Here is a 112,368-nt window from a genome sequence, read left to right as displayed (position 1 = left end):
GTAGCGGTCGACGAAGCGCTGCGCCTCCTCGGCGCTGGGGAAGTAGAGGGCGGCTCCCGTGTAGCGCTTCGCCGGGTCCAGCTGCAGCGTCGCTTCGGCTCCCTCGTCGCACCCCATCTCCACCGTCGTGGCGTCGTAGCCGACCGAGGCGGCGGCGGCCTCGGCGGCGTCCAGCCGCTCCTGCTCGGTGCCCTCGACGACGACGTCCAGGTAGACGGCCGAGACCCGCTGGCCCGCCGTCGGCGCGACGGTGCCCGGCCAGCCGGCGGCCGGCTCCGAGGTGCCGGGCGCTGCGGTGCCGGGCGCTGCGGGAGCGCTGCTCGTCGCGGCGTCCGGCGGCGCTGTGTCCGGGGCCGTCGGCGCGGGCGGGGTCGCCGGCGAGGAGCCGGCCGGGGACGAGCCGGCCGAGGAGGAGCTGGGCGCCGCGGACGGCTCCTGCGCCGGTGCGGGCTCCGGGGACCCGCACCCCGCGCCGAGCAGGGCTCCCGCGACCAGCGGCACCAGCACCCGCCTGCGCCACCCCCGCCGCCCGGCCTCCCCCGCCGCCCCCGCCACTGCCACCACTGCCGTCACCCGCCGTCCTCCTCGACCGCCGCCCGCCGCGCCGCGGGCGCACCCGCGAGCCAACCGCGAGCGCACGTCCCGGCACAAGGGCCCGCACGCGCCGAGGGCGGCACCCCCTGCTGGGGGTGCCGCCCTCGGACGTGCAGCGGTGGTGCTCAGGCGGTGCGGGCGGGACTCAGAAGTCCATGCCGCCCATGCCGCCGTCGGCGCCGGCGCCGGCCGCCGCCGGGGTCTTCTCCGGCTTGTCGGCGATGACGGCCTCGGTGGTGAGGAACAGGCCCGCGATGGACGCCGCGTTCTGCAGCGCCGAGCGGGTCACCTTGGCCGGGTCGATGATGCCGGTGGAGACCATGTCGACGTACTCGCCCGTGGCGGCGTTGAGGCCGTGACCCGTCTCCAGGTTGCGGACCTTCTCCGCCACGACGCCGCCCTCGAGGCCGGCGTTGACGGCGATCTGCTTGAGCGGCGCCTCGATGGCGACCTTGACGATGTTCGCGCCGGTCGCCTCGTCGGCGTTCAGCTGCAGGTCGTTGAAGGCCTTGGAGCCGGCCTGGATCAGCGCCACGCCACCGCCGGGGACGATGCCCTCCTCGACGGCCGCCTTCGCGTTGCGCACGGCGTCCTCGATGCGGTGCTTGCGCTCCTTCAGCTCCACCTCGGTGGCGGCGCCGGCCTTGATGACGGCCACGCCGCCGGCCAGCTTCGCCAGGCGCTCCTGCAGCTTCTCGCGGTCGTAGTCGGAGTCGGACCGCTCGATCTCGGTGCGGATCTGGTTGACCCGGCCGGCGATCTGGTCCGCGTCGCCCGCGCCCTCGACGATGGTGGTCTCGTCCTTGGTGACGACGACCTTGCGGGCGCGGCCCAGCAGGTCCAGGTCGGCGGTGTCGAGCTTGAGCCCGACCTCCTCGGAGATGACCTGGCCGCCGGTGAGGATCGCGATGTCCTGCAGCATCGCCTTGCGGCGGTCGCCGAAGCCCGGGGCCTTGACGGCCACGGAGCGGAAGATGCCGCGGATCTTGTTCACGACCAGGGTGGCCAGGGCCTCACCCTCGACGTCCTCGGCGATGATCGCCAGCGGGCGGCCGGACTGCGTGACCTTCTCCAGCAGCGGCAGCAGGTCGCGGATGTTGGAGATCTTGGAGTTGACGACGAGGACGTACGGGTCCTCGAGGACGGCCTCCATGCGCTCCGGGTCGGTGACGAAGTAGGGCGAGATGTAGCCCTTGTCGAAGCGCATGCCCTCGGTGAGCTCCAGCTCCAGGCCGAAGGTGTTGCTCTCCTCGACCGTGATCACGCCCTCCTTGCCGACCTTGTCCATCGCCTCGGCGATGAGGTCGCCGATCTGGGCGTCGGCGGCGGAGATGGAGGCGGTCGCCGCGATCTGCTCGCGGGTCTCGACCTCGACGGCGTTCTCGAGCAGCTGGGCGGAGACGGCCTCGACGGCCTTCTCGATGCCGCGCTTGAGGGCCATCGGGTTGGCGCCGGCGGCCACGTTGCGCAGGCCCTCGCGGACCATCGCCTGGGCCAGCACGGTCGCGGTGGTGGTGCCGTCGCCCGCGACGTCGTCCGTCTTCTTGGCGACCTCCTTGACGAGCTCGGCCCCGATCTTCTCGTACGGGTCCTCGAGGTCGATCTCCTTGGCGATGCTCACACCGTCGTTGGTGATGGTGGGAGCGCCCCACTTCTTCTCGAGGACGACGTTGCGCCCCCTGGGGCCGAGGGTGACCTTGACGGCGTCGGCGAGGGTGTTCATGCCCCGCTCGAGACCGCGCCGGGCCTCCTCGTTGAACGCGATGCTCTTGGACATCTGCTGGGTCCTCCCGGAACGGGTGGCGGTACGGCCGGCCGGTGCCCGCGACGGACGCCGTCGCCGCGCCCGGTCACGTCCCGGGACGGCAGCGGCTCACCAGTGCGGCCGGGGAGCGGGGCTCCCGGGTCTGGTTGGCACTCTGTGCTGTCGAGTGCCAACCACATGACTAGCACTCTCCACCCCCGAGTGCAAACCCCCCAGCGCGTCCCGGCCCCGGACGACGGACGGCGCCGCCCCCGTCGCGGGGAGCGGCGCCGTGCGGTGGTGCGGGCGTCGTGCAGGGCGTGGTGCTGCGCCTGGTGCCAGGCGTGGCGCCGAGCGGCCCGGTGCGCTCTCAGGCGAGGCGGACCGACTCCGCCTGCGGCCCCTTCTGGCCCTGACCGACCTCGAACTCCACGGCCTGGCCCTCCTCGAGGGAGCGGTAGCCGTCCATCTGGATGGCGGACCAGTGGACGAAGACGTCCGGCCCGCCCTCGACGGTGATGAAGCCGTAGCCCTTCTCAGCGTTGAACCACTTGACGGTCCCCTGAGCCATGTCCTGCTCCTGTGCTCCTGCGAATCGTCGGACCGGGCCGATCGCCCGCTCCGGGTCTGGAGTTCGCGTGGGCCCGCGTGGACCTCGTGCGGTCCCCCGTGCAGGTGGTGCAGGAGAGGACGTGCTCACACCGAACTGGTCGACCGCGCGCCAGGGTAGCGAACAGCGCCCCGCGAGCGCGAGGTCCTGATCAGCGGCTGTGGAGGGCTCGGCGCGGCCGTGAGCGGCCGCGACGCCGTCGGGTGGAGGGCCGGGGGCTCAGCCCGCCCAGTCCTGGCCGAGCACCACCGTGACGGCGCCCTCCTCGGCGTCCGGCTCCAGCTCCGCGCGGGCGCCCAGGCTCTGCGCCACGGCGGCCGCGGTGGGCTGCAGGTCGGGGTCGGGGTAGGAGACGGTGGTCGCCCGGCCGTCGCCGGTGCGGTCGTTGCCGGTGCTGGCGACGGTCCAGCCCTCGTCCTGCAGCGCGGCCGCCGCCCGAGCCGCCAGGCCCTTGGTGCGCGTGCCGTTGAGCACGACGACGGGCACCGACGCGTCCGGCTCCGCCGCCGTCCCCTCCGCCGGCTCCCCGGCGCCTTCGGCGTCGTCCGCGGGCTCCTCGTCGGCGTCCTCGGCGTCCTCGGCGTCCTCGGCGTCCTCGGCGGGCTCCTCGGCGGCCTCGTCCGCGACCGCCGCCTCCTCGGCCGGCTCCTGCGCGGGCGCCACGGCCGGGTCCGCGGTCGCCACCCCGTCGGCGGCGTCCGCCGCCATGGCGTCGGCGGCGTCCACCGGGACCGCGGTGGTGGATCCGGCGGCGAGGGCGGGGGCCTCCGTCGAGGGGCCGCCCAGGACGGCGCCCGCCACCGCGGCCGACGCCGTCACCACCACGGCCACCAGCCCCAGCGGCAGGACGACCCGCAGCCGGGAGGGGCGGGCGCGGTGCGCACCCCGGCGTCCTCCCGGCGGCAGCACGACGTCGTCGAACTCGTCGTGGGGGTGAGCCTCGGTCACGCTCCGCGACGGTACGCGCCTCAGCGCGACCGGAGCGGGATTTCGGCCGATCCGGCCCGCGTGTCGCGCAGCCGGCGCAGTCGCTGCACGAGCACGGGGTCGGCGGCCAGCGCCGCCGGGTCGTCCAGGAGGGCGTTGAGCACCTGGTGGTAGCGCGTCGCGGACAGGTCGAAGGCGTCGCGCACCGCCTGCTCCTTGGCCGCCCGCGAGCGCCAGCGGCGGCGCTCGAAGGCGAGGACCGCCGCGTCCCGCTGCGACAGCCCCGCCGCCGCCTCGCTGTCCACGGGCCCGAGCGTAGGGGGCGCCCGGACGCCGGCGGCCCCTACGCTCGGGCGGTGGCCGAGGACACGGCGCCCCTGGCGCTCGACCGCCTGCACCCCAGCTGGGCGCGGGCCCTGGAGCCGGTGGCCGGCGAGCTGTCGGCCCTGGAGCAGCGGCTGGCGGCCGAGCGGGCCCGCGGGGAGCAGGTGCTGCCGGCCCCCGACGCCGTGCTGCGCGCCTTCTCGACCCCGCTGGACGCCGTGCGCGTCCTCGTGCTCGGGCAGGACCCCTACCCCACGCCGGGGCACGCCGTCGGGCTCGCGTTCTCCGTGGCCCCCCACGTGCGGCCGCTGCCGCCGACCCTGCGCAACCTCCTGCGCGAGCTCGTCGCGGACACCGGCGTGCCCGCTCCCGGCACGGGCGACCTCTCCCCGTGGGCGCAGCGCGGGGTGCTGCTGCTCAACCGCGTCCTCACCGTGCGCGCCGGCGCGTCGGGCTCCCACCGCCGCATCGGCTGGGAGCGGGTGACCGACCAGGCCGTGCGCACGCTCGCCGCGCGCGGCGGCCCGCTCGTCTCCGTGCTGTGGGGCCGGGACGCGCAGACGGTGCTGCCGCTCCTGGCCGGGACGGCGGTCGTCCTCGGCGTCCACCCCTCGCCGCTGTCGGCCTCGCGGGGCTTCACCGGCTCCCGGCCCTTCTCCGCGGTCGACGCCGCGCTGGCCGCCCAGGGCGCCCCGCCGGTGGACTGGTCGCTGCCCTGACCCACCGCTGCGGCAGGGGACCGCGGCGGGGCTGCGGCGCCGGGCCGTACGGTGCTGGCGTGCACCCGGGACCCGAGGGCGCCTCCCGCTGGCGCCGCTACGTCGCGATCGGGGACTCCTTCACCGAGGGGCTGCTCGACGAGGACCCCGCCCGGCCGGGCGGCTACCGCGGCTGGGCCGACCGCCTGGCCGAGCACCTCGACGGCGCCGCGCGCCGCGCCGGCGCTCCTCCGCTGGAGTACGCCAACCTCGCCGTGCGGGGCCGGCTGCTGGGCGCTGTGCTGGAGCAGCAGCTGCCGGCGGCGCTGGCCGCCCGACCGGACCTCGTCAGCCTCAGCGGCGGCGGCAACGACCTGCTGCGGCCGCGGGCGGACGTCGACGCGCTCGCCGCCGCCGTCGAGGACGCCGTCCAGCGCCTGCGCGCGGCCGGCGCCGACGTCCTGCTCATCACGGGCGTGGATCCCCGCGACGCACCGGTGGTGCGCCTGACCCGCGGCCGCGTGGCGGCCTACAACCTGCACCTGTGGGCGATCGCGCGCCGCCACGGCGCGGCGGTGCTCGACCTGTGGGGCATGCGGGCCCTGTACGACTGGCGCATGTGGGCGCCCGACCGCATCCACCTCAGCGCCGAGGGGCACCGCCGGGTCGGGCTGCTCGCGGCGGCCACGCTGCTGGGCGCCACCGGTGCCGCCGAGGCCGAGTGGGCGCGGCCGCTGGCCCCGGAGCCCGGGCGGCCGCGGTGGCGCCGCTCCGTCGACGACGCCCGCTGGGCGCGCGAGCACCTGGTGCCGTGGGTGCGGCGGCGGGCGACCGGGCGCTCCAGCGGGGACGCCGTGACGGCCAAGCGCCCGCGCCCCGCCCCGCTCGGGCCGTCCGGCGGCTGAGCCGCGGGCTCGCCCGGCGGCTGAGCGGGTCGCCGGGCGGCGGGTCGCCGGGCGGCGGGGCGCCCGCGGCGGGCTGCGGCGTCAGTGGCCGTGAGCCGGCTGCTGCGGCGCGGGCTGGGTGGGGTGCGACGGGGAGTGCGCGCCGTGCGAGGCGCGCCCGCCGGCCTCCGTCGCGGCGAGGGCGGGCGTGGCCGCGGCGGAGACGGCGAAGCCGGCCGCGGCGAGCGCGGCCACCTGCGCCCAGCGCCCGCAGGGCCGGGAAGGCCGGTCGGCCGCGCGGGTGGAGGCGAGCGCGAGCACGGCGGCCGCGGCGCTCATCGCAGCGGCCAGCGCGGCGGGCAGGTCGCGGGGCACGAGCGCGAGGGCGGGCACCGCGGCGGAGGTCAGCCAGCCCGCCGCGGCGAGCAGCGGCACCGCGACGGCGGTGCGCGGTGCGGGCACGCGCCGGGCGGCCAGGGCGGCCAGCGCCCACCCGAGCTGCCAGGCGGCCAGGGCCGTCAGGGCGCCGCCGTGCAGGGCCAGGCCGTCGCGCACGGCGGGGCCGGCGACCGCGACGGCGACGAGCGACGCCCCGAGCGACGCGACGGCGGCGGCGCAGCGGGCGAGCCCGGCGCGGTCGAGGCCGCGGACGACGTCCGCGGCCTCGACCGGCGTCCCCACCGCGAGGGGGGCGGGAGCGCTCACCTCAGGCGTTGACGCCGCGGCGAGCGGTCTTGTCGGCGCCGAGCGCCACGGCCAGCAGGATGATCGCGGTGCCGAGGTGCAGCACGTTGTCGGCGCCGTTGAGCCCGAGGATGTTCACCGGGTTGGTGTCGCTGGCGATGAACAGCCCGAGGATGCCGAGCAGCAGGTACACCACGCCGACGGCGAGGTTGGCGGAGCGGGCGCCGGCGAGCGTGCGCGAACCCAGGACCAGCACCAGGCCGATCAGCAGGTGGGCGATGTTGTGCAGGGGGTTGACCTCGAAGCCGAGGAGGGAGTCGCCGTCGCTGGAGGCGAAGCCGACGTCGGCGGTCACGAAGAAGCCGAGGAGGCCGATCAGCAGGTAGATGGCGCCGAAGACGAGCGCCACCGTCTGGTTGACCCCGCGGCCTGCGCGGGTGGTGGGCGTGGACATGGGGTCCTCCTGTTCGCGGCCCGCCGGAGGATCGGTGGGCACCGCAGCAGGTCTACCCCGCGGCGCGGGCGCCCATGCTCTCCGCGGGGCCCGCGGGGCCCGTGATCACCCGGCAGGCCGAACGCCGGGCGCGTCGCCCGGGGACGGACCGGGACGAACCCGGCGCGCCGGTGCGACGCGCCGGGCGCGACGCACCAGCAGCGCTGCGACACCCGCGAAGTCCCTCCGCGGGCTCACCTCGTCTGCGAGCATCGCGGCATGCACACCGAGCACCGGCACCGGGGCCACGCACCCGCCGCCGGCGCTCCCCAGGACGTCCCCGACCGCGCCGTCCACCTGCTGGCCCTCGCCCAGGAGCACGCCGACCAGGTGCGCGCGGCCGCCGAGGCGGACGCCGCCGACCTGCGCCGCGCCACCGCCTCCGAGCTCGCTTCGACGCGCTCCGCCGCCGAGGCCGAGGCCGCCGCGCTGCTGCGCGAGGCGTCCGGCGCGGCGGCCTCGGCGCGCGCGCAGGCGCGCGAGGACGTCGAGGCCCTGCGCTCGGCGGCGGAGGCCCACGTGCAGGACCTGCGGCGGCGGGCGTCGGCGGAGGCCGCGAACCAGCTGGACGGCGCGCAGGCGCGGGCCGCGGCGCTGCGCGAGGAGGCCGGGCGGCTGCGCGGTGAGCTGACGGGGCTGCGCGAGGCCGTGGAGCGGATGCGCGGGGAGCACGAGGAGGTCTCCTCGCGCAGCGGCGCCCTGCGCGCGCGCACCGACGCCCTCGTGGCGGAGGCGCGCGCCGAGGCGCACCAGCTCGTCGAGGACGCCGCCGAGCAGGCCGCGCTCGTCGCCCGGGCAGCCGGGCGCACGGCCGAGGAGCTGGTGACCCAGGCCCGCGCGGAGGCCGAGGAGGTGCGCGGCGGGGCGTCCGAGGTGCTGGTGCGCGCCCGCCGGCAGGCCGAGCGGGTCCTCGTCAGCGCGCGCGCCGAGGCCGACCAGGTGCTGGCGGCCGCGCGCGAGGAGAGCGCCCGGGAGCGCTCCGAGGCCGACGCGGAGGCCGAGGCGGTGCGCGAGACCGCCCAGCTGGAGGCGCAGCGGGCGACGTCCGAGGCGTACGTCGACGCGGAGCGCGTCATGGCGGCGGCGTCGACGGACGCCGCCGCGGCCCGCCGGGAGGCCGCGGCCCAGCTCGAGCGCGCCCGCGCCGAGGCGGTGCGCGAGCGCGAGGCCGCGCGCGCCTCCGCCGAGCGGGTGCGCGAGGAGGCCCGCGCGCTGGCCGAGGCGGAGCTGGCCGAGGCCGCCGAGCAGCTGGCCTGGGCGCGCAGCGCCGTCGACGCGCTGCTGGCCACCGCCCGCGAGGAGGCGCGCCTGGCGACCGGCCGCGCCCACGCCGAGGCCGCCGCGGTCGTCCACCGCGTGCGGGTGCGCCTGCAGTCGCTGATGGGCTCGGCGAGCGAGCGCGTGCGCACCCGCCTGGCCGGCGCCGAGGAGCGCACCGCGGCCGCGTTCGAGCAGGCGGACGCCGCGCTGGGCGCCGCCCGCGAGGAGCGCGCCGCCCTGCTGGCGAGCGCGGCGCAGGAGTGCGAGCAGCTGCGGCTGACCGCCGAGGCCGCCGCCGCCGAGCGCGAGCAGCGCGCCGACCGCCGCACGGAGGAGGCGCAGCACGGCGCCCGCTCGCTGCGCGAGCGCGTGGCCGAGGAGGTCGCGCGGGGCCAGCGCGAGGCCCAGGAGGTGCGGCGCACCGCGCGGGCCGAGGCCGTGCAGCTGGTCGTGGACGCCCGCTCGGAGGCCGACCAGGTGCGCGAGCAGGCGCGCCGGGTCCTGGCCGAGGCCCGCGCGGAGGTCGAGGCGCTGGCCCGCCGCCGCGAGCAGATCGCGACCGAGCTGGGCCAGCTCTCCGGCGTCATCGACGCGCTCGCGGTGCCCGAGGGCGGCGCGGCGAGGGCCCGGACGGCGGGCGCGGGCGGCGCGGCGGGGGCGGGCGGCGCGGCGAGCGCGCCGGCGAGCACGGGGCAGACGAGGGACCGGACCGGAGACGAGGCACCATGAGCCAGACCCCCACCTTCCGCACGGTGCTGCGCGGCTACGAGCCCGGGCAGGTCGACCAGCGGATGACCGAGCTGGTGCTGGGCCTGCACGCCAGCCAGGACCGCGCGGAGGAGCTCAGCCGCGAGCTCGAGGCCGCGGTGCGGCGGCTCGCGGCCGAGCAGCAGTCCCACGCGGAGGCCCTGCGGCGCGCGAGCGAGGAGGCCCGCGCCGCCGGGATGGCGGAGGGCCTGGCCGCGGGAGCGGCGGAGGGCCGCGCCGCCGCGGGGGCGAAGCGCCGTCCCTCCGCGTTCGCCGAGCTCGGCGAGCGGATCGCGGACATCCTCACCCTCGCCGAGGAGGAGGCCGCGCAGATGCGCGGCCGCGCGGAGGCGGACGCGCAGACCTCGCGCCGCGAGGCCGAGGCGGCGGCCCAGGAGGTGCGGGCGGAGGCGGAGCGCTACGACGCGACGATCCGCAGCGACGCCGGCACGGAGGTCCAGCGCCTGACCACCGAGGCGCTGCGCCGCGCGGACGACGTCCTCGACGCCGCGGAGCGCGACGCGAAGGCGCGCCGCGAGGAGGCCGAGGCGCTGTGGGAGGGCCAGCGGGCCAAGGCGGCGCAGGCGGCGGCCGACTTCGAGATGACTCTGGCGGACCGGCGCGAGCGGGCCGAGGAGGACTTCCGGGTGCGCACGGCGGCGGCCGAGGAGCAGCTGGCCGCCGTCGAGCGGGCGGCCGCGCAGGCGCGCGCCCTCTCCGAGCGCGAGGTGATCGAGGCGGCCGCCCGGGCCCGGCGGATCCTCGAGGAGGCCCAGCACGAGGCGTCGCAGCTGATCGGCGAGGCGCGGGAGCGCGCCGACCGGATCCGGGCCGAGTCCGAGCGGGAGCTGTCCGCCGCGGCGCAGCGCCGGGACAGCATCAACGCGCAGCTGACGAACGTGCGGCAGATGCTCGCGACGCTGTCCGGGTCGGCCCCCCTGATCGGCACGGACGCCGCGGCACCGGCGGCACCGGCCTCCGTGCCGGTCCAGCGCGCCGAGCCGGCTCCGCCGTCCGCGCAGCACGCTCCGGCGCCGGCCGCCGCGCCCGTGCACCACGCTCCGGCCGCCGCCCAGCCGCTGCCGATGACGCCGGCCGCCGCACCGATGAGCCCCGCACCGATGAGCCCCGCACCGATGACCCCCGCACCGCCGGCCGCCGCACCGATGGCCGCTGCGCGCCCGGGCCCGGCGCAGACGCCCATGCAGAAGGCCGCGCAGATGGCGGCGCAGGCGGCGGCGCGGATGCCGGCGCCCGCCTCTCTGCCGGCGCCGCTCTCCGCCCCCCTGCCGGTGCACGACCCGCTGCGCGTGGCGCTGCACCCCCCTGCCCCGCTGCACGGCGCAGCACCGGCGCCGGGGCAGGAGCCCGGCGCAGCGGCTCCGGACGCGGATGACGCCGACGTGGACACGCAGCTGATCGAGATCCCCGCCGAGCTGCGCCGGGCCTCCGTGGACGTGCGCGACGCCCGCACGCCCGCCGCGCCCCCGCACTGACCCGGCTCTTGCACCGACCCGGCTCCCGCCGGACGCGAGCGGGCCCGTCCACCGGCTGGGTGGACGGGCCCGCTCGCCGCCGCGCGAGGGCGGCGCGGTCCTCAGGCGGCGTGGGTCGGCGTCCCCGGCGCGGGGAGGCGGTGGTAGGCGCGGGCGTGGTGCACCAGCGGGGCGCGACCGGTGACCCGGGTGTCCTCCACCGCCGCCAGCACGAGCAGGCTGTCCCCGGCCTCGACGAACGCGGTCACCGCGCCGGAGAGCCGGGCCGCGGCGCCCTGCAGCTGCGGCACGCCGGCCTCGTCCCAGCCCCACGCCCCCTCGTCGTCGAAGCGGTGCGCGGCCGGGCCGGCGAACCGGCGGGCGAGGAGCTCCTGGTCGTGCGCCAGCAGGTGCACCGCGCAGCGCCGCGACGCCGTCAGCGCCGGCAGGCTGGACGACGTCCGCGAGACGTTGAAGGAGATGAGCGGAGGGTCCAGGGACACCGAGGCGATCGAGATCGCGGTGAAGCCGACGGGCGTGCCGTCGGGGGCGGTGGTCGTGACGACCCAGGTGCTCGAGGCGACCGTGCGGAAGACCGCGGGCAGGTCGACGACGGACGTGGCGGCGGGGCTCATCTGTCTCCTCCATCGGCCCTGGCGGGAGCACCTGCCCTGCGCGGGCGGTTGCTGCGGCGTCGTCGAGCCAGGTCTCTCGGCCGCTCTGGATGGGTGCTGGGACGGTCGCACCGCCCTCCGGCGCGTGTCAAGCGCAGCACGCGCAGCGACCGCGCGCACCGGCTCGGAGCAGAGGGCGCCCTCCGGCGCCCCGGAGGCGTTTGGCCTGCCAGGACAGGGGTAAAGAAGTGCTCGTGCCACCGGGTGCCCGGACGCTGCGTCCGGGACGATCTCGAGTGGCCGCAGCCACCCGCGGTGGCTACTGTCGATCGACGGCGCAGAGGTGCGATCCACCCTCCGCCGTCCGCGGCGGCCACTGCGGGCAGTCCGGAACGTTCCGCGGCGCACGGGGTACCGACCCCGTGCCGAGAGGAGACACCATGGCAGTTTCGATCAGCGACCCGGCCCAGCTGCGCGGCGCCACCGCGTACGGCTCGGACGGCGACAAGCTCGGCAAGGTCGACGAGGTCTTCCTCGATGACGCGACCGGCCAGCCGGAGTGGGCCGCCGTCAAGACCGGCCTGTTCGGCAGCAACCACTCCCTCGTGCCGCTGGAGCAGGCGACGTTCAGCGGCGACGAGCTGCGCGTGCCCTACACCAAGGAGCAGGTCAAGGCCGCTCCGAACCACGACATCGACCAGGCCCTGACGGTCGACGACGAGGCGGAGCTCTACCGCCACTACGGCCTGGCCTACACCGGCGCGGAGTCCCCGACCGGCACCGGCCAGACCACCGGCTACGCCGACACCGCCGCGACCACGGGCACGGCCGCTGCGGTCGGCACCGGCGGTCGTGGTGACCGCAACGGCGACGGGGTCTACGACGACGTCGAGGGCCGCGCCGTGGGCCGCGACACCTCCGGCCCGGTCACGGACGACGCGATGACCCGCTCGGAGGAGCGGCTGCAGGTGGGCAAGGTGCGCACCGAAGCCGGCCGCGCCCGTCTGCGCAAGTACATCGTCACCGAGAACGTGACGCAGACCGTGCCGGTCACCCACGAGGAGGTCGTGGTCCAGCGCGAGCCGATCACGGACGCCACCATGGGCCGGGCCATGGACGGGCCGGCGCTGTCCGAGGAGGAGCACGAGGTCACCCTCCACGCCGAGCGCGTGGTCGTGGACAAGGACGTCGTGCCGGTCGAGCGCGTGCGCCTCGGCACCCAGCAGGTCACCGAGGAGCAGACGGTCACCGAGCAGGTCCGCAAGGAGCAGATCGAGCTCGAGAAGGACGTCGTCGCGGACCCGAACCTCCGCAACGACCGTCGCTGACACCGCATGAGGGACGGGCGGGGCTCTTCGGCCCCGCCCGTCCCTCATCGCGTCTTCCGTCCTGTCGTGCGAGTGCCCGAGGAGGCGTGATGAGCACCGACGTGAACTCAGGAGCGGTGCCGGAGGAGGCGTCGGTCGTCCGTTCCGTGGAGCAGGCCCACCTGCGCCGCGAGCGGTACCCGGTGGAGACGCTGCGCGTCGTGCGCACGGTCGAGACCGAGATGCGCACCGTGGAGGTCCCCGTCCGGGTCGAGCGGCTGCGCGTCGAGCGCGTGCCCGTGGACGCCGCCGCGGCGGCTCCCGTCATGACGGCCACGGGCCCCGGGCGCGACCTCGAGGTGGTCCTCCGCGAGGAGGTGCCGGTGGTCTCGATGCAGGTGCGCGCCTACGAGCGGGTGCAGGTGAGCGTCCGCGAGGTCGTCGAGCAGCAGGTGATCGACATCGACCTGCGCCAGGAGCAGGTGGCGGTCGAGGTCGACCAGCCCTGAGGTCCTGTGCGGGTCAGGTGGTGTAGTTCAGCTGGCGGCGAGCCCGAGGGCCCGCCGCCAGCTGCTGCTCAGAGGAAGCGGCGACGGCGCCGCGCCGGCGCGGTTCCCCCCACGCGGCGCAGGGCGCGGGAGGTGCGCGACGAGCCGCCGGAGCGCTCGATCCGCGTGGCCAGGCCGCGGGCGAGGCGGCGCGCCAGGGGCAGCACCACCGAGAACAGCACCCACGCGCGGAAACGGGCGGTCAGCAGCACCCACATGCGAGAACTCCTCAGGACGGGGACGACGACCGTCCACCCTGGCACGCGGCAGCAGCACCCGCCAACCGTCACCGCGCGCGCGAGCGCACCGCCGCCTTGGGAGAGGATGGGCGCGTGAGCGACGGTCAGAGCGCAGCAGCGGGCCCCGCCCGGGTGGCCGTGGTGGGCGCAGGACCAGCCGGCATCTTCACGGCCGACGCCCTGGCGAAGGCGCCCGCGCGGGTGAGCGTGGACCTCCTCGAGCGCCTGCCGGCGCCCTTCGGGCTGGTGCGCTACGGCGTCGCCCCCGACCACCCGCGGATCAAGAAGATCATCACCGCCCTGCACAAGCTGCTCGACCGCGGCGACATCCGGCTGCTCAGCAACGTCGAGGTCGGCCGCGACCTGACCGTCGACGACCTGCTCGACCTCTACGACGCGGTCGTGCTCACCACGGGCGCGGACCGCAGTGCCGGGCTCGACGTCCCGGGGGTGGACCTGCCCGGCTCGCACGGCGCCGCCGACTTCGTCGCCTGGTACGGCGGGCACCCCGACGCCCCGCGCGGCTGGCCCCTGGACGCCGAGCGCGTCGCCGTCATCGGGGCGGGCAACGTCGCCCTCGACGTCACGCGCATGCTCGTGCGCCGCGCCGAGGACCTGGCCGCCACCGACATCCCCGACACCGTGGCCGCCGGCCTGGCCGACAGCCGGGTGCGGGAGGTGCACGTCGTCGCCCGCCGGGGGCCGGTGCAGGCGCGCTTCAGCCCCCTGGAGCTGCGCGAGCTCGGCGAGGTGCCGGGCGTGCGCGTCGTCGTCGACCTCGAGGACCTCCAGTTGGACGACGCCTCCCGCCGCGCGGTGGAGGCGGACCACCAGCGGGCGCAGGTGCTCGAGACCCTGCGCGGCTACGCCCACCCGGCGGCCGAGGAGGCCAGCCCCGAGCAGGCCGGCGAGCAGGCCGGCGAGGGCCCGCAGCGCACGGTGCACCTGCACTTCCTGCACCGGCCGGTGCGCCTGCTCGGCGAGGACCGCGTGCGCGGCCTGCAGACGGAGCGGATGCAGCTGGTCGGGAACGGCACGGTCACCGGCACGGGCCGCCTGCACGAGCTCGCCGTCGACGCGGTGTACCGGGCGGTCGGCTACGTCAGCTCCCCGCTGCCCGGCGTCCCGTTCGACGAGGACGCCGGCGTCGTGCCGCACGACGCCGGGCGCGTGCGCGGCGAGGACGGGCGGCCGGTGCCGGGCGTCTACGTCAGCGGGTGGGTCAAGCGCGGCCCGGTGGGGCTGATCGGGCACACGCGCTCCGACGCCGCCGAGACGGCCGCCTCCCTGCTCGAGGACCTCCCCTCCCTGCCGCGCGCGCCGCACCGCGACCCGCAGGACGTGACGGCGCTGCTGCGCGAGCGCGGGGCACGGGCCGTGGAGTGGTCGGGCTGGCTGCTCGTCGACACCTACGAGCGGGAGCTCGGCGCGGCGGCCGGGCGCGAGCGCACGAAGGTCGTCGACCGCGAGGACATGCTGCGCGCCGCCCTCGGGGAGGCGAGCGGGGCCTCCTGACACCCCTTCCCCCGCGTGATCATGCAGCTCCGGTGTGCCGGAACTGCATGATCACGCGGGGAGGGGGACGGGAGGGTGAGGTCAGCGGTCCACGCCCGGGGCGGCGCCCGTCATGATCGCCACGGCATCGGACATGGTGTGCGACTGCGGCGTGACCACCGCGGCGCGGCGCCCCAGCCGCTGGATGTGGATGCGGTCGGCCACCTCGAACACGTGCGGCATGTTGTGGCTGATGAGGATGACCGGCAGCCCGGCGGCCCGCAGCTCCTTGATCGTGCGCAGCACCTGCCCGGACTCCTTGACGCCCAGGGCGGCCGTGGGCTCGTCCAGGAGGACGACCTTGCTGCCGAACGCCGCCGCCCGGGCCACCGCGACCGCCTGCCGCTGGCCGCCGGAGAGGGTCTCCACCGTCTGCGACATGTTCTGGATCGTCGCGATGCCCAGGGCGCGGACCTTCTCCTCGGCGGAGGCGCGCATGCCGCGCTGGTCCAGCATCCGCAGCACCGACCCGGCGAAGCCCTTCCGGCGCACCTCGCGGCCGAGGAACATGTTGCTCGTGATGTCGAGGGCCGGGGCGACGGCGAGGGTCTGGTAGACGGTCTCGATGCCGGCGTCGCGGGCGTCCTGCGGGCGCCGGAAGTGCACCGGCTTCCCGTCGAGGTAGAGCTGCCCGCTGTCGGGCACGTACGCGCCCGTCAGGCACTTGATCAGCGTCGACTTGCCGGCGCCGTTGTCGCCGATGATCGCCAGGACCTCCCCGGCGCGGACCTCGAGGTCCACGTCGTCCAGGCCGACGACGCGGCCGAAGGTCTTCACGAGGCCCTCGGCGCGCAGCACGGGCTCTCCGCCGCCGGCCGGGGCCGCGGCGGTGCTGCCGGCGGCGCCGGGGGTGGGAACGGTGCTCGTCGCGGTGCCGGGGGCACCGTCCGCGGGGTGGCTCATGCCTTGACCTTCCGGATCCACTGGTCGATGGAGACGGCGGCGATGACGAGGACGCCGACGACGAGGGTCTGGTACAGGACGTCGACGCCCGCCAGCGCGAGGCCGTTGCGGAAGACGCCCACGGTGATCGCCCCGAGCAGCGTGCCGATGAGGCTGCCCCGGCCGCCGAACAGGCTCGTGCCGCCGATGACGACGGCCGTGATGCTGTCGAGGTTGGCCTCGACGCCGGCGTTGGGGCTGGCGCCGCCGATGCGGCCGATGAGCACCCACGTCGTGAGGGCGAAGATCAGGCCCGCGACGGTGTAGACGCTCAGGAGGACGCGGTTGACGCGGATGCCGGCCAGGCGGGAGGCGTCCGCGTCGTCGCCGACGGCGTAGACGTGGCGGCCCCACGCGGTCTGGCGCAGCGCGAACCCGACGACGAGGTAGAGCGCGAGGACGAGCAGGACGCCGGTGGTCACCCGGAACGGGCCGATCGGGAACGTCTGGCCCGTGAAGGTCAGGAGCGGGCCGAGCACGTCGCCGTCGATGCTCAGGCCCCCGCTGATGAGCAGGGACAGGGCCGTGAAGATGTTCAGGGTGCCGAGGGTGACGATGAACGGCGGCAGGTTGATGCGCGTGACGAGCATGCCGTTGAGGAACCCGGCGGCGGTGCCGACGAGGAGGCCGACGAGCAGCGCGAGCCAGCCGGGGAACCCCCGCTCGGAGACCACGTGCCCGACGACGACGGTGGACAGGATCATGATCGCCCCGACCGACAGGTCGATGCCCGCGGTGAGGATGATCAGGGTCTGCCCCACGGCGAGGGCGGCCACGACCGCCACCTGCTGCAGGACGAGCGAGAGGTTCTGCGGCTGCAGAAAGCGCTCGTTGACCAGGCCGAAGACGACGACGGCGGCGAGCAGGACCAGCGCGGGGCTCAGCTCGGGCCGGCGGTGCAGCACGTGCTGCACGCGCTGCAGCGGCGAGCGGCGCCGCTGCTCGAACGTCTCGGCGGCGGTGTGCGGGGGCGGTGCGGTGGTGGTGGTCATGCGTGCCTCTCCTTCGGGGCGCTGGCCCCGGGTGCGGCCGGCGAGCGGCCGCACCCGGGGGAGGGCCGGTCAGCCCCAGCAGATCTCGCTGGCCTCGTCGGTGGTGATGCTCTCGAGGCCCTCCGCCGGCGTGTCCGTGACGAGCGCGACGCCGGTGTTGAGGAAGTCGAGGCCCTCGCTCACCTGCGGCTCGGTGCCGTTGCGCACGTACTCGGCGACGGCCGAGACGCCCTGGCGCGCCATCTCCACCGGGTACTGCTGGGCGGTGGCGCCGATGGTGCCCTCGGCGACCTGCTGGACGCCGGCGCAGCCGCCGTCGACCGAGACGATGATCGCCTCCTGCTCGCGCCCGGCGGCCTGCAGCGCGGCGTAGGCGCCGGCGGCCGCCGGCTCGTTGATCGTGTAGACCACGTTGATCTCGGGGTTGCGCGACAGGCAGTTCTCCATCGCGGTGCGCCCGCCGTCCTCGGCACCCGTGGTCGGCTCGTTGCACACGATCTCGTACTCGCCGCCGTCGTAGCTGCCGGTCGCGGCCTCGTCGCCGTTGGCCTGGGGGTCGGCGACGTCGATGCCCATGCCCTCCAGGAAGCCCTGGTCGCGGTTGTAGTCGACCGAGACGACCTTGTCGTTGAACAGGTCGAGCAGCGCGATGGTGGCCTTCTGCCCGCCCAGCTGCGACTTCGCCCACTCGCCGATGACCCGCCCGGCCTCGCGGTTGTCCGTCGCGATGGTGAGGTCGACGGTCTCCGGCGGGTCCGGCGGGGTGTCCAGGGCCATGACGTACAGGCCGGCCTCGCGGGCCCGCTCGAGGGCGGAGTTGACGCCGGGGCCGTTGGGGGTGATGAGGATGCCCTGCTGGCCCGAGGAGATCGCGTTCTCGATCGCCTGCACCTGCGTCGCCTCGTCGCCGTCCTCGCGGCCGGCGGCGGTGGTCAGGTCGACGCCGAGCTCGTCGGCCTCCTCCTGCGCGCCCTCCTGCATGGCGACGAAGAAGGGGTTCGTCTGGGTCTTGGTGATGAGCGAGACGGCGACGGGCGCGTCCTCGCCGCCGCCGCCGCTGCCGCTGCCGGTGTCGCCGCCGCAGGCGGACAGGCCGAGCGTCGCCGCGGCGACCAGGGAGAGCAGGGGTGCAGCGCCTCGCCGGGAGCCAAGGGGGTGGGTCATCTCACGACCTTCCGGATGGGGCACCAGTGCCCGCTCGACAACGTTGTCGGGGCCTGTATATCGGCCGGGTGGGGCACCGTCAACGGGGTGCGGGGTCACGAACGGGTCACGGGCCCGGCACGGCGGGCACGATCTCGCCGCTGCCGCGCGGCACCAGGCGCGTGGGCACCACGTGCGTCGTCGGGGTCCACGCCTCCCCCTCCAGGCGGCGGAAGACGAGCGCGGCGGCGAGCGCGCCGATGCCCGCCGGGTCCTGCGCGACCACGGTGGTGCGCGGCTGCAGCAGGTCGGCGCCGGGGAAGTCGTCCAGGCCCACGAGCGCGACGCGGTGCTGCAGCCCCAGGCCCTGCAGGGCGCGCACGGCGCCCAGGGTGACGAGGTTCTGGCTCGTGAACAGCGCGGTCGGCGGCGCCGAGGTCGACAGCAGGCGCGCCACGGCCGCGGCCGCCTGGTCCGCGGTGCGCAGGTCCTGGACCACCAGGCGCTCGTCGACGGGCAGGCCGAGCCCGAGGTGGGCCCGGCGGTAGCCCTCCAGGCGCTGGCGGGCCGTCGAGATCGCGCGGTCGTCGCCGAGGTGGCCGATGCGGCGGTGGCCCGCGGCGGCCAGGTGGCGCACGGCCGTCGCCGCCGCGAGCTCGTTGTCCGAGAGGACGACGTCGGCCAGCAGGCCGCGCGGCGGGCGGTCCACGAAGACCACGGGGGTGCCCGCGCGCACGTCGGGGTACAGGTGGCTCTGGTCCTGCCCGGCGGGGACGACGACCAGGGCGTCGACCCGCCGCGCGGTGAAGGCCCGCACCAGCTCCCGCTCGCGCTCCGGCTGCCCGTCCACGCTCGCGGCGAAGACGAGGGTGCCGCGCGAGCGGGCGACGTCCTCGACGGCCCGGTGCACCGAGGCCGAGAACGGGTTCGCGAGGTCCTCGAGCAGGGCGGCGATGGTCGAGGTCTTCCCGCCCCGGCGGCGCAGGTTGCTCGCGCCGAGGTTGGGCCGGTAGTCGAGCTGGGCGATGGCCCGCTCGACGGCCGAGGACATCTCGCTCGAGACGCCCTCCTCGCCGTTGACGACGCGCGAGACCGTCTTCAGGCTCACGCCGGCCAGGGCCGCCACCTCGCGCATGGTCGGGCGGGCGCGAGGCGGCGGGCCCGGCGGCACGGCCGTGGTACCAGGCATCCGCGTCGATGCTCCCCCGAGTCCGGTGCGGGCCGGTGGGCCCCGGGGCGCCCTCGCCCCCGCGAGCGCCGATCCTCCGCAGGCGTGGCAACGTTGTCAAGGGTCACGTCGTCGGCCGCTGCCCGCCGGGCGGCAGGGCGGGCCGCTGCCCGCCCTGCCGCCGCTGCCGCCGCTGCCGCCGCCGGGCGGTCAGCCGCGGCGCGCGGCCAGGACCGCCGAGAGCACCTCCCCCGGGCGCGGCACGCGCGAGGCCACGGCGGTCAGGGCGCTGTGGCGCAGCACGGGCCCCGAGTAGCTGCCCCGCGCCTGCCCGAGGCCCGGCATGGGGGCGTCGACGTTGTCGCGCCCGTCGTCGGGGCGGTCGGCCACCTGCGTCCCGACGCCGATGCGGCGCACCGAGAGCAGGGCGTCCGTGAGCGCGGGCGAGAGCCGCTGGCCGAGGACGAACCCGATCGCGGACCCGCCGACGGGCACCTCGCGGCGCGGGTGCGCGGCCGCCCGCACGATCGCCCGGGCCACCACCTCGGGGGCGTAGACCGGCGGCGGGGGCTTCGGCATGGCGCCGAGCTTGCTGCGCGCGTGCTCGAAGAAGGGCGTGTCGATGGACGCCGGGAGGATGGTGGTGACAGCGACGGGCGCGCCCTCCTGGGCGAGCTCCATGCGCAGGGTGTCGTAGAGGGCGCGCAGGGCCCACTTGCTCGCGGTGTACGGCCCGTGCAGCGGCACGGCCCGCACGCCCTCCACGGAGGAGACGCCGATGACGACGCCTCCGCCCGCGCGCCGCAGCGCCGGCAGCGCGGCGTGGATCCCGTGCACGTGCCCGAGCACGTTCACGTGCAGGACGCGGGCGAACTCCTCGTCGGTGATGTCCTCCAGGCGCCCGAAGACGGCGACCGCCGCGTTGTTCACCCACGTGTCGATGCGCCCGAAGTGCTCCTCCGCCCGCGCGGCGAGGGCCCGGACGGCGGCCGGGTCGGCGACGTCCGTGGGCACCGCGATCGCGCGCCCGCCCGCGGCGGTGATCTTCGCGACCAGGCTGTCGAGGTTCGCGGCGGTGCGCGCGGCGCAGACCACCCGCGCGCCCTTGCGCGCCAGGGCGAGCGCGGTGGCCCGCCCGATGCCGCTCGACGCCCCCACGACGACGACCACCTGCTCGCCGACCGGCCGGAGGCCCTTCGTGACCGTGCTGCTCGTCCCCATGGCTCCGCCCTACCCCGCGGGCGCCCTCCCTCACCCGGGACCGGGCGCGGACGGCTGCTGGTGCGTGAGCGCGGCGGTGCTCACCCGCTTGTCCTCGTTCCAGGTGCGGATCGCCGTCCAGGCCACGGCCGCGACCGGAACCGACAGCAGCGCGCCGATGATCCCGGCCAGGATCGTGCCGGCGGCCAGCGCGAGGAGGATCGCCAGCGGGTGCAGCGAGAGCACCCGCCCGAAGACGATGGGCGAGAGCACGTCCCCCTCGAGCTGGTTCACCGCGATGACGACGCCGGCGACGATCAGCGCCACGACCGGCCCGTTGGCGACCAGGGCGACGAGGACGGCGAGCGCCCCGGCCAGCGTGGCGCCGACGATGGGGATGAACGCGCCGAGGAAGACGACGATCGCCAGCGGCAGGGCCAGCGGCACCCGCAGCACCGCGAGGGCGACGCCGATGATCAGCGCGTCGACGAGCGCGACGATCGCGGTGCCCCGCACGTAGCCGCCCAGCACGACGACGGAGCGCTCCCCCACGTGCTCCAGGCGGCGCTTGCGGTTGCCCGAGGCGCCGCGGAGCAGGAACTGCCAGATCCCGCGGCCGTCCTTGAGGAGGAAGAACAGGATCACCAGGCCGAGGGAGACGCCGGCGACGACCTCGGCCGCCACCGAGGCGCCGGCCAGCGCCCCGCTGCGCACCTGCTCGCCCTGCAGGACCTCCAGCACCGAGGCGCGCGCCTGCTCCAGCTGCGCGGGGTCGATCGGCAGCGGCCCGGAGGTGACGAACCGCTCCAGCTCGGCGAGGCCCTGGGTCGCGCGTGCGGCCAGCTCGGGGGCCTGGTCGCGCACGCCGGCGACGACGAACCAGCCGACGAGGGCCAGCAGGCCCAGGCCGAGCAGCAGGGCGATCCACGCCGCGAGCAGGCGGGGCACGCGGCGGCGCACCAGCCAGTCCACCAGCGGGCTGATGGCCGCGGCGAGCAGCACGGCGATCAGGACGGGCACGATCACCAGCCGCAGGCGGGTGAGCACGTAGCCGGCGAGGACGGCGACCCCGACGACGAGGAGGACCTGCCCGCAGCGCACGGCGGTGCGGCCGAACCCGTCGGACCACGGCGACGCCGGCGGCGGGGCGAGCGTGGGCGGCTCGACGACCTCGCCCGTGCCGTCGGCGCCCTCGAGCGGCTCCTCGGGGCGGGCGGCGCGCTCGCGCAGCTCCCGCTCCGACGGCCCTGCGTCGCCGGGTGCGCCACCGCGCGCGCCGCCGGGTGCGCCGTCGGCCGGGTGCGCCCCGGCGCCGGCCCGCGAGGCGCCCCTGTCCCTGCTGGTCCCCCTCATGCGGGCACAGGGTGCCCGACCCGGGCCCGACCCGCGCCCCGAGGAGCGCGTCCGGTCGGAGCGGGCGGGGCGGGCGGGGCGGGCGGGGCGAGCCCGGTCCGCCGGGGGGCGCCGCCGCCCGTCAGCCGGCCCTGCGCTCGGGGTCGCGGTCGAGCGCCGCGGCGTCCTGCTCGCCGGCGTCCTCCCCGGCCCGCCGCCGCTCCTCGCGCTCCTGGCGGGCGGCCCGCCGGCGCAGCCGCGTGCTGAACGGGCCCTGCGGCAGGCCGCCGCTCCCGCGCCCGGCGGCCCCGCCCGCCCCGAGGCTCCAGTAGCGCATCAGGCGGCCGCCGTCCGCGCGGGAGCGGCCGGAGCAGCCGGAGCCGCTGGCGCCAGGCGGGCGCGCAGGTCGGCCAGCTGCTCGCGCAGCTGGCGCGGCACGCGGTCGCCGAAGCGGTCGAAGAACTCCTCGGTCGCGCGGGCCTCCTGCAGCCAGGCGGCCGGGTCGACGGCGAACAGCTCGGCGAGCGCCCGCTCGTCCAGGTCGAGGCCGTCCAGCTCCAGCTCGCCCGGCAGGGGCACCAGGCCGGCCGGCGCGTCCTGGGCACCGGCCCGCCCCTCCAGCCGCCGGACGACCCACGCCAGGACGCGGCTGTTCTCGCCGAAGCCCGGCCACAGGTACCGCCCGTCGGCGCCCTTGCGGAACCAGTTGACGGCGAAGACGCGCGGGCGCCCCCGCTCCCCCAGCTGCTGGCCCATCCGCAGCCAGTGCGCCCAGTGGTCGGCGGTGTTGTAGCCGCAGAACGGCAGCATCGCGAAGGGGTCGCGGCGCAGCACCCCGACGGTGCTCTCGGCCGCCGCGGCGGTCTGCTCGGAGGAGACCGTGGCGCCCATGAACACGCCGTGCTCCCAGGAGCGGGCCTCGGCCACCAGCGGCACGTTGCTCGCGCGCCGCCCGCCGAAGAGGACCGCGTCGAGGACGACGCCCTCGGGGGAGTCCCAGTCGGGGGAGATCGAGGGCACCTGGCGCGCGGGCACGGTGAACCGGGAGTTCGGGTGCGCCGCGGGCGTGCCGCTGCCCGGCGTCCAGTCCTGCCCGCGCCAGTCGACCAGGTGCTCGGGGACCGCGTCCGTCTTGCCCTCCCACCACACGTCGCCGTCGTCCGTCAGCGCCACGTTGGTGTAGATCGTGTTCCCCCACAGGGCCTCCACGGCCGTGGGGTTGGTCGACCACCCGGTGCCGGGGGCGACGCCGAACAGGCCGGCCTCGGGGTTGATCGCCCGCAGCCGCCCGTCCGGGCCCTGGCGCATCCAGACGATGTCGTCGCCGATCGTCTCCACCGTCCAGCCCGGCAGCGTCGCGCGCAGCATGGCCAGGTTGGTCTTGCCGCAGGCGGAGGGGAAGGCCGCCGCGACGTGGTGCGCCCGCCCCTCGGGCGAGGTGACCTTGATGAGCAGCATGTGCTCCGCGAGCCAGCCCTCGTCGCGGGCGACGGCCGAGGCGATCCGCAGGGCCATGGCCTTCTTGCCGAGCAGCGCGTTGCCGCCGTAGCCGGAGCCGAAGGACCAGATCTCCCGGGTCTCGGGGAAGTGCGCGATGTGCTTGGTCGGGTTGCTCGGCCACGGCACGTCGGCGGTGCGCACGCCCGCGTCGTCGACGAGCGGGGCCCCGAGCGAGTGCACCGCCTTCACCCACGGCCGCCCCGCCTCGAGCAGGGCGCGGGGGCCCGACCCGATCCGGGTCATCACGCGCATGCTGACCACCACGTACGGCGAGTCCGTGATCTCCACGCCGAGCAGGGACATCGGGCCGCCCACGGGGCCCATGGAGAACGGGACGACGTACATCGTGCGCCCGCGCATGCTGCCGGTGAACACGCGCCCGAGCTCGGCGCGCATGGCACCGGGCTCGCGCCAGTTGTTCGTCGGCCCCGCGTCGTCCTCGCGGGTGCTGCAGATGTAGGTGCGGTCCTCCACGCGGGCGACGTCGTCGGGGGCGGAGCGCACGAGGTGGCTGTGGTAGTGCTGCACCGGGTCCAGGGGGATGAAGGTGCCCTGCTCGACCAGCAGCGCGGTCAGCTCGGCGTCCTGCGCCGCGCTGCCGTCGCACCACACCACCCGCTCCGGCTGCACCACCTCGGCCACCGCATGCACCCAGCGGTGCACGTCGGAGGTCTGGAAGTCGTCGCCGGACAGGTCGGCGGGTCGCACGTCGAGAGCCGTCATGGCGTGTCCTCCGGGTCGGGAGCGCGGTGGTCGCGTCGACTCTCCTCGCACCCGGCGCGGTCTTGAAGCCCTGAGGACCAGCAAAAACGCCAGATCTTTCGCTACTGTCACAGGATGAGCTCCCGAACGGCGTCCGCCGACGCCCCCGCCCGGACGCCCGACCTGCTCACCCTGGGACGGCGCATCCGCCACTTCCGGCTCCAGCGCGGGCTGACCCTGGAGCAGCTGGGGGCCGCGGTGGGGGCGACCGCCAGCCAGCTGTCGCTGGTGGAGAACGGGCACCGCGAGCCGCGCCTGGCCCTGCTGACCGCCCTGGCGCAGCACCTGTCGGTCGCCGTCGCCGACCTGCTGGCGGCCGAGCCGCCCAGCCGGCGCGCCGCCCTCGAGATCGCCCTGGACGCCGCCCAGCGCAGCCCGCTGTACGCCGGCCTCGGGCTGCCCGCCGTCCGGCCCGCCAGGTCCCTGCCCACCGAGGCCCTCGAGGCCCTGGTCGGCCTGCACGGGGAGCTGCGCCGCCGCGCCGAGGCGTCCATCGCCACGCCGGAGGAGGCCCGGCGCGCCAACACGGAGCTGCGCCAGCGGATGCGCGCGCGCGACAACCACCTGCCCGACCTGGAGGCGCTGGCCGAGGAGCAGCTGCGCGCCGCCGGCCACACCGCCGGCCCGCTGACCCACCGCACGGTGGCGAGGATGGCGGGCAACCTCGGGCTCACCCTCATCCACGTCGACGACCTGCCGCACTCCACGCGCACCGTCACCGACCTGCAGAACGGGCGGATCTACCTGCCCCCGGCCTCGATCCCCGGCGGCCACGGCCTGCGCTCGCTCGCGCTGCAGGCGATGGCGCACCGGCTGCTCGAGCACTCCCAGCCGACCGACTACGCCGACTTCCTGCGCCAGCGCATGGAGATCAACTACTACGCGGCGGCGTGCCTGGTGCCGCGCACGCCCGCGCTGGCGCTGCTCTCGGCCGCCAAGGCGGCCAAGGACCTGGCGGTGGAGGACCTGCGCGACGCGTTCGGCATCACCCACGAGACGGCGGCGTGGCGGCTGACGAACCTCGCCACGCACGACCTCGGCTTCCCCGTGCACTTCCTGCGCGTCGGGGAGGACGGCGCGCTGTACAAGGGGTACGAGAACGACGGCGTCGGGCTGCCCACCGACCCCAGCGGCGCCGTCGAGGGGCAGCTGGTGTGCCGCTCCTGGGCGGCGCGGGCCGTCTTCGGCCACACCGAGCGGGCCACCGAGTACCACCAGTACACCGACACCCCGAACGGCACCTACTGGTGCACGTCGCAGACCGGCTCGACGTCGACGGGCCGCTTCTCCATCAGCGTCGGGGTGCCGTACGCGCACGCGAAGTGGTTCCGCGGCCGCGACACCACCGCGCGGTCCCGCTCGCGCTGCCCCGACGAGGCGTGCTGCCGGCGTCCCGCCGCGCCGCTGGCGCAGCGGTGGGCCCCGCACGCGTGGCCGAGCGCGGCCATGCACGCGCACATCCTCGCGCCGCTGCCCTCGGGCACCTTCCCCGGCGTCGACGACACCGAGGTCTACTCGTTCCTGGAGCGGCACACGGCCGAGCGCTGAGCCGCGCCGGCAGCGTTGGCTGTCGCGCTGTCGACGCCGCGCGGGCAGGCGCCGTGCGGCGCGGGGCGGGTCAGTCCTCGGGGAGCAGCACCGGGGCCAGCTCGGCGAAGCGGTCGCCCGGGCCGGGGTTGTCCGGGTGCGTGGAGCCGCCGAGGTGGTGGACGACGCCCCACACCGCGTTCAGGGCCGTCTGCACCGCGCCCTCCGCCCAGCCCGCCGTCCAGGAGACGTCGTCCCCGGCGATGAACAGGCCGCGGTAGCGCTCGGGCAGGTCGTCCTGCACGAAGTGGGTGAACAGGCGGCGCTGGTAGCGGTAGTGGCCGGGCAGGTTGGCCTTGAACGCGCCCATGAAGTCGCGCTCGGCCTCCCACGACAGCGTCACGGGGCTGTCGATGATGTGCCGGCGCAGGTCCACGTCGGGGTAGACCTCCCGCAGCGACTGCAGCATCACCGCCAGGCGCTCGGAGGCCGACAGCGGCAGCCACTTCAGCGAGTCGTCGGACCACGTGTACGACAGGCAGATCAGCCCGGGGCGGTCCGGGCCGTGGTCGAGCAGGTAGGTGCCGCGGGTCATGCGGTCCGACAGCGTCATGCTCATGCGGTCCCGGCCGGTCACCGGGTCCTGCTCGCGCCAGAACGGCCGGTCCACGAGCGCGAACAGCTTCGTCGAGCCCATGTAGTGGGTGCGCTCGATCGCCGTCCAGTGGTCCATGGGGAACAGCGCCTCGTCGCAGGCGATGCGGCTGAGCAGCATCCAGCTCTGCGCCGTGAACACCGCGGCGCGGTAGGTGCGGATCGCCCCCTCGGCGTCCGTGACCGTCAGGTTCGCCGGCGCCGTGCGGTGCAGGCGGGTCACCGCCGGGCGGGGGCGCCCGCCCTCGTGCAGGGAGGCCAGCGTCGTGCCCGCGGGCCAGTGCGCGAGGTCCTGCGGGGAGCGCCGCCACAGCCGCAGGGGCAGCTGCTGGCTGCCGCCGACGATGGTGCGGTGGTCGTCGTCCGCGCCGGTGTAGACCACGCGCAGGATCTCGAGGATCGAGTTCGGGAAGTCGGTGTCCCACCCGCCCGTGCCGAAGCCGACCTGGCCGAAGACCTCCCGGTGCTGGAAGGAGGCGAAGGCCGGCGAGGCGCACAGGAAGCCGTAGAACGTCGTGTCGTCGAGGCGGTGGACCAGGTCGTTCCAGAGCGCCTTCAGGGCCGGGACGTCGCGGGCGCGGACGGCGGCCTGCGCCTCCTCCAGGCGCGCGCCGGTGCGCAGCGTCTGCGTCCAGGCCTCCGCGACGTCCCGGTACAGCTGGGGCAGGTCGTCGAGGGTGCGCGCGTAGTGCGTGCGGCCCTTGAGGTCGATGACGGTGCTCGGGGCGGCCGGCGTCAGGGGGTTGGGGAACGGCTCCGTGGCCAGCCCGACGGCGTCCACGTAGGAGAAGAACGCGGTCGCGGACGGCGGGAAGCGCATCGCGCCCATCTCGGCCACCACGCCGGGGTGGCCGTCGAAGGGCACCGAGCGCAGGCGCCCGCCGATCTCGTGCGCCTCGTGGACCACGGGCCGCAGCCCCAGGCGCATCAGCTCGTACGCCGTGACGATCCCCGACAGCCCCCCGCCGATGACGGCGACCTCGGTGCCGAGCGCCTCGGGCGGCACCGAGCCGAGCCCCGCGGGGTGGGCCAGCCAGTCGTCGTAGGGGAAGGGGAAGTCCGGGCCGACCATGGTCAGCGGCTGCTGCGGCTGGTGCGCGGAGCCCTCGTCGGTGGCCGATCCCGGCGTGGCGGAGGTCATGGCCCGATCTTCGCAGCGCAACCGGCCGGTCCGGCGCAGCCGGCCGGTTCAGCGCAGCAGGTCGATCCCGGCGAGGACGGTCAGGACCAGCACCAGGCGCCCGAAGAGGACCTCGTCCAGGTGCGCGACCAGCCGGCGCCCGAGCAGCGCGCCGACGACCACGAGCGGCGCCAGCGCGGCGTCGAGGAGGAGGGAGTCCGCGGTGATCAGGCCCAGGGCCGCGCTGAGGGGCACCTTGGCGGCGTTGACGAGGGCGAAGAACCAGGCCGCCGTGCCGAGGAAGCCCATCATCCCCAGCCCCGAGGCCAGCAGGTACAGGGACATCACGGGGCCACCGGCGTTCGCCACCATCGTCGTGCCGCCGGCGACCAGCCCGACGACCTGGGCGAGCGCCCGGTGGCCGCGCCCGGTCCCCCGCGCCGTCGCGCCGCGGCGGCGGGCCAGCAGGTGCACGGCGACCAGCACGAGCAGGACGGCGCCGATGAGCCGGCGCATCGTCGCGTCGTCCACGCGCGCGACGAAGGCCGCTCCGAGGGCGCTCCCGACGAGGACGGAGGGCATCAGCCGGCCCAGCAGGCGCCAGTCGGCGTGCCGCCGGTAGGCCTGGACCGCGAGCACGTCGCCGACCACGAGCAGGGGCAGCAGGGCGCCGGTGGACTCCCGCGCCGGGAGCACGGCGGCGAAGAGGGCGACGCTGACCAGCGCGAGCCCGCCGAGCGCGGTCTTGGCGAGGCCGACGAGGAGGGCCGCGAGGGCCAGCAGCGCCAGCTCGCCGCCGGTGAGGCCGGTCACCGGCCCGCCGTCGACCCCACCGGGTCGGGCCGCGTCAGGCGGAGGCCGCCCGCGCCGGAGCGGCCAGCACCTCGGTCAGCCGCGTCAGCTCGAGCATGCGCAGGACGGCGGGGCTGGCGCGGCGCAGCTCCCAGGTCGCGGCGGCGCGGCGCAGGCGCAGCAGGTCGCCCAGCGCCGCGGCGTCCATGAACGTCACGCGGGAGGCGTCGACGACCACGGGGCCGCCCAGGCGCTCGACGACGGTGCACGCGGCGTCGGTCTGCGGCGAGCAGGCGATGTCGACCTCGCCGCTGAGGACGACGAGGGCCCGGTCCCGCTCCACGGAGACGACCACGGTGCCCGCGGCGGGCGGCAGGTCGTCGAACGTCAGTCCGAGCGCGGTGAGCTCAGCGACGGAGGATGGCGGGGGACAGACCATGGCAGCGGCTCCGGGGGAAGCGAGGACACGGCCGCTTGCTGGACCACCGCACACGGTAGGTCCTGAGGACGGCGCCGTCCAGGCCCGCCGACCGCCCTGTTCCAGCGCGCGACCAGGGAACTCCCAGGAGACGTCCGGGAGCGCGCGCTCGGCCGATGACGTGCGCACCGGCGCGGGGCCGTGGCGCACCGCCTGGTCGGCCACGGAGCCGCCGGGGTGGACGTGCCCGACCACCTGCCCGCGGGCGTCCGCTGCGGGCCCGTCCTGCCCGTACCGCCCCGGGGGTGTCATCGGCCACCGCGCGGGGCAAGACGCGCAGGACCGTCCCGTCCTGGAGGTGCCATGTCCACGCCCGCCCTGCCCGGCGCTCGCCGCCGCTCCGCGCGCCGTCCCGCGCGCCGTCCTGTTCCCCGCCGCGCGACCGCCGCCGCGGCCGCCGCGCTCGCCGCCGTCCTGCTGACCGGCTGCGGGTCCAACCAGGGGGAGCAGGCGGCGCCCGCGGCCAGCAACGCCGAGGTGCCGGAGCCGGCGGCCTCCTCCCGGCCGCCGGGCGAGGCCCCCGCCGGCGCCGGCGCGGGCGCGGGGGACCTGGGCCTGACGGGGCAGGTGGGCCAGCAGGTCGAGCTGACGGGCGCGGTCGCGGAGGTGCTGTCGCCGAACGCCTTCACGCTCGAGACCGACGAGGGCGGGTCGACGCCCGTGCTCGTCGTCGCCTCCTCCGTGCCGGCCGAGGTGGCCCAGGGCGCGGCGGTGACGGCCAGCGGCACGGTGGCCATCTTCACCGCGGGCGAGTTCGAGCAGGCGCTCGGCGTCGACCTCGCCGACGAGCAGTTCGAGAGCTACCAGGGCGTCGCCGCCCTGCAGGCGCAGTCGGTCACGCCCGGTTGACCACCCGCGCCGGCCGCCCGCGCGGCACCCGCGTCCGGGTGCCGCGCGCGGCCACGACCAGCCCCTTGGCAGCCCGGCCGGGGAGGGGTTGACTGGGCCCAGCAGCTGCCTGCCGTCGCCGTCGACGGACGTCGCCGCGCGCGGGGCAGCGGGTGCGGGTGGGTGCGGGTGGGTGGAGGTGCGAGGTGCTCGACCCGGAGCAGCGGCGCCGGCTCGCCGCCATCGAGCGGCAGCTGGCCGCGGAGGAGCCGGAGCTGGCCCGGACGCTGCGGCGCGGCCCGCGGCGACGACGGCGGCGCCTGACGTCGTCGCCGCTGGCGTGGGCGGTGCTCGGGGCGCTCGCCGTCCTGGCGGGGGCCATCGAGCTGGGGCCCGTGGCCGTCGTCCTGGGGGTCCTCACGACGGTCGTCGCGATGTTCGCGACGGCCTCGCCGTCCGCGCCCCCGGGCGCGCCGCCGTCCGCGGCGCCGCCCTCACCCCCACCGCCCTCGCCGCCGCACCGACCGGCGGACCCGACGCTGCCCTGAGCCGCCCCGGCGGCCGGTCCGCCGGCCGCCGGCCTAGGAGGCGCTGCGGGGCTGGATCTCGCCCATCTGGTCCCAGCCGTCCCCGGGGACGGTGCGGCTGATGATCCTCGGGGTGGCGGAGACGACGTCCGGGGCCCACGAGACGAAGTCCCTGAAGTGGTCGGAGCTCACGTGGGCCTGCGCGGCGTCGTCCTGGAAGGCCTCGACGACGACGAACTCGTCCGGGTCGTCCACGCTGCGCGACCACTCGAAGAAGATGTTGCCCGGCTCCGCGCGCGTGGCCTCGGTGAAGGGGCGCACGAGGTCCAGCCACTCGTCGCTGCGCTCGGGGCGGACGGGGAACTTGACGACGATGAAGATCACGGTCGGTCCTCTCCGGTCGGGGTCGCAGGGGCCATCGTGGCGCGCCGCGGGCCACGAGGTGTCACCAGGTGGGGTTCTGGGTGCCTGAGAACCCCACCTGGCGACACCTCGCGCCGAAGGACGCCGGCGCGCCGGCCTCACCCCCGCCGGGCGACCGCGCCGCGCAGCACCTCGACCAGCCGGTCGGCGTGCGCGTCGAAGGTGAGCGCCTCGCGCCCGGCCCAGGTCGCCCGCCCCGCCGTCCGGCTCGCCCGCTCGGCGTGCAGCAGCTCGACGGCGTGCTCGAGGTCGCGGTAGAGCAGCCCGGTGCCGCTCTCGCGCAGCACCCGCTCGACCGCCACGAGGTGCCCGGGGTTGGCCTGCTGCAGCGACGGCAGCCCGGCGGCCGCGTGCACGGGCAGGCGCGCGGGCGAGTTCAGGTCGTCCCAGGTGGCCGCCCGCACGTCGCCGCCGTTGGCGCTCGTGAACCGGTGCAGCCAGGCGGCGTCGAAGCGCGACAGCTCCCGCACCCAGTCCTGCGGGCCGACCGCCGGGTGCAGGTGCAGGTGCCCCGGCGCGGCCCGGCGCGCGTCGTCCCACCAGCGCCGCCACGCCCCGCCGGGGCCCGGCGAGGCGACCTGCCCGTACAGGTGCGTGTGGACGCCGAGGCGGGCGAGGCCGACGACCCACGCGGCGTCCAGCCCGTTGGGCCGCCCGGCGACGACGGTGTGCACCTGCCCGTCGGCGTCCGAGAGCTTCGGGGACGCCGGCGCGTCGAGCCAGTCGCGCTTGGGCAGGTCCCCGTCCATCACGGTGATCCGCTGCGGATCCAGGCGGCCGGGCAGCGCCTGCAGGAACCACGCCCGCTCCTCCTCGGTGGCGACCAGGCAGGCGTCGGCGCCGGTGACGAGGTCGGCGAGCAGCGGCCAGTCCCCGCGCCGCAGGCTCGCCTGCGGCGCCTCCTTGAAGTGCCACACGAACGGCAGGTGCGGGGCGGCGCGGCGCACCGCGTGCACGAAGCGCACCGCGCGCCAGTTGAGCAGCGCGTAGAGCACGTCGGGCGGGTCGGCGCGCAGGACGTCCTGCCAGCCGGTGCGCGGCAGGTCGCGCACGCGCCCGAACGGCAGCGGGCCGACGGTGGAGTCGCCGAGCCCCTCGTCGGTCCACAGCCCGCGCAGGCGGTGCCCGCGCTCGCTCAGGGCGAGGACGCGCTCGGGGTTGAACGCCAGCTCGCCGACGAGCAGGACGTCGAGGCCGCCGGCGGACGGCGCGCGCTCGGGCCCGTGCCCGTGCTCGGGCTCGCGCTCGGGCTCGCGGAAGCGGGCGTAGCGGGTGACCTCGTCGACGGTGCCGCTGTCGGTGGAGCGGAACCGCAGGGGGTGCCGGACGTCGTAGCGGCGGCGGAAGACGTTGAGGCCGCCGTCGAACAGCTCGCGGATCGCCTTGTGCCGCTGCGCGGGGTGGTCGGTCCACTCGCACGTGACCCGGCCGGTGCTGCCCGTGGCGCCGTCGGCGGCGACCCTGCGCCACATCAGCAGGTCGAGGTCGTCGCTCTCCAGCTCTTCGCGCTCGGTCCAGCGGTGCGCACCCGCCCGGTGCGCGACCTGCACCAGCTGCAGGTACGGCGTGCCGGGCGCGCCCAGGCCCACCCGGTCGCCGGCGGAGCGGACGCCGGTGTGCGCGAGGACGACCGCGGGGTCGGCCAGGACGGCGAGCAGGGAGGACAGGTGGTCGCGGTACCAGACGTCGTCCGCGGGCAGGTGGGCGAGCACGGGGGCCCGCGCGACGTCCAGGCCGGCGTTGAGGGTGGCGCCGAGGCCGCGGTTGCGAGCCCACCCCGCGGTGCGCACCCGCGGGTCGCGCGCGAAGGGCTCCAGCGCCGCGGCGACGTCGTCGGTGGAGCCGTCGTCGAGGACGAGCGCCTCCCAGCGCTGCTCGTCCTGGGCGAGCAGGCTCGCGAGCGCGCGCGGCAGGAACGCCGCCTGCTGGTGCACGGGCACCAGCACGCTGACGAGCGGCTGCGCCACGCCCCACCTCCTGCTCCCAGTCTGTGGCGTCCCCGGGGCGTCCTCGCGCCCTCGGGTCCTCGCGCCCCGGACGATCATGGGCGAGGCGCGCTGCCCGCGCGACCGACCCGCCGCGGCACCATCATCGGCGCGTGACTTCCTCGACGACCGCGCGGCCCTGGTCGCGGTGCTGTCGGCGGCGCGGCAGCTGCGCGCCCAGGGGCGGCGCCCGGCGGCCGACGTCCACCTCGTGATGACGACGGGCGAGGAGCTCGGGGGCGTCGGCGCGTCGTACGCGAGCGCGTCGCTGCCCGGGTCGGTCACGCTCGCGGTGGACGTCGGGCCCACCGAGGCCGAGTACGGCACCACCGTGGACGGCGGGCCGGTGATCGCGCACGCCGACGCGGCGGGCGTGTACGACGAGGCGATCGCGGACCGGCTGCTCGCGATCGGTGCGGACCTGGGGTCCTCCCCGCAGCCGGCCGCGCTGCGCTCGTTCGAGTCGGACGCGTCGCAGTCGAAGAGCAAGGGGCAGGCGCCTCGCTCGGGCCTGATCGGGCTGCCGACGCTGAGCACGCACGGCGACGAGGTGGTGCACCGCGGCGCGATCGACGGGTGCGCGCGCCTGCTGGCCGAGTACCTGGTGCACTCGGCGCGCTGAGGGGGTTGCGGGCGGTCGGCGAGCGCGGGCTCGTGGTCACCGCCGTGTCACCGCCGTGTCACCACCGTGTCTCCGGCGTGCCGCCGGCGTGCCGTCGCCGTGCTGCATCGCCGTCGGCGCGCCGCGATGCAGCAGTGCAGGCGTACTGCGAGTGCGGAGTCTGGCCTCGGGCGCGACGGCGCGCCACCGCGCGCGCACGCAGCGCTGCGCGACGAGGGCGCAGCCGCTCCGCGGGCGGCTGCTGGACGACGGGCGCGCTCAGCCTCCCGAGCGATGGGCACTGGGCGGGATCACGCCCATCAGCGGTGAGCACGGGGCGCCCCCGTGCTCGTCCTATGAGCACGGGGGCGCCCTGTGCTCACCGCTGGACGGCGGCCGGTCGCCTGCGCCGGGCGGGTCAGGTCCGGACGACCCCTGGTGGGTCGGGTCCGGACGACCCCTGGCGGGTCGGGTCCGGACGGCGCCGGGCGGGTCAGCTCAGGCGGCGCCGCAGCGGGGCGGCGAACGGCGCCCGACCGCTGAACCGGGGCGCGGCGGCCTCGTCGAGCAGCAGCGCCGCCAGGTCGGCGCGGGGCACCCGGCTGGGGCCGGGCGAGCGCATCGTCAGCTGCGCCCCGGCCGCGGGCCCGTCCACGAGCACCGGCGGGCGCACCGCCGTCCACGCCCGCCCGCTGGCGGCGAGCAGCGCCAGCTGCGCCTCCTTGGCCTCGACGTCCGCGCGGTTCAGGCGGTGCACGAGCGCGCTGGCGACCCGGTCGACCAGGCGCTTGCGGTCCCCCGGCGCGTCGGCGCCCGCGCCGGAGACCACGACGAGCGGCGCCGCGCCGGCGCCGTCGAGCACGCCCAGGAGCAGCCGCAGGCCCTCCGTCTGCACCGGTGGCGGGGAGCCCGGGGCGGGCCCGAGCGCGACGACCACGGCGTCCGCGCCGCGGACGACGCGCTCCAGGGCGTCCGGGTCGGTGACGTCGCCGCGCACCGCGCGGGCGCCGTCGCCGACGCGCTCGGGGTCGCGGGCCAGGACGGTGACGTCGTGGCCGCGTGCCAGACCCTGCTGCACCACGTGCCGGCCGGTGCGGCCGGTTCCTCCCAAGACGGCGAGCCTCACGATCGATCCCTCCCTGCCGGGCGCCACGCGTCGGCGTGGTCGCGGACGAAGTCGCGCACGGTGCGCGGCGGACGGCCCAGCACGCGCGCCAGGTCGTCGCTCAGGTGCCCCGCCAGGCCGAGGCGGGCGGTGGTGTACAGCACGAGCGTCACCAGCACGAGCGGCGGCGGCATCCCGCGCCGCAGCTGCTCGCGCACGTACTCGACCGGGCCGGGGCGGGCGCAGCGCACCGGGCGGCCGAGCACCTCGGTCAGCACGGCGGCCACGTCGTCGTAGGTCGGGGCCTCGCTGCCGGTCAGCTCGTGGGCTCGGCGCTCGTGACCCGGCTGGGTGAGGGCGCGCACGGCCACCTCCGCCACGTCGCGCGTGTCGACGAAGGCGGTGCGCCCGGAGCCCGCGGGCACGAAGATCTCGCCGCGGTCGCGGATCTCCGCCCGGTGCACGGTGACGAGGTTCTGCAGGAAGTACCCGGCCCGCAGGAAGGTCCACGCGGTGCCCGAGCGGCGCAGGTGGTCCTCCACCGCGCGGTGCGGCAGCAGGCGGTTGCGCCCGGCGCCCTGCACGGAGAGGAAGACCACCCGCTGCACCCCGGCGGCGACGACCGCGTCGACGAAGGGGAGCAGGCCCTGGCGCGCCCGCGCCTGCTCCGGCGGGCGCACGAGGAACACGGCGCGCACGCCCTCCAGCGGCGGCTGCCAGGTGCCGCGGTCAGCCAGGTCGAAGCGGACGGTGCGGGCACCGGCCGGCAGGGACGCCGCCGCGCGCTGCGGGTCGCGGCTGGCGGCGCGCAGGTCGGCGCCCGCCGCGAGCAGGCCCTCCACGACGTCGCGGCCGACCGTGCCGGTGGCGGCCGTCACGAGGACGGGCGCGCCGGACGGCGGAGGCGGCGAGGGCTGCGCGGCTCCACCCGTGGACACACCTGTACGGTACAGGCTTTCGCCGGGCTAGCATCCCGGCGTGGCCGAGGAGCAGCCCGGGCAGCCCCTGGCCCGCATCGACGCGGCGCTGGTCGGGCTGCGCCGGCTCTGGCTGCGGCCGGGCACGAAGCTGGCCCTGCAGCGCGACGTCGCCGCCCCGGTGGAGATGTCCCACGTCCTGGTCGTCGGCGCCGTGGCCGCCGGACCGCTCGACGGCGGCGCCGACGTGCCGGTGCGGCTGGTCGCCCAGCGCCTCGACGTCGAGGAGTCGACGGCCAGCCGCCTCGTGGCCGCCGCCGTCGCCGCCGGCTTCGTGCGGCGGACGGCGTCGCTCACCGACGCCCGGCGCGCCGCGCTGGCGCTGACCGAGCAGGGCGAGCGGCTGCTGGACGCCGCGGAGGCGCACCGGCGCGCGTACCTGACCCGGCTGCTGCACGGGTGGGCGCCCGAGGAGCTCGACGCCTTCGCGCACCTGCTCGGCCGGTTCGCGGCGTCCGTGGCGACCGTTCCGCTCGAGGAGCCGGCGGAGCGGCCGTGAGCGGCGTGCGCTGGGGCGAGCCGGCCGCGCGCTGGACGCTGGCGGCCACGGTGCTCGGCTCGGGCGTGGCCTTCCTCGACGCCACCGCGGTCAACACCGCCCTGCCCGCGATCGGCGCCGACCTGGGCGCCGACCTCGCCGGCCTGCAGTGGACCGTCAACGCCTACACGCTCACCCTGGCCTCGCTGATCCTCCTCGGCGGCTCCCTCGGCGACCGGTGCGGACGCCGCCGCGTCTTCGTCGTCGGCACCGTCTGGTTCGCGCTCGCGTCCCTGCTGTGCGGGCTGGCGCCGGACGTCGGCGTCCTCGTGGCGGCCCGCGCGCTGCAGGGCGTGGGAGGCGCGCTGCTGACCCCCGGCAGCCTCGCCATCCTCCAGGCCGTCTTCGCGCCCGAGGACCGCGCCCGCGCCATCGGCGCGTGGTCGGGCCTGAGCGGCGTCGCGACGGCGCTCGGCCCCTTCCTCGGCGGGTGGCTGGTGCAGGCGGCGAGCTGGCGGTGGATCTTCCTGGTCGACCTGCCGCTGGCCGCGCTGGTCCTCGTGGCGGCCCGGCACGTGCCGGAGACCCGCGACCCGCTCGCGGCGCCGGGGCTGGACGTGCCCGGCGTCGTCCTGGGCACCGCCGGCCTCGGCGCCCTGACCTGGGCGCTGGTCGCCTGGCCCGAGCGGGGCGCGGACGGCGCGGTGGTCGCCGGCCTGGCGCTCGGGGTGGCCGCGCTGGGCGCCTTCGTCGGGGTGCAGGCCCGCTCGCGAGCTCCGACGGTGCCGCTGGAGGTCTTCGCCGACCGCCGCTCCACCGGGGCGAACCTGGCCACGCTGGCCGTCTACGCCGCGCTGGGCGGGGTCTTCTTCCTGCTCGTGCTCGCGCTGCAGGTGGTCGGCGGCTTCTCCCCGCTGGCCGCGGGGGCGGCGCTGCTGCCGGTTCCGGTGCTCCTGCTGCTGCTCTCCGAGCGCGCCGGGGCGCTGGCCCAGCGCACCGGGCCGCGGCTGCCCATGACGCTCGGGCCGCTCGTGGCGGCCGCGGGCGTGGCGTGGGCGGCGGGGATCGGGCCCGCCTCGTCGTACTGGCTCGACGTCCTGCCGCCGGTCGCGGTCCTCGGGCTCGGCCTGGCCCTGACCGTCGCGCCGCTGACCGCGACCGTGCTGGCGGCCGTCGAGGACCGCCACGCCGGCGTCGCCAGCGGCGTGAACAACGCGGTGGCGCGGGCGGCCGGGCTGCTCGCCGTGGCAGCGCTGCCGCTCGTGGTGGGCCTGGACGGGGACGAGCACACCGACCCGGCGGTGCTGCAGCCGGCCTTCCGCACCGCGATGCTCGTGTGCGCGGGCCTGCTCGTCGCGGGCGCCGCGGTCTCGGCGGTCGCGCTGCGGCCGGCACCCGCGAGGACGGCGCCCGCGAGGACGGCACCCGCGAGGCCGGTCGAGGACGGCACCGGTGAGGACGGCACGGGATCCGCGAGGATGACCCCGTGATCCGCAACGTCGTCCTCGGCCGCCTGCACCCCGACGTCCCCGCCGCCCGCGTGGAGGAGGCGCTCGCCGCGCTCGCGCGCGTGCGCGTCGACGGGCTGCTCGAGATGCGCGTCGGGCGCGACGCCGGGCTGCGGGCGGGCACCTGGGACTACGCGATCACCGTCGACCTCGCCGACGCCGACGCCTACCGCCGCTACGACCAGGACGAGGAGCACGACCGGGTGCGGCGGGAGCTCTTCGACCCCATCTCGGAGCAGATCGCCCGCGCCCAGTTCCCCCTCTGACCGGCCCTCCGACCCCGGCGCGACCTGGGCGCCTGCGCTAGCGTCGCTCCGGCTCGTCGTCAGGGGGGAGGGGAGCCGTGGGGGGCGGCCGACGTCACCGCGCGCGCGAGCTGCTCCGGCGCCTGGCCGGGGCGGCGCGCGCGGAGCACCAGGAGCGCATCCGCCGCGTCTTCACCGCCTCCCCCGTCGGCATCGGCCTCTCCGACGAGCAGGACCGCCTGATCGCGGTGAACCCGGCGCTGTGCGCCCTGCTCGGCCGCTCCGAGGAGGAGCTGCTGGGCCGGTCGCGGACGGCGTTCACCCACCCCGACGACCCGGCGGCGCACCGCGACGCCGCGGCGGAGCTGCTGGCCGCGGACGACGGCGTCGTGCGCCGCGAGGAGCGGGTGCTGCGCCCCGACGGCGAGGTGCGCTGGGCGCGGCTGACGGTGACCACGACCACCGGGCCGCGGGGGCAGCCGTGGACCGTCACGCACGTCGAGGACGTCACCCGCCAGAAGGAGGCGCAGCTGGCGCTGCGGACGACCGAGGCGAACCTGGCCGCGACGGCCCGCCTCGTGCGGCGGCTGCAGGCGGGCGAGGACCCCCGGTCGATGATCGTCGAGGCGGCGCGGGAGCTCGCCGGGGCGAGCACCGCCGCCCTGCGCGAGGCGGGCGCGGAGGGGCTGAGCCCGACCGCGACCGCGGGCGTGGACGCCGGGGCCCCCGGAGTGCCCTTCGGCGCGCCGGCGGCCTCGGCGCACGCCTACCGCACGGGCAGCCCGCTGGTCGTCGCCGAGCCGCCGGCGGACCTGCTCGCCCGCGAGGGCGTCGCGCCCGCGCAGGCCCGCGCGCTGCTGAGCCAGCCGCTGGTGGCGCGCGGCCGCGTCACGGCCGTCCTCACCGTGACGTGGGCGCACCCGGTCGCGGACCTGGAGGACCGCGCGGCGCAGGCCGTGCGCCTGCTCGCGGACGAGGCGGCGGTGGCGCTCGACCACGCCCGGATGGTCCGCGAGCTCGAGCGCTCGGCCGTCACGGACAGCCTGACGGGGCTGGGCAACCGCCGGGGGTGGGACAGCCGGGTCGAGCACCTGCTGTCGGGCGCCCGCCGCACCGGCCACCCGCTCACGGTCGCCCTGCTCGACCTCGACCGCTTCAAGGCCTACAACGACACGCACGGGCACCTGGCGGGCGACGAGCTGCTGCGCGCGCTGGCCGAGGGCGTGCGCGGCGCGCTGCGCGGCGTCGACGTCGTCGCCCGCTGGGGCGGCGACGAGTTCGCCATCGCACTGCCCGAGTGCGGCGAGGCGGACGCCGCCCGGATGCTCGAGCGGGTGCGCGACGCCGTCCCCATGGGCCAGCGCTGCAGCATCGGCTACGCCACGTGGGACGGCGCGGAGCCGCTGCAGCGCCTGCTCGCCCGCGCCGACGCGGCCCTCTACACCGCCAAGGAGGCCGGCCGGGACACGGTGGTCGGCCGCTAGGGCGCCACCGGTCGGGAACAGCGCAGCCGGGGCGCGCGTTGCCCGCAGCAGCCGCATGAGCGTTCATGCACCTCGGGCCCAGGAGGCGATCCCGTGACCAGCACCCCCGCCGCGGACGGCACCACCGCTGCCGCCCCCGCCGGCGCTCTCGACAGCGACCTCGTGCTGCCGGCGGCCACGACCATGGACGCCGTCACGCTGCACGTGGCGGACCTGGACGGCACCGCCGGCTACTACCGCGAGGCGCTGGGCCTGGAGGACCTCCCGCTCGACGCGACCCGCCCCTCGGCGCCGGGGGACGCCGCGCGCGCCGGCGGCGCCGCCGCGCCCGTCGTCCTCGGCCGCGGCGGCACGCCCCTGGTCGTCCTCGTGCACACGCCGCACCTGCCGCCCGCCCGCCCGGGCCAGGCGGGCCTGTTCCACACCGCCCTGCTCTGGCCCGACCGGGCGTCGCTGGCCGCCACCGTCGCCCGCGCGGCGGCGCACCCGCGCTCGCGCTACGTCGGCGCCCAGGACCACCTGGTCTCCCAGGCGTTCTACTTCGCCGACCCCGAGGGCAACGGCATCGAGCTGTACTGGGACCGCCCGCGCGAGAGCTGGCGGTGGCACGGCGACCGGGTCGCGATGGACTCGATCCCCCTGGACCCGAACGCCTTCCTGCGCGAGCACCTGGCCGGGCAGGAGGCGGCGTCCGCGGACGTCGGGCACGTGCACCTGAAGGTCGGCGACATCGCCCGCGCCCGCTCCTTCTACGTCGACGCGCTCGGCTTCGAGGTCACGGCCGACCTCGGCACGGCCCTGTTCGTCTCCGCCGGGGGCTACCACCACCACGTGGCGATGAACACCTGGACCAGCCTCGGGGCGGGTCCGCGGGCGGCGACCATCGGCCTGGGCCGGGTCTCCATCGCCGTCCCAGGGCGCGACGACCTCGACGCCCTCGCCGCGCGGCTGTCCCGCGCGGGCGCGACCTTCCGCGACGACGGGCGCACCCTGCGCTTCGAGGACCCGTGGCGCAGCGTCGTCGAGGTCAGCGCGGACGCCTGAGCCCCCCGCCCGCCCCCTGGCGCGGGGCGCGGGCATGACGGTGGCGTGACGCCTCCTCGGCACTGCCGTGACAGTCCGGCGCGCGGGCCGCGTCTGCCGTGACGGTCCCGTGCCGCCGTCCCACGGTGGGAGCACGGACGTCCGACGACGGCGTCCGGCGACGAGGAGGACCGACATGCTGACCCACGCGCTGCGCGCCCGGGCCCCGATGCTCGCGGCGGGCCTGCTGGTGCTCTCCCCGCTGGCCCTGGCGGGGTGCGCCCAGAACGAGCCGGACCCCGGGGACCCGCTGCAGGTCGAGGAGCCCGCCGCGGAGGGGGCCGAGGAGCCGACCGCGGCCGCGGAGGCCGACGAGACCGTCTCCGGGGAGGTGCTGGCGCCCGAGGACATCGACGAGGGGTCGGTCGAGCGCGTCGCCGGCGAGCCGACCGTGGCGGCCGCGGAGCTGGTGGCGGACCCCGCCGGGTACGTCGACCAGACCGTCGTCGTGCAGGCGCCGGTCGCCGGCGTGGTCGGCGAGCAGGCCTTCACGATCACCGACGACGCCAGCGGCGCCGCGGCCGGCCCCGACCGGACCGTGCTGGTGATCGGCCCGACCACCGAGCTGGCCGACGGCGACGTGATCACCGTCGGCGGCACCGTGCGCGGCGACCTGGACCAGGCCGCGCTGGAGGCCGAGCTGGGCGTGGACTGGCCCGACGGGGCCCTGGACGCCTACACCGGCGGCCCCTGGGTCGACGCCGCCGCGATCGAGCTCGCCACCGGCTGAGCCACGAGCAGGTCCGTCGCCGCGGTCGGGGAGGCTCAGGCAGGCGGGGTCGTCATCGTCTCGACACGCGTCCGCTCCCGGCGGGACACCGGTGTGGCGTCTGCGTGACGATCCGGCCCGGCGCCTGGAACGCGCCGATCCGTCCTGCGCACGGTGGTGGTGCCGCAGGCGGTCCCGCTCCCCCGCAGGACCGCCTGCGGCCCTGGGACGCACCCCGCGCGCACGGCTGACGGGGCGTCCGGCACCGGTGGGAGGAGGAACGGGATGTCCGCGCGAGGGACGCCCGCCGCACCGGTGCCCGTGCTGCTCGGGGTGCTGGGCGCCCTGCTCGGCGTGCTCCTGGGCGGCTGCCAGGTACTGCCTCAGCAGCGACCCGTCGCCGTCGACCTGCCCAGCACCACGGACCCGAGCGTCCCGGGGGTGGACGGCGGGTCCCAGCAGGTGGAGGTCTACCTGGTGCGAGGGGACCGCCTCACCCCCGTGGTGCGCCGGGTGCGCGACTCCTCGGCTCAGACAGCGCTGTCTGCGCTCGTGGCCGGACCGACGCGCGCCGAGGTCGGGTCGGGGTTGAGGACGGCCCTGCCTCCCCAGCCCCTGGTGGTCTCCGACCCGCGTCCCCCTGCCGGGACGGCCGTGGTCACCGCCACGGAGGAGCTGTCGGGGCTGTCCGGGCGCAGCCAGCTGCTTGCCGTGGGACAGCTGGTGTGGACGCTGACCGGGGCGGACGGCGTCCAGCGCCTGCGGGTGGTCGTCGGCGACCGCAGCGTGGAGCTGCCCACCGACGACGGCCTGTCCCCGGAGGCCGTCGCGCGCGCGGACTACGCCTCCGTCGCCCCGCTCGAGCTGCTCCGGCCCGGTGCACCGGCGCACCCGGAGCCCGACCGAGGAGGTGGGAGGTGACGAGGGTCCTCGTCCGCCTCGCCGGTGTCCTCGCGGCGGCGCTGGTGCTGCTCGCCCACGGCACCCCACGAGCGCGCCCTCGCTGCGGTCCGTCACGCAGACGCCACACCCGTGGAGCCGCGGAGTCACGGGCGTGTCGAAACCATGACGATCCGCAGCCCGGCCCGGACCGGGCTGGACCCTCCCCCCGAGGAGGCGCCACGGTGGTGGCGCCGCAGGTGGCCCTGCCCCCGCAGGACCACCTGCGAGCCGCACTCCCGCGCCGGTCCGGACCAGCCCGCCACCGCCGCGCCGGTGCTGCGCTCCGCATCGAGGGACCACGTGGAGGTAGACCGTGCTCAGTGATCAGCACCGGCGGGAGCTGGCGGCCATCGAGCGCCACCTCATCGCCGAGGACCCGGCCCTGGCGCACCTGCTGGCGCGCTGGCCCTCCAGCCGCCGCCTCCGGGTGCCGGCCCGCGCGGTGTGGGCCGCCATCGGGTTCGTCACCGTCCTGGCGGGCGCGGCGGGCCTCGGAAGCGTCCTGATCCCGATCGGGGTGGTCGTCCTCCTCGGCTCCGTGGCCCTCAGCCCGCTGACCGGTCCGCTCGCCCGGCACGGCCCGCCGGGGGCCTGGGGACGTCGTCCCCGCTGACCGCCGCAGCGATGCCTCGTCACGCCGTTCAGCAAGCGTCACAGGAGTGAAGGAGTGCTCCAGCCCGACCGGGCGTCTCCCGGAGGCCGGGTCCGAACCTCGAGGAGGGTCATGTTCTCGCACCGCCGCACCCGCTGCACCGTGCTCGCCGTCGCCACCGCGGTCCTCGTGCTCCCGGGATGCGGAGGAGGTGTCGTGGACGACCCGCCCACGGTGCCCGAGCAGGGCGATCTGCAGGACCAGCAGCTGGAGGACCAGGTCGAGGAGACCGACGACGACCAGCCGGGCCTGGGGGAGGACCAGGAGAGCGGGTTGTCCCAGGAGGTGCTGGAGGGCCGGGTCGGGGACCAGGTCGACTTCGACGGGGAGGTCTCGCAGGTCCTCAGCCCGCGCGCGTTCCTCATCGGTGGGATCGAGGTCGGCGAGGACCCGCTCCTGGTCCTGGGAGCGGACGTGCCCACCGCCCTGGCGATCGGGGACGTCGTGCAGGTGTCCGGCACGGTGGTGGACTTCTCGATCGCCGGCGCCGAGGAGGACCTCGAGGTGAACTTCGCCGAGGAGGCCCTCGAGGACTTCGAGGGGGACCCGGCCGTGCAGGCGACGTCCGTGGCCGTCCGCTGACCCGCACGAGCGCGCGCACCGCCGAGCCCGGGCCGCGACGGCGTCGGCGGCACCGACCAGGGACCGACGACCGGACGACCGGACGACCGGAGAGGAGAGGAGTACGTGCCCGACGCTGCAGCGAGCTGGCCCCGGAGGACCGGCACGACGGTGGTGGTGCCCACCGACCCGCAGACCTGGCTGGGGGCCCAGGACGGCCTCGAACCACCGGAGGAGGACGTGGAGCTGGAGCCGGCGATCACCGCGGAGGAGCTGCTGGCCGAGCCGGCGGACTTCCTCGGGGAGCCGGTGGCGATCGAGGCGGTGGTCGAGCAGGTCCTCGTCCCCGGCGCCTTCACCCTGACCGCTCCCGGCGTCGACCGCAGCGCCGGTGACCTCGGTGGTGAGGAGGGCTTCGGCGACGGCGCGATGGACCTGGAGGAGGACGTCCCGCCCGAAGGAGACAGCGCTCCCGACCTGCCGGTCCTGGCCGCTGGCGGGGCGTTCGTGGCCGTCGGCCCCACCGAGGAGATCGCCGCGGGGCAGACGGTGCTGGTCACCGGGCTGGTCCAGGACGGGCTGGCCTCCTCGGACCTGGACGAGACGTACCCGGAGGCGTGGCCGGACGGAGCGCTGGACGAGTTCGTCGACGGCCCGTGGCGGGAGGTGGAGGCCGTCGAGCCGGTCACCGGATGAGCGAGCGCCCGCGAACGGACGTCGAGGACGAGACGTCGGCCCACGACTGCACCACCACTGACCGATCCCCACGCCATCCCCGCTAGGAGGACTCCCTGATGAGTGCACAGCCCTTCGACCGCGACCGCTCCACCGGCGCGGTCCCCGCCACGCCCGCCCCGGCGGAGCGCGAGGTGCTCCCGCCGCCCGTGGTGCGGGAGACCGAGCGCGTCGAGCGCGTCGAGCCCGTCGTCCGGCCCGCCGCCCCACCGGTGGGGACCAGGGACGAGCCCGTGAACGTCGCCGTGGAGGCGCAGCGGCGCGACCGGGTCCGCTGGGGCCCGGTGTGGGCCGGGCTGATCGTGGCCCTGCCCACCTTCCTGCTCCTGGAGCTGGTCTTCCTCGCCCTGGGCTGGCTCGACCTCGGCGTCGGGGCCGGCGGCACCAACGCCGGGTGGGTCAGCGGGCTGCTGGGCCTGCTCGCCTTCTTCCTCGGCGGCCTGACCGCCGGGGCCACCGCGATGTGGCGCGGCGCGGACGACGGCCTGCTGCACGGGATCCTCGTGTGGGCCCTCGGCGTGGTCGCGTTCCTGTTCCTCACCCTGCTCGGCGGCGGCGCCCTGTTCGGGTCGCTGGCCGGGGCCGTCACCCAGGTGGTGGACCTGCAGCAGCTGAACGCCCCGGACATCGACCCCGCCCAGGCGGTGGCCACGGCGCGCTCGGCGGCCAGCTTCGCCGTCCTCGGCCTCGGGCTGGCCGTCATCGCCTCCGCCCTCGGCGGCCTGCTCGGCGCCAGGACGTGGCCGCGCAAGGAGGACGTCGAGCCCGACGCGGTCACCGTGCGCTGAACCGACCCGTGCGGTGCCCGGCCCCACCCGCGCCGCACCCACGGCGCGCACCGGCGGGGCCGGGCACCGCTCCTCGTCCAGGACGGACCGCATGAGCGCGCTCGGATCCCTCGTCCGACCCCTCGTCGACGACGACACCCTGGAGCGGACCGCCGCCCAGGTGCAGCTGTCCGGCAGCTACTTGCTGTACATGAGCTGCTCCGGGGTGCTGGCCGCGGTGGCGCTGCTGTCCGGCTCGGTGCCCATCCTCATCGGGTCGATGATCGTCGCGCCGCTGATGCCACCCCTGGCGGTGGTCCCCCTCGCCCTGGCCGCGGGACGCCGTGAGGAGGCTGCGCGCGGACTGGGTGTGGCGCTGGCGGGCCTCGTGCTGGCCTCCGCCGCCGCGGGAGCGACCACCGGCGTCATGGACCTCGCGAACGTCATCCCCCCGGACGCGGTCCTGCTCGCCGAGCCGCTGCTGCAGGAGCGCCTGCACCCGGGCTGGTGGTCCGTGGCGGCCGCGCTCGCCGCCGGGCTGGCGGGCACCACCGCCCAGGCGCGGTCGAAGACCGACACGCTCATCGGGACGGTGGCTGCGCTGGCGCTGGTGCCGGCCCTGGGCGCCGCGGTGATCGCCCTGTACGGCGGCGCGCCGGTCCTCGCGCTCGGCGGCGCCCTCCTGCTGCTGGTGAACGTCGGGCTGGTCATCGCCATGGGCGTCGTGGCGGTGCTCGCCTCCGCCGGGCGGGCCGGGCTGCGCCCCCTGGCGCTGGTGCCGGTGGCCGTCGTGGCCCTCGTCGGCCTGCTCCTCGTCTGGGCCCAGTCCACCGGCACGATCCCGAAGACCCCGAGCACCACCGGACCCAGCACCAGCGCGACCGCCAGCTCCAGCTCACCGCAGACGTGAAGCCCGTGCGGCGCCGCCCGACCGGTGCCGCCGCGACGACAGGAGGACGACCGTGAGCGCTTCTCGCACTGCCGGCCGGTGGATCTTCGACCTGGCGGTCCTCGTGGCCGTCGCCAGCGCGGTCTGGCTGGCGGTCACCGGCGACTGGGACGGCGCCCTGCGCTTCGCCCTCATGGTCGGCTTCATGCTCGCCGCCCGCGCAGCGGACGTGCCGGCACCGTTCGCGGGCGCCTTCGCGGTCCTCCTGATCCTGGCCACGTGGGCCTCGGTGCAGCACTGGTACCGCGAGATCGCCTGGTTCGACGTCTTGGTGCACTTCCTGACCCCCGGCAGCCTGGCCGCCGTGGCGTACTTCGTCCTGGTCCGCTTCCGCCTGCTGCCCCCGGCGCGCGGCGCCTCCCCCGCCCTGCGGTCCTCGGCGCCGGCGGTCTGGGTGGTCCTCGTCGGCACCACCGCCGCCGTGCTGTGGGAGTACTACGAGTGGATCGTCGAGCAGATCGCCCCTGCGGGGATGCTCGTCGGCTACACCGACACCGTCGTCGACCTCTTCGCGGGCATGCTCGGCTCCGCCGTCGCCGGAGGACTCGTGACGGCGTGGGGACGACGCCGGCGGCACGGCGTCGCGCACCGCGGAGCGGCGTCCACCGGCGCAGCGCGCTAGGGCCCGGGGCCGCGGGGGTCCGCGGGCCCGGCCGACCGTGCGGGAGGTGGTCAGGTGCAGCAGCGCCTCGCCGGCCACGGCGACCACGACGAACACCGCGGGCCGCCAGCTCGCCGCCACCGCCAGGGCCAGGACGGCGGTCGCCAGCGACACCGCGATCACCTCCCGCGTGCCGCCCAGCATCCCCACGGCCCCGGCCACCTCGCTGCGCAGCTCGGTGCGGTGCTCCGCGAGGAACCGGACCACCTGCCGGACCGCCCGGCCCACCCAGGTGGTCGTCAGCACCGCGGTGACGAGCAGGCCGAGCGCCGTCAGCACGCCGAGGACGGCGGCGGCCGCGAGCGCCAGCCGCCCGACCGCCGCCCACCCGCCGGGCAGGACCGCCTGTCCGGACCTGTCGAGGTCCAGCCGGGGGTCGGCGTCGGCCTCCAGGGGGTCGAGGGGCTCGTGCGTGCGCAGCCCCGCGCTGTGCTGCCAGCCGCGGAAGGCCGCGGTGGTCACGCCCAGCCACGCCGCCCCCAGGGCCCAGCCGGACAGGACGTCGGAGACGAAGTGCACGCCCAGGGCGAGCCGGGTGAGGCCGACCGCCAGCACGACGAGCGCCGTGAGCACGACGAGCCAGGGGCGCGCGGCGCCCCACGGCCGGCAGGAGCACGAGCAGCAGCGCCCCGTAGGCGACGAGGGCGGACATCGCGTGCCCGCTGGGGAAGCTGGCGCCGCTCGGCACCGCGACGACGGGGACGTCGACGACGGGGCGCGCGCGGCCGACCAGCGCCTCGGTGACCGGCACCAGCACGGCCAGGCCGAGGCCGGTGACGGCGACGCAGAGCGCCAGCCGCCGCTGCTGCCGGATGCGCAGGAACACCGTCGCCAGCACCAGGACGACGGTGACGACACCGGTGCCGCCGAGGTCGGTCACGACGCGCAGGGCGCCCGCGAGGGGCGGAGAGGCGCTGACCGCGGCGTTGAGGTCCGCCGCGACCCCGGCGTCGACCTCGCTCAGCGGCCCCCACCGGCGCGCGACCAGCAGCAGGAGGGTGAAGGGCACGCCACCGAGCAGGACGGCCACCGGGCCCAGCAGCGACCGCGCGCCGAAGCGCCCCGCCCTCGCCATCCACCGGTCCGTCCCGGCGCCCTCTCCCATCGGCCCTCCTCAGCGCGCCCGCACCGACGCTGGAGGCCGGTGTCCGCGGCGAGCGAGGCCAGCGGGGCGGTCGTCACCGTCTCGACACGCGCCCGCGACCTCCGGGTCGCGAGCCGGCCGCCCGGCTGCTGCGCCGCTGCCGGCGGGTGCGTACGGTGCCTCCATGGCACGGTCGGTGCTGATCATCGAGGACGACGACCGCATCCGCCGCCTGGTGCGCATGACCCTCACGGGCGAGGGCTTCGAGGTCCACGAGGCCGCCTCCGGCGAGGAGGGCCTCGACGTGCTGGCGCGCACGGGCGCGGACGTCGTCCTGCTCGACCTCGTCCTGCCCGGCAAGGACGGCTTCGAGGTGTGTCGAGAGGTGCGGCGCACCAGCGACGCCCCCGTGATCATGGTGACGGCCCGGGGGGACAGCCACGACGTCGTGGCGGGCCTGGAGGCCGGCGCCGACGACTACGTCTCCAAGCCGTTCGTGCCCAAGGAGCTCTCCGCCCGCATCCGGGCCCTGCTGCGCCGCTCGAGCGGGGCCGCCTCCCGCCACCGCGTGCAGGTCGGCGACCTGGAGGTCCTCCCCGACGAGGGCGTGGTGCGGCGCGGCGGCGAGCCGGTGGCGCTGACCCGCACCGAGTTCCGCCTGCTGTGCGAGCTCGCCGCCGTGCCCGGCCGGGTGCTCAGCCGCGAGGAGCTGCTGGAGCGGGTGTGGGGCTACGGCTACTTCGGCGACGCGCGGCTGGTGGACGTCCACGTGCGGCGACTGCGCACCAAGGTCGAGGCGGACCCGAGCCACCCCACGGCGGTCACCACCGTGCGCGGCATGGGCTACCGCCTGGCCCCGTGACGGCGCCGCCCCTGACGGCGGCGTCCGCGGCGGGTGCCCGGCCCTCCGGCAGGCGGCGACCCTCCGCCAGGACGCGGTCCTTCCGGTGGCGGGGGCTGCGGGGCCGCGCGACGCTCGCCTTCGCGGCGCTGGCCCTGGTGCTCTCCGCGGTGACGGCGCTGGCCGTGTGGTCGACGGTGTCGAGCTACCTGCTGGTGCTGCGCGAGAAGGCCGTGGTGGCGCAGGCCGTCGCCAACGCCGACCAGCTGCAGCGCGGTCTCGCCACCCAGGGGCTGACCGCGCCGCAGCTGCTCTCCCAGCTGCCGCGGGAGACCGGGTCGACGTCCCTCGTGGTCACGGGCGGGGAGTGGTCCACCACCTCCCTGACCACCGGGCGCGAGGCGCTGCCGGAGGAGCTGCGCCGCGTCGTCGTCGCCGGGCAGCCCGCGGCCCAGCGGATCGAGGTCGACGGCCGCCCGCGCCTGGCCGTGGGGCTCCCGCTGGCGGGCGTCGACGCGGCCTACTTCGAGGTCTTCCCCCTCGACGAGCTCGACAGCACCTACCGCGTGCTGTCCGCCGTGCTCGCGGGCGCCGTGCTCGCGCTGCCGCTGGGCGCGCTGCTGCTGGGCCGCTGGGCCACCCGGCCCGCGCTGCGCCCGCTCGAGCGCGTCGCCGAGGCGGCCGCCGCCATCGCCGCCGGTGACCTGCGGGCCCGCATCGACCCCTGCGGCGACCCGGACCTCGAGCCCATCGCGGCGTCCTTCAACGAGACGGCGGCAGCGCTCGAGCGGCGCGTGCGCAGCGACGCGCGCTTCGCCGCCGACGTCAGCCACGAGCTGCGCAGCCCGCTGACGACGATGGTCACGGCCGCGGCGCTGCTCGACGGGCACCGCTCGTCCCTGCCCGAGGACGGCCAGGAGGCGCTCGACCTGCTGCGCGCGGACCTCGACCGCTTCACCCGGCTGGTGCAGGACCTGCTGGAGATCTCGCGCGCGGACGCCGGCAGCGCCGACGTCGTCCTGGAGGACGTGCACCTGCCCTCCCTCGTCGAGCACGCGCTGCCCGCGGGGCTGCGCGGCCGCCTCGTCGTGGCACCGGAGGCCGGGGCGCTCGTGGTGCGCGCCGACAAGCGCCGCCTCGAGCGCGTGGTCGCCAACCTCGTCGACAACGCCGAGCGCCACGGGGGCGGGCTGAGCGCCGTCCGCGTCGAGGCCGGGGACGGCGAGGCGCGGGTCTGCGTGGACGACGACGGCCCGGGCGTCGCCCCCGAGGAGCGCGAGCGCGTCCTCGAGCGCTTCGCGCGCGGGCGCGGCAGCGCCAGCACGAGCACGTGCGGGGCCGGGCTGGGCCTCTCCCTCGTCGCGCGCCACGTGCACCTGCTGCACGGGCGCCTGGAGGTGCGGGCCAGCCCATCGGCAGGGGCGCGGTTCGTCGTCGCCCTGCCCGCGCGGGAGGTGCGCCCGTGAGCGGACGCGGCCCCGTCGCCGCGGTGCTCGCTGCGCTGGCCTGCGCCGTCCTGGCCGCGGCGCTGGCCGGCTGCAGCGTGCGCCCGCAGGAGCACCCGGAGCCCGTCGAGGTCGGCGCGCCGTCGCGGACGGCGACGGCGCCGCCGAGCGGCAGCGCGGACGTCGCCGTGTTCTTCGTGCGCGGCTCCCGGCTGCACGAGGTCGCCCGTCCCGCGCCGGAGCGCTCCGCTCAGGCGGCGCTGGACCAGCTGGTCGTCGGCCCCTCGAGCGCCGAGGTCGTGGCGGGGACCCGCACCGCGCTGGTGCCGCAGCGCTTCGCCGCCGGCCCCGACCCGGAGCGCGACCCCGCCACCGTCGTCGTCGCCGCGACGGGCGACCTCGCCAGCGTCTCGGGAGGCGCGCAGCTGCTGGCCGTGGCCCAGCTGGTGTGGACGGTCACGGGTGCTCCCGGTGTGCAGCGGGTGCGGTTCACCATCGAGGGGGTGCCCGTGGAGGTGCCGACCGACACCGGGCTGAGCGGCGACCCGGTCGAGCGGTCGGACTACGCCTCCGTGGCACCGCCGGCGGCGCCGGACCCTGGCACGGGCACCGCCACGGGCACGGGCACGGGCACCACGGGCCCCGTCGCGGGTGCCGCCACGGACGCGCCCACGACCTCGACGAGACTGGCCCCGTGCTGGGGACCGGCTCTTCCGTGCTCGCGCTGAGCGCGCGCCTCCTCGCGTCCTCCGGGGTGGACCTCGAGGAGGCGCTGCGCCTGCCGCCGATCGAGCCGCGCCAGGTCGCCGTCGGCGCCGGCGTCGTCCTCGCCGGCTTCCTGCTCGCCCGGCTCGTGCGGTGGGCCGTGCGCGCGTGGCTGGCCCGGCGCCACACCGCCTCCTACGCCCGCGTCTTCGCCACCCTCGCGGGCTTCGCCGCAGCCGCCCTCGGCGTGGGAGCCGGGCTGACCGTCGCCTTCCCCAGCGTGCGCCCGGTCGACGTCCTCGGCGGCCTGGGCGTGGTGTCGGTCGCGGTCGGCATCGCCTTCCAGAACGTGCTGTCCAACCTCTTCGCGGGACTGCTCATCCTCGTGCGCGAGCCGTTCCGCGCCGGCGACCAGATCGCCGTCGACGAGGTGCGCGGCACGGTGGAGGAGGTGAACCTGCGCGAGACGGTCGTGCGCACCTTCGACGGCCGCCGTGTGCTGGTGCCGAACAGCACCGTGCACGGGGAGGTCGTCACGGTGCAGACCGGCTACGACAGCATCCGCACGTCCGTGGAGGTCGGCGTGGCCTACGGCACCGACCTCCCCCGGGCCCGCGCGGTGGCCCTGGCCGCGGTGCACGACCTGCCGGGCGTGGCCGAGGCCCCCGCCCCGCAGTGCCTGCTGTGCGAGCTGGGGGCCTCCTCGGTGGTCTTCGAGCTGCGCTTCTGGTCCGGAGCCCGGCAGCTGGAGGCCCTGGAGACCCGCGACCGGGTGATCGAGGCCGTCGTGGCCGCCTTCGAGCGCGAGGGCGTCGAGATGCCGCCCGAGACCAGGCTGCTGGACGCCTCCCCGCGCCTCGCCGCCGCCCTGGCCGGGCGCGACCCGCAGGACCCGCAGCGACCGGCGGCCGGGCGGGACGGGCGGGACGGGCGGACGGGGCCGGACGGCGGGCGGTGACCGGCGCCCGCGCGGGCCGGCACGGAGCCGGTGACACCGACGAGGGCGTCCTCCGGCTCCGGGACGTGCTCGGCGGCGAACTCGCGGGCGGCGCCGGTCTGCTGCGCGAACCCGGCGCCGGGGCGCACGAACAGGTAGGTGACCACTGTCGTCCCCGCGGAGGAGGAGGACGGGAACAGGCCGAGGGTGTTCGGCACCGGCAGGGCGCCCAGGATCGGGGTGAGGTCGCCGTACCCGCCCCGGGTGACGGCGACGCCGCGCACGCCTCGGCCTGAGCGTACGGCGAGAGGCCGTCGGGGTCGTGCTGCACGAGGAGGGTGCGCGAGCTCAGCGGGTACCCGAAGGCCTCGAACGCGGCGATCTCCGTGCGCACGCTCGCGTTGTCGGCGGAGACGGAGACCTCCACCTCGCCGCCGCCCGACTCCCCGCCGTCCGGCCGGACGCCTGGTCGTCCCCTGCCCGCACGCTCGCCTCCCGGGTGCTCGCGGCCAGCGTGCCCGCAGCCGCGCCGCTCCTCCAGCGGGACGGCGCCCGGTGCGGGGGGTCGTCACGAGATCTCCACCTGCGCCCGCGACCGTGACGCTCCGGCGTCGGTGCGGCGACGAGGTCGTGTCGGAAGCCCGGGCGGGCGCGTGCGCGGCGTCCGGGCCCGCCAGCCTGGAGGACCACCACCGACGAGGAGGCGACCGTGGACGTGATGGACCAGGTGCGCGTGGGCATGCGCGTGATCGACAGCACCGGCGCGGACGTCGGCACCGTCGACGACCTGAAGGCCGGCGACCCCGAGGCGCTCACCTCCGCAGGGCAGGAGGTGGACCCCGGCGGCGGCCTGCTGGAGGACGTGGCGCGGGCCTTCGGCAGCGGGCCCCGGGTGCACCCGCAGGCGGCCGAGCGGATGCTGCGCGTGGGGTACGTCCGCGTCGACCGCAGCGGCGTCCTCAGCGGTCACGGGTACGTCGAGGCGGACCGGATCCGCGCCGTGGAGGGCGACGCCGTGCACCTGTCCGTCCCCGCGGACCAGCTCCTCGACGGCTGAGCGCCGGCGGGGACCACCGGCGGGACCACCGGCGCGGGATGACGGGCGGCGCCGCGGCGGTTGCCGCCGGTGCCGTCCACGACCCAGGAGGTCCCGTGCCCGTCCTCGCCGTCACCGCCGCCACCGGCCGCCTCGGCCGCCTCGTCGTCCGGTCGCTGCTCGAGCGCGGCGTGCCGGCGGGCGACGTCGTCGCCCTCGCCCGCACCCCCTCGCGCGCCGGCGACCTCGCCGAGCTCGGCGTGCAGGTGCGCGAGGGCGACTACAGCCGTCCGCAGATCCTGCGCCCGGCGCTGGAGGGGGTGGCGAGCGTGCTGCTGGTCTCCGGGGACGAGGTCGGGCGGCGCGTCGCCCAGCACACCGCGGTCGTCGAGGCCGCACGGGACGCCGGCGTCGGGCGCGTCGCCTACACGAGCATCCTGCGCGCGGGCACGACGCAGAACCCGCTGGCGCCCGAGCACCGGGCCACCGAGGAGGTGCTGCGCGGCTCGGGGCTGGCGTGGACCCTGCTGCGCAACGGCTGGTACGCGGAGAACTACACCGACCGCCTCGCCCAGCACCTGGCGACCGGGGAGGTCGTCGGCGCCTCCGGGCAGGGGCGCGTCGCCGCGGCGACGCGGGCCGACTACGCCGCCGCGGCCGCTGCCGCGCTGGCGGGCGAGGGCCACGAGGGCGCCGTCTACGAGCTGGCCGGCAGCCCCTTCACGATGGCGGACCTGGCCGCGACGATCACGCAGGTGACCGGCACCCGGGTCCGCTACCGCGACGTGAGCCCCCACGACCTCGTCGCCGAGCTCGTGGGGGCGGGCCTGGACGAGGGCAGCGCGCGCTTCGTCGCCGCCCTGGAGGAGGCGACCGCCCGCGGCGACCTGGACGCGCCGGACACCGACCTGGTCTCCCTGCTCGGGCGGCCCAGCACGCCGCTGGCCGACGCCGTCCGGGCCGCCGCGCGCTGACGCGCACGGCCACGACACCCGGCGGACGGCGGACGGCGGCCGCCCACCCGGGTGCGCTCGGGGGCCGGACGCAGGACAGTGCCTGCGAGGACGCGGCCGCGCGCGAGCGGCCGCCCGAGCCGAGGAGGCACCGTGGAAGACCGCAGCTCCGGCAGCTCCGGCAGCTCCGGCGTCGCCGCCCGTAGCGCGGCACGGCTGCGCGAGCTGTGGGCCCAGGACCGCCCGGCCTTCGGGCTGTGGAACCACCTCGCCGACCCGGCCGTCGCCGAGCTGGTGGCCGCCGGGCCCTTCGACTACGTCTGCGTCGACCTGCAGCACGGCCTGGCCGCCCCGGGCCAGCTGCCGGGGCTGCTGCAGGCCATGCGGGCCGCCGGCCGCGCGCCGGTGGTGCGGGTGCCGTGGAACGAGCCGGCGGCGGTCATGCGCGCCCTCGACGCCGGGGCGGCCGCCGTGCTGGTGCCGATGGTCGACTCGGCCGAGGACGCCGCCCGCGCCGCCTCGGCCTGCCGGTTCCCGCCCGCCGGCAGCCGCAGCTGGGGCCCGATGTGGGCCGACGCGCTGCCCGGCGGCGCCCCGCCGCCCGCCGAGCACGACGCCGCCGTCCTCTGCCTCGTCATGGTCGAGACCCGCGCCGGCGTCGACGCGCTGGAGGAGATCGTGCGGGTGCCGGGCGTCGACGGCGTCTACGTCGGACCCAACGACCTGGCGCTCGGCTGCGGGCACGGGCGCGCCACCTACCGCGACTCCCCCGAGGTCGACCGGCTCGTCGCGCGGGTCGTCGACGCGTGCCGCGAGGCCGGCGTCGTCGCGGGCCTGCACTGCTCGGACGTCGAGATGGCGACGCACTGGGCCGGGCGCGGGGTGCGCATGCTCACCGCCGCGCAGGACACCGCGCTGCTGCGCGCGGCGGCCGAGCGGACCTGGCGGGAGCTGACCGGCGCGGCTGAGCGCGGCTGAGCGCCGCGGGCCCGGACGACGGCTGAGCGCCGCCGCTCAGAGCCACTTCTCGGTCAGGTGGTCGGCCACGATCCGGCGCACCGTGCCCGAGCGCGCGCGCAGCACGACCGACTCCGTGCGGATCGTGGACCCGCGCTCGCGCACGCCGTCGACCAGGCCGCCGTCCGTGACGCCCGTGGCCACGAAGAAGGTGTTGTCGGAGGCGACGAGGTCGTCGGCCTCGTAGACGCGGTCCATGTCCAGGCCGGCGTCGGTGCCGCGCTGGCGCTCGGCGTCGTCGCGGGGGGCCAGGCGGGTCTGGATCACCCCGCCGAGGGCCTTGACGGCGCAGGCCGTCACGACGCCCTCGGGGCTGCCGCCGATACCGACGCACATGTCGATGCGGCTGTCCTCGCGGGCGGCGTTGATGCCGCCGGCGACGTCCCCGTCGAGCAGCAGGCGGGTCCCGGCGCCCGCCTCGCGGATCTGCCGGACGAGGTCCTCGTGGCGGGGGCGGTCGAGGATGGCGACCTGCACCGCCTGCACCGGCTTGCCCTTGGCCTGCGCCAGGGCGCGGATGTTCTCGCCGATCGGCCGGCGGACGTCGACGACGCCGACGCCCTCCGGGCCGGTGACGAGCTTGTCCATGTAGAAGACGCTGGAGGCGTCGAGCATGGAGCCGCGGTCGGCGACCGCGATCACCGACAGCGCGTTCAGCCGGCCGGCGGCGGCCAGCGCGGTGCCGTCGACGGGGTCGACCGCGACGTCGCAGGCGGGCCCGCGGCCGTTGCCGACCCGTTCCCCGTTGTAGAGCATCGGCGCCTGGTCCTTCTCGCCCTCGCCGATGACGACCACGCCGTCGAAGTCCACGGTGCCGAGGAAGGCGCGCATGGCGTCCACCGCCGCGGCGTCGACGGCGTTCTTGTCGCCCCTGCCGATGAACGGGACGGCGCGGATGGCCGCCGCCTCGGTGGCGCGCACGAGGTCGAGCGCCAGGTTGCGGTCGGGGTGGTCCACCTGGGTGGGACGGGGGGTCTCCTGGGGCATCCGCTCGCCTCTCCTGCTGCGCCGGTGGTGGTCCGCCAGGTTCCCAGGAGCCGCGCGCCGGCGCACCCGGCGGCTGCTGCCGGGCTCAGGCGGCCTGGGCGATGCCGTGGGCCTGGACGCGCAGCCGGGCGCGCGCCATCCGCACCAGCAGCGGACCGGCCAGGCGCCACGCCCGACCCCGCACGAGCCAGCTGCGCCGCAGGTGCACCCGCGTGGTCTGCCCGCTCGGGTGCAGCACCAGCTGCAGGACGCCGTGGTCCGCGGTCCCGGCGGCGCTGCCGCTCCCGTGCTCGCGCCAGGCGATGGCGCGCCCGGGCTCGACCTGGACCACCGCCCGGGTCACCGCGCTCCCGTCCGGCCGGGTCCACTGCTCGAGGCCGTCGGCGGTGACCGTGACGGCCGTGGACGCGAAGTCCCACTGCGGCCGGCGCGACGGGTCGCTGACGAGCGCCCAGACGCGCTCGACCGGGGCGGGCACGAGCTGGGAGCAGGAGGCCTCCGCCCAGGCCGCGCCCGCCGGCGCCGGACCGCGCAGCGCTGCGTGGTCCTCCGCGGCGGCGCGGTCCTCTGTGACGGCGTCCTCCGCGGCGGCGCGGTCGTCCGCGACGGCGTCCGGTGCTGCACCGGGAGGGGCCTCGTCGCACCGCACCCGGTCGCTGAGCGCGTCGACGTCGACGCCGGCGTGCTCGAGCAGGACCTGGGCGCGCCGGTCCTCGTCGTCGAGCAGGACCCGCAGGAGCCCGCGGTCGTCACCGCGGAAGGGCGCGCTCTCCAGGAGGTACCGGGCCCGGCGGCCCAGGGGCACGGACGGCGCGGCGCGCCAGGTGGCGGCGCGCGCCCCGGGGCCACGCGGCTCGGCGGCCCCCGGGTCGGACGGGTCCTCCTCGGCCACCTCGGCCACGGCCCGCCGCAGCCCGCGCAGGTCGGCTCCGGTGCTGATCAGCGCCCGGGCGCTCGGCCCGCCCACGACGAGCAGGCCGAGCAGCAGGTGCTCCACGTCGACCTCGGGGTGGCCGAGGGCGACCGCCTCGGTCGCCGCCGCCATCCGGATGCGGTAGCCCTCCTGGGCCATGCTCCGCCCCGCGCGCCCGTGCCCGTGCCGGTGCCCGTGCTGGTGCCCCTGCTGGTGCCCCTGCTGGTGCCCGTGCTGGTGCCCGTGCTGGTGCCCGTGCTGGTGCTGGTGCTGGTGCATCGGTGCTCCTTCCCGCCGGCGTCGCCGGCATCCGTTGGTCCTCTGGTGCACCCGGGTGCTCCGGGCCCTGCTCCGCAGGAGGACGACGCGCCGTGCGGCTCCTCCCGAAGGCTGACGGACGTCCCCACCGACGACCGATGTCCGCGCAACGCGGGACGAACAGCATGGATCTCGTCGCCGACACCGCGTCGGCATCGAGGGAGGCCTCGTGTCCGCTCTCCTGCTGGTCCTCGGAGTCGTCCTCGGCGCCGTGGTGCTCGTGAGCGCGGGCGCCGGTCGCCTGGCGGCCGTGGGCCGGGCCGTCGAGCCCCCGCTCGTCGCCCCGCGCGGCACCCGCTTCGGCGAGGGCCCCCGCCGCGCTCAGCGCGCACGCTCGCGCACGGACCGGCCGTGACCGGCTCGCACGGCGAACGCGCCCCGGCGGTGCAGCAGCGCGGTCGCCGCGGGCAGCCACGCGCCCAGGACCTCCTCCGGGGCGGAGCCGGGCTCCCGGAGCAGCACCGGCGCGGAGGTCAGGACGGCGAGGAAGCGGCCGGTGCCGGGCACGTGGCGGCACGCCACGAGGACGGCGGCCACCGGGTCGCCGTGCGCGTCCGCCCACGCGAGCGCCAGCGGCCACCAGCGCGGGTCCGCCTCGGCCCACGCGGGCAGCCGGACGCCGTCCGCCCGGTCGCCGGTGAGCGAGGAGAAGCGGTCGCGGTCCACGACCGCGACGGTCGAGGGAGCCGCGGGTGGGGCGGCAGCGAGCCGGATGACCATGGTGACGACCCTGCCCCGGGCGCGCGGCACGGGCGTCCGCCGTCCGGGTGGTCCTGCGTCATCCGTGAGGATGATGCGGGGCCGGTGATCACCGAGGGGTGGAGGAGGAGCGCGTGCGCGCGGTCTGGTACGAGCGGCAGGGTCCGGCGGGGCAGGTGCTGCAGGTCGGCGAGCTGCCCGACCCGCAGCCCGGCCCGGGCGAGGTCCGGGTGCGGCTGCGCCTCTCCGGCGTCAACCCCGGCGACACCAAGAAGCGCCGCGGATGGCTGGGCTCGACGATGCCGTTCCCGCGCGTCGTCCCGCACAGCGACGGCGCGGGGGTCGTCGACGCCGTCGGCGAGGGCGTCGACCCGGGCAGGGTCGGCCGGCGGGTGTGGGTCCGGGGCGCCCAGTCCTACCGGCCGTCCGGCACCGCCGCGCAGGCCGCGGTCGTCCCCGACCGGCTGGCCGTCGACCTCCCGGACGGCGTGCCGGACGAGGTCGGGGCGTGCCTGGGCATCCCCGGCACCACCGCCCACCGGGCCGTGTTCGCCGACGGTCCCGTCACCGGCGCCACCGTCCTGGTGCACGGCGTCCTCGGCGGGGTCGGGGCGCTGGCCGCGCAGCTGGCGCACCGGGGCGGCGCGAGCGTGATCGGCACCGTGCGGCGCAGCGGCGACCTGGCGCGGGTGGGCGCCTCCGGCCTCGCGCACGTGCTCGCGCACGTGGTCGCGCTCGACGGGCCCGACCCGGCCGGCGCCGTCCGCGCGCACGCCCCGGGAGGGGTGGACCGGATCGTCGAGGTCGCGTTCTCCGACAACGTCGACCTCGACGCCGCCGTGGTGAGGAACGGGGCCGTCCTCGCCGCCTACGCCACCCGGGCCGAGCGCCCGGACCTCCCGTTCTGGCCGATGCTGTTCGACAACGTCACCATCCGCCTGCTCGGCAGCGACGACTTCCCGGCCGAGGCCGAGGACGAGGCGGCCGCGGATCTGACCGCCGCGGCCGCCGAGGGCGCCCTGTCGATCGCGATCGGCGATCCCCTGCCCCTCGAGCGCGCGGCGGAGGCCCACGACCGCGTCGACGCCGGCACCCGCGAGCGCGTCCTGCTCGCGATACCGGACTGACCCGGGACACCGGACCGACCCGGGACACGGACCGACCCGGGTCGGGCACCACCGCCGGCCCGGTCCGTCACGCGCCCCGCACCGCGATGACGTGCTTGCCGCGCACTCCACCGGCCTCGAGCCTGCGGTGGGCCTCCGCGACGTCGTCCATCGGGAAGACCGTGTCGAGCAGGGGGCGGATCGCGCCCGACTCGACGTACCGGGTCAGCTCGGCGATGCGCTCAGCGGACGGGTCGTTGCTGAAGGCCTGCACCCGTCCGCGGTGGGCGATCCCGCTCCAGGCCACGAACGCGGCGGACCTGACCGGGTGGTGCGGGTCCAGCGCCAGCGCCAGCATGCGGCCGTTGCGGGTGAGCGTGCGGCGGTAGGCGGCCAGGTCGGTGCCGACGGCGTCGAGGACGACGTCGAAGCGGCCGAGGTCCGCCGGCGCGGTCCTGCGGTGGTCCAGCACGGTGTCGGCGCCGAGCTCGGCGACCCAGTCCAGGTTCCGGGCGCCGGCGAGCGCGGTCACGTGCGCACCGAGGGCCTTGCCGAGCTGCACGGCGGTGCTGCCGAGGCCGCCGCTGGCGCCGCGGACGAGGAGGCGCTCGCCGCTGCGCAGCCGCGCCCGCTCCACCAAGGCGGTGATCGCGGTGGTGCCCACCGCCGGCAGCGCGGCGGCCGCGACGAGGTCCACGTCGCGCGGAGCCGGCCCGAGCCTGCGCTCGGGGACGACGACGTGCTCGGCGGTGCTGCCGAACGCGCCGTGCGGCAGGAGGCCCCACACCGCGTCCCCGACCCGTGCTCCCCGCACGCCGGCGCCCGCGGCGGCGACCCGGCCGGCGAAGTCGACGCCGACGCCCTGGGGCAGCCGCAGGCGCAGGAGCCGGCGGAGCCCGCCCGACCTGATCGCGAGCTCGCCGCCGCCCACGCTCGCCGCGTGTACCTCCACCAGCACCTCTCCCGCACCGGCCTGCGGGGGTGGCACCTCCTCGACGCGGAGGACCTCCGGAGGGCCGTACTGGTGGTACCGGACCGCGCGCACGAGAGCTCCTGACACCGACACCGGGCGGACACCGAAGCGGAGGGCCACCCCGGTTGATCCTCGGTACGATATGGAAGACCACCCCGGTTGTCGAGCGACGGAGGACGCCGTGCCCGGTGCCACCACGCCGCGGGCGCTGCGCGCGGACGCGCGGCGCAACCGCGAGCGGATCCTCGCCGCGGCCGAGGCGGCCTTCGCGCAGCACGGGGCCGAGGCCTCGCTGGAGGAGGTCGCGCGCCGGGCCGGCGTCGGTTCCGCCACGCTGCACCGGCACTTCCCCTCCCGGGTGGCCCTGCTGGAGGCGGTGTTCCACGACCGCGTCGAGGTGCTCTGCGCCCGAGCGCGCGAGCTGGCCCGCGACTGCGAGCCCGCGACGGCGCTCGCCGCCTGGCTCCGTGCCCTCGGCGCCCACGCCTCGGCCACGCGGGGCCTGGCCGCCTCCCTGCTGGACGGCGCCCGCGCCGCCGGTCCGGAGGAGCAGGGCGGCACCTGCCACGCGATGGTCAGCGACGCAGGCGGTCAGCTGCTGGAGGCGGCCCGCGCGGCGGGCGCCGTGCGCCCCGACGTCTCCCTCGACGACCTGCTCGCGCTCGTCAACGCCATCTCGCTGGTCGCCGAGCGCAGTGCTGACGAGGGCGCGGCGGTCCGCCTGCTGGACGTGGCGATCGACGGGATGCGCGCACGACCCGGCCGGTGACGACCGGTCCGAGCCGGCGCCGATCGGACCGGCGCCTCGTCGGCGGGGCGCCTGGACGCCTCCCCGCGCCCCTGGGAGCATCGGTGCACCACGAGGAGGTGCGACACCATGTCCGCGCAGGTGGTGCGCGCGCGCACCGAGGACGCCTCGCACGCCGAGGACCCCCGCGCCGAGGCGCTCGACCGCGCCGCCGCCGCGGCCGCCGGCTCCGGCCGGGCCGCCGAGGAGCTGCGGACGCTGCTGGGGCGCTACTACCGGCACGTCGCCGACGAGGACCTCACCGAGCGCGACCCGGTGGACGTCGCCGGGGCGTGCCTGAGCCACCGTCGCTCCGCCGCGCAGCGGCGGCCCGGCACGGCGCTGATGCGCGCGCTGACGCCGACGGTGGACGAGCACGGGTGGAGCACCGGCCACACCGTCGTCGAGGTCGTCACCGACGACATGCCCTTCCTCGTCGACTCCGTCACCGCCGAGCTCACGCGCCTGGAGCGGGCGATCCACCTCGTCGTCCACCCGACCTTCGTCGTCCGGCGCGACGCCGAGGGGCGGCTGCTCGAGGTGCTCGACGTCTCGACGTCCGACCTGCCGGCGGGCGGGCGCGACCCGTCGTGGCCGCAGGACGCGCTCGCCGAGTCGTGGATGCACGTCGAGGTCGACCGCGAGAGCGACGACGCGGACCTGCAGGCCATCACCCGCGGCGTCGAGCGGGTGCTGGACGACGTGCGGGCGGCGGTGGAGGACTGGGCGCCGATGCGCGCGGCCGCCCTGGCGGTGGCGGAGGAGATGGCGACGCGGCCGCCGTCCGGGCTGGAGGGCGAGGCCCGCGACGCCGAGCGCCTGCTGCGCTGGCTCGCGGACGAGAACTTCACCTTCCTCGGGCACCGCGAGTACGTGCTGGCCCAGGTCGGCGGCGAGGACGTGCTGCGCGTGGTGCCCGGCACGGGGCTGGGGATCCTGCGCGAGGCGCGCTCCCGGGCGCAGGACGAGGGCCCGGGGCGGGCGGACGGCGACGGGCGGGGCAGCGACAGCTTCGCGCGCCTGCCCCCGCGCGTGCGCGCCCGGGCCCGCGAGCGGCGGGTGCTCGTGCTGACCAAGGCGAACTCGCGCGCGACCGTGCACCGGCCCGCCTACCTCGACTACGTCGGCGTGAAGTCCTTCGACGCGCAGGGGCGGGTGGTCGGCGAGCGCCGCTTCCTGGGCCTGTTCGCGTCGGCGGCGTACACCGAGAGCGTGCGCCGGGTGCCGCTGCTGGACGCGAAGGTCGCCGCGGTGCTGGCGCGCTCGGGGTTCGCGGCGGGCTCGCACTCGGGCAAGGACCTGCTGACGGTGCTGGAGACCTACCCGCGCGACGAGCTGTTCCAGATGGGCGTGGAGGAGCTGCACGAGACGGCGGTGGCGGTGCTGCACCTGCAGGAGCGCCGCTGCACCCGCCTGTTCCTGCGCCGCGACGAGTACGGCCGGTTCGAGTCGGCGCTGGTCTTCCTCCCGCGCGACCGGTACACCACGCCGGTGCGCCTGCGGATGCAGGCCGTGCTGGAGGAGGCCTTCGGCGCCTCCTCGGTCGACTTCACCACGCGGGTGAGCGAGTCGGTGCTGGCGCGGGTCCACTTCGTGGTGCGCGTGCCCCCGGGGCGGGACCTGCCCGACGTCGACGCCGACGCCCTGCAGCGGCGGCTGGTGGAGGCCACGCGCACCTGGGACGAGGACCTCGCCGACGCGCTGCGCGCCGAGCTCGGCGAGGAGGAGGCCGCGCACCTGCGCCGCGCGTGGGGCCGGGCGTTCCCGGAGGCGTACAAGGAGGACTTCCCCGCCCAGGTGGCGGTGGCGGACCTGCGCCGCGTGCAGGCCGTGGCGGAGGAGGCAGCGGCCCTCGGCGACGAGGAGGACGTCGACCGGGTCGTGCGCACGCACCTGTACCAGCCGGTGGGCGCCGCGCCGGACGAGCGCCGGATCAAGCTGGTGCGCTGCCGGCCGCTGTCGCTCACGCGCGTGCTGCCGCTGCTGCGCAACCTCGGCGTCGAGGTCGTCGACGAGCGGCCGTACCACCTCGACGGCGGCGACGGCCGGCAGGCGTGGGTGTACGACTTCGGGCTGCGCCTGCCGCCCGGCGTCGAGGAGGGCGCCGGCGCGCTGTTCACCGAGGCCCTGATCGCGGCGTGGGACGGGCGCAGCGAGTCCGACGGCTTCGACCAGCTGGTGCTGCGCGCCGGCCTGTCCTGGCGCCAGGTGGTCGTGCTGCGCGCCTGCGCCCGCTACCTGCGCCAGGCGGGCTCGACGTTCTCCCACGAGTACCTCGAGCAGTGCCTCGTGGCGAACGCGCCCCTCGCGCGCGAGCTGGTGCGCCTGTTCGAGGCCCGCTTCGCGCCGCGGGGGACGACGTCCGGCGGGGAGGCCCTCGCCGCTCCCGGCGAGGTCGTCGACGCCCTCGCCGAGGAGCTGCGGGCGCGCCTGGACGACGTCGCCAGCCTCGACCACGACCGGATCCTGCGCTCGTTCCTGGCGCTGGTGCTGGCGGCGCTGCGCACCAACGCCTACCAGGTGGGCGCCGACGGGCGCCCGAAGGCGCACGTGGTGCTCAAGCTCGACCCCCGGCGCCTGCCCGACCTGCCCGAGCCGCGCCCGGCGTACGAGATCTGGGTGTACTCCCCGCGCGTGGAGGGCGTGCACCTGCGCTTCGGCGCCGTCGCGCGCGGCGGGCTGCGCTGGAGCGACCGGCGCGAGGACTTCCGCACGGAGGTGCTGGGGCTGGTCAGGGCGCAGACGGTGAAGAACGCCGTCATCGTGCCCACCGGCGCCAAGGGCGGCTTCGTCGCCAAGGCCCTGCCCGACCCCGCGGTCGACCGGGAGGCGTGGCTGGCCGAGGGGCTGCGCGCCTACCGCACCTTCGTGCACGGGCTGCTCGACGTCACCGACGACCTCGTCGTGGACCCGCAGGCGCCGGGGCGGCGGCGGGTGCAGCCGCCGCCGTCCGTCGTCCGCCACGACGGCGACGACCCCTACCTCGTCGTGGCCGCCGACAAGGGCACCGCGACGTTCTCCGACACCGCCAACGCCATCGCCGCCGAGCACGGCTTCTGGCTCGGCGACGCCTTCGCCTCCGGCGGCTCGGCCGGGTACGACCACAAGGCCATGGGCATCACCGCCCGCGGCGCGTGGGTCTCGGTGCGCCACCACTTCCGCGAGCTGGGCGTGGACCCCCGGACCACCGACATCACGGTGGCCGGGATCGGCGACATGAGCGGCGACGTGTTCGGCAACGGCATGCTGCTGAGCGAGCACGTGAGGCTCGTCGCGGCGTTCGACCACCGCCACGTGCTCCTCGATCCCGACCCCGACCCCGCGGCGTCCTTCGCCGAGCGGCGGCGGCTGTTCGCGCTGCCGCGCTCCTCCTGGGCCGACTACGACCCGGCGCTGATCAGCCAGGGCGGCGGGGTCTTCGAGCGCTCCGCGAAGTCGATCCCCCTCTCCGCCCAGGCGGTGCGGGCGCTCGGGCTGCCGGAGGGCACCACCCGCCTCCCGCCCGCCGAGGTCGTGCGCGCCGTCCTGGCCGCGCCCGTGGACCTGCTGTGGAACGGGGGCATCGGCACGTACGTGAAGGCCTCCACCGAGACGCACGCCGACGTCGGGGACCGGGCCAACGACGCCGTGCGCGTCGACGCGCCGCAGCTGCGCGCCCGCGTCGTCGGCGAGGGCGGCAACCTGGGCCTGACCCAGCGCGGGCGGGTCGAGGCGGCGCTGGCCGGGGTGCGCCTGAACACCGACGCGGTCGACAACTCCGCGGGCGTGGACTGCTCCGACCACGAGGTCAACATCAAGATCCTGCTCGCGGACGTCGTCGCCACCGGCGACCTGACGACCAAGCAGCGCGACCTGCTGCTGGCGGAGATGACGGACGACGTCGCGGCCGTGGTGCTGCGCGACAACGACGAGCAGAACGCGCTGCTGACCACCGCCCGCGCCCAGGCGCCCTCGATGCTGCCGGTGCACCGGCGGCTGGTGGCGGCGCTGGCGGCCCAGGGCGCGCTCGACCGCGAGCTGGAGGCGCTGCCGGACGACGCGGCCGTGGCCGACCGCGCCGCGCGGGGCCTGGGCCTGACCTCCCCCGAGCTCGCCGTGCTCATGGCGCACGTGAAGAACGCCCTCGCCGCGCACCTGCTGGCGACGTCCCTGCCGGACGACCCGGCGTTCGGCCACCTGCTGCGCGACTACTTCCCGCACCAGCTCGTGCAGCGCTACCCCGACCGCCTCGAGCACCACCAGCTGCGCCGGGAGATCGTCACCACCTGCCTCGTCAACGACCTCGTCAACCGCGCGGGGATCACCTTCGTGCACCGCGCGGTCGAGGAGACCGGCGCCAGCCCCGAGCACGTCGTGCGCGCCTACGCCGCCTGCCGCGACGTCGTGGACGCCGTCGGCTTCGCCGCCGAGGTCGCGGCCCTGGACGGCGCCGTGCCCACCGCCGTCCAGACCCGCCTGCGCCTGGAGCTGCGGCGGCTGCTGGACCGCGCCACGCGGTGGTTCGTGCAGAACCTCAAGGAGGACGTCGACGTCGAGGCGGAGGTGGCGCGGTTCCGCCCGATCGTGCAGCGGTGGTCCGGACGGGTCGGGGAGCTGCTCGTCGGCGCCGAGCGGGAGCGCTTCGAGCGGGCCGTCGCGCTCCTCGTCGACGAGGGCGTGCCGCGCGAGCTGGCCGAGCGCTGCGCGGGCCTGCTCGACGCGTTCTCCCTGCTCGACATCACGGAGGTGGCCGCGGCGGAGGGCCTCGACCCCGACGAGGTGGCGCCCGTGTACTTCTGCGTCTCCGAGCGCTACGGCGCCGACGCGCTGCTCTCGAGCATCAGCCGCCTGCCGCGCGACGACCGGTGGCAGGCGCTCGCGCGCGCGGCGCTGCGCGACGACCTGTACGCCGTGCTCGCCGGGCTGACCCGCGCGGTGCTCACCGGCACCGCCACCGGCACCGCCACCGGCACCGCCACCGGCACCGCCACCGGCACCGGCGACCCGGCGGAGCGGGTGGAGGCGTGGGAGCGGGGCAACGCCGGGCAGCTGGAGCGGGTGCGCACCACGCTGGCGGAGGTCCGGGGCCAGGAGCGCAGCGACCTGGCCCCGCTGTCGGTGGCGCTGCGCTCGCTGCGGTCCGTCGTGCGCTCCGGGTCGGCCTGAGCCGAGGGTCCGTGCGCGGCGGGTCGTGCCTCTGCGACGATGCGTCACCGCCCCACCGAGCAGCAGCACGAGGAGAGAGCGCATGGACGGCAACGGCACCGAGGTCGGCGTGGCTGCCGACATCGCCCGCTCGTGGCTGCTGGTCAACGCCCACCGGCGGGAGCTCTTCGACGCGGCGCGCGCCTCGCGGGCCGACCAGGTGATCCTCGACGTCGAGGACGCCGTCGACCCCAAGCACAAGGCGCAGGCGCGCGAGGGCGTGATCGAGTGGCTGAGCCGGGGCAACCGCGCTTGGGTGCGCATCAACGACCGCTCCACGCAGTTCTGGCACGACGACGTCTCCGAGCTCGCCGGCACCCCGGGGCTCGTCGGCGTCATGCTGGCCAAGACCGAGGCCGCCGAGCACGTCACGGAGACCTTCGACCGCCTCGGCGGCACCACGCCGGTGCTGGCGCTCATCGAGTCGGCCGTCGGCATCGAGGAGGCCGTGACCATCGCCCGGGCGCGCGGGGCCTTCCGCCTGGCCTTCGGCAGCGGTGACTACCGCCGGGACACCGGCACCAGCGCCGACGACCTGGCGATGGCGTACCCGCGCTCGCGCCTGGTGATCGCCAGCCGCATCGGCGGGCTGCCCGGGCCCATCGACGGCCCCACGGTCGGCACCAGCCACGCGGTGCTGCGCGAGCAGTCGGGCACCACGGTCGCCCTCGGCCTGACCGGCAAGCTGTGCCTGCAGGTCGAGCAGGTGCCCGTGGTCAACGAGGTGATCAGCCCGACCCCCTCGGACGTGTCGTGGGCGCGCGACTTCATCGCCGGCTTCGTCGCCGACGGCGAGGTCGTGCGCGACGGCAGCGACCTGCCCCGCCTGGCCCGCGCCCGCAAGATCGAGGACCTCGCGACGGCGTTCGGCGTCCGCCCCTCCAGCTGAGCACCGCTCCTGCGGACGGGGGCGTGGATCCTGCGGCGCAGGGGTATGGCCCCGGCGTCCCACCGGATCACCACCCGAGGAGGCCACCGTGCCCGCAGGCCAGGGCAAGAACATCCGCCGCGTCACGAGCGTCGACGTCGTGCGCAGCAAGCAGGGCGACAGCGGTTCCGGCGCGTACACCTTCGAGTTCACCCTCGACGACGGCGTGGAGGAGTACCTGCTGGCCGTGGACCAGAGCGAGGCGAGCACCATCGCCCGCCTGATCCAGAACAGCGGCTCCATGCAGTTCGACAAGAACACCGACGACCTGATCTTCGAGAACTACGGCGACTGACGCGGTCGCACCCGGTCCTGCCGGGGCGGGCCGGCGCGGACGTCGGCCCGCCCCGGCCCCGCATCCGGCAGTGGTCGCTCAGACCACCCAGGTGTCCTTGGCGCCCCCGCCCTGGGAGGCGTTGACGACCAGCTCCCCCGCCCCCAGGGCGACGCGGGTGAACCCGCCGGGCAGGACCACCACCCGCTCCCCGTCGCAGAAGGCGAAGGGCCGCAGGTCCACGTGGCGCGGCACGAGGGCGCCGTCCACCGCGGTCGGGTGCGTGGAGAGGGCGACGACCTCCTGGGCGATCCACTCCCCGGGCTCGGCGGCGACCGCCGCGCGGGCCCGCGCCAGCTGCTGCGCGCTCGCCCGCGGCCCGATGAGCACGCCGCGACCGCCGGAGCCGGAGCGGGGCTTGACCACCAGCTCGTGCAGGCGCGGCAGGGCCTGCACGAGCTGGCGCGGGTCGCCGAGGTCGTAGGCGGGCACCGAGCCCAGCAGCGGCTCCTCGCCGCAGAAGAAGCGCACGAGGTCCTCGACGTAGGGGTAGGTGCGCTTGTCGTCGGCGACGCCGCTGCCGAAGGCGTTGACGACCGCGAGCGAGCCGGCGCGCAGCGGGCCCAGCAGCAGCTGCCCGAGGGCGTTGAGGCGCCCGGCGTCGTCGTGCAGCCGCTCCTCGCTCGTGCGCCGCCACAGCACGTCGACGCGCCGGCCGTCGGGCAGCACCAGCGCACCGCCGCGCGGGCGCAGCTGCGCCGGGCGGACGGCGGGCACCCCGAGCAGCGCCGCGAGCGCGCCGACCTCCCACCGCACGCGTCCGGGCCCGTCGTCGTCGAGGACGGCCACCACCGGGTCGGGCACCGGCGTCGCGGCGCGCAGCACGCCCCAGGCGGCCGCGCGGGCGGCGGCGCGCACCGGGCGCGGCCCCGGCCGCACGCGCAGGCGCTCCCCCACGACCTCCCGCAGCGCCAGGGCGTAGGCGAGCATCGTCGGGGTGCGCACGTTGTCCTCCAGGACGACGAGGCGCCCGTCGGCCCCGCGCACGACGTCCGGGCCCGCCATCCCGACGAACACGCGCGGCGGCGGCAGGCCGGGGGCGTGGTAGCGGCTGGAGTCCACGACCTGCGCCGGGACCACCCCGGCGCGCACCGCCTCCCGGGCGCCGTGCGCGTCGGCCGCGAAGGCCTCCAGCGCCCGCACCCGCTGCGCGAGCCCGGACGCCAGGCGGTCCCACTCCGCGCCGTGGACCACCCGCGGCACCGGGTCGACCGGCAGGACGTCGTCCTCGCTCCCGATGCCGCGGTGCAGCCCGCGCCGCTCAGCGTCCCGGGCCACCTCGGCCGCGAGCGCGGCGAGGTCGTGGCGGCGGACGGCGGCCAGCGCGGCGGCGGCGTGCGGGCGCTCGCGCCCGTCGGGCGCCAGGGCCTCGTCCAGCGCCAGGGCCTCCTCGAGCGCCCCGCGGGCGGTCCTGTCGACGCTCCCCTCGAGCTTCGCGCCGGTGGTCGTGCCGGTGGTCGTGCCGGTGCTCACGCCGGTCACGCCGCGCGCGGCGGTGCGCCGCGGCGGGCGGCCCCGATCGCGGCGCGCGCGATCCAGCGGCCCTGCTCGGGGTCGGTGACGTCGAAGCCGAAGGGCGCGTTCGCCTCCAGCGCCAGCGCCCGGCCCGCGCCGTCCAGGAGCACGTCGACGCCCATCAGGCCGCCGCCGAGAGAGGCCACCATGCGCCGGGCGAGCGCGGCGAGCGGCTCCGGCGGCGGGTAGGTGCGCGCGTAGACCGTGCCGTGCGTGACGAGGGCGTCCTGCTCGCGGGACTTCTCGTAGGCCGGCGAGGTGTCCTCGGGCGTGGCGTACAGGCGCACGCACGCGGGGCGCTCGACCCACTCCTGCAGCAGCGCGGTCCCGCGCCGCTCGCCGCCGGCCGCCTCGTCCGCGCGCCAGGCCGCCACCGCCGAGCGGGCCTCGTCGAGGTCGTGCACGAGCTGCACGTGCCGGGCGCCGTCGCACAGCGACGGCTTGAGCACCACCGGCCGGCCGGGCGCGGGCCACTCGCGCACGCCGTCCAGGTCCCACGTGGCGGGCTGAGGCAGGCCCGCGGCGGCCCAGACCGCGTGCGTGACGAGCTTGTCGGAGGAGGCCACCAGGGAGGCGACGGGGTTGAGCAGCGGCACGCCGCACGCCTCGAGCACGGCCGCGACCCGCAGGGTGGGCGCGAGGGCGGCGACCTCCTCGACCAGCACGTGCGCGACCGCGAGGTCGTAGCGGCCCGGCTCCGGCCCGCGCGAGCCCCACGCGGCGGGGACGCGGGCGAGGCGCTCGACCTCGCACCCCTCGTCCTGCAGCGCGCGCGTCCACGCCTGCGCGTACCCGGTGCCCGCGTAGAAGTCCTCGTCAGTGATCACCAGGGCGACGCGCACAGCGCCGTCCTACCCGACGGGCGGCGCGGGCGCACACCGCCGCGCCGCGCCGCCGCTCCGACGGCGCAGCGCCGGTGCCCGGGCCGGGACGGCGCGGCCGGACAGGGCCATCGGCAGGGACCTGCCGGGCCGGGACGTCGTCCGACTGTTCGACACGCTGCGTGGCTTGACAGCGACGTAGAGTGAACGACGTGCTGACGCGGGGAGGGGTTGCAGTGGGGTCGAGCAGCGTGGCCGCCGTCCCCCGGACGCCCGACGCGGGCCGGCGCCTGCGCTCGCTGCTGTGGAGCACCTTCGAGTGCTGGGGGTGCGACGGGGAGCTGCTCGACGACGCCTGCCTCGTGCTCAGCGAGCTGGTCGGCAACGCCGTCCGGCACGCGGAGGGCGAGTCGGTGCAGGTGCGGCTGCGGCGCAGCGAGGGGGTCCTGCGCATCGCCGTGGCGGACGGCTCGATCGCCCCGCCGGCGCCCCGCGGCGCCCGCCTCGACGACGAGAGCGGCCGCGGCATGGTCATCGTCGAGGCGCTGAGCCTGCGGTGGGGCTGGGAGCCGAGCGCGGCGGGCAAGGTCGTGTGGGCCGATGTCCCCTGCTGAGACCGCGCAGGAGGCCGCGCGGGAGGAGGAGCGGCTGGCCGAGCTGCACCGGCTCGCCGATCCCGAGGCCGTGCAGAGCCAGGAGGTCCTCGACCTCGTGGCGGAGGCCGCCGCGGTCGCGGGCGTGCCGATGGCCACGCTCAACCTCCTCGACCGCGAGCGGCAGCACCAGTGCGCCACCACCGGCTTCGAGGGGGCGCCGTCGCCGCGCCGCGAGGCCATGTGCGACGTCACCCTGCGCTCCGGGGCGTTCGTGCACGCGGCCGACGCCCGCTCGGACCCCCGCTTCGCCGACAGCCCCTGGGTCGACGGGCGCCGCGGGGACGTGCGCTTCTACGCCTCGGCGCCCCTGGTGACCCGGCGCGGGCACACCGTGGGGACGCTGTGCGTCTTCGACACGGAGCCGCACGAGCTGTCCGCGGCGCAGGTCGAGCGGCTGCAGCAGCTCGCCGCGCAGCTGGTGGAGACCTTCGAGCGGGAGCGGGCCGGTCGCGGGCCGGGATGACGCCGGCGGCGCCCGCAGCCGGAGCGGCCGGCAGCCCTCACCCCTACCCCTCGCGCGCCGCCCTAGATACGGTCGGCGTCCCGGCACGACGACGACGAGGGGACGCATCGTGACGCTGCGAGGGTTCAGCACGCTCAACTACTGGGCGGACGACGTGAGCGCGGCCGTGGCCTGGTACGCGCGGCTGACGGGGGTGGAGCCGTACTTCACCCGGCCCGGGCCCAACGGGGGCCTGAACTACGCCAAGTTCCGCATCGGCGACTACCAGGCCGAGCTGGCCATCGCCAACCGCTCCTTCGCCCCCGCCGGCACAGGGGCCGGACCGGGCGGCGCGGTCATGCACTGGCACGTCGACGACGTGGAGGCCGTGCTGGAGCGGCTGATGTCGATGGGCGCTCGGGAGTACCAGCCCCTGACGCCGCACGGCATGATCCTCACCGCGGCCGTGGTCGACCCGTTCGGCAACCTGCTCGGCATCATCCACAACCCGCACTACCTCGCGGTCCTCGGCGAGCGCAGCGAGGCTCCGGCTCAGCAGGAGCCGGGCGCCGCGGGGGCCGGAGCGGCGGAGAACGGCGGCGCGCCGCAGGAGGCCGCCGTCCCCAGCCAGTCGACGAACGCGCCCGCGGGCAGCGGGCGGCTGATGACGTAGCCCTGCACGAGGTCGCAGCCGAGGTCGTCGAGCTGGCGCAGCGTCGGCTCGTCCTCGACGCCCTCGGCGACGACCTGCAGCCCCAGGGCGTGGCCGAGGTCGACCGCGGCCTTGACGACGGCGGTGGCGCGCGCGTCACCGGAGGCGCCGGCGAGCCCGTCCACGAAGGACTTGTCGATCTTGACCTCGTGGACGGGCAGCCGCTTGAGGTACCCCAGGGACGACTGACCGGTGCCGAAGTCGTCCACGGACAGCCGCACCCCGAGGGCGCGCAGGCCGTGCAGCACCTCCAGGGCGCGGTCGAGGTCGCCCATCACGGCGGTCTCGGTGATCTCCAGGGTCAGCGCCTCGGCGGGCACGCCGGCGCGCTCGAGGGCCCCGGCCACCGTCTTCACGATCGCGGTGTCGGCGAGGCTGCGCGTGGAGAGGTTGACGGCGACCGAGAGCAGCGCGCCGCGGGCGCGCCAGCGGGCGCACTGCGCGAGGGCCTCGTCGAGGACCACCGCCGTGAGCGGCTGGACGAGGTCGGAGTGCTCCGCGAGCGGGATGAAGCGGTCCGGGGAGAGCCGTCCGAGCGTGGGGTGCTCCCAGCGCACGAGCGCCTCGGCACCGTACGGGCGGGCGGTGCCGGGCGCGACCTTCGGCTGGTAGTGCACCTGCAGCTGGCGGTCGGCGATCGCGTCGCGCAGGTCGGCCAGCAGCGCGAGCCGGCGGGCGCTGTCGCCGGCGGAGGCCGCGTCCCAGGTGCGCAGGGGCTCGCGCCGGCTCTTGGCCTCGTAGACCGCGGTGTCGGCGTGCTGCAGCAGGGCCTCCGCGTCCTGCCCGTGGTCGGGGGCGACGGCCAGGCCGGCGCTGGCGCGCAGGTCGATGCCCAGGCCGTGCAGCGCCAGCGGGGCGGTGACGGCGCGCAGCACCTCGCGGGCCCACCGCTCGGCCCCGTCCGCGCCGTCGACCTCGGGCAGCAGGACGGCGAACTCGTCGTTGCCCAGCCGGGCCACGTGCCCCGGCCGCGGCTCGATCGCCCGCAGGCGGCGCCCGGTCTCGGCCAGCAGCTCGTCCCCGGTGCTCCGCCCGAGCGCGTCGTTGACCTCCTTGAAGCCGTCGAGGTCGAGGACGAGGACGGCGGCGCGCGGGCTGCGCCGCAGCGCCTCCTCCAGGGCGCGCAGGCAGTGCAGGCGGTTGGGCAGGCCGGTGGAGGGGTCGTGCAGGGCGCGGTGCTGCTGCGCGGCGGCCTCGGAGCGCAGCTGGTCGACCAGGCGCGAGTTCTGCAGCGAGATGCTGGCGTGGCTGGCCAGGGACGCGAACAGGCGCAGGTCCGCCTCGGTGAAGGTCGGCAGGTGCCGGGGCCGGTCGGTGACGACGAGCACCCCGACGACGTCGTCCGCGACGCCGACCGGCGCCGCCAGGCCGTCGCGGGCGCCGTCGTGCAGCTCCCCGGACCGGGTCGCGCGCACGGCCCGGCCCTCCAGCGCCGCCCGCCACCAGGCGGCGGGCGCGGCCTCGCCGCCCGCCAGCTCCTCGACGGCGTCCTCGCCGCTCAGGCGCAGGCGGCGGGCGATCCCGGCGGCGGTGCCCGTGGTGGCCCCGGTCGGTGCCGCGCCGAGGAGGACCAGCTCCGCGCCGTCCGCGGACAGCACGTCGCGGGCCTGGCGCAGGACGGACTCGACCACGGCGTCGGTCTCGACGGTGCGGCCGACGGTGCGGGTGAACCGGTACAGGGACTCCAGGCGCGCGTGCTGCTGGCCCTGCTCCGTGTAGCCGCGGTAGGCGAGCACCAGCACGGCCGCGATGACGAGCACCAGCACCAGCGCCGCCGGCGCGGTGCCGAGCAGGACCGCCACCAGCAGGCCCACGCTGGTGTTGGCGACGGCCAGGAACAGGCCGGAGCTGACGGCCTCGCGCAGGACCCCGTCGTCGTAGTCGCCGACCCTGAGGTAGATGACCAGGGTCAGGACGGTCGCGCTGACCAGGTCGGTCAGCACGGTCGTCGTCAGCGCGGCCGCGACGCCGCGCAGCCCCGCCGGGTCGGCGCCGGCCAGGGCGAGGTGGTACAGCGCCGCGGCGCACGTCGCCTCGACGACGATGAGGCTGGTGTTGACGAGCACCTTCAGGGGCGCCTGCCGGCGCTTGAGCACCACGAGGGTGGCGCCGGCGGCGCTGGCCAGGAGCAGCTCGAGCGGGGTGAGCACCACCAGCCCGAGGACCAGCGGCACCCCCACGAACGAGACCGACAGCGTCTCCCGCCGGGCCTGCACGTGGACGATGAGGAGCTCCGCCGCGGTGAAGAGCGGCACGAGGGCCCACCAGGGCAGCCCGGCGCGGCCGTCGGGCGCGGGCAGGCCGTGCAGCGGCCCCGCCTGCAGCAGCGCGGCACCGCCGAGCATCGCCGCGCACAGCGCCGCGATCGCGGCGGTGCGGCGACCGTCCGTCCTGAGCACTGCCCACCTCCCGTCCTCCCCCCGGGCATCGGCACCGGGCGGCGGCCGCTTGAGACGCCGAGAGGGGCGGGTGCAGGTGCACCCGCCCCTCTCGGGACCCGTCCGCTCGCGGTACTACCAGGAGCTCTCGCCGGACCAGCGGCGCCCGGACCAGCTCTCGTCGCTCCAGCGGCGGCCGGACCAGTCGTCGCCGCTCCACCGGCGGCCGAGGAAGGTCATGGTGGACCAGCGGCGGCCCGCCCACTGCAGGCCCGACCAGGAGGTGCCGGCCCAGGTCACGGGCGCCCAGGCGCCGTTGGACCAGCCGGTGCCGGCCCACGCGCGGCCGCGCCAGGTGCCGCCGCTCCACGCCGTCCCGGCCGTCGAGGCGCTCGCCCAGCCGCTCGCGTTCCAGGCGACGCCGAAGACGTCCTTCTCACCGCTGAGGACCGCCGCGTTGGCGGGGTCCACCACGTGGCTGCCGCCGCGGGAGGCCTCCAGGGTGCCGGTGCCGGTGGAGCGGGCGAAGGTCTGCGCGTAGCTGGGCGGGGTGCCCTTCTCCAGCAGCTCCACCGCGCCCATGACGTCGAGGACGCCGGCGCCCTGGGTGGCGTTGGTGACCGCCAGCTTGTCCGCGCTGGCCCGCAGCAGGCCCTTGACCTGGTCCGGGGTCAGGCTCGGGTTGCGCTGCAGCAGCAGGGCGGCGGCGCCGGAGACCACGGCCGCGGACTGCGAGGTGCCCGTGCCGCGGAACATGCGCTTGGTCACCTCGCCCGCGATGAGGCCCTCGGGGTGGTCGACGTCCGCGCGGGAGCCCGGCACGCGCAGGCTGACCACCGACTTGCCCGGCGCCAGCAGGTCCGGGCGGCGGGTGGTGGTGCCGGAGTTCGTCCAGGCGCCGACCCGGTCGTCCGTGGGCGCGTCGGTGCCCAGGTGGTCGCTGGAGCCGACCGCGATGACGAAGGGGTCGATCGCGGGCATGGTCAGCGGCCGCGGGCCCGCCTCGCCGTCGTTGCCGGCAGCGACGACCACGACGATGCCGGCCCGCCACGCGCTCTCGACCGCGTGGGCCAGCGGGTCGAGCGCGGCCGGCTGGGTCGAGTCGGTGCCGTAGGACAGGTTCAGCACGCGGATGTTGTGGCTCCTGCGGTTGGTGACCACCCAGTCGATGCCCGCGACCACCTGGGAGACGTCGACGCCGCCGTCACCGGCGCCGACCTTGACGTTGACGATCCTCGCGTCGGGAGCCATGCCGACGAAGTGCTTCGCGTCGGCCTCGCCGCCGGCGGGCACGGCGCTGTCCTTGCCGGCGATGAGGCCGGCCATGTGCGTGCCGTGCCCGAACCCGTCGACGTACCGGGTGCCCGCGACCTGCGACTCGAAGGAGAGGTCGGGGCCGTTGACGACCTTGCCGGTCGTGATCAGGCCCTCCACGGGAGCCACGCCCGTGTCGACGAGGGCGACGCCCACGCCGTGGCCGGTGAGCTTGCGGTTGCCGTTGTTGGGGTCGGACTTGCCCCACACGACCTGGGCGCCGGTCGTCTTGGTGATCGTGAAGGCGGAGCCCTGGTCGTGGTCGGCCTGCCAGGAGCCGGTGGCCAGGGTCGCCTGCGCGCCCTCGCCCGTGGTGTCGTCGCCCCACGCCTCGTCCAGCGGGCGCAGCGCGCTGTCGGGGGTGACCGCGCGGACGCCGGGGACGTCGAGCAGGTCCTCGACGCGGCTCGACGGCACCCGCCCGTGCAGGCCGTCGAGGACGCTCAGCCGCCCCTCGACGCTGCCCCCGAAGCGCTCGACCGCGGCGGCGGCGGCCTGCCCGCCGCCCTCGACGACGACCGCGACCTGCGCCTCGCCCTCGGCCGGCTCCGCGGCGGCGCCCGGAGCGCCGCCGAGGACCAGTGCGGCGAACGTCGCGCCCGCCGCGCCGGCGGCGACCGCGCCGCGCAGCCACGGCCGCGCCTGCACCGTCGCGTCCTCCCCAGCGCCGCCGTGCGGGCGGCGCGTGCTCATCTCATCCATGCCCAGTCCCTCCGAGTGGTGTGAGGAGAGACTGGGTCCTCACTCTGTGTGTGGGATAGGTCTACACCGCGTGATCACCCGGGTGGACGCACCCGCGCGGGCCGCTGCCCGCTCAGGCGAACGCGAACAGCAGCGGCAGGACGGCGACCACGGCGGCGGCCCACAGGCCGTACGCCGGCAGGTAGGTCGTCTGCCAGCGCTCGAGGCGGGAGAAGGCGACCCGGCCGGCGAGGAAGCGGGCCGACAGCAGCGCCGCCCGGGCCAGGTTCACCAGCAGCAGGAGGTTCAGGCCGAGGGCCGCGACCCGGTTCGGCGTCCAGCCGAGGTCGCCGACGCGGGCGACCATCGCCGCGAGCACCACCGCGTCCAGGAGCAGGGCGCTGGCGACCGCGACGAGCTGGAGGCGGTCCAGCACCCCCGCCGGCCGCACCGGGTCGCGCGCCGAGGTGCTGTAGAGCACCAGCCCGAGCACCACCAGCAGCAGGACGTCGAAGACCGCGAGCACCTCGCGCTGGAAGTCCCCGGAGGACCCGGTGACGAGGTAGGTGGCGGCGGCGCCGGCGAGCACGACGGCGAACAGCGGGGTGAAGACCGCGGTCAGCACCGGGGCCATGTTCTCGACGACGTCCTGCTTGGCCTCGACCAGCCACGCCGCCACCACCACGGCACCCGCGGCGCCGGAGGGGAGCACCCACTCGAACATCGGCTCGACGAGGCCCGGGCCGACCGGGTCGAGGAGAGCCGCGGTCAGCCCCAGCAGCACCCCGCCGCCGAGGGCGATGAGCACGTAGTAGATGACCCACTCGCCGGTGAAGCGGACGACGTCCATGCGCCGCTCGTGGAAGCGCCAGGTGCCGCCCATGGAGGCGGAGGCGACGGCGAACCACAGCGCCACGGGCAGGTGCAGGGCCGCGAGCAGCTCGGTCGAGGAGCCCGGCGCCCACGGGTAGGCGTTGACCACGACGGCGGCGGCGACGAAGGGCGCCGCGGTCCCCAGCACCTGCCGGCGGGTCAGCCCCCGCCGCAGGACGAACCAGGCGGCCAGGAACGGCAGCACGAGCAGGCCCGCGTTGCGCAGGTAGAGGGTGGCCAGCTCCTCCTCCCCCAGGCCGAGCGCGCGCGGGACGTGGACGGCGACGGCCGCTGCCACCGCCAGCACCAGCGCGCTGGTCAGGCCGCTGGAGGGGCGCTCGGGCTCGGCGTCGCCCGTCAGGACCAGCTGCTTCCACAGCCTGCCGCTGTGCTCGCGGGCGAACTCGCGGGAGAGGGCGTCGACGGCCCCCAGCCGCTTGACCGCCACCAGGAACGCCTCGTCGTCGGCGAGCCCGACGTCGGCGAGGGCGTCGATCTGCTCGCGCAGGTGGGCCTCCAGCTCCTCGACGTCGCCTCCGCGCACGCCGCGGGCGCGACCGACGTAGGAGCGCCACTCGCCGATCTGCGCCTCCAGCGTCCCCGCCCCGGCCCGCGTCGCCACCTCAGGCCGTCCCGAGGGAGGGCTGCGGCGCGAGCCGGTCCCAGGCGCCGCCCAGGGCGTGCGTGACCGCGGCCCACTGCCGCCGCTGGTCCGCGAGCGCGCTGCGCCCGGCGTCGGTGATGGCGTAGTACCGCCGGCGCCGGCCCTGCGGCGGGGTGCGCCAGGTGGTGCTCACCCACTCCAGCCGCTCCAGGCGGTGCAGCAGCGGGTAGAGCATCCCGTCGCTCCACTCCAGCTCCCCGCCGGAGAGCTCCCGGACGCGCTTGGAGAGCGCGTACCCGTAGCTCTCGCCCCCGGCGAGGATGGCCAGCACCAGCGGCGTCGCCGAGGCCGCCACCAGGTCCTTGTCGATGCGCACGAGACCTCCAGCCGGACGAGGAGGCCTCATACCTAGCAGCCCTATGCATAGCAGCACAAGGGGCGAGCGTCCGCGCTGTTGACGCGCCCGGGACGTCACTGTTGACTCACTCACATGACGGCCACCACGCCCGCCCCCCGCTCGACGGCGGACGCCCGCCGCGCGACCGTGCTCTCGTGCGCGATCACGGTGTTCGCCCGCACCGGGTACTACGCCACCCCGGTCACCGAGGTGGCCGACGCGGCGAAGATCTCCCCGGCGTACGTCTTCCGCCTCTTCCCCAGCAAGCTGGCCCTGTTCGTCGCGGCGCTGGACGAGTGCTTCCGGCGCGTCCTGCGCAGCCTGGCCGAGGGCGCGGACGCCTCCGACGCCGAGGACCCCGAGGCGGTGCTCGCGGCGATGGGCGACGCGTACGCCCGGCTGATCGCCGACCGCAGCCTGCTGATGCTCCAGGTGCACGCCCTCAGCGCCGGGGACGTCCCGGAGATCCGCGCCGCGCTGCAGCGCGGGCTCGAGCAGGTGGTCACCCGGGCCGCGGAGCACACCGGCGCCCCCCAGGACGCGGTGCAGCGGTTCATGGCCTACGGCCAGCTGTGCCACCTGATCGTGGCCGCCGGCCTGGTGGACCTCACGCCCTCGTGGGCGACGACCCTCACGGCCGGCATGGCCCACCCCGCCTCCGCGCCCGCGCCCGCCCCCGCGGGGGGTGGGCCCGCGGGGGGTGGGCGCTGACGGCGCTGACCCGCGCATCAGGCGGCGGGCAGGCGACCGTGGCGGGCGAGGGCGGCGAGGGCGTCGACCGTCAGCCGGGCGCGCCACTCGAAGGCCACGGCCGGGGCCCAGGCCCGCCAGGTGAAGTCCCACCCGCCGTCGCGGCGCTGCCCGGCGGCCAGCCGGTCGAGCTCCTCGTCGACGACCTCCGGGTCGAACAGGCGCCGGGCCGCCGTGCCGGGCCTGGGCGCCAGGTCCAGGAGCTGCAGCGCCTCGTCCTCGGTGCCGCCCTCGACCGCCAGGCGCCCGTCGCGGGGCAGCCGGCGGCCCAGCGCCTGCACCCCCGGGGCGTCGCCGACGGCGTCGAGGAGGTGCAGCGCGTACATCGTCTCGTGCGCGCTCAGCCGGTCCGCGGCGTCGATCGCTCGGCGGCAGTAGGCGCTGGCGGCCTCGACCCAGGCACCGGTAGCGCCCAGGCGCAGCGCGGCGGCGGCCACCGCGGCGGTCATGTGCAGCGACGAGGCGGGGTCGGGTCGCATCCACGGCGCCTGCGGGGCGCCGTCGGCGGCCGGCAGGTGGAACGGGATGCCGCCGTCGTCGTCGCTGACCGCGGCCAGCCACGCCAGCGCCTCCACCGGCGCGGGCGCGCCGACCTCGCCCAGGACGTCGAAGGCGGTCAGCACCGCGATCGGCTGGCTGCTCAGCGTCCGCACGTCCGGCTCGACCAGACCCGCGTACCCGCCGTCGGGGTTGGCGTAGGCGGCCACCGCCGCGGCCACCGCCGCGGCCGGTGCGCCCTCGAGCAGGTGCGCCAGGCGCCGCCGGTCCAGCAGGCGGCCGTGCAGCTGCACGAACCGGCGGGCGGCGGCGACGTCGGTCACGGGCTCAGCGCTCACGGGCCGAGTGTGCTGCCCGCGTGCGACAGGACGCCCTCGGCGCGCCCAGGGCCAGAGCGCCCTCACAGGGCGTGCCGGCGGCGCAGCAGCGTGAAGGCCAGCCAGCCGGGCGGCACCCGCAGCCACACCGTGGTGCAGCGGTACAGGAGCACCGCGGACAGCGCCTCGGCGGCGGGCAGGCCGGCGGCCACCAGCCCGGCGCTCAGCGCGGCGTCGACGGCGCCCAGCCCGCCGGGCGTGGGGGCGGCCGAGCCGAGCGCGTTGCCGACCAGCATCACGAGCGCGGTCTGCAGCAGCGGCAGGGAGACGTCGAAGGCGCGCAGCGAGGCGTCGAGGACGGCGACGTACCCGGCCGTGATCAGCAGGTTACCGCCGACGCCGGCGGCGATCCTGACCGGTCGCCGGCCGACCTCGCGCAGGCGGGGGCCCACCTGCTCCAGGTGCCGGTGCAGCACGGCCGCGAGCGAGCGCCGCGGCCGCGGCAGCGCCGCCACCACGAGGCCCGCGCCGGCCAGGGCCGCCACCGCGAGGACCGCCGTCCACGGCACCGCAGGGATCGGGGCCCCGCTGACGGCCACGGCCCCCGCGAGCAGGACGAGCGTGACGACCACGCTCGAGAGCTGGGTCAGCCCGACGGTGGCCGTCACGCCCGCGGCGCTGTGGCCGAGCAGGTGCAGGAACCGCGCGTTGACCGCCAGCTGCCCGACGGACGGCGGCATCACCACGCTGACGAAGCTCGAGGCGACCTGGACGCCGAGGGTGCGCCCCCAGGGGATCCTCCCCGGAGCGAACGCGGCGAGGCTGATCGCGGCCCCCAGGACGGGGACCAGCGAGGCGGCCACGGCGACCAGCGCCCACCCCGGGTCGGCGCCGGCGAGCTGGGCGAGCAGGTCCACGGAGCCCAGCTGCACGACCAGCACGACGACGGTGAGCAGGCCCAGGACCGCGAGGACCAGGCGGCGGCCGGTGCGGTGCGGTGTGCGGTGTGCGGTGCGGTGTGCGGTGCGGTGGCCGGTGCGGCGGGCGGTGCGGCGGGCGGTGCGGTGGCCGGTGCGGCGGGCGGTGCGGAGGGCGGTGCGGCCCGCTCCCGGCGCTCCGGCGGCGTCAGCGGTCGTGGTCGGGCGCGGGAGCACGGCGGTGCGGACGTCGGACACGGCACCTCCTGCGGGTCGGGGGCCCAGGCGGCCGGGTGCTCGCACCCGCCGTCGCGGCCGGTGCCCACACTGGAGCGCCGCGGCTGCCGGTCCCAGCACCGCAGGGATGAACTTCCGCCCTCGCGCATCCCCCGGAGGTCGGAGGGGGTGCGACGTGAGGAGGAGCAGCCGGGGGGTGCGGTCGGTCCTTCCGGTGCTCGTGCCCGCACCGGAGGGCTCCCTAGCGTCGGAGCAGGCCGGAGCGGCCCGCACCGACGACTCCAGGAGCAGCGCATGATCGAGGTCCGAGGCCTGACCAAGCGGTACGGCGACAAGACCGCCGTCGACGACCTGAGCTTCACCGTCCGCCCCGGCGCGATCACCGGGTTCCTGGGGCCCAACGGCGCCGGGAAGTCCACCACCATGCGCATGGTCATGGGTCTGGACAGGCCCACCAGCGGGTCGGCCCTGGTCGACGGGCGCTCCTACGTCCAGCACCGGGCGCCGCTGCGGCAGGTGGGGGCGCTGCTGGAGGCCAGGGCGGTGCACCCGGGTCGCAGCGCCTACCACCACCTGCTCTCCCTGGCCCAGACCCACGGGCTGCCGCGCCGGCGGGTGCACGAGGTGATCGACCTGGTCGGCCTGCGCAGCGCGGCCCGCAGGAGGGCCGGGTCGTTCTCCCTCGGCATGGGCCAGCGCCTCGGGATCGCCGTAGCGCTCCTCGGCGACCCGGCCACGGTCATCCTCGACGAGCCCGTCAACGGGCTGGACCCCGACGGGGTGCTCTGGATCCGCACCCTGCTGCGCTCCCTGGCCGCCGAGGGCCGCACCGTCCTCATCTCCAGCCACCTGATGAGCGAGATGGCCGTGACCGCCGAGCACCTGATCGTCATCGGTCGCGGCCGGCTGCTGGCCGACACCACCGTCGAGGGGCTGATCGCCACGGCCACCGACCGGCCGGTGACCGTGGCCTCCCCGCGGGCCGCCGACCTCGCACGGCTGCTGCTGGCGTCCGGCGCCTCGGTCACCGACGTCGAGCCCGGGCGGATGAGCGTGCGCGGCGCCGGCGCGGACGCGATCGGCGACCTGGCCGCCGCCCACGGGCTGCCGCTGCACCAGCTGCGCACCGAGACCGCCTCCCTGGAGGAGGCCTACATGGCCCTCACCGACACCAGCCGCGAGTACCGCACCGACGGGACCGACGGCCGCCCGACCGCCCGCTCGACCGACCGCTCCAGCCACGCCCAGACCCTCGAGGACGCAGCATGACCACCACCCTGGTCCCCGTGACCACCACCGACGGCGGCGGACGCGCGCCGCAGCGCCCCGGCAGCGCCCACCCCGCCCACCCCGCCCACCCCTCGCACTCCGAGCGGCCGGAGCGGCCGGAGCGGCCCGAGCGGCCCGAGCGGCGCGGCGCCGGCCTGCCCCGCGCGGTGCTCTCGGAGTGGACCAAGACGCGCTCCCTGCGCTCGACCTGGATGGCCCTGGCCCTCGCGGTGGCCGTCAGCCTGGGCCTGGCCGCCGCGATCGGCTCCGACCTCGGCAGCGACGGCGGCGGCTTCGGCGGGGACGACGCCGACTTCGGCGACACCTTCGGCGGGGACTCCGTGCGCGCGGTGCTGGCCGGCACGAGGCTGGCCGGCCTCGTGCTCGGGGTGCTCGGTGTGCTGCAGATGTCCGGGGAGTACGCCACCGGCACGATCACGGCCAGCCTGACCGCGGTGCCGCGACGGTGGCCGGTGCTGCTGGCCAAGGCCGTCGTGCTCGTGGCGGTGGTCGCACCGGTGGCCCTGGGGCTGTCGGCCGGGGCCCTGTGGGTCGGGTCCCTCGTCGTCGAGGGGGGCCTGGCGTTCTCCTGGGGCGCGGTCCTGGGCAACGCCGGGTACCTGATGGCGGTCGCGCTGCTCGGGCTGGGGCTGGCCGCGATGGCGCGCAGCACGGCGATGAGCATCACGGCGCTCGTCGCCATCGCCTTCGTGATCCCCCCGATCCTGCCCCTGCTGCCGTGGAGCTGGGTGGAGACGGCCGCGGACTACTTCCCCAGCGCCGCCGGGGACTCGCTGACCTCGACGGTGCCCGGTGCCGCCGCCATCTCCGACGCCGCCGCGGCCGGGACGCTGGCCGCCTGGGCCCTCGTCCCCCTCGTCGCGGGCGTGGTGATGCTGACCAGGCGGGACGCCTGACCGCTCGAGCCACGCCTGGACCTGGGCCGGCGCGTACCCGCCGCACTGCGTCAGCGGACCTGGGGCTGGAGGACGTCGCCGTCCTGGGCAGCTCCTTCGGGGGCTGGGTCGCCGCGGAGATGGCCGCGCGGGACACCACCGGTCGCGTCGGCCGCCTGGTGCTGGTGGGAGCCGTCGGCCCCGAGCCCGCCGAGCCGCCCGCCGCGCCCCCTCCCGGTCGCGGCCCGTCGCCGGCGGCCCTCGCCCTGCTGCAGCACTACACCGGCCCGACGATGTGGGACGCCTCCCTGCTCCACCGCCTGGCGGCCGTCCGCGTTCCCGTGCTGGTCGTCTGGGGCGAGCGGGATCCCGTCGTCCCGCCTGCCTACGGGCGCGCCTACGCCGACGCCTTCGCCGACGCCCGCTTCACCGTCGTCCCGGGGGCCAGGCACCTGCCCACCAGCGAGGCCCCCGCGGCCACCTTCGCCGTCATCGACCCCTTCCTCGGCGCCAGCGCCCACGGGTGAGGAGCTCGACCCCCGCGGCAGAGGCCGACTGAGGCGCGACCGGCAGGTCGACGACGGAGCCAGCAGCGGGACTCGAACCCGCAACCGCCCGATTACAAGTCGGGTGCGCTACCAGTTGCGCCATGCTGGCGGAGCGCCGTCCAGCCTAGGGCGCCATCGCCTCCGAGGCGTGCGGCGGCGGGCAGCGACCGGTGATCGTGGGCTCGTCCGGGGTACTGGGCCGCGACACCCCGGATCAGTCCGTGATCGGCGCGAGGGCGGGCTCAGGGGTGGCGCCGCGCCCGGGTGAGGATGCCACCGGCGGCCACGAGCACCACCGCGGCGACGACGAACCACGCGACCACGGGCACGGAGCCGCCCGACGCCGGGGCCGGTTCCGTCGCCATCGCCGCCTCGGCGTCGGTGTCCGCCCCGGAGGACGGCGCCGGCGGGGACGACGCGGACGGCGCCGCAGCGGCCCCGGCGGACGGGTCCTCGCTCGGCACGGTGCTCGGTGCGGTGCTCGGTGCGGTGCTCGGTGCGGTGCTCGGCTCGGGCGCCGTGGCCACGGTGTAGCCGAACTCCCCCGAGACCGGGTGCCCGTCCGCGGACGTCGCGCGCCAGGTCACGGTGTGCTCCCCCGCCGGCCCGCTCGTGTCGAGGCGCGCGGTGACCGTCTCGCCGTCCACCGACAGGTCCGTCACCGCGACCGGCCCCCCGGGGCCGGCGACCGCCACCTCGGTGCCGAGCGCGATCACGGACTGGTTGAACGTCAGGGTGATCGCGCCGGCCGGGGCGTCGAGCCGAGCGCCGTCCGCGGGGTCGGTGGCGACGAGCCGGGTGTGCGCGCTCGCGGCACCGGCGGTGGCGACCAGCCCCACCGGCAGGAGCAGCGCTGTCAGCAGCGCCAGCAGGGCGGCGCGTGCACGAGGTCCGACGGTCATGTCCTCCAGGGTAGGCACCGCACCCGGGCGCGGGCCGGCAGCGCACCGCCGTCCGGGTGGCGCCGCCCGTGCGTCCACAGGCTCGCGCCGCAGACCCCACCCGGTGTCGGCCTCGCCCGGAACGCACTCCCCTCCCCCGCGCGCCGAGGAGGGCGCCCACGCCGGGGTCAGGTCGGGAACGACCCCAGCGCCGCTCCCGCGGGCAGCGGCGAGGCCGGCAGCGGGCTCCAGTCCGGCTGTCCCTGGTTGCCGAGCACGACGAGCACCGCCGCGAGCGCGACGAGCACCAGGACGGCGACGGCGACCTGCGCGCCGACGGGCCCGGGCGCCACCGCGCGCACGATCCGGCGCGACCCCGAGCGCAGCGAGGCGGACCCGGGGCCCCACCACGCGGTCAGGACGGCGGCCGCGGCGCCGGCGGCCAGCGGCAGGGACTGGCCGGGCGCGACCGCCGTGGCCGGGTCGACGGCCCAGCCGACGAGCGCCGCGACGCTGACGCCCACGAGCGCGGGCAGGAGCAGCGCCGGCACCGACGTCAGGAGCGCGGCGAGCAGGTGCCCGGGGACGCCCAGGGCGGTCAGCGCGCCGTCGGAGCGGCGCGGCCCCCGCTCGAAGCGGCGGCGGGCAGCGGCCCCGGCGACGCGGTCGACGGTGCGGGCCGCCACCCCGAGGAGCGCGGCGAGGATCGCCGTCGTGAGGGGCGCGACCGCCGCGCTCACGACCAGGGCCAGCAGCAGCGCCGCGAGGGTGCCGCTGCGCCGGGCCGGCGGCGCGAGCGCGCCCTGCTCGTGCGGCCACGCCGGCGCGCCGTAGCCGCCGGGCACCGGGTGGCCCGCGTACGGGCCGGGGCCCCAGGGCACCGCGGGCGCCGGCGGCGGCGCGGGGACGGCGGCCTGCGCGGGGGCACCGGCCGTCCCCGCCGGCAGCTGCGTCGTGGCCGCCGCCGGGGACGGCGCGCCGGTCGCCACCGGCTGCGTCGCCGCGGGCACCGGCCGGGTGGCCGCGGCACCGGCGGCCCCCGCGCCGGAGCCCGCCGCCAGCGGCGCCGTCGACGCCGGGACCTGCGTGGTGGCGTCCGGGTCGTCGCGCTCGTCCCACCCGGCGCCGCCGCGCAGCAGCGGTGTCGTCACCGCACCCGCTGCGCCCGCCGGCACCGCGACGACCCGGGTGCGGTCCTCCTCGTCCGGGTGGGCGCGCTCGGACGCCGCGGGCGCGGACGACGCGGGCACGGACGACGCGGGCACGGCGGCGGGCAGCGCCTGCACCGCCTCGCGCAGGCGCCGCGGCGTCGGGCGGTCGGCGGGGTCCGGACGCAGGGCCGCCGCGAGCACGGGCGCGAGCGGTGCGGGCACGCCGTCCAGGTCGGCCTCGCCGCGCCGCACCCGGCTGAGCACGGCCTCGGCCGGCCCGGTGCCGAACGGCGGGCGCCCCGTGGCCGCGAAGGCCAGCACGGCGGCCCAGCCCCACCAGTCGGCCGAGACGGTCACCGCACCGCCGTCCAGCACCTCGGGCGAGAGGTAGCCGGGGGTGCCCATGACGAGCCCGGTGCTGGTCAGCCGGACGTCGTCCGCGATCTGGGCGATGCCGAAGTCGATGACGACGGGGTCGCCGTCGGAGACGAGGACGTTGCCGGGCTTGAGGTCGCGGTGCACCACGCCCGCGTCGTGGATCGCGGCCAGGGCGTCCCCGAGGCCCAGGCCGAGGCGCGCGAGGTCCGCCCCGGCCAGCGGCCCGACGGCCTCCACGTGCGCGTCCAGCGGCGGCGCGGGCACGAACTGGGTGACGAGGTAGGGCGGCTCGGCGTCCGGGTCGGCGTCCAGCACCTCAGCGACGTGCGGCGAGCGCACCCGGCGCAGGGTGTCGACCTCGCGCGCCAGGCGGTGCCGCGCGCTGGGGTCGGCGGCCACGTGGGGCCGCAGCACCTTGACGGCCACGGCGCGCCCCTGCGGGTCCACCGCCAGGTGGACGACGCCCATGCCACCGCCGCCGATGACGTGCAGCAGCCGGTACGGGCCCAGCCGCGAGGGGCTTGCGCCGTGCATGCCGCCACCGTACGCGGAGCGCGCTCGGGATGCCGTCGCGCGCCCGATCACTAGGCTGACGAGTCGGATCCCGACGGGAGGGGCGCGCGTGCCGCGAGCGGGCTACGACTTCGTCGTGGTGGCCAACAGGCTGCCCGTGGACAGGGTCGTCGACGCCGACGGCACCACCACCTGGCGCACGTCGCCCGGCGGCCTGGTGACCGCCCTCGAACCCGTGATGCGCGAGGCCGACGGCGCGTGGGTGGGCTGGTCCGGGGACGCCGGGGAGGCGCCCGAGCCCTTCGACCAGGGCGGCATGCACCTGGTGGCGGTGCCGCTGTCGAAGAAGGAGGTCGCCCGCTACTACGAGGGGTTCTCCAACGGCACCCTGTGGCCGCTGTACCACGACGTGATCGCCCAGCCGGAGTACCACCGCGAGTGGTGGGAGGCCTACGTCAAGGTCAACGACCGCTTCGCGGACGCCGCGGCCGAGCAGGCGTCGCAGGGGGCGACGGTGTGGGTGCAGGACTACCAGCTGCAGCTGGTGCCGGCGATGCTTCGCGAGCGCCGTCCCGACCTGCGGATCGGCTTCTTCAACCACATCCCGTTCCCGCCCTACGAGCTGTTCGCCCAGCTGCCCTGGCGGCGGCAGGTGGTCGAGGGCCTGCTCGGCGCCGACCTGCTCGGGTTCCAGCGCATGTCGGACGCCAACAACTTCCTGCGCGCCTGCCGGCGGGCCCTGGGTCTGAGCAGCCGCGTCCAGCAGGTGAGCGTGCCCTCCCCCGACGGCGGCAGCCGCACCGTGCGCGCGACGGCCTTCCCGATCTCCATCGACTCCCGGGCCGTCGACGAGATGGCGCGCTCGCCGCGGGTGCAGTCGCGCGTGGCCGAGCTGCGCTTCGAGCTGGGCGCTCCCCGCCGCCTGGCGCTCGGCGTCGACCGCCTGGACTACACCAAGGGCATCACCCACCGCCTGAAGGCGTGGGGGGAGCTGCTGGCCGACGGGCGGATCGACCCCGAGGACACCGTGCTCGTGCAGGTGGCCACGCCCAGCCGGGAGCGGGTGGAGAGCTACCGCCAGCTGCGCGACGAGATCGAGCTGACGGTGGGCCGCATCAACGGCGACCACGGCTCCCTGGGGCACCCGGCCGTGCACTACCTGCACCACAACCAGCCGCGCGACGAGATGGAGGCGCTCTACCAGGCCGCCGACGTCATGCTCGTCACGTCCCTGCGCGACGGCATGAACCTCGTGGCCAAGGAGTACGTGGCCTCGCGCTTCGACGAGGGCGGGGTGCTGGTGCTCAGCGAGTTCACCGGCGCCGCCGACGAGCTCACCCAGGCGCTGAGCGTCAACCCCCACGACATCGACGGCCTCAAGGACGCGATCGCGCGGGCCCTGGAGATGCCGCCGCGCGAGCAGTCGCGCCGCATGCGGGCGCTGCGCCGCCGCGTGATGGAGCACGACGTCGCCGCCTGGGCGGCGGCGTTCCTGAAGGCGCTGCAGGACCCGCCGGCCGTGACGGCGGCCACAGCGGCGACAGCGACAGCGGCGACGGCGGGGACAGCGACGGCGGAGGGGTCGTGACCGCGCCGGCGCTCGACCCGTCGCTGCTCACCGCGCTGGAGGCCTTCGCCGCCCGCTCCCCCGTGCTCGTCGCCCTCGACTTCGACGGCGTCCTGGCGCCCATCGTGGCCCAGCCGGGCGACGCGCGGCCGCTGCCGGCCTCCGCCGCCGCGGTGGCCGGTCTGGCCGCGGCGGACGGCGTCACGGTGGCCCTGGTCAGCGGCCGCTCGCTGGAGAGCCTGCGGGCGGTCGCCGACCCGCCGCCGTCCGCGGTGCTCGTCGCCAGCCACGGCGCGGAGGTCGCCGGCGCGGTGCTGGAGCTGAGCGCCGAGCAGGAGGCCCTGCTCGCGCAGGTCGTCGAGGGGCTGGGGGCGGTCGTCGCGGCCCACGAGGGCACCGCGCTCGAGCGCAAGCCCGCCGGCGCGGTCCTGCACACCCGGCGCGCCAGCCCGGACGTCGCGGCGGAGGCGACCGCGGCGGCCCTGACGGGGCCGGCGACGCTGCCCGGGGTGCGCGCGATGCGGGGCAAGGAGGTCGTGGAGCTGTCGGTGGTCGACGCCGACAAGGGCAGCGCGGTCGCCGCCCTGCGCTCCCGCCTCGGCGTCGACGCCGCCCTGTTCGCCGGGGACGACGTCACGGACGAGGACGCCTTCGCCGTCCTCGACACCGCCGCGGGCGACGTGCCGGTCAAGGTCGGCCCGGGCGAGACCGCTGCGCCGTACCGCGTGCCCGACCCCGAGGCGGTCGCCGTCCTGCTGCAGCACCTGCTCTCCCGCCGGGCCTGACGCGCCGGACCTGACGCGCCGGGCCTGCCGCGCCGGGCCTGCCGCGCCGGGCCTGCCGCGCCGGGCTTCCCGCGCCGCGCCGCATGGGGCAGACTCCATCGCGGACACCGGCGTCCCGACGGTCGCCGCGTCCTCTGCGCGCGCCGCCCGGCCCGCGCAGGCCCCTCACTCGGATCGTCCGGCACGTTCCTGCCGGTGGGAGGACACACCATGGCCACCGTCACCTTCGACCACGCCTCGCGCGTGTACCCCGGGGCGGACCGCCCCGCCGTGGACGCGCTGGACCTCGACATCGCCGACGGCGAGTTCCTCGTCCTCGTCGGCCCCTCCGGCTGCGGCAAGTCCACGTCGCTGCGCATGCTCGCCGGCCTCGAGGACGTCAACTCCGGCCGCATCCTCATCGGCGACCGCGACGTCACCGACGTCCAGCCGAAGGACCGGGACATCGCCATGGTGTTCCAGAACTACGCGCTGTACCCGCACATGACCGTGGCCGACAACATGGGCTTCGCCCTGAAGATCGCCGGCGTGAAGAAGGACGAGATCCGCACCCGCGTGCAGGAGGCGGCCAAGATCCTCGACCTCGAGCAGTACCTGGACCGCAAGCCGAAGGCCCTCTCCGGCGGCCAGCGCCAGCGCGTGGCCATGGGCCGCGCCATCGTGCGCCAGCCCCAGGTGTTCCTCATGGACGAGCCGCTGTCCAACCTGGACGCGAAGCTGCGCGTGCAGACCCGCACGCAGATCGCCCAGCTGCAGCGCCGCCTCGGCGTCACCACGGTGTACGTCACCCACGACCAGGTCGAGGCCATGACCATGGGCGACCGGGTCGCGGTGCTCAAGGACGGCGTGCTGCAGCAGGTCGACACCCCGCGGCACATGTACGACCGGCCGGCGAACGTGTTCGTCGCGGGCTTCATCGGCTCCCCGGCGATGAACCTGCTCGAGCTGCCCGTCGCCGACGGCGGCGTGCAGTTCGGCTCCGCGATCCTCCCCGTGACCCGCACCGCCCTGTCCGAGGCCCGCGCGGACCGCCGGGTCACCGTGGGCGTGCGCCCGGAGGACCTCGAGCTCGCCTCCACCGGCCTGCCGGTCGAGGTCGACGTCGTCGAGGAGCTCGGCGCGGACGCCTACATCTACGGGCGGGCGAAGTTCTCCGGCGGCGACGAGAAGCAGATCATCGCCCGCGTCGACGGCCGCCGTCCTCCGGAGAAGGGCGCCGTGGTGAACCTGACCCCCAAGCAGGGCCACACGCACCTGTTCGACACCCAGGACGGCCACCGCATCGAGGCCTGAGCGCAGGCGGCGGCCGGCCCGACCAACCCGACCGGCCGCCGCCGCGAGAGGGGGCGCACCGCCTGCGCGGTGCGCCCCCTCCGCCGCGCCCGGCGGTGGGAGGATGCTGCCCATGGCGCCGTCCCTGCAGATCACCGCAGCGACCACGGACCCGGCCGCGCTCGCGCTGCCGGACCTGCCGTGGCAGCTGCCCCTGGAGGACTGGCCCGCCGAGACCCTCGCCGCGCTGCCCCGGGGCATCTCCCGGCACGTCGTGCGCTTCGTGCGCCTGTCGGGGCGCGTGCTCGCCGTCAAGGAGATCAGCGAGTCCCTCGCCCGCCGCGAGTACGAGCTGCTGCGCCTCCTCAAGCGCCTGGACGTCCCCTGCGTGAGCCCGGTCGCCGTCGTCTCCGGGCGCACCACCCCGGGCGGCGCGGAGATGGACCCCGCCCTGGTCACCCAGCACCTGCAGTTCTCGCTGCCGTACCGGGCGCTGTTCAGCCGCTCGCTGCAGCCCGACACCGCCCGCCGGCTCGTCGACGCCCTCGCCGTGCTGCTGGTGCGCCTGCACCTGACGGGCTTCTTCTGGGGCGACGTGTCGCTGTCGAACACCCTCTTCCGCCGCGACGCCGGCGAGTTCGCGGCGTACCTCGTCGACGCCGAGACCGGGGAGCTGCACGACCGGCTCTCGGACGGCCAGCGCGAGTACGACCTCGACGTCGCGTTCACGAACATCGCCGGCGAGCTGATGGACCTGCAGGCCGGCGAGTACCTCGACGAGGACGTCGACCCGGTGGCCGTCGCCTCCCACATCGTCGAGCGCTACTGGTCGCTGTGGACGGAGCTGACCGAGCTGGAGTCCTTCGAGCAGGGTGAGCGCTGGCGCGTGCAGGCGCGCATCCAGCGCCTGAACGACCTCGGCTTCGACGTCGGGGAGCTGGCGATCAGCACCGACGTCGGCGGCGCGATGGTGCAGATCCAGCCGAAGGTCGTCGACGCCGGGCACCACTCGCGGCGGCTGCTGCGCCTGACGGGCCTGGACGTGCAGCAGAACCAGGCGCGGCGCCTGCTCAACGACCTCGACGGCTACCGGGCCGCGACCGACCGCCAGGGCGAGGACGAGGAGATCGTCGCCCACGACTGGCTGACCAGCGTCTTCGAGCCGGTGGTGCGGGTGGTGCCGCGCGAGCTGCGGCGCAAGCTGGAGCCCGCGGAGGTCTTCCACGAGGTCCTCGAGCACCGGTGGTACCGCTCGGAGCAGCTGGGCCGCGACGTGCCGCTCTCGGAGGCGGTGCAGAGCTACGTCGATGGGGTGCTGCGCCACCGCCCCGACGAGGCGGCCGTGCTCGTGACCGGCACGGGCCAGATGACCGCGGTCTCCCCCACCGGCCCGCTGCCGGTGGTCCCGCCCGCCGAGCGCGCCCCTCAGGTGCCGGCGGTCTCCACCGACCGCCCGGCCTGAGCCTCGAGCAGGAGGGCGAACTCCGCGGCGGGCACGGGGCGGGAGAACAGGTAGCCCTGGGCGTCCCGGCAGCCGTTGCGGCGCAGCCACTCCGCCTGCTCGGACGTCTCCACGCCCTCGGCGACGACGTCCATCTCCAGGGCGCGGGCCAGGGCGAGGATCGCGGCCACCAGGGGCGCCTCGCCGTCCGCGCGCCGGATGGCCGCGACGAAGGAGCGGTCGACCTTCAGGACGTCGAGGTCGAGGCGGCCCAGGCGCGAGAGGCTGGAGAAGCCGGTGCCGAAGTCGTCGATGGCCACGCGCACCCCGAGCTCGCGCAGCTCCGCCAGGCACGCCAGCACGGTGGGCGACTCCAGGTCCAGGACGCCCTCGGTGATCTCGAGGACGAGGGCGCGCGGCGGCAGCCCGGCCTCGGCGAGGGCCTGGCGCACCCCGGCGGCGTAGCCCGGCTGCTCCAGCTCGCGGCCGGAGGCGTTGACGTTGACGACGCGGTGGGTGCCGTCCGCGCGCAGGGGCCAGGACGCCGCGAGGCGGCACGAGGTGGCGAGCACCCAGCGGCCGACGTCGAGGACGACGCCGCTCAGCTCCGCCTGGGGCAGGAACTCCGAGGGCATCACGAGGCCGCGCTCGGGGTGGCGCCAGCGCACGAGCGCCTCGGCGCCCACGACCTCGGCCCCGGCGGCGAGGTCCACGACCGGCTGCAGGTGCACCTCGAACTCGCCGCGCTCGAGGCCGGCGCGCACCGCGCGCCCGTCGGCGACGGCGCTGGCGTGCTCGTTCGTGCGGCCCCGCCCCGTGCGCTTGACCTGGTACAGCGCGGCGTCGGCGCGCGCGGTGAGCAGGGAGGCGGAGTCCCCGGCCTCCCACTCCGCGGTGCCGGCCGAGCAGGTGCGCCCCGGCGGCAGCTGGGCGCGCAGCTCGTCCACGACGCGCGCGGCCTCCGCGCCCGTGCCGCCGGACAGCAGCAGGGCGAACTCGTCGCCGCCCCAGCGGCCGAGGACGGCGCCGGGCGGCACGCACCCGGCCCACCCGCGCCCCACGGAGCGCAGCAGGCGGTCGCCGGCGCCGTGGCCCTCGGCGTCGTTGACGGACTTGAACCGGTCGAGGTCCACCAGCGCCACGGCGAGGCCGGGCCCGCCGCGCTCGGCGTGCGCGATCGCCTCCTGCAGGCGCCGCTCCAGGCCGCGGCGGTTCACGAGGCCGGTCAGCGGGTCCTGCTCGGCCGCCGCGGTCGCCCGCACGAGCCACCCGACGATGGCCGAGCACATCACGACCGTGCCGCCGCCCATGACGAGCGCGTCGGGCCCGACGAAGGACTGGGACGCCAGGGCGGCGCCGCCGAGCAGCAGGACGCCGAGCAGGTGCGCGAGCGCCAGGGGCCAGGAGAAGAAGAAGAACGCGTCCACGACGACGAGGACGTAGAGGGCGGCGTAGCCGAGCGCCGACGTCCCGCCGCCGGAGACCGTGACGCCCCAGGTGACCATGGCGGTGCCGCCGAGCACGCTGGCGTGGTCCGCCCACCGCGAGCGCCAGCCCCGGGAGAGCAGGACGGCGACGCCGATGGCGAACCCCGTGACGGCGATGAGGCGCAGCACGCCCTCGTCGCGGCCCGGGCGGCCCTCGACGAGGGTGGTCGCGCACGCCACGAGGCCGCCGACCACGTACATCAGGCCCGTGCACAGGGCGATGACGCGGGGCGTGGCCACGGCGGGAGGGGTCGTCAGCGCGGACCAGCGGCCGGTGCGCCACAGGCGCAAGGACGACGCTGCCACGGCACACCCCCGCTCCGCGCAGCCCCGGCGGCGCGCCCCGACCGGGTGCATCGGCGCCGCCCGGCGGCGCCTTGAGCGGTCACCGCCGGTCGGCCTCCGCGCGGCGGCTGGCGACCTCGTACAGGGCGACCGCGGCGGCGATGCCGGCGTTGAGGGACTCCACCGGCCCGGCCATCGGGATCGAGGCGACCAGGTCGCAGGTGCTGCGCACCAGGCGCGAGAGGCCCTTGCCCTCCGACCCGACGACGAGCACGAGCGGGCCGTCGGCGACCCGCGCGAGGTCCTCCGAGCGCAGCGCGACGTCGCCGTCGGCGTCGAGGCCGACGACCGCGCAGCCGGCGCGCTGGGCGGCCTCCAGCGCCCGGGTGAGGTTGGTCTCGCGCGCCACGGGCACGCGCGCGGCCGCGCCCGCGGACGTCTTCCACGCCGCCGCGGTCATGCCCACCGAGCGGCGCTCGGGCACGAGGACGCCGTGCCCGCCGAACGCGGCGGCGGAGCGGACGACGGCGCCGAGGTTGCGCGGGTCCGTCACGCCGTCGAGGGCGACGACGAGCGGCTCCTGGCCGGCGTCGGCCGCCCGGGCGAGCAGGTCGTCGAGGCTGGCGTGCTCGTAGGGCGGAACCTGCAGCACGAGGCCCTGGTGGATCGCGCCGTCCGTCATCCGGTCCAGGTCGCCGCGCGTGGTCTCCAGCACCGGCAGCCCGCGCGCGGACGCCGTCTTCAGGGCCTCGCGCACGCGGTCGTCGGTGTCGATGCGGGCCGCGACGTGCAGCGCCGTGGCCGGCACGTGCGCCCGCAGCGCCTCGACCACGGAGTTGCGCCCGGCCACCGCCTCCGCCGAGGAGGCGCGCCCGCCCGCGCCGCGACCGCCACCGCGTCCCCCGCCGCCGCGGCCCCCACCGCCGCCACCGCCGGAGCCACCGCGGCCGCCACCGCCACCGCCGCCGCCGCCGGAGCCGCCGGAGCGGCCGGAGCCGCTCGCCGCGCGGCGCTCCGCCGCGGCGGCGCGCCGCGCGGCGGGGTGCCCCGTGCGCTCGGTGGCCGGGGGCGTGGGGCCGCGACCCTCCAGGGACCGGCGGTTCTTGCCGCCGGTGCCGACGGTCGCGCCCTTCTTCGACCCGGGCTTGCGCACGGCGCCGCGGCGCGCGGAGTTGCCGGCCATCTCAGGACCTCCCAGCCACGTCGACGCCCCGGGCGGGGGCGAGGGTCCAGCGGGCGCCGTCGGGGGTGTCCTCGACGGCGATCCCAGCAGCGGCGAGGGCGTCGCGCACGGCGTCCGCGCTCGCGTAGTCGCGGCGCGCCCGCGCGTCGGCGCGGGCCGCCAGCTGCGCCCGCACGAGCGCGTCGAGCGCCGCCAGCGCCGCGGTGTCGCGCTCCCCGGCGCTCCAGTGCGGGTGCATCGGGTTCACCCCGAGCACGTCCGTCATGTTCCACACCGCCACCCAGGCGGCGTAGGCGGCGTCGTCGTCCCGCGCGTCGTGCGCGGCGTTGCCGGCGCGCACGGTCTCGTGCACGACGGCGAGGGCCGCCGGCACGTTGAGGTCGTCGTCCATGGCGGCGCGGAACGCGGTCGGCAGCTCCTCGGAGGCCGTCGCGCCGCGCCACCGCGCCCCGCGCTCGAGGAAGGCCTCCACGCGCCCGACGGCGGCCTCGGCCTCGGCGAGGGACTCCGGGGAGTGCTCCAGCGCCGAGCGGTAGTGGGCCGAGCCGAGGTAGTAGCGCAGCGCCAGCGGCCGGGTGCGCTCGAGCACGGTGGAGACCACCAGGGAGTTGCCGAGCGACTTGCTCATCTTCTCCCCGCCCTGCGTCACCCAGCCGTTGTGCAGCCAGTACGCGGCGAAGGGCAGGCCCGCGGCGCGCGACTGCGCCTGCTCGTTCTCGTGGTGGGGGAAGCGCAGGTCCAGGCCGCCGGCGTGGACGTCGAAGGCGTCGCCGAGGTACCGGCGCGCCATCGCCGAGCACTCCAGGTGCCAGCCGGGGCGCCCGCGCCCGAACGGCGTCGGCCAGGACGCCGACTCCGGCTCCCCGGGCTTGTGCGCCTTCCACAGCGCGAAGTCGCGCGGGTCGCGCTTGCCGCGCGGGTCGGCGTCCTCGGCGGGGGCCATGTCGTCGAGGCGCTGGTGCGTCAGCGAGCCGTACTGGGGGAAGGAGCGGACGTCGAAGTAGACGTCACCGGCCGCGGCGCCCTCGCCCGAGGAGGCGTAGGCGTGCCCGCGCTCGAGGAGGACCTGCACCAGCTCGACCATCTCCGGCACGTGCCCGGTCGCGCGCGGCTCGTACGTCGGGCGCCGCACGCCCACGGCGTCGTAGGCGGCGGTGAACGCCTGCTCGTGCGTGTACGCCCACGCCCACCAGGGCGCGCCCGCCTCCGCGGACCTCGCGAGGATCTTGTCGTCGATGTCGGTGACGTTGCGGATGAAGGTGACCGCGAGCCCGTGGCCGGTCTCCAGCCACCGGGTGAGGACGTCGAACGCGACGCCGGAGCGCAGGTGGCCGATGTGCGGCGGCGCCTGCACGGTGGCCCCGCACAGGTAGACGCCCGCCCGCCCCGGCTGCAGCGGGGTGAAGTCACGCACCGCGGCGGTGGCGGTGTCGTACAGGCGCAGCGTCACCGCCCGAGCCTACCGGCGCCGCCGGCCGCACCTCCTGCCAGCACGAGCACGGCCTCCTGCGCGTGCCGGCGCTGACAGGCAGCTGCTCCTCAGGGACGCCGGGCCGGGCGGGTGGCCAGGGCGTCGACCACCTCGTGCGCCATCCGCGCCAGCGTGACGGCGCCGACCGGGGTCAGGGGGTGCAGCGGGTCCGGCACCCGTGAGCCGGTGGGACCCCCGAGCTCGGTGTGCGCCTCGGCGCTCATCGCCACGTAGGCGTCGCCGCGGTCCCAGCCGCGCTCGTCGACGAGGTGGGCGAACAGGTCCTCGTACGCGGCGGTGATCGACGCCTGCACCGGGTCCCCCAGCCCGACGCAGACGACCTCGCGCCCGGTGTCGACCCGGGGGGCGCGCAGGTGCAGGCCCTTGACGACGTCGACGCTGACCGTCGCCGTCCCGGCGACCTCGATCGCCACGAAGGAGGACTCCCCGCGGCTCATCACCGCGTGCAGGTCCCCGATCGAGAGCAGCGCGCCCTCGACCTGCACCGGCAGGTACGCGGTGGCACCGGGGGCGACGTCGGTCAGGTCCGTGTTGCCGCCGGTGGGGTAGGACGGCATGACCGTGGACGCCTCGCTGCTCGCCGGGGCGACCCCGATGCAGCCGATCATCGGGCGCACGGGCACGGCCAGGCCCTGCGCCAGGTGGGCGCGGCCGTCGCGCAGCGGGATGCGCCGGACGAACATCTCCTCGCCCATCGGGCGCGCCAGCGCGCCGACGCCGGGCAGGTAGACCGACCAGCCCTGCTCGCCGGGGGTGATGTCGTGGACCGTCACGGCGAGGGCGTCCCCCGGCTCGGCGCCCTCGACGAAGACGGGCCCGGTGACGGGGTTCAGGGTCGCCGTCACGGCGGCCAGGTCCCGGGTCGCCTCCATCTGGGCGTAGGCCTCGTCGTCGGTCTCGACGGTGATCCGGTCGCCGGCGCCGGCGACGACGCGCAGGACCGGCGGGTGCGCTGCGGAGAAGCTCGCGGTGGCGTGCTGCTTGCCGATCAGGTGCTCAGCCACGGTCGGTCTCCACGAGGGTCGGGCGGTCGGAGGCGGCGTGCTCCGGCGCGATGACGGCGTCCCGGTTCCGGGAGCGGTAGACCAGGAGCACACCGGCGCCGACCACCAGCCACACGAGGCCGCCGAGCTGCGCCGGCAGCCCCGCGTTGAGCAGCACGTACCCGATGATGCAGAAGCCGATCACCGGGACCGCCAGGTGCAGGAACCAGTTGCGGCTGCCCGAGCGCACCAGGTGGTGGCTGACCACCGACACGTGCAGGAGCAGGAACGCGGTCAGCGCGCCGAAGTTGACGAGGGAGGAGATCAGGCCGATCTGGCCGACGAACCTGAGGCCGAGCAGGAGCGTCAGCGCACCCACCAGGAGGATCGCCCGGTCGGGGACCCGCGTGCGGGGGTTGATGTGGGACAGCCAGCGGGGCAGGCGGCCGTCGCGGCTCATGGAGAACAGCAGGCGGGACGTCGCCGACTGCGCCGCGACCGCGTTGGCGATGCCGACGGCGAGGGTGTTCATCACGAGGAAGGCGATCTGCCACCCGTGGCTGCTGATCGTCTCCACGATGCCGAAGAAGGCGTTGTTGACCTCGTCCTCGCCGAACTGCTCCACGTCGGGCACGAGGAGGGCGGCCATCCAGGTCTGGACGATGAAGAACGTCGCCACCAGCAGCAGGCCGGCGATCATGGCTCGGCCGGCGGAACGGCGTCCGCCCCGGCTCTCCTCCGCGAGCGTGGCGATGCCGTCGAAGCCGAGGAAGCTGAGGACGGCGATCGACAGCGCCGCCGCGGCGAGCCCCGGGGTGAAGTCGGCGGCGTCGAAGAGCGGGGTCGTGCTGAACACCGCCCCGTTCACCCCGCGGCTGATCGCCACCACGGCCATCACCACGAAGATCGCGACGAACAGCAGCTCCGCGGCGAGGAAGAGCCGGTTCACCACCGCGGTGAAGGAGATGCCGACGTAGTTGACGGTGGTGTTGACCGCGAGGAACACGATGATCCACACCCAGCGCGGCACGCCGGGGAAGACCCCGGCCATGGACTCCGCGGCGAAGACGTAGAGCAATGTGGGCACGAGCAGGTAGTCGAGCAGGATGGTCCAGCCGGCGAGGAAGCCGAGGTTCTGGTGCACGCCGCGGCCGACGTAGGCGTAGACCGACCCGGCGACCGGGAACGCCCGCGACATCTGCGCGTAGGCCAGCGCGGTGAAGATCATCGCGACCAGGCCGATGACGTAGACCAGCGGCACCATGCCGGAGGAGGCGTTGTAGACCACGCCGAAGATCGCCCACGGCGCGATCGGCACCATGAAGACGAGCCCGTACACGAGCAGGTCCCAGGTCGACAGGGAGCGGCGCAGCTCCTGCTTGTACCCGAGCTGGGCCAGCTCCTCGGCAGCCGAGGGGGCGCCACCGGCCGGCTCGGCGCCGGTGACCGTGCTGCGGGTGGGTCGGTCGTCCACGGCGACTCCAGGGATCGCGGGGCGGGACGTGCCCGACCGTAGACCCCGCGCCGGGGCCGTGCCCTCCCGGAGCGCGTCGGCTAGCGTCCGGCCATGGCCAGCACCGTCAAGGGCGTCATCGCCCGCAGCAAGGGCGACCCCGTCGAGGTCGCGGACGTCGTCGTCCCCGACCCCGGTCCGTTCGAGGCGGTCGTCGACGTCGCCGCGTGCGGGGTGTGCCACACCGACCTGCACTACCGCGACGGCGGCATCAGCGACGACTTCCCCTTCCTGCTGGGGCACGAGGCGGCCGGCACCGTCTCCGCCGTCGGGGAGGGCGTCACGGACGTCGCGGTCGGCGACTTCGTCGTCCTCAACTGGCGCGCGGTGTGCGGGCACTGCCGCGCGTGCCGGCGCGGGGAGCCCTGGTACTGCTTCGACACCCACAACGCGGCCCAGCCCATGACGCTGGCCGACGGCACGCCGCTCAGCCCCGCGCTGGGCATCGGCGCCTTCGCCGAGAGGACCCTCGTGCACGCGGGCCAGTGCACGAGGGTCGACCCGGCCGTGCCCGCGGCGGCGGCCGGCCTGCTCGGGTGCGGGATCATGGCCGGCTTCGGCGCCGCCGTGAACACCGGCGGCGTCACGCGGGGGGACAGCGTCGCCGTGATCGGGTGCGGCGGCGTGGGGAACGCGGCGATCGCGGGCTCGGCGCTGGCCGGCGCCACGACGATCATCGCCGTCGACGTCGACCCGCGGAAGCTGGAGCAGGCCCGCCGCTTCGGCGCCACCCACGTCGTCGACAGCCGCGAGAGCGACCCGGTCGAGGCGGTCCGCGCGCTCACCGGCGGCGTCGGCGCGGACGTCGTCGTGGACGCCGTCGGGCGCCCGGAGACCTACCGGCAGGCGTTCTACGCCCGCGACCTGGCGGGCACGGTGGTGCTCGTCGGGGTCCCGACGCCGTCCATGGAGATCACCCTGCCGCTGCTCGACGTGTTCGGCCGTGGCGGCGCGCTGAAGTCCAGCTGGTACGGCGACTGCCTGCCCAGCCGCGACTTCCCGGTGCTCGCGGAGCTCTCCCGCCAGGGCCGCTTCCCGCTGGAGGACTTCGTGTCCGAGACCGTCGGCCTCGGCGACGTCGAGGAGGCGTTCGCGAAGATGGGCCGCGGCGAGGTCCTGCGCTCGGTGGTGGTCCTGTGAGCGCGCGGAGCGCGCGAACCGTCGAGCACAGGGCGACGCTCACGGCGACGACGGAGGAGGAGCTGTGAGCGCGCGGAGCGCGCGAACCGTCGAGCACAGGGCGACGCTCACGGCGACGACGGAGGAGGAGCTGTGAGCGCGCGCATCGACTCCGGGGTCGCCTCGGGCACCTTCACGCTCGACGGCGAGACGTTCGACGTGGAGAACAACATCTGGGTGGTCGGGGACGACGAGGAGTGCATCGTGATCGACGCGCCCCACGACCTGGCGGCGATCGCCGAGGTCGTCGGCCCGCGCCGGGTGCTCGCGGTGCTGTGCACCCACGCCCACGACGACCACGTGCGGCGCGCACCCGACGCCGGGCAGCGCTTCGGGGCGCCCACCCGCCTGCACCACGACGACCTGGCGCTGTGGGCGACGGTGCACCCGGACTCCTCCCCCAACTCCCTCCTCGAGGACGGCGAGGTGATCGCCGTCGGCGGGGAGGAGCTGCACGTGCTGCACACCCCGGGCCACTCCCCCGGCTCGGTGTGCTTCTACGCGCCGGGCCTGGCCACGGTGTTCACCGGCGACACGCTGTTCGCCGGCGGGCCGGGAGCCACGGGCCGCTCCTACAGCTCCTTCCCGACGATCATCGAGTCGATCCGCGAGCGCCTGCTGGCGCTGCCGCCGGCCACGACGGTGCTGACCGGGCACGGGGGCTCGACGACCATCGGGGACGAGGCGCCGCACCTGCAGGAGTGGATCGACCGCGGCCGCTGACCCGGCGTTGCCGGAGCCCACCGGGTGGGCGAGGATCGATCAGCGTCAGAGCACGCCCGTCGCGACGGAGGACCCGATGGCCGAGTACACCCTGCCCGATCTGCCCTACGACTACGCCGCGCTCGAGCCGCACATCTCGGGCGAGATCATGCAGCTGCACCACGACAAGCACCACGCCACGTACGTCTCCGCCGCGAACAGCACCCTGGAGAAGCTGGCCGAGGCGCGGGAGAAGAACTCCTTCGACTCCATCGTCGGCCTGGAGAAGACCCTCGCCTTCAACCTCGGCGGGCACGTGAACCACTCGGTGTTCTGGCCGAACCTCTCCCCGGACGGCGGGGACAGGCCGGCCGGGGAGCTGGGTGCCGCCATCGACGAGCACTTCAGCTCCTTCGACGGGTTCCGGGCCCAGTTCACGGCCACCGCGACGACCATCCAGGGCTCGGGCTGGGCGGTGCTGGCGTGGGACAGCCTCGGCCAGCGGCTCGTGATGTTCCAGCTCTACGACCAGCAGGGCAACGTTCCCGTCGGCGTCGTCCCGGTCGTGATGCTCGACATGTGGGAGCACTCGTTCTACCTGCAGTACCGCAACGTCAAGGCGGACTACGTCTCGGCGTGGTGGAACGTCGTCAACTGGGCCGACGCGACCCAGCGCTTCGAGGCCGCGCGCGCGAAGACGGCGGGCCTGATCACCCCCACGGCCCTCTGAGGCGCCCGGCGCGCTGAGCCGCGCCCGGCCCGCACCTCTGCGCGTGATCGTGCACGTCCGGCCCGCGCGAGCCGGACGTGCACGATCACGCCGGGGTCGGAGGCGTCGGGACGACAGGGGCCGTCGCGGTCGGGACGACGAGGGCCGTCGCGATCGCGGCGATCCCCTCGCCCCGGCCGGTCAGGCCCAGCCCGTCGGTCGTCGTCGCCGAGACCGACACGGGCGCCCCGCACGCGGCGGAGAGCACCTGCTGCGCCTCCTCGCGCCGCGGGCCCAGCCGCGGCCGCTGGCCGACCACCTGCACGGCCACGTTGCCGATCTCGAACCCGGCCTCGCGCACCCGCCGCGCGGCCTCGGCGAGCAGCACCGCGCCGGCGGCCCCCGCCCAGCGCGGCTCCGCGATGCCGAAGTGGGCGCCCAGGTCCCCGATGCCGGCCGCGGAGAACAGCGCGTCGCACGCTGCGTGCGCGGCGACGTCCGCGTCGGAGTGCCCGGCCAGCCCCGGCTCGCCCGGCCACTCCAGGCCCGCCACGCGCAGCGGGCGCTGCTGGCCGGCGGGCGCGAACGGGTGGACGTCGACCCCGACGCCGGTGCGCGGCACAGCGCTCACGCGCGGCCCCTCCCCGGCTCCGGCAGCATCCGGCCGACGGCCCCGGGGAGGCTCGCCCCGGGGCCGTCGGCCGGATCGAACGCGGTGCGGGAGGTGCGTGCCGGCCTCAGCTGGCCAGGACCTCGTCGAGCAGCGCCTCGGCGCGCGACTCCTCGGTCTTCTCGGCCAGCGCCAGCTCGGAGACGAGGATCTGGCGCGCCTTGGCCAGCATCCGCTTCTCCCCGGCGGACAGGCCGCGGTCCTGGTCGCGGCGGTACAGGTCGCGCACCACCTCCGCCACCTTGATCACGTCACCGGAGGCGAGCTTCTCGAGGTTCGCCTTGTACCGGCGCGACCAGTTGGTCGGCTCCTCGGTGTACGGGGCGCGCAGCACCCCGAAGACGCGGTCGACGCCGGCCTTGTCCACGACGTCGCGGACGCCCACGAGGTCGCAGTTCTCCGCCGGCACCTCGATGGTCAGGTCGCCCTGGGCGACCTTCAGCCGGAGGTACAGCTTGTCCTCGCCACGGATGGTGCGGTTCTTGATCTCCTCGATCAGCGCTGCCCCGTGGTGGGGGTAGACGACCGTCTCACCGACCTTGAATGCCATCTGCTGGTCCCCTTTCGCGGCGGCCAGCCTACCACGGCGCGTGACGCACCCCACAGCCCCCGGCGGCCGTTTGCGCAGGTCAGGGGCGTGCGGGCGCCACCGGGGACTTGACACCAGGGCCCGCGACGTGCATCGGCGGGCGGGGGGAGCGGCCGCCGGTAGCATCCGGCCTGTGAACCGCACCCGCCGCGCCCTCGCCCGGACGAGCCTCGCCGTCGCCCCCCTGGCGCTGGTCGCCGGGTGCACCGCCACCAACCCGCAGACGACGCAGCTGCAGTACACCCCGTCGGACGGCGCGACCGCGAGCCTCGGCACGACGACGATCGCCAGCATCATGATCCTCGCCGCGGCGGAGGACGCCCCGGGGACCCTGCTGGCGCGGGTGGTCAACAGCACCTCGGAGCCGGTGTCGGTGACCTTCGCCGCGGAGGCGCCGTCCGTGCTGGAGGAGACCTTCGACGTGGCCCCCGGCAGCACCCTCGCGATCGGCCCGGAGGGCGAGGAGACGGTGACCATCGACCCCGTGGGGGCCATCCCCGGCGAGCTCGTGCCCGTGGTGATCACCGCCTCGACGGGCGAGAGCACCGAGGTGACGGTGCCGGTGCTCAGCGGCGTCCACGACGAGTACGCGACGCTGGTGCCCACGCCCACCAGCACCGCGCCCACCGCGCCCGCCCCCGGGGCCGGCGGCACCACTCCCGGCGAGACGGGCGGCGAGACGGGCGGCGCCGCCACCGAGGGCGAGGGCGACGGCACCGGCGAGGGCGGCGACGACACCCAGCAGGACCCCGGCGACATCGGCGGGCTGGCGGAGAACGAGGAGACCGCGGGCAGCGGCTCCCTCTAGCGGCTCCCCTGGCGGCCGTCTGCGAGGGCCCGCGCCTCAGCCCCGCTCCGCCGGCGGGTCGACCTTGTAGCCCAGGCCCCGCACGGTGACGAGGAAGCGCGGGTCCGAGGGGTCCTCCTCGACCTTGGCGCGCAGCCGCTTGACGTGGACGTCGAGGGTCTTGGTGTCCCCCACGTAGTCCGAGCCCCACACCCGGTCGATGAGCTGGCCGCGGGTGAGCACGCGCCCGGCGTTGCGCAGCAGCAGCTCCAGCAGCTCGAACTCCTTCAGCGGCAGCCGCACCGGCTGCCCGAGCACGGTGACGACGTGCCGCTCGACGTCCATGCGCACGGGGCCGACCTCGAGCGCGGCCGGCGCCGGGTCCTCCGGCTCCGCCCGCCGGCGCAGCACCGCGCGCACCCGGGCGAGCAGCTCGCGCGCGGAGTACGGCTTGGTCACGTAGTCGTCGGCGCCGAGCTCGAGGCCGACGACGACGTCCACCTCGCTGTCCTTGGCCGTCAGCATGATCACCGGCACGGCGCTGCGCGCGCGCAGCTGCCGGCACACCTCGGTGCCGGACAGGCCGGGCAGCATCAGGTCCAGGAGCACCAGGTCGGCGCCGCCGCGCTCGAACGCCTCCAGCGCCGAGGGCCCGTCCGGGGCGACCTCGACCTCGAAGCCCTCCCGCCGCAGCAGGTAGGACAGCGGGTCGCTGAAGGACTCCTCGTCCTCGACCACCAGGATCCGCGTCATGGGTGCGTGCTCCTCCCGTCCGGGGCGGGCGCCTCGGGCAGGCGCAGCGTGAAGGTGGAGCCCTCCCCGACCTGGCTCCACAGGGCGACGTCCCCGCCGTGGCCGGCGGCGACGTGCTTGACGATGCTCAGGCCCAGGCCCGTCCCGCCGGTCGCGCGCGAGCGCGCCGGGTCGACCCGGTAGAAGCGCTCGAAGACGCGCTCCTGCTCCTGCGGGCTGATGCCGATGCCCTGGTCGGTCACCGCCACCTCCACCGCCCCCCCGGCGCGGCGCACGCCGACGCCCACGCGCGTGCCGGCCTCGGAGTAGCGCAGGGCGTTGTCGACGAGGTTGCGCACGGCGGTGGTGAGCAGCTCGGCGTCCCCCCGCACCCGCGCCCCCGACGGCGGCCCGACCTCGACGGCGGTGCCGCGGTCCTCCGCCGTCGTGCGGCAGCGGTCGACGGCCTCCTCCACGACGGCGTCGACGTCGACGATCGCCTGCGCGCCGGGGACGGCGGCGCCCTGGGCGCGCGAGAGGTCCACGACGTCCTGCACCAGGGAGGTCAGGCGCTGGGACTCCGAGCGCAGGCGCCCGGCGAAGCGGCGCACCGCCTCGGGGTCCTCGGCGGCGTCCCCGATGGCCTCGGCGAGCAGGGCCACCGCCCCGACGGGGGTCTTGAGCTCGTGGCTGGTGTTGACGACGAAGTCCCGGCGCACCTCGTCCAGGCGCCGCGCCTCCGTCAGGTCGGTGCCGAGGACGAGGACGTGCCCGCCGTCCAGGGCGGCCGTGCGCACGGCGAGGACGACGCGGCCGCGCCCGAGCGGGCCGCGCGGCAGCTGCAGCTCCAGGCGCCGGCCCTGCCGGTCGCGCCGCGTGGCGCGAGCCGCCTCCACCAGCTCGGCGGGCGCCAGCCGCCGCTCGCGCAGCAGCCCGCTGGAGCGGGCGGCGGGCGAGGCGACGACGACCTCGTCCGCGCCGTCGAGGACGACGACCGGGCCGTCGAGGGCGGCGAGGACCTCAAGCGCGGCACCGGGCAGCTCGGGCGCGCCGTCCCCGTCCCCCGGCCCCGACGACCCCGCCGGCCCCGACGGCCCCGCTCCCGCGGCCGGAGGGGCGACGGCGCGCCGGGTCGCTGGCCGGGAGGGCCGGCGCAGGAGGAGGATGGCTGCGACGAGGGCGCCGACCGCTGCTCCGAGCAGGCCGGCGACCACCGCAGCGGTGTCCACGCCGGGCAGCGTAGGCGCGGCCACCGGGCTGCTCGGAACGCCGGTGCACCGACCGGCCGTCCGCAGGGGCCCGGTTGGCGCAGCGTTCACCTGCCCAGCAGGCGCCGTTCACCGCGGCGGGCGAGAGTGGACCGGCACACGAACAGGAGGAACCCGTGCGCGACGTCTTCCACCACGAGCTCGACCGGCTCGCCGCGCGGCTGGTCGACATGACCGACCTCGTCGGCGCCGCCATGGGCAGCGCCACGCGGGCGCTGCTCGAGGCCGACCTGCAGCTGGCCGAGGCCGTCATCGCCGCCGACGCGGAGGTGGACGACGCCCAGCGCCAGCTGGACGAGCAGGCGGTCGAGATCCTCGCGCGCCAGTCCCCCGTGGCCACCGACCTGCGCACGGTCGTGGCGAGCCTGCGGATGAGCTCGAGCCTGGAGCGCATGGGCGACCTCGCCCGCCACGTCGCGGCCCTCGCCCGGCTGCGCTACCCGCGCCACGCCGTCCCGGAGGAGCTGGTGGGCACCTTCGCGCGCATGGGCGAGATCGCGCAGGGCGTGGCGTCGACGGCGGGCGAGGTCATCCGCAGCCGCGACCTCGAGGCCGCCGCGCAGCTCGAGCGCGACGACGACGTCCTCGACGAGCTGCACCGCGCGGTCTTCGCCGCGGTCTCCGCGCCGGGCTGGACGCACAGCGGGGAGACGACGGCCGACGTGACGCTCACGAGCCGCTACTTCGAGCGCTACGGCGACCACGCGGTCTCCCTCGCCCACCGCGTCGTCTTCCTCGTCACCGGCGACTGGCGCACGCACAGCTCCGTCTGAGCGCGCGCGGCCGGACGGCGCCGCAGGCTGCACCGCGTGACTGCACCGCTCGTCGGCGGCCGGTGGCTCCTTGACACCCGACAGCGCCCGCACGAGACTGCCTCGGTCGCGATTCACCGGATGAATATCCATTCGGCCGCACTCGGGAACGGGCCCTCGCCCGCCGACGAGCGGCCCGTCCGGTGGTCAGCGGCCCCACCCCGCCGACGCAGGTGGGGCGGGCCACCGCGCAGGGCCATCAACGAGGAGGTGCTGGCGTGACCACCACCGCTGACCAGCAGAAGGTCACGGAGTTCACCATCGCGATCCCGGACGAGCAGCTGCAGGACGTGCACGAGCGGCTGCGCCGCACCCGGTTTCCCGTCGACTTCGCGAACGACGACTGGAAGTACGGCTACAACACCGACTACCACCGCGAGCTGGTCCGGTACTGGCTCGAGGACTACGACTGGCGGGACGTCGAGCGGCGCATGAACGAGCTGCCGCACTTCAAGGTCGACCTCATGGGCGTGCCGCTGCACTTCGTCCACGTGAAGGGCAAGGGCCCGAACCCGGTGCCGCTGCTGCTGCACCACGGGTGGCCGTGGACCTTCTGGGACGTGCGCAAGGTGATCGGCCCGCTGACCGACCCCGCCGCCCACGGCGGCGACCCGGCGGACTCCTTCGACGTCGTCCTGATCTCGCTGCCCGGGTACGGCTTCTCGTCCCCCCTGACGGAGCCGGGGTGGAACTGGTGGCGCACGGCCGACCTCGAGAACGCGCTCATGAAGCAGGTCCTCGGGTACGAGAGGTACGCCGTCGCCGGGGGCGACTGGGGCGCGCTCGTCACCCAGCAGCACGGCCACAAGCACGCGGACGACGTGCTCGGCATCTACACCCACTTCCCGGCCCAGATGAGCCACTACCTCGCCGAGCACCCCGACGCGCCCCCCGGGGTCGAGTACGACCCGACGCTGGGGCTGCCGGCGAGGTCGGAGTACGGCGAGGGCGAGGAGGGCTGGTTCGAGCGCGGCAAGCTCTTCGTGGAGAACGAGAGCGGGTACGGCGAGATCCAGCTGACCAAGCCCCAGACCCTCGCCGCCCTGGTGGCGGACTCCCCCGCGGGCCAGCTGGCCTGGATCACGGAGAAGCGGTACTTCTGGGGCCTGGAGGAGCGCGGGGTCGGCACCGAGGCCTTCGAGCGGGTGTGGCCCAAGGAGGACCTCGTCACCACCGCCGCCGTGTACTTCCTCACGAACACCGGCGGCACCTCCTCGCGGTACTACTGGGAGTGCCGCGGCAACCCGTGGCGGCCCTCGCACACCGGCTTCCCCGTGGTCACGGTCCCGACCGCCGTCGCGATCTACCCGGGGGAGATCTACAAGCCCCCGCTGTCGTGGACGGAGAAGTACTTCAACCTCCAGCAGTACCGGGTGCACGACGACGGCGGCCACTTCGCGCCCCTGGAGGTGCCGGACACCTACACCACCGACGTCCGGGACTTCTTCCGCCGGTTCCGCTGACCGCCCGGCGCTCCCCGAGCGCGACGGTGCCCCGCTGCGCGGCCGCGCAGCGGGGCACCGTCGTGACCGGGGCCGGTGGCCGAGGGGGCTACTTCACCACCCGGGTGCGCGAGCGGCCCATCGTCAGGGCGACGGCCACGATGATCACCGCGCCGTAGACGAGGCTCTGCGCCTGCGGCGTGACGCCCACCGCGGCGGCCCCGATGGGCACGAGCGCCACGGTGAGCGCGCCGAAGACGACGTTGATCGGGTTCGTGACGCCGCCGGTGATGGCGGTGCCGCCCACGATGGCGGCCGCGATGCCCGGCAGCAGCAGGTCGCTGCCGAGCCCGAAGGACGACGCGGCCCCCGCCTGCGCGATGATCATGATGCCCGCCACGCCCGCGAGGAGGCCCGAGAGGGCGAAGGCGGTGACCTTGAGCAGGCGGGTGCGCAGCCCGGAGAAGAGGGCGCCCGTCTCGTTGTGGCCCACCGCCGTCATGCCCTGGCCGAGGGCGGTGAAGCGCAGGAGCGCCCAGAGCAGGACGGCGAGCACCACCGCGACCCAGAACGCCGCGGGCAGCCCCGCGAAGGTCTGGAAGAACAGCCACCCCACGACCTGCTGGTTGGCGGAGGCGTAGACGGTGGTCGCTCCGCTGAGCACCAGCGACGCGGCCTGCAGGATGCCGAGCGCGCCCAGGGTGAGGGCGAAGGACGGCACCTGCGCGTGGGCCACGAGCAGCCCGTTGACGGCGCCGACCACGCCCAGGACCGCGATGCACAGCAGCGGCGCGAGGACGCCCAGCGGCCCCAGCGTCAGCGCCAGGACGATCGCCGAGAGGATCGCCATGGCGGCCACCGACAGGTCGATCGACCCCACGTGCAGGACGACGGCCTGGGCGAGGGCGACGAGCAGGATGGTCGTGGACTGCACCGCCAGGATGCTCAGGCCGCCACCGCCGAGGAACCGGGGGTTGAGCACGGCGACGACGGCGAACAGCACCACGAACACCGCGAACGGGCCGACCGCCTGCCACGCGCCGCGGGCGCCGAGGCGGCGCCGCGCGGGCGCCTCGGGAGGGTCGGCCACCACCTGGGGTGCGGCCTCCTGCAGGGTCTTCTCCGCCATGGCGCTCACACCATCTTCTCGAGCAGGTCCAGGGACGTCGGACGCTCGACCGACAGGTCGAACCGCGCCGTCACCTCGCCGTCGCGCATGACGAGGATCTCGTCGCTCATCTCGAGGGCCTCCTCGAGGGTGTCGGGCAGGAGGACCACCGCGGCCCCCCGCTCGCACGCGGCCCGGATGCGGGCGTTGACCGTCCGGGCGGCCCCGGGGTCCAGGCCGCGCAGCGGGTGGTCCAGGACGAGCACCTTCAGGTCGTCGGCCATCAGCCACTTGGCCAGCACGACCTTCTGCTGGTTGCCGCCGGAGAAGCGCTCCAGCTCCAGCCGGGGGTCGCGGGGGCGGACGTCGAGCTCCTCGAACCACTGCGCCGCGAGGCCGGTGCGCGTGCGCCGCTTGAGGAACGGGCCGACGCGGCTCCTGCCGGGGTGCGCGAGCGTGAGGTTCTCGGCAGCCGTGAGGCCGCCCACCATGCCCTCCACCTTGCGCTCGGAGGGCACGTAGGCGATCCCGCTGCGCACGGACTCGCCGATGCTCCAGGAGCGCACCTGCCGACCGTCGACCTCGAGGACCCCGCTGGAGAAGGGCTCGGCGCCGAAGACCGCGCGGCAGACCGCCTCCCGCCCGGAGTTGTTCGTGCCCATGATGGTCACGGTCCGCCCGGGGCTGACCGCGAAGGAGACGTCCTTGAAGGCGCCCCTGCGGGTCAGGCCCTCCACGCGCAGCACCGGGGCGGCCGAGGCGGCCCTGCGGTCCGCCGGCCGGGCGGCCGCCTGGGACTCCTGCCCGATCATGAGCTTGAAGAGCTCGTCCTCGGTGACCGCGTCCGTCCTGCGGTCGCCGACGACCTCGCCGTGCCGCATCACGACCACGCGGTCGCAGATGCGCAGCACCTCGTCGAGGCGGTGGGAGACGAAGATCACCGAGCCGATGTCCTTGAGGGCCCTGATCTCCCGCTCGAGGACGGCGCTCTCGGTGCGCTCCAGCACGGAGGTGGGCTCGTCGAGGATGACGACCGGGGCCGTGTGCGTGACCTCGTCGACCCTCAGCGCCCGGGCGATCTCCACCATCTGGCGGTCGACGAAGGACAGGTCGCTCACCGTCGTGCGGGGGTCGACGCCGACCCCGACGCGCTCCAGCACCTCGGCCGCCTCGCGGTTCAGCCGCCCCCAGCGGTAGACCCCGAACCTCGTCGCCCCGCCCCTGTCGCCCACCACGTTCATCGCGATGTTCTCCGCGACGGAGAGGTTGGTCAGCAGGGACTGCTCCTGGTGCACGATCCCGATCCCGGCGGCCACCGAGTCCTGGGGACGGCGCAGGCGCACGGGCTGGCCGTGCACCTCGATCGTGCCGGCGTCCGGCTCGTGGACGCCGGACAGGATCTTCAGCAGGGTGGACTTGCCGGCGCCGTTCTCGCCGATGAGCCCGAGCACCTCGTTGCGGGGGACCTCCAGCGAGATGCCCTTCAGGGCGTGCACCGGCCCGAAGCTCTTGGTGATCCCGCTGAGCCTCAGGGCCGGGGGGACCGCTGTCACGGGCGCACCCGCCCCGCCGTCGCGGGTGCGGGCGACGGGGTCGACGCGGTCGTCCACGGGGTTGGCGGGGTTGTTGACGGTCATCACTTCACCACCCTCAGGCGGCTCCGGTGGGGCCACGCGGCCGCCACGATCGCCAGGACCAGCACCGCTCCGGAGACGCCGGACTGGATGCTCGCGCTGACCCCCGAGAGGATCAGGCCGTTGTTGAGGACCACCAGCAGGAGGACCCCCAGCGCCGTGCGCAGGACGCCGCCCCGCCCGCCCCCGAGGGACGTGCCGCCGATGACGACGGCGGCGATGGTCAGGAAGAGGGTCCCGATGCCCACGGTCGCCGACCCGGCCCCGAGCGTGACGCTCGCCAGGACGCCGCCCAGGGCGCTGCACACCCCGGCCGCGGTGAAGACGAGGACCTTGTACCTGAGCACCGGCACGCCGTTGTCCCGGGCGACCTGCTCGTTGTCGCCGATGGCGTAGGCGCTGCGGCCCAGCCGGGTGTACCGCGCCACCGCGGCGCCCAGCAGGACGACGAGCGCGGCGAGCCAGAAGGAGTGCGGCAGGCCCAGCAGCGTGCGGGTCGGCCACGCGACGAGCGCCTCGTCGGCGAGGAAGGGGATCGAGGCCCGACCGAACAGCAGCGTCGCGATCCCCAGCCCGACGTACCACATGCCGAGCGTGGCGATGAAGGACGGGACCCTCAGCCTCGTCAGGACCAGCCCGGACAGCAGGCCCAGCACCGCCCCCACCGCGAGCGCGGCGACGAAGGCCCACGGGCCGAGGTCGGCGGTGCCCCGGCTGTTCGCCGACAGGAGGACGAAGGTCATCCCCGCCGCTCCCATGACCCCTTCGACCGAGAGGTCGATGGAGCCCATGAGGATGACGAGCGTGGCCCCCACGCCGACGACGAGCGGCAGGGCCGCCTGGTCGAGGATCGTCCGCAGGTTCGCCAGCGTCGCGAAGGAGCCGGGGTTCAGGACCCAGAACACCGCGACGAGCAGCACGAGGGCGCCGACCTCGCCCAGGCTCCGCAGCCTCCCCGGGCGGCGCCCGCGCTCCTGCAGCGCCGGCGCGCCGGCGCGCGTCGCGCCCTGCACCCTCGTCTGCGTGTCCACCATGGCTCGCTCCCGGGGTCGCTCGTGGGGTGCCGCGGTCACTGGGGCAGCTCGACGGGGCCGCCACCGACCAGCGGGACGGGCTCGGTGTCGAAGGGGCCGTTCTCGATCAGGGTGTCGATCCAGCCGGGGACGTCCTGGTCGTAGGTGAGGAACTCGGTGTAGTTCTGCGGGGTGACGCACTGGATCTCGAACAGGCCGTTGCGCTGCTCGTCGGTCATCTCCGAGACCTGCATCTCCCCGGTCGCCGCGAGGTAGGCGGTGTACAGGCCGATCGGGGCGGCCATGTAGCCGCGGTGGAAGGTCTCGCCCACGATGTGGTCGCCACCGTTCTGCATGATGTCGACGACCGGCGGGTACAGGCCCTCGCCGACGAAGTCCACCTCCTCGGTCATGCCGGCCTTGTTGAACGCCTCCAGCGCGCCGAGCAGCATCGCGTCGTCGGCCGTCCACACCCCGTCGATCGCGTCCCCGTGCTTGGCGATGAGGCTCTGGGCCTCCTTCAGGGCGATCGCCTGGTCCCAGTTGGCCGGGCGCTCCTCGAGGATCGTGATGCCCGGGTACTCCTTCAGGGCGTCCTTCATGCCGGCGACGCGCTGCTGGCTCACGGTGCTGTCGAGGACGCCGGGGAAGGCGACGATGCTGCCCTGGCCGCCCAGGGACTCCGCGAGCAGCTTCCCGTTGCACCGGCCGGCGTCCACGCCGGAGTGCATCTGGAAGGCCACGAAGTGGTCGCCGACCTCCTTGGGCTCGAAGTCGTCCGGCTTGTTCCACCAGATGACGACGCAGCCGCCGGCCTGCCCGACCGCGTTGACGATCGGCACGGCGTCCGAGCTGGCGACCGTGTTGACGATCATGGCGACCTTCTTGCCCTCGGCGAGGATCGCCTGGATCTGGGAGATCTCCGTCTGGGAGCTGTTCTGGGAGTCCACGATCCGCAGCTCGGAGCCGAGCTCCTCGGCCAGCGCCTCGGCGCCCTGGATCATCGACGCCATGTAGGGGTTCGTGGTGTTGATGACGGAGAGCACCAGCAGGACGTCCTCGGGGGGCGTCGGCTCGTTGCACCCGGCACCGCCACCGGCACCCACGGCCGCGGTGCCGCTCCCGGTGCCGCCGGTGGTGCCGCACCCCGCGAGCAGGGCACCGGTCGCGGTCAGCGCCGTCAGGCCCAGGGCCGCGCGGCGGAAGCTCTTCCTGGGGGACATGGTGACTCCTTCGTCATCGCTCGTCCGCTGCCGTGGCGTTCGGGTGAATATTTAGTTAATAGTCGCATCGGCATTACGGGCAGTCTGCTCCGGGCGCCGGAGGGGTGTCAAGGGGTCCGGTGGCGGGCGAGGACGTCGCTGGCCAGGGCCGGCCAGGCCGTCGCCGCCCACGGCCCGAACGGGGTGTCGCCGACGCAGGCGCAGGCGACGTCCGCCTCGGGGTCCACCCAGCAGAAGGAGCCGCTCTGGCCGAAGTGCCCGAAGGTCGCCGCGGACCCCTCCGGGGCCGTCCAGTGGGGCGACTTGGCGCCCCTGACCTCGGGGCCCAGCCCCCAGTCGTTCGGGTCCTGGCGGCCGAAGCCCGGCAGCACGCCGGACAGGCCCGGGAACGCCGTGCGGCGGGCGAGCTGCACGACGCCGCCGGGCAGGACGGCGGGGCGCAGGAGCTCTCGGGCCAGCAGCGCCACGTCGCCGACCGGACCGCGCGCCCCGTGCGCCGGCGAGCCCGCCAGCACGGTGGCGACCATGCCGAGCGGACCGAGGACGCGCTCGCGCAGCAGGGCCTCGAAGGGGGCGCGCAGGCGCCGCTCCACGTGGCCGGCCGCCAGCTCGATCCCGCGGTTGGAGTAGACGCGGCGACGGCCCGGCGGGGCCAGCACGCGGTCGGAGTCCAGCGAGAGCCCGGAGGCGTGCGCCAGCAGGTGCCGGACCGTGGACCCCGCGGGCCCGGCCGGCTCGTCGAGGTCGAGGCGGCCGTCCTCGGCCGCGGTGAGCACGACCAGGGCCGTGAGCAGCTTCGTCACCGACGCCCAGGGCCGGGCGTCGTCGGGTCCGCACCGCTCGAGCACGCCCCCGGGGCCGACGACGGCGACCGACGCCGACCCCACCGGCCAGCGCGCCACGTGCTCGGCGAGGGTCATCCCGGCTCCGGCCACGACGCGTCCCAGCGCGCGTCCAGCGGCACGCGCAGCACGGCGGCGCCCGCGGGGTCGAGGAGGTGCGGAGGACCCGGGGGGTGCGGGAGCGCCAGCGGCAGCAGGCGCCCCAGGTGCTCCAGGAGCACCGCGCGCACCTCCTCGACCGACGCGCCCGGCACCTCGTCCGCCACGCAGCCGACCGTGCGGGGGTCCCAGTCCAGGCCGATCAGCGGGTACGCCTCGCTCAGGACGGCCCGCACCGGCTCGGCGTCCTCCACCAGCACCACGGCGCTGAGGTAGCAGGCGCGGCGCGTGAGGCGCTGCGCGGTGCCGACGATTTTGGTCGCGCCGCGCGCGTTGACGCTGAACTCCCCCGGGCAGTACTCGCCGGGCACGGCGCCGACCCGGGCGTCGACCCCGAGGGCGCGCAGCGCCGCGGCGAGGCACGCGCCGAGGGCGGCGAAGCGGGGCCGGACGTCCGCGCGCGGGTCCGGGTGCCGTGCCACGACGTCGAGCACGAGGGCGCCGCCGTGGTAGGCCGCCAGGCGCCCTCCGGCCGGTCGCACGACGGGGGCGAAGCCGCGGGCGGACGCCGCCGCCTGCGCCTGCCCGAACCCGCCGGCGAGGGCGTCGCGCCGGCTGAACGCCGCGGTCGGCGCCGGCCGGTGCACCTCCAGGTGGCCCCAGCCCGCCCCCGGCTCGCCGAGGGCGGCGAGGTCGGCCAGGACGGCGTCCACGCGCCGCTGGGACGGCGGGGCGCCCGGGAGGGCGAGCCGGGGACCCGGCAGCCGCGCCGCCGTCACGGCACCGGTTACGGCAGCGGTCACGCCGGCGGTCACGGCAGCGGTCACGGCAGCGCGGCGGAGCCGGCCCGGGCGGCGACGGCGTGCTGGTAGAGCCGCCCAGCGCGGTAGGAGGAGCGCACCAGCGGCCCCGATAGGACGCCGAGGAACCCGATCCGCTCCGCCTCCGCGGCCAGCGCCACGAACTCCTCCGGGCGCACCCACCGCGCCACCGGGTGGTGGCGCACGCTGGGGCGCAGGTACTG

Annotated in this window: 106 protein-coding genes, 1 tRNA gene, 3 pseudogenes and 1 riboswitch (1 of these 111 only partly in view); of the genes and pseudogenes, 54 read left to right on the top strand and 56 right to left on the bottom strand. The window is 76.5% G+C overall.

Features of this window, described 5'->3' with window-relative positions; genetic code table 11:
* The 5 genes from BLS82_RS10935 to BLS82_RS10915 form a co-directional block, all read right to left on the bottom strand.
* On the bottom strand, positions 1–573 hold the 5' portion of the coding sequence (locus BLS82_RS10935; protein ID WP_143028821.1) for a hypothetical protein. Its footprint begins 51 nt before the window's first position; the window shows 573 of its 624 coding nt (coding positions 1–573); the start codon lies at positions 571–573; its stop codon lies beyond the left edge, outside the window.
* A gap of 166 nt (positions 574–739) precedes the next feature.
* Positions 740–2,371: a chaperonin GroEL gene (gene groL, locus BLS82_RS10930; RefSeq protein ID WP_092865637.1), complete on the bottom strand. Its 1,632-nt coding sequence runs from the start codon at positions 2,369–2,371 to the stop codon at positions 740–742.
* 337 nt (positions 2,372–2,708) lie between these two features.
* Positions 2,709–2,909 (bottom strand): cold-shock protein, encoded by a 201-nt coding sequence (locus BLS82_RS10925; RefSeq protein ID WP_092865634.1) that lies wholly within the window; start codon positions 2,907–2,909, stop codon positions 2,709–2,711.
* Between the two features lie 258 nt (positions 2,910–3,167).
* The gene (locus tag BLS82_RS10920; protein ID WP_092865631.1) at positions 3,168–3,896 is read right to left on the bottom strand and encodes a LytR C-terminal domain-containing protein; all 729 of its coding nucleotides are present in this window, start codon (positions 3,894–3,896) and stop codon (positions 3,168–3,170) included.
* A gap of 20 nt (positions 3,897–3,916) precedes the next feature.
* A complete protein-coding gene (locus tag BLS82_RS10915) occupies positions 3,917–4,180 on the bottom strand; it encodes a DUF3263 domain-containing protein (RefSeq protein WP_218123836.1) in 264 nt (87 codons plus the stop codon).
* Positions 4,181–4,231: 51 nt separating this feature from the next.
* On the opposite strand from BLS82_RS10915, the gene BLS82_RS10910 reads away from it, so the two are divergent.
* Both BLS82_RS10910 and BLS82_RS10905 read left to right on the top strand, forming a co-directional pair.
* Complete coding sequence (locus BLS82_RS10910) at positions 4,232–4,918, top strand: uracil-DNA glycosylase (RefSeq protein ID WP_176819057.1); 687 nt, start codon at positions 4,232–4,234, stop codon at positions 4,916–4,918.
* A gap of 59 nt (positions 4,919–4,977) precedes the next feature.
* A complete protein-coding gene (locus BLS82_RS10905; protein ID WP_092865626.1) occupies positions 4,978–5,802 on the top strand; it encodes an SGNH/GDSL hydrolase family protein in 825 nt (274 codons plus the stop codon).
* Between the two features lie 81 nt (positions 5,803–5,883).
* Here BLS82_RS10905 and BLS82_RS10900 read toward each other — a convergent pair whose 3' ends face one another.
* Positions 5,884–6,486: a hypothetical protein gene (locus BLS82_RS10900; protein ID WP_143028820.1), complete on the bottom strand. Its 603-nt coding sequence runs from the start codon at positions 6,484–6,486 to the stop codon at positions 5,884–5,886.
* A gap of 1 nt (position 6,487) precedes the next feature.
* Entirely contained in the window at positions 6,488–6,919 is a 432-nt protein-coding gene (locus BLS82_RS10895; protein ID WP_092865620.1) for a DUF4383 domain-containing protein, read from the bottom strand.
* A 258-nt stretch (positions 6,920–7,177) separates the two neighbouring features.
* Between BLS82_RS10895 and BLS82_RS10890 the strand changes: the two genes are divergently transcribed.
* Both BLS82_RS10890 and BLS82_RS10885 read left to right on the top strand, forming a co-directional pair.
* Positions 7,178–8,947: a coiled-coil domain-containing protein gene (locus BLS82_RS10890; RefSeq protein WP_092865617.1), complete on the top strand. Its 1,770-nt coding sequence runs from the start codon at positions 7,178–7,180 to the stop codon at positions 8,945–8,947.
* Positions 8,944–10,461, top strand: coding sequence for a coiled-coil domain-containing protein (locus tag BLS82_RS10885; protein WP_092865614.1), 1,518 nt, complete (start codon positions 8,944–8,946; stop codon positions 10,459–10,461). Before BLS82_RS10890 ends, BLS82_RS10885 begins: the two co-directional genes overlap by 4 nt.
* Positions 10,462–10,562: 101 nt before the next feature.
* Here the strand turns inward: BLS82_RS10885 and BLS82_RS10880 are convergent, their stop codons facing one another.
* On the bottom strand, positions 10,563–11,075 hold the full coding sequence (locus tag BLS82_RS10880) for a flavin reductase family protein (protein ID WP_092865611.1): 513 nt from the start codon (positions 11,073–11,075) through the stop codon (positions 10,563–10,565).
* 6 nt (positions 11,076–11,081) lie between these two features.
* Positions 11,082–11,171: riboswitch (SAM riboswitch) on the bottom strand.
* Between the two features lie 323 nt (positions 11,172–11,494).
* On the opposite strand from BLS82_RS10880, the gene BLS82_RS10875 reads away from it, so the two are divergent.
* Positions 11,495–12,382 (top strand): DUF2382 domain-containing protein, encoded by an 888-nt coding sequence (locus BLS82_RS10875; RefSeq protein ID WP_092865608.1) that lies wholly within the window; start codon positions 11,495–11,497, stop codon positions 12,380–12,382.
* A gap of 89 nt (positions 12,383–12,471) precedes the next feature.
* Positions 12,472–12,870 (top strand): DUF2382 domain-containing protein, encoded by a 399-nt coding sequence (locus BLS82_RS10870; protein ID WP_092865606.1) that lies wholly within the window; start codon positions 12,472–12,474, stop codon positions 12,868–12,870.
* 68 nt (positions 12,871–12,938) lie between these two features.
* Here the strand turns inward: BLS82_RS10870 and BLS82_RS10865 are convergent, their stop codons facing one another.
* Positions 12,939–13,127 carry a hypothetical protein gene (locus BLS82_RS10865; RefSeq protein WP_092865603.1) on the bottom strand — a complete coding sequence of 63 codons (189 nt, stop codon included), beginning with the start codon at positions 13,125–13,127 and terminating at the stop codon, positions 12,939–12,941.
* A gap of 114 nt (positions 13,128–13,241) precedes the next feature.
* Between BLS82_RS10865 and BLS82_RS10860 the strand changes: the two genes are divergently transcribed.
* Positions 13,242–14,663 (top strand): FAD-dependent oxidoreductase, encoded by a 1,422-nt coding sequence (locus tag BLS82_RS10860; RefSeq protein ID WP_218123835.1) that lies wholly within the window; start codon positions 13,242–13,244, stop codon positions 14,661–14,663.
* 81 nt (positions 14,664–14,744) lie between these two features.
* Here BLS82_RS10860 and BLS82_RS10855 read toward each other — a convergent pair whose 3' ends face one another.
* The 8 genes from BLS82_RS10855 to BLS82_RS10820 all read right to left on the bottom strand — a co-directional run bounded on the left by BLS82_RS10855 (position 14,745) and on the right by BLS82_RS10820 (position 23,702).
* A complete protein-coding gene (locus tag BLS82_RS10855) occupies positions 14,745–15,605 on the bottom strand; it encodes an ATP-binding cassette domain-containing protein (protein WP_092865600.1) in 861 nt (286 codons plus the stop codon).
* Positions 15,602–16,636 (bottom strand): ABC transporter permease, encoded by a 1,035-nt coding sequence (locus BLS82_RS10850; RefSeq protein ID WP_092865597.1) that lies wholly within the window; start codon positions 16,634–16,636, stop codon positions 15,602–15,604. The genes BLS82_RS10855 and BLS82_RS10850 overlap by 4 nt, the downstream gene beginning before the upstream one ends.
* A 69-nt stretch (positions 16,637–16,705) precedes the next feature.
* Positions 16,706–17,800: a substrate-binding domain-containing protein gene (locus BLS82_RS10845; RefSeq protein ID WP_092865595.1), complete on the bottom strand. Its 1,095-nt coding sequence runs from the start codon at positions 17,798–17,800 to the stop codon at positions 16,706–16,708.
* Positions 17,801–17,906: 106 nt separating this feature from the next.
* A complete protein-coding gene (locus tag BLS82_RS10840) occupies positions 17,907–18,968 on the bottom strand; it encodes a LacI family DNA-binding transcriptional regulator (RefSeq protein ID WP_092865592.1) in 1,062 nt (353 codons plus the stop codon).
* Positions 18,969–19,157: 189 nt separating this feature from the next.
* The gene (locus BLS82_RS10835; RefSeq protein ID WP_092865589.1) at positions 19,158–20,168 is read right to left on the bottom strand and encodes an SDR family oxidoreductase; all 1,011 of its coding nucleotides are present in this window, start codon (positions 20,166–20,168) and stop codon (positions 19,158–19,160) included.
* A gap of 30 nt (positions 20,169–20,198) precedes the next feature.
* Positions 20,199–21,500, bottom strand: a complete 1,302-nt coding sequence (locus BLS82_RS10830; RefSeq protein ID WP_092865586.1) for an AI-2E family transporter — start codon at positions 21,498–21,500, stop codon at positions 20,199–20,201.
* A 121-nt stretch (positions 21,501–21,621) separates the two neighbouring features.
* Positions 21,622–21,816, bottom strand: a complete 195-nt coding sequence (locus BLS82_RS10825; RefSeq protein WP_092865583.1) for a hypothetical protein — start codon at positions 21,814–21,816, stop codon at positions 21,622–21,624.
* Positions 21,816–23,702 (bottom strand): phosphoenolpyruvate carboxykinase (GTP), encoded by a 1,887-nt coding sequence (locus BLS82_RS10820; protein ID WP_092865580.1) that lies wholly within the window; start codon positions 23,700–23,702, stop codon positions 21,816–21,818. Before BLS82_RS10820 ends, BLS82_RS10825 begins: the two co-directional genes overlap by 1 nt.
* 114 nt (positions 23,703–23,816) lie before the next feature.
* Here BLS82_RS10820 and BLS82_RS10815 point away from each other — a divergent pair, with 114 nt between their 5' ends.
* A complete protein-coding gene (locus BLS82_RS10815) occupies positions 23,817–25,289 on the top strand; it encodes a helix-turn-helix domain-containing protein (protein ID WP_092865577.1) in 1,473 nt (490 codons plus the stop codon).
* Positions 25,290–25,359: 70 nt separating this feature from the next.
* On the opposite strand, the gene BLS82_RS10810 is transcribed toward BLS82_RS10815, so the two are convergent.
* Genes BLS82_RS10810 through BLS82_RS15750 form a run of 3 tightly spaced genes read right to left on the bottom strand, consistent with a single transcriptional unit; the run spans position 25,360 to position 28,273 of the window.
* On the bottom strand, positions 25,360–27,063 hold the full coding sequence (locus BLS82_RS10810; RefSeq protein ID WP_092865574.1) for a flavin monoamine oxidase family protein: 1,704 nt from the start codon (positions 27,061–27,063) through the stop codon (positions 25,360–25,362).
* 48 nt (positions 27,064–27,111) lie between these two features.
* Positions 27,112–27,855, bottom strand: coding sequence for a sulfite exporter TauE/SafE family protein (locus tag BLS82_RS10805; RefSeq protein ID WP_092865571.1), 744 nt, complete (start codon positions 27,853–27,855; stop codon positions 27,112–27,114).
* Positions 27,856–27,889: 34 nt separating this feature from the next.
* The gene (locus tag BLS82_RS15750; RefSeq protein ID WP_176819056.1) at positions 27,890–28,273 is read right to left on the bottom strand and encodes an STAS domain-containing protein; all 384 of its coding nucleotides are present in this window, start codon (positions 28,271–28,273) and stop codon (positions 27,890–27,892) included.
* A 342-nt stretch (positions 28,274–28,615) separates the two neighbouring features.
* On the opposite strand from BLS82_RS15750, the gene BLS82_RS10795 reads away from it, so the two are divergent.
* The gene (locus BLS82_RS10795; protein ID WP_092865565.1) at positions 28,616–29,161 is read left to right on the top strand and encodes a hypothetical protein; all 546 of its coding nucleotides are present in this window, start codon (positions 28,616–28,618) and stop codon (positions 29,159–29,161) included.
* Between the two features lie 185 nt (positions 29,162–29,346).
* Positions 29,347–29,688, top strand: coding sequence for a DUF3040 domain-containing protein (locus BLS82_RS10790; protein WP_176819055.1), 342 nt, complete (start codon positions 29,347–29,349; stop codon positions 29,686–29,688).
* Between the two features lie 33 nt (positions 29,689–29,721).
* Here the strand turns inward: BLS82_RS10790 and BLS82_RS10785 are convergent, their stop codons facing one another.
* Positions 29,722–30,051 carry a putative quinol monooxygenase gene (locus BLS82_RS10785; RefSeq protein WP_092865560.1) on the bottom strand — a complete coding sequence of 110 codons (330 nt, stop codon included), beginning with the start codon at positions 30,049–30,051 and terminating at the stop codon, positions 29,722–29,724.
* A 137-nt stretch (positions 30,052–30,188) separates the two neighbouring features.
* Complete coding sequence (locus tag BLS82_RS10780; RefSeq protein ID WP_092865557.1) at positions 30,189–32,057, bottom strand: glycosyltransferase family 2 protein; 1,869 nt, start codon at positions 32,055–32,057, stop codon at positions 30,189–30,191.
* A gap of 76 nt (positions 32,058–32,133) precedes the next feature.
* On the opposite strand from BLS82_RS10780, the gene BLS82_RS10775 reads away from it, so the two are divergent.
* Positions 32,134–32,697, top strand: a complete 564-nt coding sequence (locus tag BLS82_RS10775; protein WP_092865554.1) for a M20/M25/M40 family metallo-hydrolase — start codon at positions 32,134–32,136, stop codon at positions 32,695–32,697.
* 472 nt (positions 32,698–33,169) lie between these two features.
* Here the strand turns inward: BLS82_RS10775 and BLS82_RS10770 are convergent, their stop codons facing one another.
* Positions 33,170–33,787, bottom strand: a complete 618-nt coding sequence (locus tag BLS82_RS10770) for an NAD(P)-dependent oxidoreductase (protein ID WP_176819054.1) — start codon at positions 33,785–33,787, stop codon at positions 33,170–33,172.
* Positions 33,788–33,798: 11 nt separating this feature from the next.
* Positions 33,799–34,719, bottom strand: a complete 921-nt coding sequence (locus tag BLS82_RS10765; RefSeq protein ID WP_092865548.1) for an SDR family oxidoreductase — start codon at positions 34,717–34,719, stop codon at positions 33,799–33,801.
* Between the two features lie 40 nt (positions 34,720–34,759).
* On the opposite strand from BLS82_RS10765, the gene BLS82_RS10760 reads away from it, so the two are divergent.
* The 13 genes from BLS82_RS10760 (at position 34,760) to BLS82_RS15355 (ending at position 45,493) form a co-directional block, all read left to right on the top strand.
* On the top strand, positions 34,760–35,257 hold the full coding sequence (locus BLS82_RS10760) for a MarR family winged helix-turn-helix transcriptional regulator (protein ID WP_092865545.1): 498 nt from the start codon (positions 34,760–34,762) through the stop codon (positions 35,255–35,257).
* The gene (locus tag BLS82_RS10755; protein ID WP_092865542.1) at positions 35,254–36,726 is read left to right on the top strand and encodes an MFS transporter; all 1,473 of its coding nucleotides are present in this window, start codon (positions 35,254–35,256) and stop codon (positions 36,724–36,726) included. Before BLS82_RS10760 ends, BLS82_RS10755 begins: the two co-directional genes overlap by 4 nt.
* On the top strand, positions 36,723–37,010 hold the full coding sequence (locus BLS82_RS10750; RefSeq protein WP_092865539.1) for a Dabb family protein: 288 nt from the start codon (positions 36,723–36,725) through the stop codon (positions 37,008–37,010). Before BLS82_RS10755 ends, BLS82_RS10750 begins: the two co-directional genes overlap by 4 nt.
* Before the next feature lie 77 nt (positions 37,011–37,087).
* Positions 37,088–38,473 (top strand): sensor domain-containing diguanylate cyclase, encoded by a 1,386-nt coding sequence (locus tag BLS82_RS10745; protein ID WP_092865536.1) that lies wholly within the window; start codon positions 37,088–37,090, stop codon positions 38,471–38,473.
* Between the two features lie 93 nt (positions 38,474–38,566).
* Complete coding sequence (locus BLS82_RS10740; RefSeq protein ID WP_218123834.1) at positions 38,567–39,517, top strand: VOC family protein; 951 nt, start codon at positions 38,567–38,569, stop codon at positions 39,515–39,517.
* A gap of 175 nt (positions 39,518–39,692) precedes the next feature.
* The gene (locus BLS82_RS10735; RefSeq protein ID WP_092865533.1) at positions 39,693–40,286 is read left to right on the top strand and encodes a hypothetical protein; all 594 of its coding nucleotides are present in this window, start codon (positions 39,693–39,695) and stop codon (positions 40,284–40,286) included.
* 264 nt (positions 40,287–40,550) lie between these two features.
* On the top strand, positions 40,551–41,186 hold the full coding sequence (locus tag BLS82_RS10730; protein WP_092865530.1) for a GerMN domain-containing protein: 636 nt from the start codon (positions 40,551–40,553) through the stop codon (positions 41,184–41,186).
* Between the two features lie 334 nt (positions 41,187–41,520).
* Complete coding sequence (locus BLS82_RS10725; RefSeq protein ID WP_092865527.1) at positions 41,521–41,820, top strand: DUF3040 domain-containing protein; 300 nt, start codon at positions 41,521–41,523, stop codon at positions 41,818–41,820.
* A gap of 111 nt (positions 41,821–41,931) precedes the next feature.
* Positions 41,932–42,441: a hypothetical protein gene (locus tag BLS82_RS10720; RefSeq protein WP_092865524.1), complete on the top strand. Its 510-nt coding sequence runs from the start codon at positions 41,932–41,934 to the stop codon at positions 42,439–42,441.
* A gap of 105 nt (positions 42,442–42,546) precedes the next feature.
* Complete coding sequence (locus BLS82_RS10715) at positions 42,547–43,116, top strand: hypothetical protein (RefSeq protein ID WP_143028819.1); 570 nt, start codon at positions 42,547–42,549, stop codon at positions 43,114–43,116.
* Positions 43,117–43,214: 98 nt separating this feature from the next.
* Positions 43,215–43,943: a permease gene (locus tag BLS82_RS10710; protein ID WP_092865518.1), complete on the top strand. Its 729-nt coding sequence runs from the start codon at positions 43,215–43,217 to the stop codon at positions 43,941–43,943.
* 91 nt (positions 43,944–44,034) lie between these two features.
* A complete protein-coding gene (locus tag BLS82_RS10705) occupies positions 44,035–44,832 on the top strand; it encodes a DUF389 domain-containing protein (RefSeq protein ID WP_092865515.1) in 798 nt (265 codons plus the stop codon).
* A gap of 52 nt (positions 44,833–44,884) precedes the next feature.
* Positions 44,885–45,493, top strand: a complete 609-nt coding sequence (locus BLS82_RS15355) for a DUF2238 domain-containing protein (RefSeq protein ID WP_143028818.1) — start codon at positions 44,885–44,887, stop codon at positions 45,491–45,493.
* Positions 45,494–45,991: 498 nt separating this feature from the next.
* Here BLS82_RS15355 and BLS82_RS16795 read toward each other — a convergent pair.
* A pseudogene (locus BLS82_RS16795) lies at positions 45,992–46,390 on the bottom strand (phosphatase PAP2 family protein); the annotation flags it as partial.
* Positions 46,391–46,800: 410 nt separating this feature from the next.
* Between BLS82_RS16795 and BLS82_RS10695 the strand changes: the two are divergent.
* The 7 genes from BLS82_RS10695 (at position 46,801) to BLS82_RS10665 (ending at position 53,511) form a co-directional block, all read left to right on the top strand.
* Positions 46,801–47,478: a response regulator transcription factor gene (locus BLS82_RS10695; RefSeq protein ID WP_092865512.1), complete on the top strand. Its 678-nt coding sequence runs from the start codon at positions 46,801–46,803 to the stop codon at positions 47,476–47,478.
* On the top strand, positions 47,475–48,923 hold the full coding sequence (locus tag BLS82_RS10690) for a sensor histidine kinase (protein ID WP_092865509.1): 1,449 nt from the start codon (positions 47,475–47,477) through the stop codon (positions 48,921–48,923). The genes BLS82_RS10695 and BLS82_RS10690 overlap by 4 nt, the downstream gene beginning before the upstream one ends.
* Positions 48,920–49,630 (top strand): GerMN domain-containing protein, encoded by a 711-nt coding sequence (locus tag BLS82_RS10685; RefSeq protein ID WP_176819053.1) that lies wholly within the window; start codon positions 48,920–48,922, stop codon positions 49,628–49,630. Before BLS82_RS10690 ends, BLS82_RS10685 begins: the two co-directional genes overlap by 4 nt.
* Positions 49,597–50,565, top strand: a complete 969-nt coding sequence (locus tag BLS82_RS10680; protein WP_143028817.1) for a mechanosensitive ion channel family protein — start codon at positions 49,597–49,599, stop codon at positions 50,563–50,565. Before BLS82_RS10685 ends, BLS82_RS10680 begins: the two co-directional genes overlap by 34 nt.
* Positions 50,566–51,253: 688 nt before the next feature.
* Positions 51,254–51,601, top strand: coding sequence for a hypothetical protein (locus BLS82_RS10675; protein WP_092865500.1), 348 nt, complete (start codon positions 51,254–51,256; stop codon positions 51,599–51,601).
* A 95-nt stretch (positions 51,602–51,696) separates the two neighbouring features.
* The gene (locus tag BLS82_RS10670) at positions 51,697–52,554 is read left to right on the top strand and encodes an SDR family oxidoreductase (protein WP_092865497.1); all 858 of its coding nucleotides are present in this window, start codon (positions 51,697–51,699) and stop codon (positions 52,552–52,554) included.
* Positions 52,555–52,686: 132 nt separating this feature from the next.
* Positions 52,687–53,511, top strand: coding sequence for an HpcH/HpaI aldolase family protein (locus BLS82_RS10665; protein WP_176819052.1), 825 nt, complete (start codon positions 52,687–52,689; stop codon positions 53,509–53,511).
* A gap of 36 nt (positions 53,512–53,547) precedes the next feature.
* Here the strand turns inward: BLS82_RS10665 and glpX are convergent, their stop codons facing one another.
* Together glpX and BLS82_RS10655 are read right to left on the bottom strand one after the other, a co-directional pair.
* On the bottom strand, positions 53,548–54,537 hold the full coding sequence (glpX, locus tag BLS82_RS10660) for a class II fructose-bisphosphatase (protein WP_092865491.1): 990 nt from the start codon (positions 54,535–54,537) through the stop codon (positions 53,548–53,550).
* A gap of 85 nt (positions 54,538–54,622) precedes the next feature.
* Positions 54,623–55,729: an SRPBCC family protein gene (locus tag BLS82_RS10655; RefSeq protein ID WP_176819051.1), complete on the bottom strand. Its 1,107-nt coding sequence runs from the start codon at positions 55,727–55,729 to the stop codon at positions 54,623–54,625.
* A 208-nt stretch (positions 55,730–55,937) separates the two neighbouring features.
* Between BLS82_RS10655 and BLS82_RS10650 the strand changes: the two genes are divergently transcribed.
* Positions 55,938–56,123, top strand: coding sequence for a hypothetical protein (locus BLS82_RS10650; protein WP_092865485.1), 186 nt, complete (start codon positions 55,938–55,940; stop codon positions 56,121–56,123).
* Here BLS82_RS10650 and BLS82_RS10645 read toward each other — a convergent pair.
* On the bottom strand, positions 56,090–56,434 hold the full coding sequence (locus tag BLS82_RS10645; protein ID WP_143028816.1) for a hypothetical protein: 345 nt from the start codon (positions 56,432–56,434) through the stop codon (positions 56,090–56,092). The two genes, BLS82_RS10650 and BLS82_RS10645, sit on opposite strands and share 34 nt — an antisense overlap.
* A 167-nt stretch (positions 56,435–56,601) precedes the next feature.
* Between BLS82_RS10645 and BLS82_RS10640 the strand changes: the two genes are divergently transcribed.
* The gene (locus tag BLS82_RS10640) at positions 56,602–57,594 is read left to right on the top strand and encodes an NADPH:quinone reductase (protein ID WP_092866882.1); all 993 of its coding nucleotides are present in this window, start codon (positions 56,602–56,604) and stop codon (positions 57,592–57,594) included.
* Positions 57,595–57,661: 67 nt separating this feature from the next.
* Here the strand turns inward: BLS82_RS10640 and BLS82_RS10635 are convergent, their stop codons facing one another.
* The gene (locus BLS82_RS10635; RefSeq protein ID WP_092865479.1) at positions 57,662–58,618 is read right to left on the bottom strand and encodes an NAD(P)-dependent alcohol dehydrogenase; all 957 of its coding nucleotides are present in this window, start codon (positions 58,616–58,618) and stop codon (positions 57,662–57,664) included.
* A gap of 109 nt (positions 58,619–58,727) precedes the next feature.
* Between BLS82_RS10635 and BLS82_RS10630 the strand changes: the two genes are divergently transcribed.
* The 4 genes from BLS82_RS10630 (at position 58,728) to BLS82_RS10615 (ending at position 65,740) form a co-directional block, all read left to right on the top strand.
* On the top strand, positions 58,728–59,315 hold the full coding sequence (locus BLS82_RS10630; protein ID WP_218123833.1) for a TetR/AcrR family transcriptional regulator: 588 nt from the start codon (positions 58,728–58,730) through the stop codon (positions 59,313–59,315).
* A gap of 108 nt (positions 59,316–59,423) precedes the next feature.
* A complete protein-coding gene (locus tag BLS82_RS10625) occupies positions 59,424–64,478 on the top strand; it encodes an NAD-glutamate dehydrogenase (RefSeq protein WP_092865473.1) in 5,055 nt (1,684 codons plus the stop codon).
* Positions 64,479–64,560: 82 nt separating this feature from the next.
* Positions 64,561–65,406, top strand: a complete 846-nt coding sequence (locus BLS82_RS10620; protein WP_092865470.1) for an HpcH/HpaI aldolase/citrate lyase family protein — start codon at positions 64,561–64,563, stop codon at positions 65,404–65,406.
* Between the two features lie 88 nt (positions 65,407–65,494).
* Positions 65,495–65,740, top strand: coding sequence for a hypothetical protein (locus BLS82_RS10615; RefSeq protein WP_092865467.1), 246 nt, complete (start codon positions 65,495–65,497; stop codon positions 65,738–65,740).
* Positions 65,741–65,818: 78 nt separating this feature from the next.
* On the opposite strand, the gene BLS82_RS15745 is transcribed toward BLS82_RS10615, so the two are convergent.
* Both BLS82_RS15745 and BLS82_RS15740 read right to left on the bottom strand, forming a co-directional pair.
* Positions 65,819–67,252 carry a circularly permuted type 2 ATP-grasp protein gene (locus BLS82_RS15745; RefSeq protein WP_176819050.1) on the bottom strand — a complete coding sequence of 478 codons (1,434 nt, stop codon included), beginning with the start codon at positions 67,250–67,252 and terminating at the stop codon, positions 65,819–65,821.
* A 5-nt stretch (positions 67,253–67,257) separates the two neighbouring features.
* Positions 67,258–68,136 carry an ATP-grasp domain-containing protein gene (locus tag BLS82_RS15740; protein ID WP_176819049.1) on the bottom strand — a complete coding sequence of 293 codons (879 nt, stop codon included), beginning with the start codon at positions 68,134–68,136 and terminating at the stop codon, positions 67,258–67,260.
* Between the two features lie 230 nt (positions 68,137–68,366).
* Between BLS82_RS15740 and BLS82_RS10605 the strand changes: the two genes are divergently transcribed.
* From BLS82_RS10605 to BLS82_RS16460, 3 genes are all read left to right on the top strand, one after another.
* Positions 68,367–68,729, top strand: a complete 363-nt coding sequence (locus tag BLS82_RS10605; RefSeq protein WP_176819048.1) for an ATP-binding protein — start codon at positions 68,367–68,369, stop codon at positions 68,727–68,729.
* Positions 68,716–69,234 (top strand): GAF domain-containing protein, encoded by a 519-nt coding sequence (locus BLS82_RS10600; RefSeq protein ID WP_092865461.1) that lies wholly within the window; start codon positions 68,716–68,718, stop codon positions 69,232–69,234. The genes BLS82_RS10605 and BLS82_RS10600 overlap by 14 nt, the downstream gene beginning before the upstream one ends.
* A 109-nt stretch (positions 69,235–69,343) precedes the next feature.
* On the top strand, positions 69,344–69,886 hold the full coding sequence (locus tag BLS82_RS16460) for a VOC family protein (protein ID WP_092865459.1): 543 nt from the start codon (positions 69,344–69,346) through the stop codon (positions 69,884–69,886).
* Between the two features lie 41 nt (positions 69,887–69,927).
* On the opposite strand, the pseudogene BLS82_RS10590 reads toward BLS82_RS16460, so the two are convergent.
* From BLS82_RS10590 to BLS82_RS10575, 4 genes and pseudogenes are all read right to left on the bottom strand, one after another.
* Positions 69,928–72,270: pseudogene (locus tag BLS82_RS10590) on the bottom strand (putative bifunctional diguanylate cyclase/phosphodiesterase); the annotation flags it as partial.
* Positions 72,271–72,438: 168 nt separating this feature from the next.
* The gene (locus tag BLS82_RS10585; protein WP_143028815.1) at positions 72,439–74,319 is read right to left on the bottom strand and encodes a S8 family serine peptidase; all 1,881 of its coding nucleotides are present in this window, start codon (positions 74,317–74,319) and stop codon (positions 72,439–72,441) included.
* 112 nt (positions 74,320–74,431) lie between these two features.
* Positions 74,432–75,793: a permease prefix domain 1-containing protein gene (locus tag BLS82_RS10580; RefSeq protein WP_092865450.1), complete on the bottom strand. Its 1,362-nt coding sequence runs from the start codon at positions 75,791–75,793 to the stop codon at positions 74,432–74,434.
* Position 75,794: 1 nt separating this feature from the next.
* Positions 75,795–76,151, bottom strand: coding sequence for a PadR family transcriptional regulator (locus tag BLS82_RS10575; protein ID WP_092865447.1), 357 nt, complete (start codon positions 76,149–76,151; stop codon positions 75,795–75,797).
* Positions 76,152–76,265: 114 nt separating this feature from the next.
* Between BLS82_RS10575 and BLS82_RS10570 the strand changes: the two genes are divergently transcribed.
* Entirely contained in the window at positions 76,266–76,883 is a 618-nt protein-coding gene (locus BLS82_RS10570) for a TetR/AcrR family transcriptional regulator (protein WP_092865444.1), read from the top strand.
* A 17-nt stretch (positions 76,884–76,900) separates the two neighbouring features.
* Here BLS82_RS10570 and BLS82_RS10565 read toward each other — a convergent pair whose 3' ends face one another.
* On the bottom strand, positions 76,901–77,758 hold the full coding sequence (locus BLS82_RS10565) for a hypothetical protein (RefSeq protein WP_218123832.1): 858 nt from the start codon (positions 77,756–77,758) through the stop codon (positions 76,901–76,903).
* 62 nt (positions 77,759–77,820) lie between these two features.
* On the bottom strand, positions 77,821–78,912 hold the full coding sequence (locus BLS82_RS10560; protein WP_092865438.1) for a lysylphosphatidylglycerol synthase transmembrane domain-containing protein: 1,092 nt from the start codon (positions 78,910–78,912) through the stop codon (positions 77,821–77,823).
* A 273-nt stretch (positions 78,913–79,185) separates the two neighbouring features.
* On the opposite strand from BLS82_RS10560, the gene BLS82_RS10555 reads away from it, so the two are divergent.
* The 3 genes from BLS82_RS10555 (at position 79,186) to BLS82_RS10545 (ending at position 81,583) form a co-directional block, all read left to right on the top strand.
* On the top strand, positions 79,186–80,160 hold the full coding sequence (locus BLS82_RS10555) for an ABC transporter ATP-binding protein (protein WP_092865435.1): 975 nt from the start codon (positions 79,186–79,188) through the stop codon (positions 80,158–80,160).
* Complete coding sequence (locus BLS82_RS10550) at positions 80,157–81,077, top strand: ABC transporter permease subunit (protein WP_092865432.1); 921 nt, start codon at positions 80,157–80,159, stop codon at positions 81,075–81,077. The genes BLS82_RS10555 and BLS82_RS10550 overlap by 4 nt, the downstream gene beginning before the upstream one ends.
* 119 nt (positions 81,078–81,196) lie before the next feature.
* Positions 81,197–81,583 (top strand): alpha/beta fold hydrolase, encoded by a 387-nt coding sequence (locus tag BLS82_RS10545; RefSeq protein ID WP_092865429.1) that lies wholly within the window; start codon positions 81,197–81,199, stop codon positions 81,581–81,583.
* 57 nt (positions 81,584–81,640) lie between these two features.
* Here the strand turns inward: BLS82_RS10545 and BLS82_RS10540 are convergent.
* From BLS82_RS10540 to BLS82_RS16620, 3 genes are all read right to left on the bottom strand, one after another.
* Positions 81,641–81,713: transfer RNA gene (locus BLS82_RS10540), tRNA-Thr, on the bottom strand.
* Between the two features lie 133 nt (positions 81,714–81,846).
* Entirely contained in the window at positions 81,847–82,506 is a 660-nt protein-coding gene (locus BLS82_RS10535; protein WP_092865426.1) for a copper resistance CopC family protein, read from the bottom strand.
* A 167-nt stretch (positions 82,507–82,673) separates the two neighbouring features.
* Complete coding sequence (locus BLS82_RS16620; RefSeq protein WP_092865423.1) at positions 82,674–84,548, bottom strand: protein kinase domain-containing protein; 1,875 nt, start codon at positions 84,546–84,548, stop codon at positions 82,674–82,676.
* Positions 84,549–84,636: 88 nt separating this feature from the next.
* Here BLS82_RS16620 and BLS82_RS10525 point away from each other — a divergent pair, with 88 nt between their 5' ends.
* The 4 genes from BLS82_RS10525 to BLS82_RS10510 all read left to right on the top strand — a co-directional run bounded on the left by BLS82_RS10525 (position 84,637) and on the right by BLS82_RS10510 (position 89,613).
* Complete coding sequence (locus BLS82_RS10525; RefSeq protein ID WP_255378283.1) at positions 84,637–86,115, top strand: alpha,alpha-trehalose-phosphate synthase (UDP-forming); 1,479 nt, start codon at positions 84,637–84,639, stop codon at positions 86,113–86,115.
* Positions 86,112–86,879: a trehalose-phosphatase gene (gene otsB, locus BLS82_RS10520; protein ID WP_092865420.1), complete on the top strand. Its 768-nt coding sequence runs from the start codon at positions 86,112–86,114 to the stop codon at positions 86,877–86,879. The genes BLS82_RS10525 and otsB overlap by 4 nt, the downstream gene beginning before the upstream one ends.
* A 210-nt stretch (positions 86,880–87,089) precedes the next feature.
* The gene (locus BLS82_RS10515) at positions 87,090–88,172 is read left to right on the top strand and encodes an ABC transporter ATP-binding protein (protein WP_092865417.1); all 1,083 of its coding nucleotides are present in this window, start codon (positions 87,090–87,092) and stop codon (positions 88,170–88,172) included.
* A gap of 112 nt (positions 88,173–88,284) precedes the next feature.
* Positions 88,285–89,613 carry a DUF4032 domain-containing protein gene (locus BLS82_RS10510; protein WP_092865414.1) on the top strand — a complete coding sequence of 443 codons (1,329 nt, stop codon included), beginning with the start codon at positions 88,285–88,287 and terminating at the stop codon, positions 89,611–89,613.
* Here the strand turns inward: BLS82_RS10510 and BLS82_RS10505 are convergent.
* The 5 genes from BLS82_RS10505 to BLS82_RS10485 form a co-directional block, all read right to left on the bottom strand.
* Positions 89,577–91,385, bottom strand: a complete 1,809-nt coding sequence (locus tag BLS82_RS10505) for a putative bifunctional diguanylate cyclase/phosphodiesterase (RefSeq protein WP_176819046.1) — start codon at positions 91,383–91,385, stop codon at positions 89,577–89,579. The genes BLS82_RS10510 and BLS82_RS10505 overlap by 37 nt on opposite strands.
* 79 nt (positions 91,386–91,464) lie before the next feature.
* Positions 91,465–92,547, bottom strand: a complete 1,083-nt coding sequence (rlmB, locus tag BLS82_RS10500) for a 23S rRNA (guanosine(2251)-2'-O)-methyltransferase RlmB (RefSeq protein ID WP_092865408.1) — start codon at positions 92,545–92,547, stop codon at positions 91,465–91,467.
* Position 92,548: 1 nt separating this feature from the next.
* Complete coding sequence (gene cysS / locus BLS82_RS10495; protein WP_092865405.1) at positions 92,549–93,997, bottom strand: cysteine--tRNA ligase; 1,449 nt, start codon at positions 93,995–93,997, stop codon at positions 92,549–92,551.
* Between the two features lie 89 nt (positions 93,998–94,086).
* Complete coding sequence (locus tag BLS82_RS10490) at positions 94,087–95,043, bottom strand: acetamidase/formamidase family protein (RefSeq protein ID WP_092865402.1); 957 nt, start codon at positions 95,041–95,043, stop codon at positions 94,087–94,089.
* Positions 95,036–96,496 (bottom strand): APC family permease, encoded by a 1,461-nt coding sequence (locus BLS82_RS10485; RefSeq protein ID WP_092865399.1) that lies wholly within the window; start codon positions 96,494–96,496, stop codon positions 95,036–95,038. The genes BLS82_RS10490 and BLS82_RS10485 overlap by 8 nt, the downstream gene beginning before the upstream one ends.
* 93 nt (positions 96,497–96,589) lie before the next feature.
* On the opposite strand from BLS82_RS10485, the gene BLS82_RS10480 reads away from it, so the two are divergent.
* From BLS82_RS10480 to BLS82_RS10470, 3 genes are all read left to right on the top strand, one after another.
* Positions 96,590–97,675, top strand: a complete 1,086-nt coding sequence (locus tag BLS82_RS10480) for an S-(hydroxymethyl)mycothiol dehydrogenase (RefSeq protein WP_092865396.1) — start codon at positions 96,590–96,592, stop codon at positions 97,673–97,675.
* Between the two features lie 132 nt (positions 97,676–97,807).
* Complete coding sequence (locus BLS82_RS10475) at positions 97,808–98,437, top strand: MBL fold metallo-hydrolase (RefSeq protein WP_092865393.1); 630 nt, start codon at positions 97,808–97,810, stop codon at positions 98,435–98,437.
* Between the two features lie 76 nt (positions 98,438–98,513).
* On the top strand, positions 98,514–99,146 hold the full coding sequence (locus BLS82_RS10470; RefSeq protein ID WP_092865390.1) for a superoxide dismutase: 633 nt from the start codon (positions 98,514–98,516) through the stop codon (positions 99,144–99,146).
* A gap of 85 nt (positions 99,147–99,231) precedes the next feature.
* On the opposite strand, the gene ispF is transcribed toward BLS82_RS10470, so the two are convergent.
* Both ispF and BLS82_RS10460 read right to left on the bottom strand, forming a co-directional pair.
* Positions 99,232–99,756, bottom strand: a complete 525-nt coding sequence (gene ispF / locus BLS82_RS10465) for a 2-C-methyl-D-erythritol 2,4-cyclodiphosphate synthase (RefSeq protein ID WP_092865387.1) — start codon at positions 99,754–99,756, stop codon at positions 99,232–99,234.
* Positions 99,757–99,862: 106 nt separating this feature from the next.
* Entirely contained in the window at positions 99,863–100,345 is a 483-nt protein-coding gene (locus BLS82_RS10460; RefSeq protein ID WP_092865384.1) for a CarD family transcriptional regulator, read from the bottom strand.
* Positions 100,346–100,517: 172 nt separating this feature from the next.
* Between BLS82_RS10460 and BLS82_RS10455 the strand changes: the two genes are divergently transcribed.
* Positions 100,518–101,192, top strand: a complete 675-nt coding sequence (locus BLS82_RS10455) for a hypothetical protein (protein ID WP_092865381.1) — start codon at positions 100,518–100,520, stop codon at positions 101,190–101,192.
* Between the two features lie 36 nt (positions 101,193–101,228).
* Here BLS82_RS10455 and BLS82_RS10450 read toward each other — a convergent pair whose 3' ends face one another.
* Together BLS82_RS10450 and BLS82_RS10445 are read right to left on the bottom strand one after the other, a co-directional pair.
* A complete protein-coding gene (locus BLS82_RS10450) occupies positions 101,229–101,924 on the bottom strand; it encodes a response regulator transcription factor (protein WP_092865378.1) in 696 nt (231 codons plus the stop codon).
* Complete coding sequence (locus BLS82_RS10445; RefSeq protein WP_218123831.1) at positions 101,921–103,132, bottom strand: sensor histidine kinase; 1,212 nt, start codon at positions 103,130–103,132, stop codon at positions 101,921–101,923. The genes BLS82_RS10450 and BLS82_RS10445 overlap by 4 nt, the downstream gene beginning before the upstream one ends.
* A gap of 155 nt (positions 103,133–103,287) precedes the next feature.
* Between BLS82_RS10445 and phoU the strand changes: the two genes are divergently transcribed.
* Both phoU and BLS82_RS10435 read left to right on the top strand, forming a co-directional pair.
* Positions 103,288–103,944, top strand: coding sequence for a phosphate signaling complex protein PhoU (phoU, locus tag BLS82_RS10440; RefSeq protein ID WP_092865375.1), 657 nt, complete (start codon positions 103,288–103,290; stop codon positions 103,942–103,944).
* A gap of 257 nt (positions 103,945–104,201) precedes the next feature.
* Positions 104,202–105,446 (top strand): epoxide hydrolase family protein, encoded by a 1,245-nt coding sequence (locus BLS82_RS10435; protein ID WP_218123830.1) that lies wholly within the window; start codon positions 104,202–104,204, stop codon positions 105,444–105,446.
* Between the two features lie 88 nt (positions 105,447–105,534).
* On the opposite strand, the gene BLS82_RS10430 is transcribed toward BLS82_RS10435, so the two are convergent.
* The 7 genes and pseudogenes from BLS82_RS10430 to BLS82_RS10400 form a co-directional block, all read right to left on the bottom strand.
* Complete coding sequence (locus tag BLS82_RS10430; protein WP_255378341.1) at positions 105,535–106,554, bottom strand: ABC transporter permease; 1,020 nt, start codon at positions 106,552–106,554, stop codon at positions 105,535–105,537.
* 5 nt (positions 106,555–106,559) lie between these two features.
* A complete protein-coding gene (locus BLS82_RS10425) occupies positions 106,560–108,170 on the bottom strand; it encodes a sugar ABC transporter ATP-binding protein (protein WP_092866872.1) in 1,611 nt (536 codons plus the stop codon).
* Positions 108,170–109,201: an ABC transporter permease gene (locus tag BLS82_RS10420; protein WP_092865368.1), complete on the bottom strand. Its 1,032-nt coding sequence runs from the start codon at positions 109,199–109,201 to the stop codon at positions 108,170–108,172. The genes BLS82_RS10425 and BLS82_RS10420 overlap by 1 nt, the downstream gene beginning before the upstream one ends.
* Positions 109,202–109,236: 35 nt before the next feature.
* The gene (locus BLS82_RS10415) at positions 109,237–110,403 is read right to left on the bottom strand and encodes a sugar ABC transporter substrate-binding protein (RefSeq protein WP_092865365.1); all 1,167 of its coding nucleotides are present in this window, start codon (positions 110,401–110,403) and stop codon (positions 109,237–109,239) included.
* 107 nt (positions 110,404–110,510) lie between these two features.
* On the bottom strand, positions 110,511–111,338 hold the full coding sequence (locus BLS82_RS10410) for a serine hydrolase domain-containing protein (RefSeq protein WP_218123829.1): 828 nt from the start codon (positions 111,336–111,338) through the stop codon (positions 110,511–110,513).
* Positions 111,320–112,147, bottom strand: a complete 828-nt coding sequence (locus BLS82_RS10405; RefSeq protein ID WP_143028813.1) for a lipoyl protein ligase domain-containing protein — start codon at positions 112,145–112,147, stop codon at positions 111,320–111,322. The genes BLS82_RS10410 and BLS82_RS10405 overlap by 19 nt, the downstream gene beginning before the upstream one ends.
* Before the next feature lie 20 nt (positions 112,148–112,167).
* Positions 112,168–112,368: pseudogene (locus BLS82_RS10400) on the bottom strand (lipoyl synthase); the annotation flags it as partial.

The organism is Quadrisphaera sp. DSM 44207 (assembly GCF_900101335.1).
In the GTDB taxonomy this organism is placed as follows: domain Bacteria; phylum Actinomycetota; class Actinomycetes; order Actinomycetales; family Quadrisphaeraceae; genus DSM-44207.
Note: the sequence above shows the minus strand (reverse complement) of the source record. Positions and strands in the feature narration are given on the sequence as shown.

Bases quoted from the DNA above. Each gene is read 5' to 3' on its own strand.
- groL (WP_092865637.1), bottom strand. From the start codon at position 2,371: ATGTCCAAGAGCATCGCGTTCAACGAGGAGGCCCGGCGCGGTCTCGAG.
- BLS82_RS10925 (WP_092865634.1), bottom strand. From the start codon at position 2,909: ATGGCTCAGGGGACCGTCAAGTGGTTCAACGCTGAGAAGGGCTACGGC.
- BLS82_RS10895 (WP_092865620.1), bottom strand. From the start codon at position 6,919: ATGTCCACGCCCACCACCCGCGCAGGCCGCGGGGTCAACCAGACGGTG.
- BLS82_RS10890 (WP_092865617.1), top strand. From the start codon at position 7,178: ATGCACACCGAGCACCGGCACCGGGGCCACGCACCCGCCGCCGGCGCT.
- BLS82_RS10885 (WP_092865614.1), top strand. From the start codon at position 8,944: ATGAGCCAGACCCCCACCTTCCGCACGGTGCTGCGCGGCTACGAGCCC.
- BLS82_RS10880 (WP_092865611.1), bottom strand. From the start codon at position 11,075: ATGAGCCCCGCCGCCACGTCCGTCGTCGACCTGCCCGCGGTCTTCCGC.
- BLS82_RS10875 (WP_092865608.1), top strand. From the start codon at position 11,495: ATGGCAGTTTCGATCAGCGACCCGGCCCAGCTGCGCGGCGCCACCGCG.
- BLS82_RS10870 (WP_092865606.1), top strand. From the start codon at position 12,472: ATGAGCACCGACGTGAACTCAGGAGCGGTGCCGGAGGAGGCGTCGGTC.
- BLS82_RS10865 (WP_092865603.1), bottom strand. From the start codon at position 13,127: ATGTGGGTGCTGCTGACCGCCCGTTTCCGCGCGTGGGTGCTGTTCTCG.
- BLS82_RS10855 (WP_092865600.1), bottom strand. From the start codon at position 15,605: ATGAGCCACCCCGCGGACGGTGCCCCCGGCACCGCGACGAGCACCGTT.
- BLS82_RS10850 (WP_092865597.1), bottom strand. From the start codon at position 16,636: ATGACCACCACCACCGCACCGCCCCCGCACACCGCCGCCGAGACGTTC.
- BLS82_RS10845 (WP_092865595.1), bottom strand. From the start codon at position 17,800: ATGACCCACCCCCTTGGCTCCCGGCGAGGCGCTGCACCCCTGCTCTCC.
- BLS82_RS10840 (WP_092865592.1), bottom strand. From the start codon at position 18,968: ATGCCTGGTACCACGGCCGTGCCGCCGGGCCCGCCGCCTCGCGCCCGC.
- BLS82_RS10835 (WP_092865589.1), bottom strand. From the start codon at position 20,168: ATGGGGACGAGCAGCACGGTCACGAAGGGCCTCCGGCCGGTCGGCGAG.
- BLS82_RS10830 (WP_092865586.1), bottom strand. From the start codon at position 21,500: ATGAGGGGGACCAGCAGGGACAGGGGCGCCTCGCGGGCCGGCGCCGGG.
- BLS82_RS10825 (WP_092865583.1), bottom strand. From the start codon at position 21,816: ATGCGCTACTGGAGCCTCGGGGCGGGCGGGGCCGCCGGGCGCGGGAGC.
- BLS82_RS10820 (WP_092865580.1), bottom strand. From the start codon at position 23,702: ATGACGGCTCTCGACGTGCGACCCGCCGACCTGTCCGGCGACGACTTC.
- BLS82_RS10815 (WP_092865577.1), top strand. From the start codon at position 23,817: ATGAGCTCCCGAACGGCGTCCGCCGACGCCCCCGCCCGGACGCCCGAC.
- BLS82_RS10810 (WP_092865574.1), bottom strand. From the start codon at position 27,063: ATGACCTCCGCCACGCCGGGATCGGCCACCGACGAGGGCTCCGCGCAC.
- BLS82_RS15750 (WP_176819056.1), bottom strand. From the start codon at position 28,273: ATGGTCTGTCCCCCGCCATCCTCCGTCGCTGAGCTCACCGCGCTCGGA.
- BLS82_RS10795 (WP_092865565.1), top strand. From the start codon at position 28,616: ATGTCCACGCCCGCCCTGCCCGGCGCTCGCCGCCGCTCCGCGCGCCGT.
- BLS82_RS10775 (WP_092865554.1), top strand. From the start codon at position 32,134: ATGGGCGAGGCGCGCTGCCCGCGCGACCGACCCGCCGCGGCACCATCA.
- BLS82_RS10735 (WP_092865533.1), top strand. From the start codon at position 39,693: ATGCTGACCCACGCGCTGCGCGCCCGGGCCCCGATGCTCGCGGCGGGC.
- BLS82_RS10730 (WP_092865530.1), top strand. From the start codon at position 40,551: ATGTCCGCGCGAGGGACGCCCGCCGCACCGGTGCCCGTGCTGCTCGGG.
- BLS82_RS10720 (WP_092865524.1), top strand. From the start codon at position 41,932: ATGTTCTCGCACCGCCGCACCCGCTGCACCGTGCTCGCCGTCGCCACC.
- BLS82_RS10710 (WP_092865518.1), top strand. From the start codon at position 43,215: ATGAGTGCACAGCCCTTCGACCGCGACCGCTCCACCGGCGCGGTCCCC.
- BLS82_RS10705 (WP_092865515.1), top strand. From the start codon at position 44,035: ATGAGCGCGCTCGGATCCCTCGTCCGACCCCTCGTCGACGACGACACC.
- BLS82_RS10695 (WP_092865512.1), top strand. From the start codon at position 46,801: ATGGCACGGTCGGTGCTGATCATCGAGGACGACGACCGCATCCGCCGC.
- glpX (WP_092865491.1), bottom strand. From the start codon at position 54,537: ATGCCCCAGGAGACCCCCCGTCCCACCCAGGTGGACCACCCCGACCGC.
- BLS82_RS10655 (WP_176819051.1), bottom strand. From the start codon at position 55,729: ATGCACCAGCACCAGCACCAGCACGGGCACCAGCACGGGCACCAGCAC.
- BLS82_RS10625 (WP_092865473.1), top strand. From the start codon at position 59,424: ATGTCCGCGCAGGTGGTGCGCGCGCGCACCGAGGACGCCTCGCACGCC.
- BLS82_RS10620 (WP_092865470.1), top strand. From the start codon at position 64,561: ATGGACGGCAACGGCACCGAGGTCGGCGTGGCTGCCGACATCGCCCGC.
- BLS82_RS10600 (WP_092865461.1), top strand. From the start codon at position 68,716: ATGTCCCCTGCTGAGACCGCGCAGGAGGCCGCGCGGGAGGAGGAGCGG.
- BLS82_RS10585 (WP_143028815.1), bottom strand. From the start codon at position 74,319: ATGGATGAGATGAGCACGCGCCGCCCGCACGGCGGCGCTGGGGAGGAC.
- BLS82_RS10570 (WP_092865444.1), top strand. From the start codon at position 76,266: ATGACGGCCACCACGCCCGCCCCCCGCTCGACGGCGGACGCCCGCCGC.
- BLS82_RS10555 (WP_092865435.1), top strand. From the start codon at position 79,186: ATGATCGAGGTCCGAGGCCTGACCAAGCGGTACGGCGACAAGACCGCC.
- BLS82_RS10550 (WP_092865432.1), top strand. From the start codon at position 80,157: ATGACCACCACCCTGGTCCCCGTGACCACCACCGACGGCGGCGGACGC.
- BLS82_RS10545 (WP_092865429.1), top strand. From the start codon at position 81,197: ATGGCCGCGCGGGACACCACCGGTCGCGTCGGCCGCCTGGTGCTGGTG.
- BLS82_RS10535 (WP_092865426.1), bottom strand. From the start codon at position 82,506: ATGACCGTCGGACCTCGTGCACGCGCCGCCCTGCTGGCGCTGCTGACA.
- BLS82_RS16620 (WP_092865423.1), bottom strand. From the start codon at position 84,548: ATGCACGGCGCAAGCCCCTCGCGGCTGGGCCCGTACCGGCTGCTGCAC.
- BLS82_RS10515 (WP_092865417.1), top strand. From the start codon at position 87,090: ATGGCCACCGTCACCTTCGACCACGCCTCGCGCGTGTACCCCGGGGCG.
- BLS82_RS10510 (WP_092865414.1), top strand. From the start codon at position 88,285: ATGGCGCCGTCCCTGCAGATCACCGCAGCGACCACGGACCCGGCCGCG.
- rlmB (WP_092865408.1), bottom strand. From the start codon at position 92,547: ATGGCCGGCAACTCCGCGCGCCGCGGCGCCGTGCGCAAGCCCGGGTCG.
- BLS82_RS10480 (WP_092865396.1), top strand. From the start codon at position 96,590: ATGGCCAGCACCGTCAAGGGCGTCATCGCCCGCAGCAAGGGCGACCCC.
- BLS82_RS10470 (WP_092865390.1), top strand. From the start codon at position 98,514: ATGGCCGAGTACACCCTGCCCGATCTGCCCTACGACTACGCCGCGCTC.
- BLS82_RS10460 (WP_092865384.1), bottom strand. From the start codon at position 100,345: ATGGCATTCAAGGTCGGTGAGACGGTCGTCTACCCCCACCACGGGGCA.
- BLS82_RS10450 (WP_092865378.1), bottom strand. From the start codon at position 101,924: ATGACGCGGATCCTGGTGGTCGAGGACGAGGAGTCCTTCAGCGACCCG.
- BLS82_RS10430 (WP_255378341.1), bottom strand. From the start codon at position 106,554: ATGGCGGAGAAGACCCTGCAGGAGGCCGCACCCCAGGTGGTGGCCGAC.
- BLS82_RS10425 (WP_092866872.1), bottom strand. From the start codon at position 108,170: ATGACCGTCAACAACCCCGCCAACCCCGTGGACGACCGCGTCGACCCC.
- BLS82_RS10420 (WP_092865368.1), bottom strand. From the start codon at position 109,201: ATGGTGGACACGCAGACGAGGGTGCAGGGCGCGACGCGCGCCGGCGCG.
- BLS82_RS10415 (WP_092865365.1), bottom strand. From the start codon at position 110,403: ATGTCCCCCAGGAAGAGCTTCCGCCGCGCGGCCCTGGGCCTGACGGCG.